Annotated in this window: 89 protein-coding genes, 1 tRNA gene and 12 pseudogenes; 55 read left to right on the forward strand and 47 right to left on the reverse strand. The window is 59.0% G+C overall.

The features are described 5' to 3' along the window. Positions 1 to 128: 128 nt before the first annotated feature. Positions 129 to 431 (reverse strand): annotated as a pseudogene (locus ACZ5MJ_RS36315) (ferredoxin reductase domain-containing protein); the annotation flags it as partial. A 445-nt stretch (positions 432 to 876) separates the two neighbouring features. Here ACZ5MJ_RS36315 and ACZ5MJ_RS36320 point away from each other — a divergent pair. The 4 genes from ACZ5MJ_RS36320 (at position 877) to ACZ5MJ_RS36335 (ending at position 5,903) form a co-directional block, all read left to right on the forward strand. Further along, positions 877 to 2,487, forward strand: a complete 1,611-nt coding sequence (locus tag ACZ5MJ_RS36320; RefSeq protein ID WP_464227180.1) for a transposase — start codon at positions 877 to 879, stop codon at positions 2,485 to 2,487. A 7-nt stretch (positions 2,488 to 2,494) separates the two neighbouring features. Beyond that, positions 2,495 to 3,361 (forward strand): TniB family NTP-binding protein, encoded by an 867-nt coding sequence (locus tag ACZ5MJ_RS36325; RefSeq protein WP_464227181.1) that lies wholly within the window; start codon positions 2,495 to 2,497, stop codon positions 3,359 to 3,361. Next, on the forward strand, positions 3,321 to 3,911 hold the full coding sequence (locus tag ACZ5MJ_RS36330) for a TniQ family protein (protein ID WP_464227182.1): 591 nt from the start codon (positions 3,321 to 3,323) through the stop codon (positions 3,909 to 3,911). Before ACZ5MJ_RS36325 ends, ACZ5MJ_RS36330 begins: the two co-directional genes overlap by 41 nt. A gap of 453 nt (positions 3,912 to 4,364) precedes the next feature. Next, the gene (locus tag ACZ5MJ_RS36335) at positions 4,365 to 5,903 is read left to right on the forward strand and encodes a CYTH and CHAD domain-containing protein (RefSeq protein ID WP_464227183.1); all 1,539 of its coding nucleotides are present in this window, start codon (positions 4,365 to 4,367) and stop codon (positions 5,901 to 5,903) included. A 160-nt stretch (positions 5,904 to 6,063) separates the two neighbouring features. On the opposite strand, the gene ACZ5MJ_RS36340 is transcribed toward ACZ5MJ_RS36335, so the two are convergent. Further along, positions 6,064 to 6,276, reverse strand: coding sequence for a hypothetical protein (locus ACZ5MJ_RS36340; RefSeq protein ID WP_464227185.1), 213 nt, complete (start codon positions 6,274 to 6,276; stop codon positions 6,064 to 6,066). Between the two features lie 208 nt (positions 6,277 to 6,484). Here ACZ5MJ_RS36340 and ACZ5MJ_RS36345 point away from each other — a divergent pair, with 208 nt between their 5' ends. Genes ACZ5MJ_RS36345 through ACZ5MJ_RS36355 form a run of 3 tightly spaced genes read left to right on the forward strand, consistent with a single transcriptional unit; the run spans position 6,485 to position 10,107 of the window. Then, a complete protein-coding gene (locus ACZ5MJ_RS36345) occupies positions 6,485 to 7,132 on the forward strand; it encodes a hypothetical protein (RefSeq protein WP_464227186.1) in 648 nt (215 codons plus the stop codon). Next, the gene (locus tag ACZ5MJ_RS36350) at positions 7,113 to 9,098 is read left to right on the forward strand and encodes a helix-turn-helix domain-containing protein (RefSeq protein ID WP_464227187.1); all 1,986 of its coding nucleotides are present in this window, start codon (positions 7,113 to 7,115) and stop codon (positions 9,096 to 9,098) included. Before ACZ5MJ_RS36345 ends, ACZ5MJ_RS36350 begins: the two co-directional genes overlap by 20 nt. A 25-nt stretch (positions 9,099 to 9,123) precedes the next feature. Further along, a complete protein-coding gene (locus ACZ5MJ_RS36355; protein ID WP_464227188.1) occupies positions 9,124 to 10,107 on the forward strand; it encodes an AAA family ATPase in 984 nt (327 codons plus the stop codon). 1,265 nt (positions 10,108 to 11,372) lie between these two features. Here the strand turns inward: ACZ5MJ_RS36355 and ACZ5MJ_RS36360 are convergent. Continuing rightward, positions 11,373 to 12,284, reverse strand: coding sequence for a LysR family transcriptional regulator (locus ACZ5MJ_RS36360; protein WP_464227189.1), 912 nt, complete (start codon positions 12,282 to 12,284; stop codon positions 11,373 to 11,375). 271 nt (positions 12,285 to 12,555) lie between these two features. Here ACZ5MJ_RS36360 and ACZ5MJ_RS36365 point away from each other — a divergent pair, with 271 nt between their 5' ends. The 4 genes and pseudogenes from ACZ5MJ_RS36365 to ACZ5MJ_RS36380 all read left to right on the forward strand — a co-directional run. Beyond that, positions 12,556 to 13,734 (forward strand): CaiB/BaiF CoA transferase family protein, encoded by a 1,179-nt coding sequence (locus ACZ5MJ_RS36365; RefSeq protein WP_464227191.1) that lies wholly within the window; start codon positions 12,556 to 12,558, stop codon positions 13,732 to 13,734. Between the two features lie 239 nt (positions 13,735 to 13,973). Next, positions 13,974 to 14,777 (forward strand): HpcH/HpaI aldolase/citrate lyase family protein, encoded by an 804-nt coding sequence (locus tag ACZ5MJ_RS36370; protein ID WP_464227192.1) that lies wholly within the window; start codon positions 13,974 to 13,976, stop codon positions 14,775 to 14,777. 168 nt (positions 14,778 to 14,945) lie between these two features. Beyond that, positions 14,946 to 18,392 carry a pyruvate carboxylase gene (locus ACZ5MJ_RS36375; RefSeq protein WP_464227540.1) on the forward strand — a complete coding sequence of 1,149 codons (3,447 nt, stop codon included), beginning with the start codon at positions 14,946 to 14,948 and terminating at the stop codon, positions 18,390 to 18,392. Between the two features lie 251 nt (positions 18,393 to 18,643). Next, positions 18,644 to 18,808 (forward strand): annotated as a pseudogene (locus tag ACZ5MJ_RS36380) (transposase); the annotation flags it as partial. A 297-nt stretch (positions 18,809 to 19,105) separates the two neighbouring features. On the opposite strand, the gene ACZ5MJ_RS36385 reads toward ACZ5MJ_RS36380, so the two are convergent. Further along, positions 19,106 to 20,082 (reverse strand): IS5 family transposase gene (locus ACZ5MJ_RS36385; RefSeq protein WP_464227193.1). Its coding sequence is split into 2 segments (ribosomal slippage): positions 19,106 to 19,393 and positions 19,396 to 20,082, totalling 975 coding nucleotides; the frame shifts between segments, so codons are not numbered across the junction. 195 nt (positions 20,083 to 20,277) lie between these two features. On the opposite strand from ACZ5MJ_RS36385, the pseudogene ACZ5MJ_RS36390 reads away from it, so the two are divergent. Together ACZ5MJ_RS36390 and ACZ5MJ_RS36395 are read left to right on the forward strand one after the other, a co-directional pair. Continuing rightward, positions 20,278 to 20,601, forward strand: a pseudogene (locus ACZ5MJ_RS36390) (helix-turn-helix domain-containing protein); the annotation flags it as partial. After that, a complete protein-coding gene (locus ACZ5MJ_RS36395) occupies positions 20,496 to 21,215 on the forward strand; it encodes an IS630 family transposase (protein ID WP_464227195.1) in 720 nt (239 codons plus the stop codon). The pseudogene ACZ5MJ_RS36390 and the gene ACZ5MJ_RS36395, both read left to right, overlap by 106 nt. 224 nt (positions 21,216 to 21,439) lie before the next feature. Here the strand turns inward: ACZ5MJ_RS36395 and panB are convergent, their stop codons facing one another. Then, positions 21,440 to 22,267, reverse strand: a complete 828-nt coding sequence (gene panB, locus ACZ5MJ_RS36400; protein ID WP_464227196.1) for a 3-methyl-2-oxobutanoate hydroxymethyltransferase — start codon at positions 22,265 to 22,267, stop codon at positions 21,440 to 21,442. A gap of 396 nt (positions 22,268 to 22,663) precedes the next feature. Between panB and ACZ5MJ_RS36405 the strand changes: the two genes are divergently transcribed. Then, the gene (locus ACZ5MJ_RS36405) at positions 22,664 to 23,929 is read left to right on the forward strand and encodes an IS256 family transposase (protein ID WP_464221875.1); all 1,266 of its coding nucleotides are present in this window, start codon (positions 22,664 to 22,666) and stop codon (positions 23,927 to 23,929) included. Between the two features lie 465 nt (positions 23,930 to 24,394). Here the strand turns inward: ACZ5MJ_RS36405 and ACZ5MJ_RS36410 are convergent, their stop codons facing one another. Then, a complete protein-coding gene (locus ACZ5MJ_RS36410) occupies positions 24,395 to 24,658 on the reverse strand; it encodes a hypothetical protein (RefSeq protein ID WP_464227197.1) in 264 nt (87 codons plus the stop codon). Between the two features lie 172 nt (positions 24,659 to 24,830). Between ACZ5MJ_RS36410 and ACZ5MJ_RS36415 the strand changes: the two genes are divergently transcribed. Then, positions 24,831 to 25,811 carry an IS630 family transposase gene (locus ACZ5MJ_RS36415; protein WP_464227198.1) on the forward strand — a complete coding sequence of 327 codons (981 nt, stop codon included), beginning with the start codon at positions 24,831 to 24,833 and terminating at the stop codon, positions 25,809 to 25,811. Positions 25,812 to 26,242: 431 nt separating this feature from the next. Here the strand turns inward: ACZ5MJ_RS36415 and ACZ5MJ_RS36420 are convergent, their stop codons facing one another. The 6 genes from ACZ5MJ_RS36420 to ACZ5MJ_RS36445 all read right to left on the reverse strand — a co-directional run bounded on the left by ACZ5MJ_RS36420 (position 26,243) and on the right by ACZ5MJ_RS36445 (position 32,316). Beyond that, the gene (locus ACZ5MJ_RS36420) at positions 26,243 to 27,151 is read right to left on the reverse strand and encodes an NAD(P)-dependent oxidoreductase (RefSeq protein WP_464227199.1); all 909 of its coding nucleotides are present in this window, start codon (positions 27,149 to 27,151) and stop codon (positions 26,243 to 26,245) included. A 3-nt stretch (positions 27,152 to 27,154) separates the two neighbouring features. Then, a complete protein-coding gene (locus tag ACZ5MJ_RS36425) occupies positions 27,155 to 27,556 on the reverse strand; it encodes a carboxymuconolactone decarboxylase family protein (protein WP_464227541.1) in 402 nt (133 codons plus the stop codon). Positions 27,557 to 27,603: 47 nt separating this feature from the next. Next, positions 27,604 to 28,572 carry a Bug family tripartite tricarboxylate transporter substrate binding protein gene (locus ACZ5MJ_RS36430; protein ID WP_464227200.1) on the reverse strand — a complete coding sequence of 323 codons (969 nt, stop codon included), beginning with the start codon at positions 28,570 to 28,572 and terminating at the stop codon, positions 27,604 to 27,606. A 134-nt stretch (positions 28,573 to 28,706) separates the two neighbouring features. Next, positions 28,707 to 29,606, reverse strand: coding sequence for a LysR family transcriptional regulator (locus tag ACZ5MJ_RS36435; RefSeq protein ID WP_464227202.1), 900 nt, complete (start codon positions 29,604 to 29,606; stop codon positions 28,707 to 28,709). Between the two features lie 101 nt (positions 29,607 to 29,707). Next, positions 29,708 to 30,553, reverse strand: a complete 846-nt coding sequence (locus ACZ5MJ_RS36440) for an inositol monophosphatase family protein (protein ID WP_464227203.1) — start codon at positions 30,551 to 30,553, stop codon at positions 29,708 to 29,710. Between the two features lie 365 nt (positions 30,554 to 30,918). Continuing rightward, entirely contained in the window at positions 30,919 to 32,316 is a 1,398-nt protein-coding gene (locus ACZ5MJ_RS36445; protein WP_464227204.1) for an aminotransferase-like domain-containing protein, read from the reverse strand. Between the two features lie 144 nt (positions 32,317 to 32,460). Here ACZ5MJ_RS36445 and ACZ5MJ_RS36450 point away from each other — a divergent pair, with 144 nt between their 5' ends. The 11 genes from ACZ5MJ_RS36450 (at position 32,461) to ACZ5MJ_RS36500 (ending at position 43,801) form a co-directional block, all read left to right on the forward strand. After that, positions 32,461 to 33,858 (forward strand): amidase, encoded by a 1,398-nt coding sequence (locus tag ACZ5MJ_RS36450; RefSeq protein ID WP_464227205.1) that lies wholly within the window; start codon positions 32,461 to 32,463, stop codon positions 33,856 to 33,858. Between the two features lie 90 nt (positions 33,859 to 33,948). Then, the gene (locus ACZ5MJ_RS36455) at positions 33,949 to 34,374 is read left to right on the forward strand and encodes a carboxymuconolactone decarboxylase family protein (RefSeq protein ID WP_464227206.1); all 426 of its coding nucleotides are present in this window, start codon (positions 33,949 to 33,951) and stop codon (positions 34,372 to 34,374) included. Further along, positions 34,371 to 35,288 carry an NAD(P)-dependent oxidoreductase gene (locus ACZ5MJ_RS36460; RefSeq protein ID WP_464227207.1) on the forward strand — a complete coding sequence of 306 codons (918 nt, stop codon included), beginning with the start codon at positions 34,371 to 34,373 and terminating at the stop codon, positions 35,286 to 35,288. Before ACZ5MJ_RS36455 ends, ACZ5MJ_RS36460 begins: the two co-directional genes overlap by 4 nt. After that, positions 35,285 to 35,614: an EthD family reductase gene (locus ACZ5MJ_RS36465; protein WP_464227209.1), complete on the forward strand. Its 330-nt coding sequence runs from the start codon at positions 35,285 to 35,287 to the stop codon at positions 35,612 to 35,614. Before ACZ5MJ_RS36460 ends, ACZ5MJ_RS36465 begins: the two co-directional genes overlap by 4 nt. 41 nt (positions 35,615 to 35,655) lie before the next feature. Continuing rightward, a complete protein-coding gene (locus tag ACZ5MJ_RS36470) occupies positions 35,656 to 36,801 on the forward strand; it encodes a citrate lyase subunit alpha (RefSeq protein ID WP_464227210.1) in 1,146 nt (381 codons plus the stop codon). Beyond that, positions 36,746 to 37,147 carry a citrate lyase subunit alpha gene (locus ACZ5MJ_RS36475; RefSeq protein WP_464227211.1) on the forward strand — a complete coding sequence of 134 codons (402 nt, stop codon included), beginning with the start codon at positions 36,746 to 36,748 and terminating at the stop codon, positions 37,145 to 37,147. Before ACZ5MJ_RS36470 ends, ACZ5MJ_RS36475 begins: the two co-directional genes overlap by 56 nt. 118 nt (positions 37,148 to 37,265) lie before the next feature. Continuing rightward, positions 37,266 to 38,171, forward strand: coding sequence for an NAD(P)-dependent oxidoreductase (locus ACZ5MJ_RS36480; RefSeq protein WP_464227213.1), 906 nt, complete (start codon positions 37,266 to 37,268; stop codon positions 38,169 to 38,171). Positions 38,172 to 38,276: 105 nt separating this feature from the next. Further along, positions 38,277 to 39,725, forward strand: coding sequence for an aldehyde dehydrogenase family protein (locus ACZ5MJ_RS36485; RefSeq protein WP_464227214.1), 1,449 nt, complete (start codon positions 38,277 to 38,279; stop codon positions 39,723 to 39,725). A 467-nt stretch (positions 39,726 to 40,192) separates the two neighbouring features. Next, positions 40,193 to 41,509 carry an MFS transporter gene (locus ACZ5MJ_RS36490; protein WP_464227215.1) on the forward strand — a complete coding sequence of 439 codons (1,317 nt, stop codon included), beginning with the start codon at positions 40,193 to 40,195 and terminating at the stop codon, positions 41,507 to 41,509. A 259-nt stretch (positions 41,510 to 41,768) separates the two neighbouring features. After that, positions 41,769 to 42,629, forward strand: a complete 861-nt coding sequence (locus ACZ5MJ_RS36495; RefSeq protein ID WP_464227216.1) for a Rossmann-like and DUF2520 domain-containing protein — start codon at positions 41,769 to 41,771, stop codon at positions 42,627 to 42,629. 2 nt (positions 42,630 to 42,631) lie between these two features. Then, the gene (locus tag ACZ5MJ_RS36500) at positions 42,632 to 43,801 is read left to right on the forward strand and encodes an alpha-hydroxy acid oxidase (protein WP_464227217.1); all 1,170 of its coding nucleotides are present in this window, start codon (positions 42,632 to 42,634) and stop codon (positions 43,799 to 43,801) included. 59 nt (positions 43,802 to 43,860) lie between these two features. Here ACZ5MJ_RS36500 and ACZ5MJ_RS36505 read toward each other — a convergent pair. Continuing rightward, positions 43,861 to 44,013 (reverse strand): annotated as a pseudogene (locus ACZ5MJ_RS36505) (IS5/IS1182 family transposase); the annotation flags it as partial. A 163-nt stretch (positions 44,014 to 44,176) separates the two neighbouring features. Here ACZ5MJ_RS36505 and ACZ5MJ_RS36510 point away from each other — a divergent pair. Beyond that, positions 44,177 to 45,229 (forward strand): porin, encoded by a 1,053-nt coding sequence (locus ACZ5MJ_RS36510; protein ID WP_464227218.1) that lies wholly within the window; start codon positions 44,177 to 44,179, stop codon positions 45,227 to 45,229. Positions 45,230 to 45,872: 643 nt separating this feature from the next. Here ACZ5MJ_RS36510 and ACZ5MJ_RS36515 read toward each other — a convergent pair. From ACZ5MJ_RS36515 to ACZ5MJ_RS36540, 6 genes and pseudogenes are all read right to left on the reverse strand, one after another. Further along, positions 45,873 to 46,766 carry an HpcH/HpaI aldolase/citrate lyase family protein gene (locus tag ACZ5MJ_RS36515; RefSeq protein ID WP_464227219.1) on the reverse strand — a complete coding sequence of 298 codons (894 nt, stop codon included), beginning with the start codon at positions 46,764 to 46,766 and terminating at the stop codon, positions 45,873 to 45,875. A gap of 497 nt (positions 46,767 to 47,263) precedes the next feature. Continuing rightward, complete coding sequence (locus ACZ5MJ_RS36520) at positions 47,264 to 48,604, reverse strand: cytochrome P450 (RefSeq protein WP_464227220.1); 1,341 nt, start codon at positions 48,602 to 48,604, stop codon at positions 47,264 to 47,266. Positions 48,605 to 48,689: 85 nt separating this feature from the next. After that, positions 48,690 to 49,913, reverse strand: a complete 1,224-nt coding sequence (gene bioF / locus ACZ5MJ_RS36525; RefSeq protein WP_464227221.1) for an 8-amino-7-oxononanoate synthase — start codon at positions 49,911 to 49,913, stop codon at positions 48,690 to 48,692. Between the two features lie 1,091 nt (positions 49,914 to 51,004). Next, positions 51,005 to 51,899: pseudogene (locus ACZ5MJ_RS36530) on the reverse strand (polysaccharide deacetylase family protein). Next, complete coding sequence (locus tag ACZ5MJ_RS36535) at positions 51,899 to 52,780, reverse strand: GNAT family N-acetyltransferase (protein WP_464227222.1); 882 nt, start codon at positions 52,778 to 52,780, stop codon at positions 51,899 to 51,901. Before ACZ5MJ_RS36535 ends, ACZ5MJ_RS36530 begins: the two are co-directional and overlap by 1 nt. 197 nt (positions 52,781 to 52,977) lie before the next feature. Beyond that, positions 52,978 to 54,438 (reverse strand): nitrate- and nitrite sensing domain-containing protein, encoded by a 1,461-nt coding sequence (locus ACZ5MJ_RS36540; protein ID WP_464227223.1) that lies wholly within the window; start codon positions 54,436 to 54,438, stop codon positions 52,978 to 52,980. A gap of 395 nt (positions 54,439 to 54,833) precedes the next feature. On the opposite strand from ACZ5MJ_RS36540, the gene ACZ5MJ_RS36545 reads away from it, so the two are divergent. The 3 genes from ACZ5MJ_RS36545 to ACZ5MJ_RS36555 are packed head-to-tail and all read left to right on the forward strand — an operon-like array spanning position 54,834 to position 59,298. Further along, entirely contained in the window at positions 54,834 to 56,873 is a 2,040-nt protein-coding gene (locus ACZ5MJ_RS36545) for a hypothetical protein (RefSeq protein WP_464223526.1), read from the forward strand. A gap of 3 nt (positions 56,874 to 56,876) precedes the next feature. Beyond that, positions 56,877 to 57,857, forward strand: a complete 981-nt coding sequence (locus tag ACZ5MJ_RS36550) for an ATP-binding protein (RefSeq protein ID WP_464223525.1) — start codon at positions 56,877 to 56,879, stop codon at positions 57,855 to 57,857. Between the two features lies 1 nt (position 57,858). Continuing rightward, positions 57,859 to 59,298 (forward strand): hypothetical protein, encoded by a 1,440-nt coding sequence (locus tag ACZ5MJ_RS36555; protein ID WP_464223524.1) that lies wholly within the window; start codon positions 57,859 to 57,861, stop codon positions 59,296 to 59,298. A 119-nt stretch (positions 59,299 to 59,417) separates the two neighbouring features. On the opposite strand, the gene ACZ5MJ_RS36560 is transcribed toward ACZ5MJ_RS36555, so the two are convergent. After that, positions 59,418 to 59,582, reverse strand: coding sequence for a hypothetical protein (locus tag ACZ5MJ_RS36560; protein ID WP_161564120.1), 165 nt, complete (start codon positions 59,580 to 59,582; stop codon positions 59,418 to 59,420). Between the two features lie 264 nt (positions 59,583 to 59,846). Between ACZ5MJ_RS36560 and ACZ5MJ_RS36565 the strand changes: the two genes are divergently transcribed. Together ACZ5MJ_RS36565 and ACZ5MJ_RS36570 are read left to right on the forward strand one after the other, a co-directional pair. Beyond that, positions 59,847 to 61,022 carry a DNA-binding protein gene (locus ACZ5MJ_RS36565; protein ID WP_464227224.1) on the forward strand — a complete coding sequence of 392 codons (1,176 nt, stop codon included), beginning with the start codon at positions 59,847 to 59,849 and terminating at the stop codon, positions 61,020 to 61,022. 163 nt (positions 61,023 to 61,185) lie between these two features. Beyond that, positions 61,186 to 62,376: an H-NS histone family protein gene (locus tag ACZ5MJ_RS36570; RefSeq protein WP_464227226.1), complete on the forward strand. Its 1,191-nt coding sequence runs from the start codon at positions 61,186 to 61,188 to the stop codon at positions 62,374 to 62,376. 118 nt (positions 62,377 to 62,494) lie between these two features. Here ACZ5MJ_RS36570 and ACZ5MJ_RS36575 read toward each other — a convergent pair whose 3' ends face one another. From ACZ5MJ_RS36575 to ACZ5MJ_RS36585, 3 genes are read right to left on the reverse strand one after another with little or no spacing between them, the layout of a single operon-like run. Beyond that, positions 62,495 to 64,480 carry a DUF3732 domain-containing protein gene (locus ACZ5MJ_RS36575; protein WP_464227227.1) on the reverse strand — a complete coding sequence of 662 codons (1,986 nt, stop codon included), beginning with the start codon at positions 64,478 to 64,480 and terminating at the stop codon, positions 62,495 to 62,497. Beyond that, entirely contained in the window at positions 64,480 to 65,019 is a 540-nt protein-coding gene (locus tag ACZ5MJ_RS36580) for a three component ABC system middle component (RefSeq protein ID WP_464227228.1), read from the reverse strand. Before ACZ5MJ_RS36580 ends, ACZ5MJ_RS36575 begins: the two co-directional genes overlap by 1 nt. Next, positions 65,016 to 66,161: an ABC-three component system protein gene (locus ACZ5MJ_RS36585; protein ID WP_464227229.1), complete on the reverse strand. Its 1,146-nt coding sequence runs from the start codon at positions 66,159 to 66,161 to the stop codon at positions 65,016 to 65,018. The genes ACZ5MJ_RS36580 and ACZ5MJ_RS36585 overlap by 4 nt, the downstream gene beginning before the upstream one ends. A 305-nt stretch (positions 66,162 to 66,466) precedes the next feature. Between ACZ5MJ_RS36585 and ACZ5MJ_RS36590 the strand changes: the two are divergent. From ACZ5MJ_RS36590 to ACZ5MJ_RS36600, 3 genes and pseudogenes are all read left to right on the forward strand, one after another. Beyond that, positions 66,467 to 66,675 (forward strand): annotated as a pseudogene (locus ACZ5MJ_RS36590) (H-NS family nucleoid-associated regulatory protein). A gap of 277 nt (positions 66,676 to 66,952) precedes the next feature. Then, positions 66,953 to 67,261, forward strand: coding sequence for a type II toxin-antitoxin system RelB/DinJ family antitoxin (locus tag ACZ5MJ_RS36595; RefSeq protein WP_464227230.1), 309 nt, complete (start codon positions 66,953 to 66,955; stop codon positions 67,259 to 67,261). Continuing rightward, a complete protein-coding gene (locus ACZ5MJ_RS36600; protein WP_464227231.1) occupies positions 67,209 to 67,514 on the forward strand; it encodes a type II toxin-antitoxin system YafQ family toxin in 306 nt (101 codons plus the stop codon). The genes ACZ5MJ_RS36595 and ACZ5MJ_RS36600 overlap by 53 nt, the downstream gene beginning before the upstream one ends. A 568-nt stretch (positions 67,515 to 68,082) precedes the next feature. Here the strand turns inward: ACZ5MJ_RS36600 and ACZ5MJ_RS36605 are convergent. The 3 genes from ACZ5MJ_RS36605 to ACZ5MJ_RS36615 all read right to left on the reverse strand — a co-directional run bounded on the left by ACZ5MJ_RS36605 (position 68,083) and on the right by ACZ5MJ_RS36615 (position 70,806). Then, positions 68,083 to 69,261 carry an aminotransferase class V-fold PLP-dependent enzyme gene (locus ACZ5MJ_RS36605; protein WP_464227232.1) on the reverse strand — a complete coding sequence of 393 codons (1,179 nt, stop codon included), beginning with the start codon at positions 69,259 to 69,261 and terminating at the stop codon, positions 68,083 to 68,085. A gap of 112 nt (positions 69,262 to 69,373) precedes the next feature. Beyond that, on the reverse strand, positions 69,374 to 69,979 hold the full coding sequence (locus tag ACZ5MJ_RS36610) for a glutathione S-transferase family protein (RefSeq protein WP_464227233.1): 606 nt from the start codon (positions 69,977 to 69,979) through the stop codon (positions 69,374 to 69,376). A gap of 20 nt (positions 69,980 to 69,999) precedes the next feature. Then, a complete protein-coding gene (locus ACZ5MJ_RS36615) occupies positions 70,000 to 70,806 on the reverse strand; it encodes a hypothetical protein (protein ID WP_464227234.1) in 807 nt (268 codons plus the stop codon). 242 nt (positions 70,807 to 71,048) lie between these two features. Here ACZ5MJ_RS36615 and aspA point away from each other — a divergent pair, with 242 nt between their 5' ends. Both aspA and ACZ5MJ_RS36625 read left to right on the forward strand, forming a co-directional pair. Next, positions 71,049 to 72,467 carry an aspartate ammonia-lyase gene (gene aspA, locus ACZ5MJ_RS36620; RefSeq protein ID WP_464227235.1) on the forward strand — a complete coding sequence of 473 codons (1,419 nt, stop codon included), beginning with the start codon at positions 71,049 to 71,051 and terminating at the stop codon, positions 72,465 to 72,467. A 441-nt stretch (positions 72,468 to 72,908) separates the two neighbouring features. After that, positions 72,909 to 73,487 (forward strand): protein-L-isoaspartate O-methyltransferase family protein, encoded by a 579-nt coding sequence (locus ACZ5MJ_RS36625; protein WP_464227542.1) that lies wholly within the window; start codon positions 72,909 to 72,911, stop codon positions 73,485 to 73,487. Between the two features lie 360 nt (positions 73,488 to 73,847). Here the strand turns inward: ACZ5MJ_RS36625 and ACZ5MJ_RS36630 are convergent, their stop codons facing one another. The 5 genes from ACZ5MJ_RS36630 to ACZ5MJ_RS36650 all read right to left on the reverse strand — a co-directional run bounded on the left by ACZ5MJ_RS36630 (position 73,848) and on the right by ACZ5MJ_RS36650 (position 81,969). Further along, a complete protein-coding gene (locus ACZ5MJ_RS36630) occupies positions 73,848 to 75,911 on the reverse strand; it encodes a TonB-dependent receptor (protein WP_464227236.1) in 2,064 nt (687 codons plus the stop codon). Between the two features lie 217 nt (positions 75,912 to 76,128). Beyond that, positions 76,129 to 77,193: a HoxN/HupN/NixA family nickel/cobalt transporter gene (locus ACZ5MJ_RS36635; RefSeq protein ID WP_464227237.1), complete on the reverse strand. Its 1,065-nt coding sequence runs from the start codon at positions 77,191 to 77,193 to the stop codon at positions 76,129 to 76,131. Positions 77,194 to 77,457: 264 nt separating this feature from the next. Beyond that, complete coding sequence (locus ACZ5MJ_RS36640) at positions 77,458 to 80,085, reverse strand: CehA/McbA family metallohydrolase (RefSeq protein WP_464227238.1); 2,628 nt, start codon at positions 80,083 to 80,085, stop codon at positions 77,458 to 77,460. A gap of 352 nt (positions 80,086 to 80,437) precedes the next feature. After that, positions 80,438 to 81,214, reverse strand: a complete 777-nt coding sequence (locus tag ACZ5MJ_RS36645) for an amino acid ABC transporter ATP-binding protein (RefSeq protein WP_464227239.1) — start codon at positions 81,212 to 81,214, stop codon at positions 80,438 to 80,440. A gap of 29 nt (positions 81,215 to 81,243) precedes the next feature. Continuing rightward, on the reverse strand, positions 81,244 to 81,969 hold the full coding sequence (locus ACZ5MJ_RS36650; RefSeq protein WP_464227240.1) for an amino acid ABC transporter permease: 726 nt from the start codon (positions 81,967 to 81,969) through the stop codon (positions 81,244 to 81,246). A 123-nt stretch (positions 81,970 to 82,092) separates the two neighbouring features. On the opposite strand from ACZ5MJ_RS36650, the gene ACZ5MJ_RS36655 reads away from it, so the two are divergent. Further along, a protein-coding gene (locus ACZ5MJ_RS36655; RefSeq protein WP_464223491.1) for an IS3 family transposase occupies positions 82,093 to 83,663 on the forward strand; the annotation gives its coding sequence in 2 pieces (ribosomal slippage) (positions 82,093 to 82,522 and positions 82,522 to 83,663; 1,572 coding nt in all). Between the two features lie 12 nt (positions 83,664 to 83,675). On the opposite strand, the gene ACZ5MJ_RS36660 is transcribed toward ACZ5MJ_RS36655, so the two are convergent. Then, entirely contained in the window at positions 83,676 to 84,380 is a 705-nt protein-coding gene (locus ACZ5MJ_RS36660; RefSeq protein WP_464227241.1) for an amino acid ABC transporter permease, read from the reverse strand. A 47-nt stretch (positions 84,381 to 84,427) separates the two neighbouring features. Further along, positions 84,428 to 85,321, reverse strand: a complete 894-nt coding sequence (locus tag ACZ5MJ_RS36665) for an amino acid ABC transporter substrate-binding protein (protein ID WP_464227243.1) — start codon at positions 85,319 to 85,321, stop codon at positions 84,428 to 84,430. Positions 85,322 to 85,883: 562 nt separating this feature from the next. Here ACZ5MJ_RS36665 and ACZ5MJ_RS36670 point away from each other — a divergent pair. The 5 genes and pseudogenes from ACZ5MJ_RS36670 to ACZ5MJ_RS36690 form a co-directional block, all read left to right on the forward strand. Next, positions 85,884 to 86,990, forward strand: coding sequence for an S-(hydroxymethyl)glutathione dehydrogenase/class III alcohol dehydrogenase (locus tag ACZ5MJ_RS36670; RefSeq protein ID WP_464227244.1), 1,107 nt, complete (start codon positions 85,884 to 85,886; stop codon positions 86,988 to 86,990). A gap of 8 nt (positions 86,991 to 86,998) precedes the next feature. Then, positions 86,999 to 87,850, forward strand: a complete 852-nt coding sequence (gene fghA / locus ACZ5MJ_RS36675) for an S-formylglutathione hydrolase (protein ID WP_464227245.1) — start codon at positions 86,999 to 87,001, stop codon at positions 87,848 to 87,850. 23 nt (positions 87,851 to 87,873) lie between these two features. Beyond that, positions 87,874 to 87,948, forward strand: a tRNA-Cys gene (locus ACZ5MJ_RS36680). A 142-nt stretch (positions 87,949 to 88,090) separates the two neighbouring features. Next, positions 88,091 to 88,948, forward strand: a complete 858-nt coding sequence (locus tag ACZ5MJ_RS36685; RefSeq protein ID WP_464227247.1) for an IclR family transcriptional regulator — start codon at positions 88,091 to 88,093, stop codon at positions 88,946 to 88,948. A 51-nt stretch (positions 88,949 to 88,999) separates the two neighbouring features. After that, positions 89,000 to 89,251: pseudogene (locus tag ACZ5MJ_RS36690) on the forward strand (dihydrolipoyl dehydrogenase); the annotation flags it as partial. Between the two features lie 436 nt (positions 89,252 to 89,687). Here ACZ5MJ_RS36690 and ACZ5MJ_RS36695 read toward each other — a convergent pair. Then, positions 89,688 to 89,894 (reverse strand): annotated as a pseudogene (locus ACZ5MJ_RS36695) (transposase); the annotation flags it as partial. On the opposite strand from ACZ5MJ_RS36695, the pseudogene ACZ5MJ_RS36700 reads away from it, so the two are divergent. Continuing rightward, a pseudogene (locus ACZ5MJ_RS36700) lies at positions 89,886 to 90,426 on the forward strand (IS5 family transposase); the annotation flags it as partial. The pseudogenes ACZ5MJ_RS36695 and ACZ5MJ_RS36700 overlap by 9 nt on opposite strands. A gap of 362 nt (positions 90,427 to 90,788) precedes the next feature. On the opposite strand, the gene ACZ5MJ_RS36705 reads toward ACZ5MJ_RS36700, so the two are convergent. Beyond that, a complete protein-coding gene (locus ACZ5MJ_RS36705) occupies positions 90,789 to 90,989 on the reverse strand; it encodes a hypothetical protein (RefSeq protein ID WP_464227249.1) in 201 nt (66 codons plus the stop codon). Between the two features lie 46 nt (positions 90,990 to 91,035). Between ACZ5MJ_RS36705 and ACZ5MJ_RS36710 the strand changes: the two are divergent. The 5 genes and pseudogenes from ACZ5MJ_RS36710 to ACZ5MJ_RS36730 all read left to right on the forward strand — a co-directional run. Further along, positions 91,036 to 91,204, forward strand: a pseudogene (locus ACZ5MJ_RS36710) (DNA-binding protein); the annotation flags it as partial. Beyond that, positions 91,196 to 91,342, forward strand: a pseudogene (locus ACZ5MJ_RS36715) (H-NS family nucleoid-associated regulatory protein); the annotation flags it as partial. The pseudogenes ACZ5MJ_RS36710 and ACZ5MJ_RS36715, both read left to right, overlap by 9 nt. Before the next feature lie 91 nt (positions 91,343 to 91,433). Next, positions 91,434 to 92,138, forward strand: coding sequence for a dienelactone hydrolase family protein (locus tag ACZ5MJ_RS36720; protein WP_464227250.1), 705 nt, complete (start codon positions 91,434 to 91,436; stop codon positions 92,136 to 92,138). Positions 92,139 to 92,613: 475 nt separating this feature from the next. Next, positions 92,614 to 92,937, forward strand: a complete 324-nt coding sequence (locus ACZ5MJ_RS36725) for a type II toxin-antitoxin system RelE/ParE family toxin (RefSeq protein WP_464227251.1) — start codon at positions 92,614 to 92,616, stop codon at positions 92,935 to 92,937. After that, positions 92,937 to 93,248, forward strand: coding sequence for a helix-turn-helix domain-containing transcriptional regulator (locus tag ACZ5MJ_RS36730; RefSeq protein ID WP_022540235.1), 312 nt, complete (start codon positions 92,937 to 92,939; stop codon positions 93,246 to 93,248). Before ACZ5MJ_RS36725 ends, ACZ5MJ_RS36730 begins: the two co-directional genes overlap by 1 nt. A gap of 152 nt (positions 93,249 to 93,400) precedes the next feature. Here ACZ5MJ_RS36730 and ACZ5MJ_RS36735 read toward each other — a convergent pair whose 3' ends face one another. Further along, entirely contained in the window at positions 93,401 to 93,643 is a 243-nt protein-coding gene (locus ACZ5MJ_RS36735; RefSeq protein WP_464227252.1) for a hypothetical protein, read from the reverse strand. Positions 93,644 to 94,649: 1,006 nt separating this feature from the next. After that, entirely contained in the window at positions 94,650 to 95,798 is a 1,149-nt protein-coding gene (locus ACZ5MJ_RS36740) for a TIR domain-containing protein (protein WP_464227543.1), read from the reverse strand. A gap of 525 nt (positions 95,799 to 96,323) precedes the next feature. On the opposite strand from ACZ5MJ_RS36740, the gene ACZ5MJ_RS36745 reads away from it, so the two are divergent. Continuing rightward, positions 96,324 to 97,151, forward strand: coding sequence for a hypothetical protein (locus ACZ5MJ_RS36745; RefSeq protein WP_464227253.1), 828 nt, complete (start codon positions 96,324 to 96,326; stop codon positions 97,149 to 97,151). A 181-nt stretch (positions 97,152 to 97,332) separates the two neighbouring features. Here the strand turns inward: ACZ5MJ_RS36745 and ACZ5MJ_RS36750 are convergent. Next, a protein-coding gene (locus ACZ5MJ_RS36750; protein WP_464225665.1) for an IS630 family transposase occupies positions 97,333 to 98,327 on the reverse strand; the annotation gives its coding sequence in 2 pieces (ribosomal slippage) (positions 97,333 to 97,862 and positions 97,862 to 98,327; 996 coding nt in all). A 96-nt stretch (positions 98,328 to 98,423) separates the two neighbouring features. Here ACZ5MJ_RS36750 and ACZ5MJ_RS36755 point away from each other — a divergent pair. Beyond that, positions 98,424 to 98,570 carry a hypothetical protein gene (locus tag ACZ5MJ_RS36755; protein WP_464227254.1) on the forward strand — a complete coding sequence of 49 codons (147 nt, stop codon included), beginning with the start codon at positions 98,424 to 98,426 and terminating at the stop codon, positions 98,568 to 98,570. A 796-nt stretch (positions 98,571 to 99,366) separates the two neighbouring features. On the opposite strand, the gene ACZ5MJ_RS36760 is transcribed toward ACZ5MJ_RS36755, so the two are convergent. Continuing rightward, on the reverse strand, positions 99,367 to 99,993 hold the full coding sequence (locus ACZ5MJ_RS36760) for a tyrosine-type recombinase/integrase (RefSeq protein ID WP_464227255.1): 627 nt from the start codon (positions 99,991 to 99,993) through the stop codon (positions 99,367 to 99,369). A 502-nt stretch (positions 99,994 to 100,495) separates the two neighbouring features. Here ACZ5MJ_RS36760 and ACZ5MJ_RS36765 point away from each other — a divergent pair. Continuing rightward, positions 100,496 to 101,332, forward strand: a complete 837-nt coding sequence (locus ACZ5MJ_RS36765) for an alpha/beta fold hydrolase (protein WP_464227256.1) — start codon at positions 100,496 to 100,498, stop codon at positions 101,330 to 101,332. A 101-nt stretch (positions 101,333 to 101,433) separates the two neighbouring features. Beyond that, entirely contained in the window at positions 101,434 to 102,918 is a 1,485-nt protein-coding gene (locus ACZ5MJ_RS36770; protein WP_464227257.1) for an NAD(P)-binding protein, read from the forward strand. Between the two features lie 279 nt (positions 102,919 to 103,197). Here ACZ5MJ_RS36770 and ACZ5MJ_RS36775 read toward each other — a convergent pair whose 3' ends face one another. From ACZ5MJ_RS36775 to ACZ5MJ_RS36800, 6 genes are all read right to left on the reverse strand, one after another. Further along, entirely contained in the window at positions 103,198 to 104,037 is an 840-nt protein-coding gene (locus ACZ5MJ_RS36775) for a hypothetical protein (protein ID WP_464227258.1), read from the reverse strand. Between the two features lie 113 nt (positions 104,038 to 104,150). Then, positions 104,151 to 106,055, reverse strand: coding sequence for an ORC-CDC6 family AAA ATPase (locus ACZ5MJ_RS36780; RefSeq protein WP_464227259.1), 1,905 nt, complete (start codon positions 106,053 to 106,055; stop codon positions 104,151 to 104,153). Next, a complete protein-coding gene (locus tag ACZ5MJ_RS36785) occupies positions 106,052 to 107,311 on the reverse strand; it encodes a metallophosphoesterase family protein (RefSeq protein WP_464227260.1) in 1,260 nt (419 codons plus the stop codon). Before ACZ5MJ_RS36785 ends, ACZ5MJ_RS36780 begins: the two co-directional genes overlap by 4 nt. 37 nt (positions 107,312 to 107,348) lie before the next feature. Beyond that, a complete protein-coding gene (locus ACZ5MJ_RS36790; protein WP_464227261.1) occupies positions 107,349 to 108,197 on the reverse strand; it encodes a DNA adenine methylase in 849 nt (282 codons plus the stop codon). 187 nt (positions 108,198 to 108,384) lie between these two features. Further along, positions 108,385 to 109,350, reverse strand: a complete 966-nt coding sequence (locus tag ACZ5MJ_RS36795) for an IS5 family transposase (RefSeq protein ID WP_464227262.1) — start codon at positions 109,348 to 109,350, stop codon at positions 108,385 to 108,387. Between the two features lie 368 nt (positions 109,351 to 109,718). After that, positions 109,719 to 110,240 (reverse strand): hypothetical protein, encoded by a 522-nt coding sequence (locus tag ACZ5MJ_RS36800; RefSeq protein ID WP_464227263.1) that lies wholly within the window; start codon positions 110,238 to 110,240, stop codon positions 109,719 to 109,721. A 616-nt stretch (positions 110,241 to 110,856) separates the two neighbouring features. On the opposite strand from ACZ5MJ_RS36800, the gene ACZ5MJ_RS36805 reads away from it, so the two are divergent. Then, positions 110,857 to 111,465, forward strand: coding sequence for a plasmid pRiA4b ORF-3 family protein (locus ACZ5MJ_RS36805; RefSeq protein ID WP_464227264.1), 609 nt, complete (start codon positions 110,857 to 110,859; stop codon positions 111,463 to 111,465). Between the two features lie 38 nt (positions 111,466 to 111,503). Next, positions 111,504 to 111,797: pseudogene (locus ACZ5MJ_RS36810) on the forward strand (ISKra4-like element ISBte1 family transposase); the annotation flags it as partial. A gap of 299 nt (positions 111,798 to 112,096) precedes the next feature. Here the strand turns inward: ACZ5MJ_RS36810 and ACZ5MJ_RS36815 are convergent. Both ACZ5MJ_RS36815 and ACZ5MJ_RS36820 read right to left on the reverse strand, forming a co-directional pair. Further along, the gene (locus ACZ5MJ_RS36815; protein ID WP_464227265.1) at positions 112,097 to 113,086 is read right to left on the reverse strand and encodes an MBL fold metallo-hydrolase; all 990 of its coding nucleotides are present in this window, start codon (positions 113,084 to 113,086) and stop codon (positions 112,097 to 112,099) included. 337 nt (positions 113,087 to 113,423) lie between these two features. Next, the gene (locus tag ACZ5MJ_RS36820) at positions 113,424 to 115,325 is read right to left on the reverse strand and encodes a metallophosphoesterase (RefSeq protein WP_464227266.1); all 1,902 of its coding nucleotides are present in this window, start codon (positions 115,323 to 115,325) and stop codon (positions 113,424 to 113,426) included. Between the last annotated feature and the right edge of the window lie 18 nt (positions 115,326 to 115,343).

Here is a 115,343-nt window from a genome sequence, read left to right on the forward strand (position 1 = left end):
GGCGCTTGTCGCGGAATCGGGCTGGGCGCAACTCGCGGGGGTGTTTCTCACAACCTTCGGGGTCTATTGCTACGTCGCCTGCCAGCCACGGTCTTGCTAACCCGCGCCAAGCTCTCAGCCCACAAAGGCCTTTCGAGCACGAAATGGCCCGGCTCGATCATATTGCCTTCCGTGAAGCCGCGCGCTTCCAGCGTGAGCCGGACTTCCTTCAGCATGTCAGGGCTGCCGCACAGCATGATGCGGTCGTTTTCTGTCGAGAAGGCGGGCACATCCAGCCGCTCGAACAGTTCGCCCGATTCGATCAGCTCGGTAATCCGGCCGCGGTTGTGGAAGTCCTCGCGCGTGACCGTAGGGAAATAGACCAGCTTCTCGCGCACCAGATCGCCCAGGTATTCGTGCTGCGGCAGATGCTCTGAAATCAGCTCGCGGTAGGTCCAGGTTGGCCGGCGAGGGCAACGACACTGACCATGGCGCTGACGGAGTTTTGGAGGTGATTGCGCGGCTCGATCAGTTCCTCTGTCGAGACGGTGTGGCGACCAATGAACGCGTGACGATGATTAGCGACGACGGCGATAAGTTTGCGCCAGGGCAGGCAGGATTCTCGATTGGTTCCGCATCGCCATGAAGTTCAATGCGGTGGATGGCGATAAATGCCATTGTTGAGGTACAAGGTTCATGCGAGCAATGAACAGCTGTGTAAGAGCGATCACATTGCCCAAGCGCTTTGATTTGTAAGCGAAATTCGTCCGCAAGCACGCTTTTCGACAGTTGCCGAAAAGCAACGCCGGAGCCTTGGATGCCCAACATTCTTGAGACTACGTCGAAACGACCAAAAATCGCCTAATGTAAGACGACGAAAAACCACTGGGGCCTTCGATGAAAGAGGAGCCCGGCGAGCGCGAATTGGCAGCGGCGCAAATCTTCCGCCCGCTTGGCCAAGCGCCACTCACCCGCGAGCAGGCAGCGCTTGCAGGACAGCTATTAGGCTTGCACTGTTCTTCCGTTTACCGGTTGCGCCGACGCTTTCTAGAAGACCCGGTGACAGCGTCATTGCTCCCGTCTCCGTCAGGGCCACGGCGCGGGCAATACATGTTGTCGGAACAAGTGGAGGCAATCGTTCAGGATGTCCTATCCGATTGGCTTCCGCGGCAGAAGCATCTCGCGCATCCCCTTGATGCGATTTGCCGAGAGGTTCACATGCGGTGCGCCGCTGCATGCGCCACACCACCTTCACGGCCAACGATATCCCGCCGGTGGGCCGACCACCGTGACAAAGAAAACATGAAGCTTTCCGGCGCAGCGCCGGGCCACTTTGCGGCACGGCATCCTTTGGATATTGTTCAGATCGATCACACACTTGCCGACATCATGCTGGTCGATGAGGTGTTTCGCCACACGATTGGCAGACCGTGGCTAACTTTGGCAATCGACGTCGCCTCACGATCAGTCGTGGCCCTGTATGTCGGCTTCGACCGCCCTAACGCGGCGACTGTCGCTCTACTTCTCACGCGGATGGCCCTGCCGAAGGCGCCCTGGTTGGCGAGCAGAGACGTCGCTGTAGATTGGCCAATGCATGGCGTGCCGAAGGTATTGCATCTCGACAACGCTGCCGAGTTCAAGAGTAGGGCACTGCAAGCGGGCTGCAATCAGTACGGAATCGAACTGATGTATCGCCCGCCTGGCCGACCCTACTTCGGGGGCCATATAGAAAGATTGAACCGGACCATGATGGAGAAAGTACACAGTCTGCCGGGCTCGACCGGATCCTCGACGAAAGGACGAAAGGCTCGCAAGCCAGAAGCGGAGGCCGCATTAACCATCCGAGAGTTTGAGCAATGGTTGATGTATGAAATCGGACAGACCTACCATCACAGTGCCCATCGAGGGTTAAGCGGCGCAACACCATACTCAGCGTGGTCGACGTTGTCTGAAGCATCGAAGCCGCGGCTTCTTCCCGACTCGGCTGCCGAAGAGCTTCGCTTCCTTATTCAGTTCCTGCCAATAGCCCGTCGCACCATCCAGGCTGACGGCTTGATGCTGTTCTATCTGCACTATTGGCATCCGATCTTCGCCGCCTGGCGCGCAGCTAACCGTCGCGTCGTGGTGAGATACCATCCTGAGGACTTATCGAAAGTCTTCGTCAGTGCCGATGGCAAGGAATACGTTGAGGCAAGCTTTGCCGACTTGCGGCGTGACCGAATCTCCCTGTGGGAGCAAAAGGCGGCACTGAAGCATCTCCGATCGCAGGGAAAATCCCATGTCACGGAGTCTGCGATATTCAATGCGATCGCCGCACAACGCAGCCTCATAGAAGGGGCAACAACGAAGCGGCGATCTGCAGACAGACGCGGAAGAGCAGGGGAGACTTCACCTTTCCCGGCGAGCGGGCGGTCCAGTCAACAGACGAAATCCCCCGATGCGTCATCGTCCACGCCGGACGTCGACTACAGCAAGCCGGCTCCAATTTATCACGTCGAGCAACTGTGAACTGGCAATGGGTGCTTCCTTGACACACCTTCTGCCGGATGTCCGTTCTTTAGCAAAGAGCGACGACAATGTTCGCATTCTTGCCTTGGCTCGGGATCGATGGATCGACTATCCCCGCGCAACACAGGCGTTCGAACTCTTGGACCGGTTGGTGAAGATCCCTCCACGGCAGCGTATGCCGTGCCTGCTGCTGTATGGCGACTCAAACATCGGGAAGACCCAGGTCATCGCGAAATTCGAACGGCGCCATCCTCCGGAATACGACGAAATAGCAGGCGTGGAGCACCGGAGGGTTGTGTCTATGCAGATGCCACCGACGCCCGACCAGAGCCGCTTCTACGCATCGCTCCTGTTTGAGCTTGGAGCGCCGTTCAACGCAGCAGCGAAGCTCAGCGTGCTCGAGAATCTGAGTCGCGAGGTGCTACGGCAAGTTTCACCGCGCATGCTGGTTGTCGATGAAGTTCATCACCTCTTGGCGGGGAGTTATCGCGAGCAGCGCGCCTCACTGAACCTGCTCAAATTTCTCGCCAACGATCTCCAGATGACAATTGTCCTTGTGGGAACGCACGATGCCGAGTTTGCACTTCAGACCGATGCGCAAATGAGCAGTCGCTTTGCTCGCTTCGAGATGCCTCGATGGCAGGAGTCGGAAGCCTTCCGAGGCCTCATGGCGGCATTCGAGCGCATTCTTCCTTTGCGGCGGCCGTCAAATCTGTCGAGGCGAGAGGTTGTCTCGGCGGTTCTAGAGGCGAGCGGAGGCTTGACCGGTGAGGTCTCGCGGCTTTTGAATTCTGCCACTGAGCTTGCGATCCGCGATGGACGGGAAATGATTGATGTCTGCCACATTGAACACGCCCGGAGCTGCATGCTCTAACCGGCCGAGGCCGTGGCCCGTTGCACCGCGTCCTTTTGATGGGGAGGCGTTTGGAGGCTGGCTGGGACGACTCGCTGGAAAGTACTCCATGACGGTCGAACAGCTTTGGACGCACGCCGATCTCGGTCCGATGCCGACCCTGACGCAAAGGAAATGGCTACTGTTTCCGCCAGTGCCGATCGAGACCTTGGAACGTCTCTCACAGCTAACCCGCGTGAGCGTGGATCGCTTGAGAGCTATGCAGACCCCAATCGGCTGGATCTACGAAAGACGTCGCTTACCGTATTGCTATCCCTGTTTGATCCTGAATCCTGCCGATGTCGGTTCGCCATTCTGGAGACTCGAGTGGCTGGATCCGGCCTTTTCAATGTGCGTGCAACATCCCGGCAAGCTTGAAACGACCTGGTACTGGAATCTCTATTACCTTGGTAATTTTAATCAACTGCTTCGAAGAGCGCACGCAACGCCCCACCGGGACCTTGTTTCGCATGGGAAAGATACAGTCGCACGAATGCTGAGCGTAAAAATGCTACGCTCGCATGAATGTTGAGCGTGGCTCGCACGAATGACGATCTTCAACACCAGGAAGCCGTTACGCGGAAGCCAAAAATGCAATTAATCGCCAGGTTTCGCCTGCAACCGTTATCGCTGGCGGGCATGGGGCAGCTCCCGTCGTCTAGAAGGGAGCCAATCCCACTTCGGATTATAAGTTCACGATCATGAAATCATTCGGCCCGCCGCGTCCCCGCTGGCTTGTCTTCCTCACGGGACGCGCCTCCATGCCACGGCCACTACCTGATCCGACGCCACCGTCGCGCGCGACGATTCGCAGCGGCCCGGCGAGGGCATGTCTCTTGCAGCTTTCCACGATATTGCACACGCGACGTGCCGCAGCCCCGGCTTTCGCAGCCAGCGGCGCGTAAGTCCGGGGCTCCGATGTAGGAACTGAGCGGCGGCCTTACGGTAAAAGTGCCACCGCGGTCCTCAAAGAGGGAACAACATCATGGAAAGAGAGTTAAAGTTTGAACTGGCGGCACAGCAGGCTGCCGCCATGCGCGAATTGCCGACACTGCTGGATGTGGAATTGGATTCGCCACAGGAACAGGCCCTGGAAAGCGAATACTTCGATACGCCGGACTTTCTGCTGCGCCGCAATGGCGCCGCTTTGCGCGTCCGCAGCAATGGCGACCAATTCGTTCAGACCCTGAAGTCGTCCGGCGACCAGCGCGGCGGGCTGTTCGAGCGGGAAGAGTATGAGTGCGAGCTGCAAGAGGCAAGCCCTGATCTCGACGCCCTGCGCGCGGCCGTGCCAAGGTCTTCGCCACTTTTCCAGCTTCTCAAGAACGGCGTGCTGGCGGATCGACTGGTCCCCGTTTTCCGAACCACGGTCACACGCAAACTGTGGACGCTGAAGCTGGCCAGCGGCGAGGAGATCGAACTCGCACTGGACACAGGAAAAGTCACGGCGGCGGAGCAGGCTCGCTCGTTCTCCGAGCTTGAACTGGAACTCAAACATGGCGATCCCCGCCGCCTTGGCGAAATCGGGCTACGGCTCATCGACAAGGTGCCGTTGAGCCTGAGCATGCAGAGCAAGAGCGACCGCGGCTACGACTTGCTGCTAACCGAGAACCGCTCGGCAGTCAGAGCCCAGCCCATCGCGCTGAGGAAGAAAGACACCGTGGAAGAGGCCCTTTGCAAGATATTGCACAACTGCCTGGCCCAAGTACATGCTAATGCGCCGCTGGTCGCCACCGAACATTCGCCCGAGGGCGTGCATCAGATGCGCGTGGGACTGCGCCGCTTCCGCTCGGCGCTCGATATGTTCGAGGATGTGGTCACAATTCCGACTGCCCTCGAGGAAGAAGTGAAGTGGATTGCCGACCAACTCGGCCAATCCCGTGACTGGTACGTGCTGGCGCATTCCACGCTGTCGCAGGTTGATGCAGGCAACGACAAGCGCGACCCCATGGCGGAAACCAAAGCGGCGGCCGCCGAGATCGCGGAGGCCCGCCACGCCAAGGCAACGGCCGCAGTACAGTCGCCGCGCTATGCCCGCGTCGCGCTCGCGCTCGATCACTGGATCACGACGAATCCATGGCGCGATTCATCTGACGAAACGCGCAAGTTGCTGAAGAAATGTGTCGGTTTGCTTGCCGATCGGGTCCTGCGCAAACGCCATCGTATGCTCGTCCGCCGTGGACGAGGCCTGCACAAACTCGATGCGCATCATCGCCACCGCGCGCGGATCGCGGCAAAGAAACTGCGCTACGCGGCTGAATTCTTCGCCGACCTCTTCAAGCAGAGGAGCCTGAAGCCGTATCGACAGGTACTGGCGAAATTGCAGGATGATTTGGGTTGGGGCAACGACATGGCGGTGGCAGATGGCCTACTAGGTCATCTGCAGCAGCACCATCGCAAGGCCTCCGCTGGTGCCAGCTATGCGCGCGGCTTTCTGGCGGCACGCGTAACGGACGATCGTGATAATCAACGGAAGCTGTGGAAGCAGTTCCGGAGCACATCCCGTCCAGGCTCGCCCAGGTGAACGGGCGGAGTCTCGCCGACTAGCGTTCATACACACTAGTGGTGGCGCGGTCAGCGAGGCCCCGGCCGGGTGTAGCCGCCCGAGGCGGCTTTCAAGCGCGCAAGGCGCGGCCTTTTTGGTGACGATCAAATCGATGATGGTGGCCAAGTTGGCCCGCGCCTCAGGCGCCGTCGGTGAACGGGTCACGCCGGTCGGTCACGTTGGCACCGTCCGTGAACGGGGCGCGGCGGTCAGTCACGTTGGCACCGTACAGAAACGGATCGACCTTGCACGCGTGGGCGCTGATGCCGTGCACAGCGACAACGGAAACAGGTGCGGCTGCGTGGGCGGTGGCCGCCTCAAACAACGTGCCTACACCTGACGACACGCCCATTGCCAAAGCACTCCAGAAGCGTAGAACGAAGCCATTCTGTCACTCCGGAATCTGCCTGGAACCCGCGCCGTATATAGAAGTCCGGCCGATGAGTTGACAATATTGCTTGCACTCTCAGCGAAGCAAAGTCGTCAATTCGCATTAGTCCGGATTAATTTTGTCAATTGGCGTCCTAGACTTCGAATCCCGCTCGTAAGGCATTGATCTTATGGAAGAATCTCTGCGCATAGCGGAGCCGGTTGCGCTCGTCCGCCCGCACGGTGCGCACCGCTTCGAAGCCTTCAGTCCGAAGCTGAAGCGGCGGCTGACTTTCTACCGACGCTGTGCGTTCGACCAATGGGTCATGATCGAATCCGATCCGGCAATTGCCCACTTTTGTGAGCGTCCCGGGTTCATTCAGTTTCGCGAACGCCGGTACCTTGCAGACTTCCTGGTCTCGTACTCCGACCGTCAGGAGTTGGTGCTCCTGCCGGATCCAGTTATCGATGAAGAAGCGAAAAAGGGCGTCGAGTTCAGCGCTGATGTGCTCAATGTCCGGCTGGTCGACGCGGCCGAACAGGCAGCATCACGCATCTGGATCGACAACTGGCACCGCATGCTGCCAAGCATCGTAGCCACGAGCGGTCTCGTGTCAGTGTCACTGCTCGACGCGGTCGAGCGCTTTGTGGCCAGTCCAAAGCCGCTTCTTACCATCGAGCGCGAGTTCTCGAATGGTGACCCCGTGCTTGTGCGCGCCGCCGTCTTCAGTCTACTGCAAACCGGCCGCGTACATGCTGAGGAATTGCGAACCGATCCATTGTCGTGGATGACGAAGTTTGCAGTCGCGGAGGCCGCTCATGATTCGCCGCAAGCCTGAGTTTCAATCAATCGACTTGAGCGCGTGGCCAAGCATTGCGTGGACCGAACTTGACGCCGAAGCGCGCGGTGTCATGAAGCGAAGAATAGAGGCCGTCGAGCGCTACGCGCGCGGCGAACGTGTCAAGGACATTGAGAAGGTAACCGGCCTCAACCGTCGACAGATTTATCGGTGGCTCGAGCGAGGCTTGGCTCCGCATCCTGACGGACGCATCTTTGGATTCCGGGCCTTGTTCGCGCACGTGCGCGTCAATGAGTACGTCCGCGTAAGTCCGATCAATGGCCGGTCCAGTGAAGACGGAAGTGGTAAAGCGGGTGCGTTCTCGCTTTTCTTAGAGCGCTTTCCGACGCTCGCGGGGTGGCTGCTCCTGAAAGTAAAACAGCGCCGCGTCTTGCTCGAACAGGTCCATACCGATGGAAGACTGCAGACACGCGTGGTTGGCCTGAATGCCCTGCACGCGGAGTTTCTGTGGCAATGCCGGTCCCTCGGTCTGACGGCGGCGGACTACCCCTTCAATACGAATGGCCGTGCCATTCGGTCGCTATCCGCGCGGCTCAAAGTCGAGCTGCTGCGCAGCTTCCGCACGGCGGCACGGGCAGCTGGCGCCACGCACCTGAAGGGACTGCCTCACTACGATAGGTCAGAAAGTCGGCCGGCCACGCGTCCCTATCAGGTCGTGGAGTTCGACGGGCACCGACTCGATATTCGGCTGAAGGTGGTAGTACGCGATGCATTGGGCTTTGAACATGAGTTCGAAATCGAACGCGTTTGGTTGCTCGCAATCATCGACGTTTGCACGCGTTCGGTGCTGGGCTATCACTTGGCGCTGGGTCGGGAGTATAGCCGCTACGACGTCATTAAAACCATCGAATCTGCCCTGGAACCGCATCGACCGCGCCACTTCACCATTCCTGGTTTGGTCTACGGCTCGCACGACGGCTTTCCCTCGCAGCGTTTGCCGGAGCTCGCGTACACCACCTGGGAGTGGATAAAGCTTGACAATGCGAAGGCGAACCTCGCCAAGGAGACGCTGAACGCTTTGTGCGAATTCGTTGGCTGTTGCGCCGACGCAGGGCCGAAGTACAGCCCTGATGATCGACCCTACATCGAACGATTCTTCGGCACGATTGCGAGCAGACTGTCTTCCCGATTGCCTGGTTATACGGGCTCCCATCCACGCGATTTGCGGCGTGCGCTGGCCGATCCCAAGGGGAATCTACGCCTGATTGTGTCGTTTGACGAGTTGGAGGAGTTGGTCGAATACGCGATCGCCAGCTACAACGGTACGCCGCATGCCAGCTTGAACAATGTCACGCCACTTGAGGCGATGGAGTATTTCATTCGCGGCAAGGAACAGTTGTTGACATGGCTACCCGAACATCGGCGACGCACGCTGTGCCTGATGCAATCGGCAAGGCGTTGCACAGTGCGCGCATACCTCCACCGGGGTATTCGACCGCACATCAACTTGTATGGCGTGCGCTACACAAGCAGCGTCCTGGCCTGCAGCACGGATTTGATCGGCAAGAGCCTGCTTATCTATCTGAATGCCGATGATCTTCGTTGTGTCCGAGCGTTCCAACCTGACGGTGTTGAGTTAGGGCTCTTGGAGGCGCAAGGGGGGTGGAGCGTGTTGCGGCACAACCTGAAACTACGCCAGCAAATCAATCAAGAGAAGAAAGACAAGAAGCGACCGCGTGGGGAAGTCGAAGCGGATCCGATTGCCGACTACGTCGACGGAAAGATGAAGCAGGCAAAGAAGTCACGGAAGGCTGCATCTGAATTGGCAGAGGCAAAGCGAATTCTGTCCTCCGCGCCGACTGCACGAACTGCGATGGGGCGGCGAGGATCCGCTGCGCAGCCCACAACAAACGCCGAGTTCGCACCGACAGTAGACAAGGCCTCCGCGCCGAAAACACCGACACGTCCGAAGAAGCTGAATATTGGTACCGGTCAGGTCTTTTAACGCTGTTACTCCCGTGGGAGTCATCATGTCGCTTCAAATACCGCGTCCGATCGATCCATCGCAGCACCCCCTGGCCACCGGCAACTATCGCATCGCCACGCCGGCCATCGAAGAACTCTACGAATTGGTCACTCGATGCCTGCGCTACAGGATCATGGGGGCGTTGATCTACGGCCCGTCGCGCATCGGGAAAACACGGGCAATCGAGTACGTGCGATTGCTGCTGGCACGCAATCACCCACGAATGGTCAGCTACCACGCACGATGCGAACACAAGCCGAGGCATGCCGAAGGACCTTTCTTCGCCAACCTGCTTGAAGCGGTTGGCGACCAGGATCCTAACGCTGGCGCCAACCCGGCGAAACGTATGCGCCTCGCACTGAGAATTCGTGAGGCCGCCGCTCGGGCAGGCAGCGGCATGGTTCTGCTCTTCTGTGATGAGGCGCAACGCTACAACGACAATGAGTACGAATGGCTGCGCGATGTTCACGATGCGCTGGACCGACAGCAGATCAAGCTATTCACCTTCCTCGTCGGGCAGCAAGAATTGCTCGCACAGAAGACGGCCATGCAGTTGGCAGGGAAGACTCAGATTGTCGCGCGGCTGATGGTCGAGGAATTGGCCTTCTATGGCATTCGAAATGCGAAGGACGTGGCGACGTGTCTGAGCGGCTATGACGAGACGGCTTATCCTGAGCGTAGCCAGTGGAGCTTTACCCGATTCTATGTTCCGCAAGCCTTTGATGCTGGCTATCGGCTGGTCAACGATGCTGACGCGGTGTGGGAGGCGTTCGAGACGGCGCACCACAAGGCTAGTTTGCCAGGCAACCTTGAGATCCCCATGGAATCGTTTGCTCGAGCCGTCGAGATCCTGCTAAAAGACAGCGAAATCAGGGATTGCCCGGGCTACTGTCCCGAACCAGCCTTGTGGGCTCACGCAGTACGGCAATGCGGCTATGTCCAATCACGCCATGCGACCGGACGTGTGCTCGTCTCCGCCGCCTTGTGAAGCAGGGGCGCCGCGCTTCCCTATCCTCACAATCGATGAGGCAAAGCTCACACCGGCGTTGGGTTACGTGTTCGACAAGAAGTGGATCGAGCCATGGGAATCGCTTGTCTCGATCTTGTGGAAGTTCCAAATGGCGAATGCGTTGTCTGGTACCGCTGTGATGCGGCTGCTGAGCCCGGACCTGAATCCTTACGAGAGCATTCCGCCGCGGCAGGGACTGGTGAATACTGTTCGGTTGAACGAGGCCTTAGGCTTGCCGAAAAAGACGCTCCGCGTGGCACTCATCGAGGAAGCGGAGCAGCGACGCTATTGCGAAGTGCTCCGCTACTGTCGTTTTTGCATGACACGCGGCTACCACTGCCTCTTGCATCAAATGGCGACCGTGACTCGATGCCCCGCTCACCGTTGCCCCATGGAATCCGCGTGTCTTCGGTGTGGTCACGAAACGCCGTTCAGCTTGAACATGCAACTTCTCGAGGCACCTTATCGTTGCGCGCAATGCCGAGCACTCTATGGTCGGCAAGTGTGGCGACCAGGTGGTGTTCGACCCCTGAGGCCGGAGTGCCACAAGGCGTTGATGCGGTCGCACTTTGAGTATGGCTTCGGATGCAAGAGCCTTGGCTAAACGTCCCACAGGCATTGACTTGGTCGCAGTCCGCGATCACAAGAAAGGCGGCGAAAGACGTTGGCCAGCGTTGTCGTTTCCCGGGTTCTAGCCTCCGACCAGATGGAGGGCAGGGCGGACTTTTAGGGCCACTTCGGCGCTTCACACTGCCTGATTGACACGTTAGCGATCTTTCTGCGGTGACAACTTTCCTTCGCTAAAAGTAAGTGTTTGATTTTCCTGAGATCGTCCGAATATGACGCCGTCACCCTGCGGATTGACGACATTACTTCGGAGTCGTTGACGACTTTCCTTCGTTCTACGTCCTCGACATGTTCCCCCACGCCTCGCCGCGATCAATAACCGGTTCGACAAAGCGGGTGATGTCACAACGTCGCTTCGCACCCCACCACGGACCGGACGAAGCGGGCAACCCTCAATTTCGACATGCCTCAGCGCATTCCCGCGGCCAAGGAGAATCTCGTGGACAGCCTTGTCAGCGTATGACCACACCTGGAGCAACGCGGTGGCCGCCGCATGGTATGCGATCCAGGTGTGAGTCGCGGAGAATTCCCGACTCGGGGGGCTGATGGAGGCATGTAGCATTACCTGATCGCTCAACTCCGCAGACACGCCAGCCGGTGGTCGTGAAGAGTGATTACTACACTTCACGGCTGCCGTGAGGCTGGTCTAGTGCGCAGATCTCTGCAATGAGAGCTTTGGCGCAGCGGGGCAGAACATCGATCTGTCGGGCAATTATGCTCCGCTCACGAATTGCCCAGGCGTCAGACAGAGCGATTGTCGCTAAGCGCATCGTCTTGCTGTGCCGGATTGCAGCGGACTGAGGCAACACCCCGATTCCCACGCCTGCCTCGATCATCCGGCACATCGCTTCGAAGCTTCGCATTTGGACGCGAGCGGAGAAGTTCTTGCCGTGTCGATGAAGAATGTCTGAAAGAAAGGCATGTAGGGTACTGCCTTCGTGGAGGGCTACATGTTCCCAACGTAGCGTATCCATGAACGTAACAGTTTCCGCTTCTTCTAGCGGGTGCCTAACTGGTGTGACCAAGACCAGGCGGTCAGTGCTGAAGTGGATAACTTCAAGGTCGTCAGCATCTATCGGTCCGGCAACTATTCCAAAATCAGCCGTCATATCGCGAACGCCTCTCACGATGTCGCGCGTCAGCCTCTCCTGAAGGTCAATGGTGACGCGCGGACGTTCCGCCAGAAACTTCGCAAGCAGTTCCGGCATGAACTCAGTTACCGCAGTAGTGTTCGCGAATATTCTGATATGCCCGGTTCCCTCACTTGCCTGACTGCCGAACTCGCTTTTGACGCGTTCCACTTGCCTGAGGATGACGCGGGCGTGGCTTAGGAGGAGCTCGCCCGAAGGGGTCAGAATAACCCCTTTGGCGTCTCGATAGAAGAGCAGCGTGTCCAATTGCTCCTCCAATTCTCGAATACGATCGCTTGCCGTACCAGCTGACCTGAAGCATTTCTTTGCGCCGCGAGAAAGGCTGCCTTCTTCGGCGACAGCAACGAAGAGCGTCAAATCCCTTAAATCGAAGTGCATTTTAAAATTCTCACGGTTATAGGCTCGGGTGTGAATGCCTAGCCCGTCGCAACAGCGTGATTCTATACTGATACGGTGCCCAACAAGGGCCTAAAACAGCACCTCGGTTCGGTTTTTTCGAACGTGGCATTCGGCAATTTCGGGTTTTCGGAAATGCATCCCTGGTCCAGAATGACATGCATCCTTGGTGTCATGTCTGCTCGTCGAGCCAGGCACCGCATTGTCATTACAGGCGCACGTCCACGCGCCGCACATACCGGAGATCATAAAAATGCGTCCCCTCGATGGAGTTACGGTCCTCTCTTTGGAGCATGCGATCGCGGCCCCCTTCTGCACGCGGCAATTGGCGGACCTGGGGGCACGTGTCATCAAGATTGAACGACCGACCCTCGGCGACTTCGCACGGGCCTACGACGAGCGCGTGCGAGGGATGTCATCTCACTTTGTTTGGACAAATCGGGGCAAGGAGAGCCTTACCCTCGATGTAAAGAACCTCGAGGCAGAGCCCGTGTTGTCGGCCCTGCTCGCAGAAGCAGATGTTCTGGTCCAGAACTTGGCCCCGGGGGCTGCGGAGCGACTGGGCCTGTCGTTTGCGGCATTGCACGAACAGTACCCAAGACTCATTGTCTGCGATATCTCTGGGTACGGAAGCAATGGACCGTATCGCGACAAAAAGGCGTATGACTTGCTCATTCAAAGCGAGTCCGGCTTCCTCTCTGTGACGGGTACTCCGGAGCAGCATGTCAAGGCTGGCTGCTCGATCGCCGACATCTCGGCGGGAATGTACGCATACAGCGGCATTCTCTCTGCGCTGTTGCAGCGAGAGAGGACCGGCAAGGGGAGCCACCTCGATATCTCGATGCTGGAGTGCATGGTCGAGTGGATGGGCTTCCCATTGAATTACGCCTTCGAGGAGGCAGCGCCCCCCGTGCGAGCCGGTGCTGCACATGCCACGATTTTCCCGTATGGGCCGTTCCAGGCGGGCGACCAAAAAACAGTCATTTTTGGAGTCCAGAACGAGCGCGAGTGGGCCTCGTTCTGTCGTGTTGTCCTGGACAATCCGGATTTGGCGACCGACGAGCGCTTCTCTTCCAATACCCGCAGGTCCGCAGCGCGCGCTGAGCTCACCGCAATCATTAATGATGCACTGTCGAAGTTGACCGCGAAGGAAGTGACAGAGCGTCTCGATGCTGCGCAAATCGCGAATGCTTCGGTCAACGACATGCACGCGGTGTGGGCGCACCCCCAGCTAAAGGCGAGGGATCGCTGGCGTGAAGTGTCGTCGCCGGTCGGAAATCTGCCGACTCTGTTGCCGCCCGCCCTACCGAGCGATGTACCGCCGCGCATGGGCGGTGTACCCGCACTGGGTGAGCACACCGACTCGATCCTTCGAAGGCTCGGGCGGAAGCAGGAAGAGATTCAGCACCTTCGCGATATCAAAGCCGTGTAACGCCTTCAACGTTCCGACCCGCCAAAGACTATTCCCCTTTTTGTCTACGGACGACTCCTAAGCGTAAGCCGATAGTGGCGGCTATCGGCAGCACGCCAGCCAAGAGCGCCTACTGCGAAGCGAACCACAAAATGGCCTGTCAGCGCGAGCCCGAAGTTAATCATTTCACGAGAGTGGTTGGATCGGGTGCTCCGTATGGTTTTCACGTCCGCAAGCCGTCCGCCATCGAAAGTCATACCATGAGCACTCCCAACACTTATCTCTTTGTTCCCGCCGATCGACCCGAGCGGTTCCAAAAGGCCCTCAATTCCGGGGCGGATGTCGTAATTTTCGATCTCGAGGATGCAGTCTCCGCGGAGAACAAGGCTGACGCGCGCGCGAATCTAAGGAGCTACTTTGTGCAAGGCGGCACGGGGCACGTACGTATCAATGCTGTGGGTACGCGGGAGTTCGAGGAAGACCTTACTCTCTGCCGCCTCGCCGGCGTCGATGGGATTGTGGTGCCAAAGGCCGAAGACGCGGATTTGCTTCGATATATCACCCGGGCGATCCGCATCGAAAAGGATCTTCTGCCCATTATCGAAAGCGCGCGGGGAATCGCCAATGTTGAAGACATCGCGAGCTGTCCGGGAGTCAGTCGCCTCATTTTCGGGACCGTGGACTTCTGTCTGGACCTGGGCATCGAGGAAGATGGCGACGAGCTCCTGCCTTTCCGGACGCAGATCACCCTTGCGTCGCGTTTGGCCAAAATCTTTCCCCCTGTAGACGGCGTCACCATTGCCGTTCAGGATGCAGATGCCTTGCAGAAGGAAACTGAGCGTGGCCGTCGTCTAGGATTCGGCGCGAAATTGTGCATTCATCCCGCGCAAGTGAAGCATGTTTCTGCCTGCTTCTCGCCAAGCCATGAAGCTGCCGAATGGGCACGCCGCGTCTTAGACCACGCCAAAGAGAACGGGAATGTTGGTGCATTTTCTATCGACGGAAAGATGGTCGATGCCCCCGTTATCGAAGCCGCCAGGCGAATCCTAGAGCGCGTCCGATAAGAGACCACCGTAGTCGACTACCCCGCGCTCGAATGCTTGTCAGGTGCGCTACCGCTGCAGACGTTGGCAGCCTCGTGGAGCACCAACCTTCCTGATTGCGTCAGCCCTCGACGCATAGCGTCCGCCCAACATTGCGGGAATGCAAACACATTGTTAGTTCTAGAAAACATGAGACAAATCCGAACCTTGCTTGTTGCGAACCGTGGTGAGATCGCCATCCGGGTGATGCGGGCGGCGACCGAACTGGGTATCAAAACCGTAGCGATCTACTCCCATCAGGATCGGTTCGCGCAGCACAGGTTCAAAGCCGATGAAAGCTATCTGGTTGGCCGTGGTAAGAAGCCTGTCGACGCCTATCTGGATATTGACGACATCATCCGCATTGCGAAGGAGACGGGAGCCGATGCCGTGCATCCTGGCTATGGCTTCCTGTCCGAAAACCCGGAGTTCGCGGAGAAATGCCTTGAGGAGGGCATGGCTTTTGTCGGGCCGCAGCCCCATGTCATGCGAGAGCTTGGGAACAAGGTCGCGGCCCGAGACGTGGCGGTACGTGTCGGGGTGCCGGTCGTTCCGGCGACTGGCGCTCTGCCGGGTTCCATCGAAGAGATTCGGAAACTGGCCGATGCGATTGGCTATCCGCTGATGCTCAAAGCCAGCTGGGGTGGCGGAGGACGCGGGATGCGCGCCATTCACAGTGCAGACGAACTCGAAGGGTCAGTCACGGCGGCGCGGCGTGAAGCCATGGCAGCCTTCGGAAACGACGAGGTCTATTTGGAGAAGTTCATTCAGCGTGCGAAACACGTTGAAGTCCAGATCCTCGGTGACTATCACGGGAATATTGTGCACCTCTTCGAGCGCGATTGCTCAGTACAGAGGCGAAATCAGAAGGTCGTCGAGCGTGCGCCTGCTCCTTATCTAGATGACGAATCGAGATCCAGAGTGTGCGGCGAGGCCCTCAAGCTGGCGCAGGCCGTAGACTACGTGAATGCCGGTACGGTGGAATTCCTGATGGATGCCGATACCGGAAGCTTCTACTTCATTGAAGTGAATCCTCGGGTGCAGGTTGAACATACCGTAACCGAAGAGGTTACCGGCATCGATATCGTGAAGGCCCAAATCCGTATCGCTGCGGGCGCACGTATTGGCGATGCTGAGTCGGGAGTGCCGGACCGCGATGGCATCGAGCTGCGGGGGCATGCGCTTCAGTGCCGCGTCACGACGGAAGATCCGGAAAACGGCTTCGCGCCCGACCACGGCAAGATTACGACATATCGAAGCGCCACGGGCTTCGGCGTGCGTCTGGATGCCGGCACGGCATACACCGGAGCCGTGGTCACGCCATACTACGATTCGCTGCTGGTCAAAGTCACCTGCAGTGGGAGGTCCGCGCAAGAAGCAAACGAGCGAATGGTCCGTGCGCTATGTGAGTTCCGCGTGCGAGGCGTCGCAACGAACCTGCAATTCCTGGAAAACGTTGTGGCCCATCCTGATTTTGTGTCGGGTGACTGCACGACACGTTTCATCGACAGCACGCCGAACCTATTTGTCTTCCGAGAGCGAAGGGACCGTGCCACGAAGCTTCTGAGCTACATCGCCGACGTAAATGTCAATGGAAGCGTTGACATGAAGGGCCGGGCCGCTCCGCGTAGCATCGCATTTGAGCATCCCTTGCCTGCACGGAGCGTGGACGTTGCTATTCCTCCGGGGTCACGCGACCTGTTGAGGACTCTTGGGCCGAGAGGCTTCGTCGAATGGATGAAGAGTAGCGAGGCGGTGCTGCTGACGGACACCACTATGCGAGACGCTCACCAGTCGCTCTTTGCAACGCGTATGCGTACGAGCGATATGGTGGCAATTGCGCCGCACTATGCTACGGAGCTCGCCGGACTGTTCTCCATGGAATGTTGGGGCGGGGCGACGTTTGACGTGGCACTGCGTTTCTTGAAGGAGGATCCTTGGCAGCGTCTGGAACTGCTAAGGACGGCAGTCCCGAACATCCTCTTTCAGATGCTGCTTCGTGGATCCAACGCCGTTGGCTACACGAACTACGCGGACAATGTCGTCAAGTACTTCGTCCAACGCGCGGCGGCCTCCGGTATCGATCTCTTTCGAGTGTTCGACTCCTTCAACTGGGTCGAGAACATGCGCGTCGCAATGGACGCGGTAATCGAAGCCGGTGCTCTCTGCGAAGGAGCCATCTGCTACACAGGCGACGTTCTGGATGGAAAGCGGAGAAAGTACGGCATTCGCTACTATGTGGAACTCGCGAAATCGCTGGAGCGTGCAGGAGCCCATATTCTCGGGATCAAGGATATGGCTGGCGTGTGCCGTCCTGAAGCGATCACCGCCTTGGTTAAGGCCTTGAAGGGCGAAGTAAGTCTACCCATTCACTTCCATACCCATGATACAAGCGGCGCTTCGGCTGCCACCGTACTTGCTGCTATTGCTGCTGGGGTAGACGCTGTCGACGGCGCGATAGACTCCATGAGCGGGCTGACGTCGCAGCCCAGCTTGGGTGCCATCGCAGCAGCCTTGGAGCATTCCCCACGACGTCCTGCTATCGACCATAAGGAAATCCAGCCGTTCTGCGCGTACTGGGAGTCGGTACGCCGGAACTACGAGCCGTTCGAAGCAGACATGAAGTCTGGCACTTCGGACGTGTATCGCCACGAGATGCCAGGCGGCCAGTACACCAATCTACGTGAGCAGGCCCGCGGGCTCGGACTGGAATCGCGTTGGAGTGAGGTTGCTCAGGCATACGCGGATGCCAACCTTATGTTCGGCGACATCGTGAAGGTGACCCCCTCGTCCAAGGTGGTGGGTGATATGGCCTTGCATCTGGTTGCCAACAACCTGTCGGTGGAGGAGATCCATGACCCGAATAAGGAAACCTCTGTCCCTGACTCCGTCGTTGCCATGCTGCGAGGGGACATGGGATATCCGGCAGACGGCTTCCCAGCGGAACTGCAGAAGAAGCTTCTGCGCGGTGCCGCGCCTATTGAGGGGCGGGCAGCGCAGCATCTGCCACCCGTCGACCTCGAGGCGGCTCGAGAAGTTGCTGCTAGCGAGACGGGGCGAAAGGTTGGCGACAACGATTTGGCGTCGTATCTGTTGTATCCAAAGGTGTTCCGTGATTTCTGCGCCCATCGGGAGGAATTCGATGATGTCTCGATTCTGCCGACGCCAATCTTCTTCTACGGACTCCAGCCTGGCCAGGAGATTGTGGTTGACATTGAGCGCGGAAAGACGTTGTTCGTGTCGTTGGAAGCACAGTCCGAATCTGATGAAAGCGGTTCGGTCAGGTTGTACTTCGATGTAAATGGGCAACCAAGGGCAATTCGGACGACGCGGCGCCAAGCGGGCGCGGCCAAGAGCGATGTTCGTATGACCGATGCAAACAATCCCCGGCATGTCGGCTCCCCGATGCAGGGAAGCGTTATTTCGGTGACCGTGGGTTCGGGGCAGCGTGTGGTGAAAGGGCAGGTGATCGCCGCCGTCGAAGCTATGAAGATGGAAACGAGCATTGTCGCGGAAACAGACGGTATCGTCGCCGCGGTGCTCGCACAGCCAGGGATGCTCGTGAAAGCGGGGCAACTGCTCATCGAGCTTTCATAGCCGTACGGTAAAGAGAATATCGGGATTGCCTTTCAGCAATCCCGATATTTATGAAGCGGTCGGATGGGCCGTTCGCAACAGTTGCGATCAGCGCACGGCCCCGTCAGTTCAGTTTGCTTGTGCGTACAGAAGATCCACTAGCTCCAGGACCGTCGACTGCGGGCCCCCGGATGCGACGCCGAAGTCATGGTTGTGCAGCAACTTCATCCGATGCCCCGCGCCAACTGCCCCAGCATGCGCAATGTTCTCCGCGAAGGAGGGCTGAGCACGTATTTGGTGTTGTGAAGCGGTTGTGGGGCTTCACGAAGGTACGCTATCGCGGCCTGGCGAAGAACGCTAATCGCGCCTTTGTCGCGCTGGCGCTGGCCAATGTGTACCTGTGCCGAACGCGGCTTATGGCACAGGTGCGCCCGTAATGGGCCAAAAGCGGGCAAATCGCCCGCTTTTATGGCCCGCAAGGGCTCGAAAACGCGAATAACAGTCACGGCCACAGCAAAATGCCCGTTGACCGATCCGGTCAAGCGTCAATTCAGAGGCTTGTTCAGCGTCGCCATAAACTAATCTAAGGCTACGCTGAATAAGCTGCTGATTTTTTTTGGAACGGTTCGACGCGGAGCCTATGCGCATTGAAAAATGGCTGTGATGACGAGATTTTGGCTTTGCTGCGCCCCCAACGGGCTGTGTTGGCGAGGCGCTCGCCCCGCACTCGCCCTTTATGGGCGGACTGCTCCCATCAGATGTCCTCGGCTCAGGTAAAGATTGGCCAGCGCCAGGGCCGTGAAGGCCCGGCCGGCATTCTTTTTCAGGCTACGGTAGCGGACTTTGGTGAAGCCCCACAGGCGCTTGACCACGGCAAAGACATGTTCGACCCGGGCACGGATCTTTGATTTGTTTCGGTTCTTCCCGCGTTGCACCTCGTCAATCTGGCCGTTCTTGCGGGTACGCTGATTGGTGAAATCCTTGGCGTGGGGAGCTTTCGATGCGATCAGCTCCTGCTGACTGGCGACCAGGCGCTATCACCATAGACGCGCTGTTCCTGCCCATGCAGTAAGTGCGGCAGCGCATGCTTGTCGTGGACATTGGCCGGCGTTACGACTGCCGAATGGGCCAACCCACTCTGGCTGTCCACGCCAATATGCAATTTCATGCCAAAGTACCACTGCTGTCCTTTCCGCGTCTGGTGCATCTCGGGGTCGCGCGCCTTCTCTTCATTCTTCGTCGAGCTGGGTGCACTGATGATCGTGGCATCCACAATGGTGCCGGTCTTCAGCTTCACGCCACTGGCCTGCAGGACCCAGCCTACCTCAGCAAACAGCCGCTCGGCAAGCTGGTGCTTCTCCAGCAGGCGGCGAAACTTCAGCAGCGTGGTGGCGTCCGGCACCGGCTCACGACCCAGGTCAATGCCTACAAAGCGGCGCAGGCTGGTGCTGTCGTACAGCGCCTCTTCGCAAGCCAGATCCGCCAGGTTGAACCAGTGCTGCACAAAGTGGATACGCAGCATCCGCTCCAGACCAATGGGCGGCCGGCCGTTGCCCGCCTTCGGATAGTACGGCTCGATCACGGCACACAACGCCGCCCACGGCACGATTGCCTCCATCGTCGCCAGAAATCCCTCACGTCGCGTTGGCTTACGGTATTGCTCGAATCCAGCCCCTTGATCTGCACCCGCTGCCAACGTCATCTGCTTCATTGTTCGTCTCTTTCTGCGCTCGTGATTCATCAAATAACGCTTCTCCTCACGAATCGGAGGACTTATTGAGACTTGTATAAATCATGACAGCCGATTCGAGTCTGACGCGTTATCTGATCAAGGCGTTGATCGGGAGTCGATTGCATGGCTGGGAAGATGGACGAAGCGACCAGAAAGCGGGTTCGCGCTGGACGGATGCTGTTAGCGAACAAGCCGGTCGCGGAGGTTGCGGCTGCGGTGGGCGTGGCACGGCAGACGGTGTACACGTGGAAGGCGCGACTGGACGAAGGCGGCATCGATGCGCTGCGCACCATGGCCCGTGGACGGCCGTCGTTGCTCGACGATGCCCAGCGCGAGCAGTTGTGTCGTGCCTTGCTGCAGCGCCCCACCGAGCATGGCTTTGGCACCGAACTGTGGACGCTCAAACGGGTGCGTCTACTCATCGAGCAACGCTTCGGGGTGTCATACAACGAGGCCCATGTCTGGCGCATTCTGGATTCGCTCGGCTTCTCGCCCCAACGCCCAGATCGACGCGCTATCGAGCGCGACGAGGACGCCGTTCTGGCGTGGAAGCGCAAGACTTGGCCCGCGCTCAAAAAAAGTGTACGCGGGAGCAACGGCTGATCGTCTTCATTGACGAGTCTGGGCTCTCGGAGCGCCCCACGCGCGTGCGCACCTGGGCTCCGAAAGGTCAAACGCCAGTCATCCAGTTTCATTTCAACTGGAAGCATGTCTCGGCCATCGCGGGAATGAGTTATCACAACTGCCTGTTCCGCCTTTACGACGGCGCGATCAAGAGCGCACAGATTGTGGAGTTCCTCAAGGCACTGCGCGCGCACCTCAAACGCCGCCTGATGATCATCTGGGACGGCGCCGCGCAGCACAAGAGTCGCATCGTGCGCGACTACCTCGATAGCACTGGTGGTGCAGTGCAGATGGCCTTTGTCCCGCCCTACAGCCCGGACCTGAATGCAGTGGAGTATCTCTGGGCCTGGCTCAAGCGCCATGCCCTGGCCAACTTCTGCCCACACTCGCTCGCCGAACTCAAAACGACCGCCCGCAATCGGCTGCGCAGCGCACAGCAACGCGCCAACATCATTGCCGCGTGCTGGAAGCAGGCCGAGTTGTGGTGATGTCAGCATTTATGCAAGTCTCAATAATCAGCATTGCCCTAGCTCTTTTTTCCTCGTCGATTCCGGATTGTCCTCCTATCGACCTGTCCGAGGAAATTAGACCACTACAAACGCTCAAACCGTTTGGATCGATAGGAAGTAGGACGGTCCAGATGAGGACGCCTATTAGGGCGGGCTCATCTGGCACAGATTGGCCCACCTCCTTTCAGAGGTGGGCCGGCATCTTAGTAGCAATGTTCGGCAGCCGGGAAGCTGAAGTTTTTCACATCGGAGACATAGCGTCGAACCGCTGCTTCAAGACTCTGCTCACCCGTCATGAAGTTGCGAACGAAGCGCGGTGTCTTTCCTGGGAACACGCCGAGCATATCGTGCAGGACGAGAATTTGCCCAGAGCAATGAGGTCCTGCGCCGATGCCGATTGTTGGAATCTGAAGAGCCCCTGTAACGTCTTTGCCGACATCGGCGGGGACGGCTTCCAGCACGCACAAGGATGCTCCGGCCTCTTGCAAGACAAGTGCCTCCGTTTTCAACCTCTCCGCGGCTGACGCAGTCTTCGCTTGCACCTTGAAGCCACCGAAGGTATGCACGGACTGAGGGGTGAGGCCGAGGTGCGCGAATACTGGAATCCCACGCTCGGCCAGGAAGCTAACCGTGTCGGCGAGCCACTCTCCGCCCTCTAGCTTTACGATGTGGGCGCCCGCCTGCATAAGCTTGACGGAGTTGTCGAACGCCGCGTAGGGGGTAGCGTAAGTTCCAAACGGAAGGTCTGCCGCGATCAACACACTTTTGTTGCCCCGTGATACGCATCGAGTGTGATAGGCAACATCGTCGATGGTGACTGGCAAAGGCGTACTCTGGCCTTGCACGACATTCCCCATCGAGTCTCCGACCAAGATGAGTTCAACTCCGCTGCGGTCGAGAAGGGCCGTGAAGCTTGCGTCGTAGCAGGTCAGGGCGGCAATCTTTTCGCCCCTGCGCCGCATTTCATGAAGGGCAGGGATTGTGATGGGATTCCGACCGACGGGGTCGGTTGCTTGGAGGTATTGGGACATATTTGGGAGCGTTCTGTGAGCCAGAGACTTGCGGCGGCTCTGTGGGCTGTCAGGAGATCAAAGATCTCCATCGTACGAACGCCTTGCGATGTATGGCGGACTTCGAAGACGCTGAGACTGAGCTTACCATCATCGTTCAAACGCGGACAATGATTAATTTAGCGTAAGCGCCAAGCGAACACGCCTTGATCAGGGGAATATTGAGGGCGAGGATCGTGTCCATCTAAATTTGGCATGGACACATGTACACGATGGAAGAGGCCGAGGTAGTCCAGACGGAGCTAAAGTCGAAAGTGGTGTACGGCGGGGAATTTGAGGCGCGGAGTCGAGGGCGGTGGAGCTTTTCGCTGAGAATCTGATTGTCGAGATCGGAAACCAGCACAAGAAAAGTCCACCATGAACAAGGATAAAGGTAAAGAAGCAGTCGGTCTATCGGAAATCGGGCTGGGGCTCGAGGAGCTGATCAGGCGCGGGGCCCGGCGGGTCATCCAGGAGGCGATCGAAGTGGAGCTGGCAGAGCTGCTTGAGCAGTTCGGTAACGTCAAGACCTTGAGCGGGCAGCGCGCCGTGGTGCGCAATGGCTATCTCCCTGAGCGCGAGGTGCTGACGGGGGCCGGCCCGATTGAGGTGAAGGTGCCCAAGGTGCGCGACCGGTCCGGGTCTGGCGTGAAGTTCAACTCGGCGATCGTGCCGCCGTATGTGAGGAAATCGCCGCGGGTGAGTGCAGCGCTGCCCTGGCTGTACCTGAAGGGAATCTCGACAGGAGACATGAGTGAGGCGCTGTCGGTACTGCTGGGCGACGATGCCAAAGGACTATCGGCCAACGTGGTGAGCCGGTTGAAGGCACAGTGGGCAGATGAGCATGCGAGCTGGAATCAGCGTGATCTGTCGGCAGCGCGCTATGTGTACTGGTGGGTGGACGGCATCCACACGGGTCTGCGCAGCGAGGGATCGGACGGGCAATGCCTGCTGGTGATCATCGGCGTTAAGCCCGACGGCACGAAGGAGCGCGTGGCGATCGGTGACGGCTATCGGGAATCGAAGGCATCGTGGGCGGAAGTACTGTTGGACCTGAAATCCCGCGGCCTGCAGGCTGGCCCGCTGGCGGCGGTCGGCGATGGCGCCATGGGATTCTGGGCTGCCCTGGAGGAGGTGTTTCCGGCCACGCGTACCCAGCGTTGCTGGTTCCACAAAATGGGCAATGTCCTGAACGCCTTGCCAAAATCCCAGCATGGCCGCGCCAAGGCAGATCTGCAGGCGATTTGGATGGCAGCCACCAAGGCAGATGCCTATGCCGCCTTCGATCGCTTTGTAACGATCTACGGCGCCAAGTACCCCAAGGCCACCGGCGTGCTCACCAAAGATCGAGACAGCCTGCTGACGTTCTACGACTTCCCGGCCGAGCACTGGCAGCACATCCGCACGACGAACGCGATTGAGTCGACCTTCGCGACCGTGCGTCACCGCACGACGCGCACGCGCAATTGTGTGTCACGAGCAACCTTCCTTGGCCTGGCCTTCAAGCTGATCGAGGAAGCCGAGAAAACATGGCGCCGCATCAATGGCGCCGAACACATCGAACTGCTCTTGAAGGGTGTTCCCTTCAAGGACGGAACTCCGGCGCAAGACAATCCGCCGGATCAGCAGAAACTCGCCGCCTGACAACCGGCCACGATCAGCCCTCGTACACCAGATTTGACAATACCTCGTCCAGACGTCGGCGACATAGCAAGGAGTTCAAGGCGCAAGTGGCACGTGCGGCGACGCAGCCGAACGTGTCGATTGCGGCAGTGGCGCTGCATTATCGTCTGAATGCGAACATGGTGCGGAGTTGTGTCGCTACGCAGGAGGAGTTGGATGCGGCAGAGGAAGCCCGGAAGCAGATGGGGGTGCCTCCAGTGGAGTTTGTACCGTTGCAATTGGAGTCGCCAACCGTAGCACCGGGTCCTGCGGAGATCCAGATCGAAGTGCGCCGAGTTGCGGCGACGGTTACCGCGAGCGATTGTGCACTGTTGCTGCAAGGGTGGCTTCGGTGATCCGGATCGACGCAATTTGGCTGGCGACGGAACCACTGGATATGTAACCGTCAGCGGAACCCGTCTGGCGAGCGACGGTAAGCGGTGGGGGCTACAGGTCGACGACCTTGCGCAGTAGCGCGAAGGAGACCCGCCAGTGGCCTTCGTTCGGGGCGCACTCGATGGAGGCGGTCTTCTGGTTGATGCGCACGATGGTGGCGATGCGTCCGCTGAGGTGCTGGTCGGTGAAGGTGACGGTATCGCCGACCCGGAAGTCCGCGCGCTGCGCCCGGGGCGGTGGTGGCGGTGAAGCGTGCGGTGGTTGCTGCGCAGCGGTAGTGGGCTCGGCGAGCACGGCGGCGTAGGGCAGGATCAAGTGGCGGCCGCTGCTGGTGTCCTGGACCACGGCCTGGGTCTGACGCAGCTCGAGGACGCGCCCCTGGCGCAGCGGCTGGTCAGGTCGTCGGCGACGTAGCCCACGGTCATGCCGATATGCAGGTGCCTGCGGACCTCGAGGATACGCTTGGGATCGTTGGCATGAGAGGCGTGTGCAGGTGATTCGACTGCGCGCAGCGGGTTACACGTACGACGAGATCGCGGCACAGACGGGCCTGAGTCGGACTGGCGTGTTTGGCGTCTGCCAGCGCCATGCCGAAGGCGGTTCGACTGCGTTGCAAGATGCAGTCGGCGGGCGTCGGTTTGGCGAGGGACGCTTGTTGAACGCCGAGCAGGAGCGCGAAGTTCGCAAGCTGATTTGCGACCGGACGCCGGATCAACTGAAGATGGCTTACGCACTGTGGACCCGCCGTGCGGTTGCAGAGTTGATCGAGCACCGCTTCGGTATCCGGCTGCCGGTTCGTACCATGAGACTCTACTTGTCGCGCTGGGGTTTCACCCCGCAGAAGCCGATTCGCCGTGCCTACGAGCAGTCGCCGGCCGCGGTCAGGAAGTGGCTGGAAGAGGACTATCCGGCAATTGCCCAGCGCGCCAAGGCTGAAGGCGCCGAGATCCACTGGGGCGATGAGACCGGGCTGCGATCGGACGACGTGCGCGGGCGAAGTTTTGCCCCGGTCGGGCAAACGCCGGTGGTGCGCATCAACAGCAAGCGCGAGGGGCTGTCGATCATCTCTACGGTCACCAATCGCGGCAAGATGCGCTGGAAGATCTTCGAGGGCGCGATCAACGCCGATATCTTGATCGACTTTCTTCGCCGTCTGGTCAAGGACGCGGGCAAGAAGGTGTTCCTGATTCTCGACAACCTGAGGGTGCATCACAGCAAGCCGGTCAAGGCCTGGCTGGCCCAGCACGTCGAGCAATTCGAAGCGTTTTACCTGCCCAGCTACAGTCCCGAACTCAATCCCGACGAAATGGCCAACGCCGATATCAAGCAGGCCGTCACCTCGCGGGCACCGGCTCGCACCAAACTGCAACTCATCAAGGCTGCGTCGAGCCATCTGCGCAGTGTCCAGAAACAGCCCGAACGCATTCGACGTTACTTTCAGCATCATCCGGTCAAGTACGCGGCGTGATTCAAGTTCATGAATGCCGGATCAGTAAAGGCGTCGTATCTCGGGAAGGGTGGGGTCTGCTCGTGCGAGATAAGAGAGATGTCCGGTCTCTTTGGAGCCTTATCCCTCCGGACATCCGAGCAAATGCGCTTTTGCGTGGACAGTATTCGATAAACTCGAATGGTTCTGATTTCGGACAAGCTCTTTAACATGGTTCTGGGCGCCACTCGCCTTTCCGATACGGTTGACTATGTAAGCGGCGTGTCTCGGCTGAGGCAATCTCGCCGTTGTACCGGGCTTGAGTAGGCAGCCAGTCGCCGGTCTTCAGTATCGATTCTGGGGTTGCCAAATCAGGCGACTAGGTTCCGGCTCTTCCTGCGAGCGGCACGTGCCTTTTGCCGGGCACGTGCCGCTCGGATAACTCCATTTGTCCAAGCAGTCCGAGAGTTAATCTACTTCACAGCCGCCTTGCCCCTAACTTCAACGCCGGCCCACTGTTCGATCGTCTGGACGATGGTTGTACTGTTCTTTTCCGCCCCGATTTGGAGGACGGTTTGCATCCACAGTCTGTCGACTGCAGTGCCGACCCACATCGGTACCTGAAGCTGCTCGGCCATTTCCATGCACAGTTTTACGTCCTTGCGCATAAGTGCATTTGCGAACCCGTTGTTGAACGTTCGAGTGAGGACATGGTTCGGGAATCGCTCTTCTGTTGCTGCGTTCCGGGCCGAGCCCGTGTTAAGCACGGCCAGCATGACGTCAGGGTCCAGGCCAGCTTTCACGCCAAGTACCATGGCTTCGGCGGTGATGGCAAGGTGCGTCGCCGACATCAGATTGTTAATCAGCTTGAGGCTCTGACCTTGCCCTGCTTGTTGCCCCACCACGCCAGGCTTTCCGAACTGGCGGAGCACGGGCATGAGTTGTTCGACTTCGTTCTCAGGCCCCGATACCATCAGCGCTAGCGTGCCTGAAATCGCGCCACCGACTCCGCCGCTGACCGGGCAATCCACGGCGACAATCGAGCGCTTCGAAAGCTCCTGAGCGACTTCAATCGCAGCCTTCGGACCCGTCGTCGACAGGTCGACGTACATTTTCACAGCCGACCCTTGAACGATACCGTTGGGGCCCAGCGCGACTTGCTTTACGACTTCAGGGGTGGGAAGGCTTACGAATACGATTTCAGCCTGCGATGCTACGTCCTGCGGCGAGTTCGCGACAACGACGTCCCGCTTGCGAAATGCGTCCACATTGCTTGCTTTTGCGTCGCAGATTACCAACTGTTGACCGGCATCCAACAAGCGGGTGGCAATGGGGGCCCCCATGCTGCCCAGCCCGATAAAGCCAATCTGTGGCGTGCTCATGAATCACTCCTGCGATGCCAGATGGTCGCGGATAACCGGTGTGGCGGTTCGGATGCCCTCGATGCCCGCCGGAACACCGGCATAGACGGCCGCCTGAAGCAGAGCTTCTTGGATCTCCTCGACCGAGCAGCCATTGGTGAGCGCACCTCGGACGTGAGTCTCCAGCTCAGTCGAACGATTCATCGCTGTGAGCATCGCGATGTTGAGCAGACTACGAACCTTGCGCGGCAGGCCTTCGTGGGTCCACGCGGCGCCCCAACAGAACTCAGTCACGAGCTGCTGCATTGGTGCATTGAACGCGTCTGCGTCCCACAGGGCCTTCTTTACTCTATCTCTGCCCAGAACTGCCTCACGCACCGCCAGTCCTGCGCGAAATTTCTCGGTCTGATCGTATTCGTGTTTGATGATCGATGATCGTCATGATGATTCGATGGGATGTGCCGGAAAAGTCGTTACTCAGGCTTGGCGCCAGAAGTCTTGACAGACTCGCCCCATTTCGAAATTTCGCTGGCAAGAAAGGCCTTCGCTTGTTGCGGGGTCTGCGGCAGCGTTTCGCTTGAACGGTCCGTCATGAACTTGCGGAGTTCCGGAGATTTAAGTACGATCTGGCTCTCCCGCGAGAGCAGGTCTACGACGGCGGCGGGGGTCCCTGTAGGTACCAACAGCATGCCCCAGCCAAGCGCTTCGAAGTCCTTGAGGCCCGTGGCTTCTGCGACGGTCGGCACATTGGGCAGTTGGGCTAGTCTCGCCTTTGTGGTAACTGCCAGTGGCACAACTTTGTTCGCTTGAATCATGCTAAGAATCGCGGGCACGGCATCTGCAATGACCGGAATCTGGTTGCCGATTACGTCGGCTTGAGCCGCACTACTGCCGCGATACGGAATGTGCTGCACCTTCAATGACAATCGGTGGTTTAGCATCTCAGAGGCCAGATGCTGGGTGCCACCAACGCCTGCGCTGGCAAAACTGAGCTTGCCAGGGGCGGCCTTCGCCGCCGCGATGTATTGGGGAAGAGTCGTGATGCCGGATTCCCGACTGGCCGCGAAGATAAGCGGGACGGTGTAGACGCCCGTTACTGGCACCAAGTCCTTTTTCAGATCGTACCCAAGCCGCTCCGGCGGATAGAGCGTCTGATTGACCGCTATCGCGCTCCCGGCCATGAGGATCGTGTAGCCGTCTGGAACAGCGCGGGCGACGGTTGCGACACCGATATTGCTGCCAGCCCCGACGCGATTGTCGACGATCACCGGTTGCCCCAGATGCTTGCCCAGGTGCTCAGCAAACGCGCGAGCAAAAATGTCCGCGGACTGCCCGGCGGCGAACGGAACGATCATCCGAATGGGATGGTCGGGATAGACTGCGTGCGCAGTACCAAGAGTCATGGACACCGCAATGGCGCCCATCAAGTGCGTCAGCTTCATGCTGCTGTCTCCTAACATTGTTGGCCTTATGGCCACCTGTTTTGAGGCAGTCTAAGGAGGAGAGCTGAAGCGCGCGAGCGACATTTTGCCAACCGCCCTTCGCAAAAACTGAAGGGTCAGAGTCTAAATAAGAATCATGATGTACTTTTATCGGGGTTCGCTTGCAAGAAAGCGGCGAGAGCCTCGATTGGACGCCCGACTGGGCCTTCGCGAAGGCACAGGACCATTTGGCGGGCTGCCCACTCCTCATCCAAATCAACCGTGCGGATGTTGAGGCTCTGCATGTATGTCCCGACTGCTGCGCTGGACAAAAGGGCGATGCCCATCCCTGCCTCTACTGCCCTGCAGAGCGCTTCGAAGCTTTGGACTTGTACCGGCATTCGGAGCGACCGTCCGGCTCGTTCTGCAGCCTTGCGCATCAGCTCGGTCTGGGTCGCGTTCGTATCGAGCCCGATGAAGTCGAACTCGAGAAGTTCGTCGAAGCGGACCGCATCCGCTGCCAGTGAGTGTTCGGCAGGTACTACAACGCAAAGCCGGTCGGGCAAGTAAGGAATGATTCGTAGCCCTCCCAAGTGCGGTGTCGGCATTGCTATGCCGATGTCCGCCGCTCCGTCCCGGACTGCAGCGATGATATCAGGGCTGCGGATTTCGCGAACTTCCACGCGTATCTCAGGATGCTGTCGCGTAAATCTCGCAATGTCGCTGGGTAGGCCTTGGCCCATAGCCGTGGTATTAACGGCGAGGCGGACGTATCCGCGGATACCTCGCGCATACTCTGTTGCCTCGGACCTTAGGCGATCGACCTCCCGGAGCACGCGGCCACTACTTTCCGCTATCGCAAGCCCCACTGCTGTAGGCACGATGCCGCCCCCTGCGGGACGATCCATAAGTTGAATGCCAAACTGATGTTCGAGTATGGAGATTCGCCGACTCGCAGCTGATAACGTCATGTGCATGTACACGGCGGCCTTTGAAAGGCTGCCGAATTCGACCGCCTTCCTGAATAGAGCGAGTGAGACAAGATCTGGAAGCATGTAGATATGTTACCGCCGGACGCCCTTCGGCCATAGTTGGTTCGGAGGCTGGGAGCTTTACCTGGTCAGTTGCTGCAAGACTTGGAGTAGCACCAGATTGCTCAATCGGCAGGTATGTCGAATAGGGCTTCGCGAGCGGCGAGCCAAGACGTCTTGTCGGGCGCATACAGAAGGCCGCCAGATGCCTGAACGGGGAGATACGGTCTGCCGTCGAAGTGCGCGCTATAACCTCCGGCTTCGTGATGCAATAGCCACCCAGCGGCGTGGTCCCAAGGCATAAGCTTGTTGTACATCAGCAGGTGACAGCCTCCGGCCGCTGCCAGGCGATACTCATGTGCAGCGCACCGTAGCCAAAAATTCATGCCCAGCCGCGATAGATTGTGGGTGACCTTGGTGCGCAGGGGCTCAGGCAAAAAATTAGTGCCAGCCACGGCGTGCATCTGGCTCACCGGAACAGGTTCCGCGACTCTCAGGGAAATGGTTAAAGACGCTCCACGTTGCTCCCACGCGCCTTCTCCTCGGACCGCGAAAGAAGTGCGCCGACATACTGGGTCATGGATGGCCGCAAGCACCACCTCCCCACGAATTGTTCCCGCGACCATCACGCCAAACACTGGAACTCCCGAAGCGAAGTTCTTTGTGCCGTCGATGGGGTCAATGATGAAGGCGAGGTCTGCTGTGGCGATCTGCGAGAGCATCGAAGCATCTCGTCCCGCTGCCTCCTCGCCAACAAGCACCACCTGTCCAAAGTGCTTTCGCAAAGCGGAAGACAGCTGTAGCTCGACGGCTTCATCCGCTTCCGTAACGATGTCGAACGTCGAGGTCTTGATACTCGTTTGGTTCGAGCGCTCACCTGTGAAGCGCGGCATGACTTCCTTCTGTGCAATTTCTGCGAGGATGTCGCCGACGATCTCTGCATCCCTTCTAGTGATTCGCTTGGTCGTCATGAGGAAAGCCTCCAACTGTGAGGAATGCTATTCTAGACGAGGCCCAACCACTCGGCCGGTGAGGCTTTGCGCCTAAACCATGGGAGAACGTCTCCCTGAGGTAATCAACCAATACTCATTCGCCAACGCTGGAAACGCCACCAAAGCCGCCAATGTGCTACAACTCATCGACCCTGATCTGATACCTCGCCGCCAGGCGACCGAGCCAACCGCCAAACGCTTCATCATCGAATGGGCGCGGAGCAACCGGCCAAGGTCTGACGCTCTCAGGAGAGCAGAGTCCGTGCTGCAGTCTCTATGTGACCCAGGCCAATGGCCTCTTGCCCATCGTGTTCTCTGTCTTCCCAAGGGTACAAGCTGCTTCACTAGCTTTTACGACGTCGAGGCGCCTGGTCGCGTAGAAATCGTAGGACTTTATCCTCGTTAGCGAAGCAAACATTCAAGCGGAGCCATGAGGTCGCGCGCATGTCGGGTCGAAAAAGATCACCGGGAGCAAGCATTATTTCTTCAGTGGCTGCGCGTTCGGCCAAGATTCGCGTATCAATGTCGTCCGAGTATCGGACCCAAATGAACGGGCCACCATCTGGCAGAAGGAACGGATGCAGACCGGCGGTACGCAGGCGCTGGCCAAAGGACCGTTGCGCGGCTGCGAGTCTTTCCTTCAGTCGTTTGAGGTGCGTGCGATAGTGCCCTTCTACGATGACAAGATAGACGAGCTTTTCGTTAAGTTCGGAGGTTGTCAGCGTGCTCACCATTTTCTGATACACGACTCGCTCAACCATCTCGTCGCTACAGGCCACAAATCCGGTCCGCAGGCTAGGTGAAAGGGTTTTGGAAAAAGTGCCAACGTGAATGACTCGCCGAAGGCTGTCGAGGCTAGCAAAACTGGGGATCCCTTCGGGCGCGAGATCCCCAAGGGCGTCGTTGTCGATTACGTGAAAGTCTAGATGCTCTGCTAACCGCAGGATTTCGTAGGTCGTAGCCGGAGAGCAATGGCTTCCGGTAGGGTTGTGCAGTCGAGATGTGGTGAAGAACGCCTTTGGCTTGTGCTGCTCGGCCATCGCCTGCAGATGGTGCAAATCCGGTCCCGTCGGCGTACGGTCCACGCCGACCAGGCGAAGTCCCAGGGCGCGTAGCGTAGCGAACAAGTTTGTCGAGTTGGGGTCATCGACAAGTACGACGTCCCCACTCTGCGTAATCGCCCGGGCGACAAGCATCAGTGCATGTGATGCACCGTGTGTGATCACAACCTGTCGTGGCGCCACCTGAATAGACTGCGCCGACAGCAATGATTGGATTTGTTGCCTCAAGGGGAGGTAGCCCTGAGGTGTTCCGTAATCCGCAATGACGGCGGGCCGGCGAGCTAAACGCGACATTGCTTGGCGCAGTTCCTTCTGCATCATCCACTCAGCTGGCATCCATCCGCAACCGGCATTTAGGAGGTGCCCACTTTCCTCATAAGCCCTTTGCAAAAGCCAAAGTGAATCGACGTGAGGCTCCTTGTCTACGGCGTTCCGCGAGGCATCAGCGGTTGGTGAGCTGACGTAGTAGCCACTTGCGCTACGCGCCTCAATACGTCCATCGGAAACAAGGCGCTGGTAGGCGTTGACCACGGTCATGGTGCTGACGTCGTGTTCACGCGCAAACCTTCTGATGGAGGGAAGTTTCGCTCCGGTCGCAAGGACCCCTGATTGGATTTGCTGAACAAGCGTCTCGTGGACTTGGGCCACGAGAGGCTTGGAAGACGACTTGTCGATTCGCATTGTGTGACCGCTACTGGGTACAGAGGAGTGGCACCGGGAAAACCCTACGCACTGTTATATCAACAGTGTGGGCAACTGTATATAGATAATGTGGTGCGGTCAATGGCTTAATGCATCCATTGCTACATTGCATAGAGATGAAACATGACGCAGTTGCACGAGTTGTCCGCTTGGGAACTTGTCGACGGGTTCCGGGAAGGAAGCTTCTCTCCGGTGGAAGTCACGCAAGCCGTAATTGAGCACGTTGAGCGTTGCGATCCAATCGTGAAGGCGACCTACGCCTTTGATCCTGAGGGCGCACTCGCCATGGCCAAGGCGTCGGAGGCTCGGTGGCAGTCGGGCAATCCACTGATGTCTGGCGAAGTTACGCTGGACGGCGTACCGGTGATGATCAAGGAGAACATCGCAACCAAGGGCGTCCCCGTTCCTCTGGGCACTAGCGCGACTGATCTTGTGCCGGCGGCTGCGGACGCACCGCCTGCCGCGCGACTGCGCGAAGCAGGGACAGTATTCGTTGCAAAGACAACGATGCCCGAGTACGGAATGTTGTCGTCTGGGCTTTCAAGTCTCCACCCGCTCACGCGTAATCCGTGGAATCTGGCGATGAACCCTGGGGGCTCCAGCGCAGGAGCCGGAGCCGCAGCCGCGGCTGGCTTCGGCCCACTCCACATCGGGACGGACATTGGCGGCTCCGTCCGACTGCCTGCGGCCTGGTGCGGAATCGTCGGTCTCAAGCCTAGCCTCGGGCGCATTCCAATCGACTCGCCTTACATGGCCCGTGCTGCGGGCCCAATGACAAGAACCGTGCGTGACGCAGCACTCATGATGAGTGTGTTGGCGCAGCCGGACCATCGCGACTACAGCAGCCTCCCCGCTTCTGATATCCCGTGGACTCAACTCGACCGAGACCTTAAAGGCGTTCATATCGGACTCTTGCTCGACGCTGGCTGCGGCATGCCCGTCCACCCTCGAGTGCGCGAGGTCATGGAGGCTGCGGCCGCGCTGTTTGTCGAAGCAGGCGCCGTTGTTGAGGAGATGTCGCCCTGGATGACTCAGGAAATGCTGCGCGGGATCAACACATTCTGGCGCGTGAGGTCCGCGGTGGATATTGGCGCCCTGAGCCACGAAAAGCAGAAAAAAGTACTTCCGCTCGTGCGCAGCTGGGCCGAGACCGGCAAGGGACTTACCGGCGAGGCAATGTACGCCGCGTATCACCAGACGCTGAGAGTGCGGTCGGCGACCGTCGCCGCAACGCAACCGTTCGACTACGTAATTTCCCCCGTGTCGCCAAACGTCAGCTTCCCCGCAGATTGGGGCTGCCCCATTCCGGAGGTTGAAAGCACCCAGGCGCACATCGGCTTCACGGTGCCCTACAGCATGAGCGAGCAACCCGCGGCGTCCGTGTGCTGCGGATACGACGACAACGGTGTGCCGATTGGGCTGCAGATCGCTGGCCACCGATTTGATGATCTTGGCGTCCTTCAGATTGCGCACGCCTGGGAGCAGTTACGTCCGGCGTTGCGGCCCTGGCCAAAACTTTGATTGAACCCTGCGAAGCGCGGCCGAGGGCTGCGATCCAGAGCTGGCTTCTAGAGCTTCCACCTCATTAACAAGCACGGAGCGTGAAAAGATATGACGCATGAAATTGATCCCCGATATGTCCAAACCGACGCCTTCAAGGCTGGCGTCGAAATGCGGAAAAGTGTCCTCGGCGCCGAGGTCGTGGATAGGGCGTTGGCGCAGGCTGACGATTTTAACCAGGCTATGCAGCAACTCACGACCGAGTTTTGCTGGGGAGGAATTTGGGCGCGCAAGGGCCTGCCGAAAAAGACGCGCAGCCTGCTCAATATCGCCATGCTGACGGCGATGAATCGTTCCAAGGAACTGGAGACGCACGTCAAGGGTGCTTTTGTGAACGGTTGCACCGTCGAGGAAGTGCAGGAGGTGATGCTCCAGGCTGCCGTCTACTGCGGCGTTCCTGCCGGCGTGGAAGCGTTTCGCGTCGCAAGCCCGGTCGTCAAAGCTTACTTGGAAGGCCAGAGCGCCTCGAAAGCATGAGTGGAGTACTTGGATTTATCGGTCTTGGCAGCATGGGCGCGCCCATCGTCGAGCGCCTTCTCAGTGCGGGGCACAAGGTGGTTGCGCACGACGCACGTTCTCAGTCGCTGATTCCATTCGAAGGCCGGCTGCGGGTGGCGAAGTCACCTAAGGAGGTGGCGGACCAGGCGCGGATCGTCTTCGTCAGCCTGCCAACGCCAGACGTTGTCAAGCAGGTTGCGTTGGGTACCGACGGCGTTGCCAAAGGGACCGCAGTGAAGGTCTACGTCGATCTGTCGACTACAGGTCCAAAGGCCGCAGAGGAGGTGGGAGCGACGCTGTGTCGCCACGGCATTGCGGCAGTTGACGCACCTGTAAGTGGCGGTGTGGCAGGAGCAGCGGCTGGCACGCTGGCGCTGATGGTGTCAGGCGCCGATGAGGCTGTGCGGGAAGCGATGCCGTTTCTGCAAGCTTTCGGCCAGCCCAAGATCGTTGGCGAAAGCGTCGGGATGGGGCAAAGCCTCAAGCTAATCAACAACATGATGGCGGGTGCTCACTTGGCGCTCACAGCAGAAGCCATGGTGCTTGGTGTGAAGGCCGGACTCGAGCCCGAAATCATGCTGGAAGTGCTGAACATGGGGTCCGGACGGAACTCGGCCACTGAAGATCGCTTTCCTAAGCATGTCCTACCCCGGACCTTCAACAATGGCTTTGCGAACGTCCTGATGCGCAAGGACATTCGGCTATGCATGGACATGGCCGAATCCCTGCAGGTCCCGTTGTGGCTCGGTACTGCAGTGGATCGACTGTGGATGCAGACCGTGCTCCAGGTCGGCCCTGACAAGAACACGACCTCCATTGTCCAGACCATTGAGCAGTGGGCGGGCGTAGAGGTAAGAGGCAAGGCAGTCAACAACCCAAAGGAGAAATCATGAGCGTAGGGCAGCATTTCGTAAAACGTATCGGACTCGTGCGTCGCCGCAAAGACCTGTCGAAAGAGGCGTTCGAAAAGCACTGGCTTGAGGTACATGCGGAACTTTGCAAGAAGTTGCCAAGCATGCGCAAGTATGCCGTAAACCTGATTCGCAAAGAGAGTTCGGTGGACATCGGGTACGACGGTTTCAGCGAACTCTGGTTCGACTCTGAGGAAGCGCTAATGAGCGCGCTGCGCAGCCCGGAGGGCGTCACCTTGCTCGCAGATCTGCCGAACTTCACGGAAGCCACGGATCCACTCGTGGTCGTGGAACACCGGATGCTCTGATAGCTCAGAGAGCAGCTTGAACTGAACGAAGGCGACGATCTATGCGCGAGATTCCAAAGCACATCGAGGGTTACGGTGAGATCCAGCTGTTTGTGGACGATTCGCTTCGGGGTCGGCGCAACAAGGTTCTAAAAAGTCTTCATGAAGCGTTCGATGCCTGTGAAGTGCGAGATGGGGCAACCCTTTCGTTCCACCACCATCTGCGAAACGGTGACGGCGTTCTCAATGCAGTACTGGCGGTAGCCGCAAGCCGCGGACTTCGCGATTTGCGCGTTGCCGCCAGCTCACTGTTTCCGGTGCACGAGCCATTGGTCGAATACATTCGTCGGGGCACCGTCACGCGCATCGTTGCTTCGTACGTGTCAGCACCGGTGGCACACGCAATCTCGAACGGTCTTCTGGAGAAGCCGCTCGTCCTTCAGACACATGGAGGACGCGCACGGGCCATTGAGGATGGGAATCTGGCAATCGACGTGGCCTTCATCGCGGCGCCGGTGGCGGACCGATGCGGAAATCTTAGCGGAGCGGAAGGCCGCGCCGCGTGTGGGCCTCTTGGATACCCCATGGTGGACGCCTTGCATGCGAGGCATGTTGTTGGGATAACCGACGACCTGCGTGAGCGTGTCACTTGGCAGGTAGACATCCCGCAGCACCAGGTCGACTTCGTCGTTGCAGTGGATTCCATTGGCGACCCGAACAACATAGTGTCAGGGAGCACGAAACCAGTCTCGGACCCCATCGCATTGGAGATTGCCTCAAACGCCGTAAAGGCAGCTGACGCCTCCGGCCTGGTTCGAGATGGATTGTCGCTTCAGACCGGGGCCGGTGGAGCATCCATTGCAGCGGCGCTCAAGATACAGGCCCTGATGAGAGAGCGCAACATTCGGGGAAGTTTTGCGTCAGGAGGTATCACTGGAACCATCGTTGACATGCTGGAGGAAGGCCTTCTTGGTGCCGTTTTCGATGTCCAATGCTTCGACCTCAGGGCCGTCGACTCCTACCGCCGAGAGCGCCGCCATCTGGCGATGTCCGCCTCTCAGTACGCAAAGCCTGGCCGCCGCGGCTCGGTGGTTGACCAGTTGGATGTCGTCTTTCTCGGAGCATGCGAGGTGGATCGTTCGTTCAACGTCAATGTCGCGACGTCCCAGCGACGGCGTGATTCTGGGAGGATCAGGTGGCCATGCTGACACAGCAGCGGGCGCGAAGCTGTCAATTGTGACGACGCGTCTTCGGAGTTTCGCAGGACCAAAGATTGTTGAGCAGGTCGCGTGCGTCACGACGCCTGGCAGCACGGTTGACCTTATCGTCACTGAGGTTGGCGTAGCCGTCAATCCTAGGCGGGATGAGCTGCGAGGCCAGCTCGCGGATGCTGGCGTGTCTGTACTAGATATGGACGAATTGTGCGAGCGCGCACGCACTTGCGCCAATCCAACTCGGCCAGGCAGAACTCGCACCGACCGAGTCGTCGGGGTCGTGGAGTACAGGGACGGCACTGTGATCGACACGTTGTACGAAGTCGCGGGGCTTGTCTGAAAGGAAATTGCGGATCGAAAAAAGAGCTTCTGGCTCGAGACGCATCGCCACACAGCTATTGCGATGTGGCTGTAACTGAAATGACCGCGCCCAAGGGCGCGAGCACGTGAGGTATTCGATGAAATTGAACGTTGGACTAATCGGCGTTGGCTTCATGGGCCACGGAATCGCAACCAGCATCGTCAGAAACGGGCACGCGCTTGTGGTGCTTGAGCACGCTGGCAATCAGCCTTTGGACACGCTTAAGGCAGCAGGGGTCAGCAGCTGCTCGAGCGCCAAAGAATTGGCCGCGCGTTCTGACGTAGTGATTCTCTGTGTCACTGGTTCTGAGCAGGTAGAGGCGGTTGTGTTGGGCAGCGGGGGTGTGCTGGAGGGATTGAAGCCAGGCGGGATCATTCTCGATTGCTCGACGGCCGTTCCAGAATCGACGCGCAAGATTGCCGACCGGGTGCAGAAAGAGGGTGGCCGGTTCCTTGATACCCCTATGACGCGTGGTCCTAAGGAAGCTGCCGAGGGGCGACTCAACCTGCTAGTTGGAGGCGACGCAGAACTGTTCGAAACGTGCAAACCGTTGCTTGCATGTTTCTCGGAACGAGCCACTCACGTCGGACCGACCGGCGCTGGCCATGCTGCAAAGCTATTGCACAACTATGTATCTCTGGGAGGCATTGCGCTCTTGTCGGAGGCGTTTGCTTGCGGCCGGAGTCTGGGTGTGCCATTCGACCGTCTGTTGGAGGTCTTTGCCAACGGTGGCGGAGGTGGCGTCGCCCTGGAACGACTACGGCCGTATCTATCTGGGCGGGACTCGGGTGTTCTCCAGTTCGCGATGTCCAACGCGTGCAAGGACCTCGACTACTACACCGACATGGCCGATAGGGCGAAGGCGTACGGCGCGATCGCTGAGGCGGTGTTCAAGACGTATGAGGCTGCGACGGAAGCTGGAGGCGCCGGCGCGATTGTTCCAGATCTTGTCGACCTCCTCGGCACAGAAGTTATGAGGCCGGCTAGGGAGGAACGCCCCTGACCACAACATCGCGCACGACCCCGCAGCAACGAATTCGTAGAAGCATTTAGTACCGATATTTTACGCGTCTACCACTTTAACGTTAAACGATACGAGTCTCAAGTCATGAAAGTCCGATCTGCCTACCTCAATGTTATCGATGGCGAACGTCAACCCGCACAGGACGGGGCGACTCTCGATGTAATCAATCCCTCTAATGGGGAAGTGTTTTCGACGATCCCGCGCAGCAATGCAGGCGATGTCGGTAAAGCAGTGTCTGCAGCCAAGCGGGCGTTTCACGGGCCTTGGGGGCGTATGACAGCCACTGAGCGGGGACGACTGCTAATGAAGCTGTCTGCTCTCATCACCGAGAACACCGAGGAACTGGCGAGCCTGGAGTGCCTGGACGTAGGCAAACCTTTTGGCCAAGCTCGTTCGGATATCGCTGCGTGCGCCCGCTACTTCGAGTACTACGGCGGTGCGGCCGACAAGCTTCACGGCGAGACCATCCCCTACGCGGAGGGAACCACGGTGATGGCTGTGCGAGTGCCGCACGGTGTCACGGGACACATCATTCCCTGGAACTATCCGGCGCAAACATTTGGGCGGACTGTCGCTGCTGCGCTGGCAGCCGGCAATGCATGTGTGATCAAGCCTGCAGAGGATGCATGTCTCACCCCAATCCGATTCGTTGAACTGGCGCTTGAGGCTGGCCTGCCTCCTGGAACGCTTAACATTGTGTGCGGTCTTGGTGCTGAGGCAGGCGCAGCGCTGTCGGCTCATCCCGACGTCGCTCACATCTCGTTTACTGGATCACCCGAAACAGGAACGTTAGTCGCGGAAGCAGCAGCGCGCCGACACATTCCCGTGACGCTCGAACTGGGTGGTAAGGGACCACAGATTGTCTTTGCCGATGCCGATCTCGAGGCTGCGGTACCGGTCCTGTTGAATGCAATTGTGCAAGGTGCTGGTCAGACATGTACCGCAGGTAGTCGCGTTCTGATCGAGCGTGGAATTTACGACCAGGTCGTCGAGAGTCTTGGTGAGCGTTTCAACGCGCTGGTCATTGGTCCGGGCTCGGAGAACCTCGACTGCGGCCCACTGATTAGTCGCAAGCAGCAGCTCAAGGTGCAAGGCATGATCGACGAGGCCGAGGCCGAGGGCATCAAGGTCGGTGGTCGCGCAACGCTGGCCAGCAATGCGCCGAAAACGGGTAGCTACGTGTTGCCGACATTCTTTGTTGATGTGCCTCCTGCCAGCACTATCGCCATGAAGGAGGTCTTCGGCCCCGTCCTGGTTGCAACGGTTTTCGACACTGAAGACGAGGCAATCGCCTTGGCTAATGGAACCGAGTACGGCTTGACGGCGGGCGTATGGACTCGCGACGGGAGTCGGGCGCTTCGCGTCGGCCATGCAATGGAGGCAGGCCAGGTCTTCATTAATAACTATGGCGCCGGCGGCGGAATTGAGCTGCCTTTCGGCGGGATGAAGCACTCGGGATATGGGCGCGAAAAAGCGTTCGAAGGCATGCGTGGCTTCACTACGATCAAAACAATCGTAGTCAAGCACGGATAAGCTCCCGGCCGCTCATTTTCCACAAGAATACAAGAGAAAGCGCTGACTCCTGACCGGCCACGCCGATTTGCCGTGGCTTGGTGGGGCTGTTCAGGCACATACGCCAAAATCCATCCTCTATTGGGCGCCGCCCTACTTGCGCTAAACAACCAGCGAAAGCAGGGGCGGCGGCCGCTCGAACCTCGTCACATGTCAAGCGTTCGCGGGAAAAATTTCGATTTTTATTGGCGGCTTAACTTGGGTGGGTTGCCTCGGCACCACGGTCAGCCGCGACCGAAGTCGCGGGGTGTGGATTACGCGACGCGGCTCATCACTACTCGGCCTGCGCGTACCGCTGTCAACGCTTCGCATTCACCCTCACAGGTGACGACGCATGACTCGGGGCCGCTATCGTTGGATAAAACCGCCAACGTATGACTCTTTCATTCACAACACACTGCCGGCTTTGACCGGCGCACGGAGACAACATGAAATCATTACGACTTGAGACAAAAATTGGAGAGGTCGATTCATCGATCGACGATGACACCCTATTCCGCAGTTTGACTTGGCGAATCATGCCAGTCCTGATGTTTGCCTACATCACGGCTTACATCGATCGCATCAACGTCGGCTTTGCAAAGCTGCACATGGCGAGCGACCTCGGATTCAGCAACGCTGTCTTTGGGTTTGGTGCCGGGATCTTCTTCCTCGGCTATGTGCTGTTTGAAGTTCCTAGCAACATGGCACTGACCAGATTCGGCGCTCGACTCTGGTTTGTTCGCATTATGCTGAGCTGGAGTCTGATTTCTGGACTCACGTTCATGGTCACGACCCCCATGCAGTTCTACGTGATGCGCTTCCTGCTGGGTGTAGCCGAAGCCGGGTTCATTCCTGGGCTAATTTATTACATCGGGCAATTCTTCCCGGCAGACCGTCGCGGACGCGTGATGAGCTTTTTTTACACGGGGCTTGCCATGGCGGGTCTCATTGGCGGACCACTCTCTGGTTTCATCTTGCACTCCATGAACGGTGTTCACGGATTGGCTGGATGGAAGTGGATGTTCATCATTGAAGCCCTTCCCGCAGGCCTGGCCGCGTACCTTGTTTGGAAGGTGATGCCCACCAACCCTACCGAGGCAAAGTTCCTTACGGTCAGCCAACGTGCTCGTCTCAAGAACCTCCTGCATCAGGACAAGGGTGAGACGCAGCAAATGTCGTCTAGTGAAGTCTGGACTAATCCTTACATTTGGCTGATGTCTGCGATCTACTTCGCCAACATCTTGGCGATCTACGGCATCGGCTTCTGGACTCCCACGCTGTTGAAGAACATGGGCGCTCAGAATGACCTGACCATCGGGTTGCTTTCCGCCATCCCGAACGCCTGTGCGGTCCTCACTATGGTGTACTTCGGGCGCAGCGCCGACAAGCACCGCGAGCGGAGGTGGCATCTCGTGTTGCTCCTGGCGTTCAGCATGACTGGGCTGGCGATGTCCATCCAGTTCCAGAACCAACTGCTGATGGGGACAATCGCGCTCTGCATCGCTACCATCGGCTTGCTTTCATTCCCTCCGCTGTTCTGGAGCCTGCCCACCGCCATCCTTGGCGCCGGCCAGGCGGCTGCAGTTGGTATCGCGTTGGTTAGTTCTGTCGGCAACGTTGCGGGCTTCGCCGGGCCCTACTTGCTTGGATACGTGAAAGACGCGACAGGCAGCACTGACATGGCTGTTTATTTGCTGATCGGCACCCTTCTTTTGGGAGCCATCATGACCCTCGCCATCCCTAAGCGCATGGTGAATCGATAGGCTGCACGTGCCCTGTGGCGCTCCAGACAAGTCCGAAGCATGCTAAGAGCTTAGTTGTTCCTGAAACGAGGAACGCACAGTGGCCTTGGTCGCCTGCATTGAATACGACCTATGGCAACGAACCGCCGACGCTTTTAATCGAGTAGCCATGCACGCACACCAGAAATCGCCGGAAATTTCCCGGCCACGATGAACAGCAAGCGCTGAGGGGCGCCTTCTTCTTACGCCTTGCGCGGAAGCCAATCAAACCTATCGACCTATGCAAAGCACTATACAAACATTGAACGTTGTTGGATGCGGAAAGGTGGGGCAAACCCTGTCGCGTCTCTTCCATCAAAGCGGCGCGTGCAAGATTCAAGACTTGTCGGGAGAGCACCTGAGTCAAGTTGAGAACGCCGCCAAATTCATCGGAGCGGGCCGCCCAACCGCGAGTCTTCGCGATATGCGGTCGGCTGACCTATGGCTGCTTGCCGTTCCAGATACTGCGGTGGCAAAAGTAGCAGCCGAGTTAGCAGAAGCACTGCAGGGACAAGCGCAGCCGGCTTCCACGGCCTTTCACTGCAGCGGATTTTTGCCTGCGTCGGCGCTTACGCCATTGCGTGGCCTAGGGTTCCGCCTTGCAAGCATCCATCCCGTTCTGACCTTCGCGGACCCGGCTGCCGCCGTGGACCAGTTCCCGGGCACGCCCTGCGGAATTGAAGGCGACCAGGACGCGCTGACGCTGTTGAGTTCGCTGTTCAAGGCTATCAAGGCGCAGTGCTTTCCTGTGCAGCCGGAACGCAAGGCTCTTTACCACGCTGCTGCCGTCTTCGCAAACAACTTCACCGTAGTCCTGCAGTCAATCGCGCGCGAGGCCTGGAAGGAAGCAGGTGTGCCGGACGGCCTGATCGGCCAGATCCAGTCGTCCCTTCTGCTCACCACGGCAGAGAACGTCGGAACTCTGGGTCCCCGCGCTATTACTGGTCCAGCAGCTCGCGGAGACTTCGACGTTGTGCGCCTGCAGGGCGCAGAAGTGTTTCGCTGGCACCCTGAGGCGGGCGTGATCTATCAAGAACTCAGCCGCTTGGCCAACCGCCTCGCGGTTCACCAATCCACCCAAAGCCCCTTTGAAAATCAATAGCAATGACAGCCGACACACTAGCGCGATGCCTTTCGATCGCGGACCTGCGCAAGGCCGCTCAGCGATGCCTTCCACAATCCGTCTTTGAGTTCGTCGATGGTGGCGCCGAGGACGAACTTACGCTGCGGGACAACCGCGCTGGCTTCGAGCGATTTCGGATAGTTCCGCGCGTTCTAACGGATGTCAGCAACCCGCAAATTGCCTGCAATCTACTTGGGACCGCATCGTCGGCACCGATCGTCATCTCGCCGATGGGATCGTGCATGCTTGTCTGGCCGGACGCGGACATTGCCATCGCGCGAGCCGCGTCCGCTCACGGCATTCCGTACACCCTGTCGACGATGTCCACCACTAGCATCAAACGCATGGCAGAGGCCATCACGGGCCCGCTTTGGTTCCAGCTGTACGTGCTGAAGGACCATGACTTCAACTTCCAGCTGATCGAACAGGCTCGTGCGCACGGCATCACCACGCTCGTGGTTACCGTCGACCTGCAGGCCGGTGGCAAGCGAGAGCGAGACTTCCGAAACGGCATCTCGATTCCGCTGCGCTTCTCGAGGAAGCTGGCGCTTGACGGGATGAAGCATCCACGATGGGCACTGAAGATGCTCCGGGGGGGCTTGCCAGAGTTCGAGAACGTTCGCGGCTACCTCGGCGACGGTCGCGCGGGCTTGACGATCGCCACCCGCGTCGCGGAAGGTCTAGACGACTCGATAAGTTGGGACTACTTCAGTCGGCTAAGAGAGCGATGGCAGGGGAAGTTGCTCGTGAAGGGCGTACTCCATCCTGAAGATGCTGCGCATCTCGTGAAGCTGGGGGCCGATGGGTTGTGGGTCTCAAATCATGGCGGGAGGCAGCTCGATGGTGCGATCTCTAGCATTGACGCGCTATCAGACGTGGCGCGGGCTACGCAGGGCCGCGTACCCTTGATCATCGATTCCGGGGTTCGGCGCGGAGCCGACATCCTCAAAGCGCGAGCGAGGGGAGCCAGCGCCGCAGCGATCGGTCGTGCGGCGGTGTACGGCGCAGCTGTAGCGGGAGAACGTGGTGTGCGCCACGTTTTGGAGATTCTTACAGATGAACTCAAGCGGACCATGAAGCTCTCTGGAAAAGCGTGCTTTAGCACGACCGATTGCGACCTATTGGCTGCGCAACCTGCGACACCTTTGTAAGTGTGGATTGTCTGGAGCGGTACGGACGGAAGTCGAGGGGCGGTGTTGTTCAAGCCCCTGATGCCGAGCCCACTACCGTGAGGCGAGCCGATCTTGGCAAGCACGGCCGTGATGCCGCGCTTGCGCAAGCGCTTTCGGTGTGGCTCGGAACTGTAGCCCCGGTCGCCTTGGACGATTTTCGGCTTGCGCAGATGGCGCCCGTGCTTTTCTCTTGTTTTGCGTTGGTATTTGTCGCCATCAGTAATGATCGGTGGGCGCTGGAGACCGACGCCTATATCCCGCGTAAAGCCAGAATTTGCTTTGATGAGTCATGATGGATATGGCGTCTAAAAAACCGCTTTTGTAACGATAAAAATTTAAACATGGAGGAGAAAAATGTATAAGTTGATGGCATTGGCGGTGGCCTGCGTTGCCACCGTACCAAGCGTGGCGACGGCTGCGGACGTCCAGCTATATGGTCTGGTTGATACCACCATCAGATTCAGTACCAATGAAAATGCTGCTGGCGACAACAAGTTCCAAATGACTGACGGTGCTCTGACAGGGAGTCGCTGGGGCTTGCGCGGTACTGAGGATCTCGGAGGCAATCTCAAGGCCTGGTTCATTCTCGAATCGGGTTTCGCGCCCGACGCAGGGACTAGCCTACAAGGTGGACGACTATTCGGTCGCACATCAGTGGTTGGCTTGGACGGCAATTTCGGAAAGCTGGCACTCGGTCGACAGTTCACGCTCGCCCACGAAATGATCGCGTCATATGACGCAATGGGCATCCCAAACAACGGCATCGTTGGATATCAGACCGCATACACCGGTGTTCGCTATGACAACACCGTCAAGTACATCAAGTCCTTTGGCGGCCTCCAATTGGCTGCTGCCTACACGTTTGGAGAAGTACCAGGAAGCCCTTCGACCAACAACGCCGCGGCGGGTAGTGTTGCCTATAGCTCTGGCCCCCTTGAGGTAGGTGCTGTCTACCAGGTCTCTCATAACGTCTCCTCGGCTTACTTTGGCTTGCCGACGAGCCAGGCAAGCAAACAGACGGTATGGGCCGCAGGCGGCAAGTATATGTTCGGGCGCGCTCAGTACTTCGTCGGATATACAAATAACCGTCTTGATGTCGCGGATTACAGGAATGATGCCGCCTATATTGGGGCAAAATATGATTTCAACCGGGCGCTTTCATTTATCGGACAATTTTACTATGACTGGCTCGAGCACCAAGGTACGGGCGGCAAGCGCCTGACTACGGCAGCTATGTTGGACTATAACTTCAGCAAAAGAACCGACGCGTATATCGAGGTCGATTATACCAACTTGAAAGGCAGCTGGATTGCATTGAATGGCATGCCTACATTCGCAAATAGCGGAAATACATTCGGTAATAACAGCCGCTTGGGTGTAATGCTTGGCTTGCGCCACAAGTTTTAATCGAGGTCGTGACATTGGCGTGTGCTTTCCCTGTCGAGATAAGCACTGGTGCGTCGGAGGGCTCCCGACCTCACGTTTATGTGGAAGTGACCGATTGATCGGAGCGGCTCTTGACATAGACCAAGAGTGAAGGGTCGCGGTAGGGACGATGGTTACCCATCGCCCCCCGCACAGATCCGTACGTGCAGAATTACGGCACCGTATGTTGTTGAACACATACTATGCCCGAATTGGGCTCGTACGGATCTGTGCGGGGGGGCTCAGTAATGGGCATTCCTACCGCGATAACGAAGGGGCCGGGCAGCGGCTTGGCTGGGACCCCATCTGTGCCAGGAACTGCTTCATGTCGGGCGACTGGAGGGTCAGCCGAGGCTACCGAATGATCGAGACCGGTGTTGGCATTGGCATTCTTCTGCTGTCAGCCGCACTACTCACCGCCACACCATGAAGTTCGCCATCCTCGAACTCAGTGATCCGTGGGCAATATGGGAGTGCGCCGTGATCGCACGAGAGCTTGAAGGTCTCCTGGGTTATGACCGCGCCCTGATCGACGAACTGATCCATGTTGCAGAAGCCGCACGAGGATGCCCGGAAGATAGCCGTGTCCTCGACGCCCTTAACCCTGGTATCTGCATAATCCCGATCAGTCCTCGCCATCCACCTGACAAAGGATCCGATGAGCCAGTCGCAGGTGGGGGCGGTCAATCATCGTGTTGCCAAGTCTCACCACGCCCGAGGCACCTACCTTGGAGAATGCCTCGACCACCTCTCTTGCCCAGCGAATCTCTTCAACCTGGGGCATGAAAGCGTGATTGATCGCTTCAATATGGGACGGATGGGCGGCAGCCTTGGCCGTAAAGCCGTCCCGCTTTGCCTGCGCGGCCTCATGGCCAATCTCGACGTCATCGGACAGATTTGTACTGACCGCGTCAATGGCATCGATGCCGGCTTGCGCTGCCGCCATCAGACACATCGTACGTGCAACAGAAAAAGGCGCGGTGAGTTCCCTTCCCTGGTGCGACGAGCGAGCTCCAAGGTCAGCCGCAAGATCGTCGACGCCCCACATCAAGGCGCGCAGGCGCATTGGGGCATTCCGATATGAAGACAGCCCGAACACACCTTCCGACGACTCGGTAGCCATGGCAACGATGCCCGTCTCCCACGCGCTATCGAGCAACACGCACTCGAGCGCCGCCAGGAAATCGCACAGGCGATGGACATCCTCGACACCCCTGCACTTCGGAAGCACGATGGCATCGGGCCGGTGAGGTACGACAGCGGCCAGATCCTGAAGGATATGCCCAGACGCCAGGCCGTTGACTCGCACCAGCACGGCCGACTCCATGGACCGCCGATTCTCTCCGAGAAACGTCGCCAGCTTTCTGCGAGCTTCTTCCTTGCCATGCTCGGGAACAGCGTCTTCGAGATCAAACACCAGGCCATCAGCACCTGCCTTGCGTGACGCCGCGAGCTTCCTGTCACTGTCGGCAGGTACGAACAGCAAAGAACGTAGGCGCTGCGGAAGATTGGCGTGCATGGTCGCTGCTCCTTGAGTTTTTCTCTCGGCACCGCTTTGCCGAAGTGTTAATGGCATTCTGTTATGTCCAACAATGCCAGCAAATCTCGGGAGGAACAAACCGCCGTTTCCGAAAGGAGTATTCGTCAACGGCGAACGGTATAGGGGAGTGTTAAGAACTTGGGGTGTCGGAGGCCGGGTGTCTAGCATTGAGCCATTTACCGGCTGCCGAGGTGCAAGATGAAAGTCATCCTTCGCGTGGAGACTATTACCGATTGAGCGACTCTAGCACCCAGGAGCTCTGTCAGTTCGAGCGGCCAATCGGCGATTTGACGCCGGAGACAGTTGGATTGTCACTGGCAGACGGGAAAGAGGCCCTGCATAAGCTGCAACAAACCGTGATCGCCGCCTTGTGGTTGGAATGCCGAGCCAGTGTTGCTCGACGGCCAGAAGAGGCACATGTCAACGTCCTGGTGGCTGCCGACGTACGCGGAGCGCCTAGATGACACACGGGGGCGTCAGCGGTGGCGAGCCACCTTAAGCTTGGCTAATCCCCGATAGACCGGGTTGCCGTTCCAGTGCGGTTCGGCGTCTATGAGCGAAAGCTCGGGCCAATGGTGCAGAATCGCCCGGAATACGATCTCCGCCTCCATCAGTGTCAGCGCGGCGCCGATGCAGACATGCGGGCCATGCCCGAACGAAAGGTGGGAGCCTTCGCGTCGCGTGATGTCCAGCTCGTCCGGGTTGCGGAAGCGCGCCGGGTCGCGATTGGCGGCGCCGATCAGCGCAACGACCAGATCGCCGCGCCGCAACTGCCGCCCGTGCAGCATCATGTCTGTGGCAACCCGACGTCCCGTGTACTGGACCGGGCTCTCGTAGCGCAGCAACTCGCGCAGGGCATTGGGCAGCAGTGCCGGGGTTTGCTGCAGGCGCTGCCATTGCTCGGGATGGCTCAGCAGGGCGTGCAGTCCATTGCCAAGCAGATTGCGCGTCGTTTCATGACCGGCAAACAGCAGCATCGCGCATTGCGCCAATAGTTCAGCGCCGGCCTCGATTTTGCCGTCGGCCTCGGCGTACAGCAGATGCCCGATCAGGTCCCGCTGTTGCGGCGGCGAGAGATCCGAGTCCTGTGCCTTGCGCCGTGCCAGCATCGCTTCAAAGGCGGCCGCCATGTTGAGCAGGCTGACCTGGGCGCGTCGTTTCAGCGTGGCGTCGGGATCCGGTGCGCCGATGAAGGCGGCCAGGTCTTCGGACCAGGCGAGGAAGTCCGGCTGGTTCTCGGCGTCCATGCCGAGCAGCCTCGCGATGACCATCGCCGGCAGCGGCCTGGCGATCGATTCCATGAAATCGAACGCCTCCACGCCTGCCAGCCGCTCTACCAGCCCGGCGGTCATTTGCTCGATGGTGCCGGCGAAAGTGCATAGGGCAGCCGGACGGAAGCCGACATTGAGCACCTGTCGCAGCCTCGTATGATCGGGCGCGTCCAGGAACAGCATGGCCCGGCTGAACAAGCGCTGGAAGGGGCAAAGCTCCTGGCGCTCGCCTTCGCTGCCACGCATCACCCAGCCTCCGGTGCGCCGCGCCGAATACCGGGGGTCGCGCAGCACGGCTTCCACATCTTCATGTCGGGTCAGTAGCCAGGCACCGCCGAAAAACTCCTCACTCCAATGGATGGGCCCCAGCGCGCGCAGCGCGTGGTAGGCAGGGTAGGGGTCACGCAGGAAGGCGCCGTCGATCAGGCGGTCGCCGTTGATCAACGCGCCAGCTAATGATGCCTGGCTGTGGGGCCGGTGTGGAGACCTGGAATTGAGAGAGGTGGTCTGCTTGGTAGCAGTCGTGCTGTCGGCCATGCTGGTCATTCTGGAATCTTGTTTTGGTAGCCAGCGACTGTCGAGTTTCGGTCTGGCACGGTTCGGAAGCTTCGGCAATGCGGCGAGAGATTTTTCATGCTTCTCCGCGCCGAGCCATGATGGCGGACAGGCTGTCCAGCAAGCGTGTCACGTCGGCTGCGGTATGCGACGCCGACAGTGTGATGCGCAGGCGCGACGTCCCGCTGGGCACGGTGGGCGGGCGGATCGCGGTAACGAGGATGCCGTCGTTCTCCAGCGCTTGGGACAGCGACAACGCGGTCTCGTTGTCGCCGACGATCAGGGGCTGGATGGGGGTACTGCTGTCGACGAGCTGCCAGCCGGCATGCGGATGCCGGACCTGTAGGGTTTGCAGGCCATTGCGCAACTGCTCGATCAATTGCATCAGGTGGTCGCGGCGCTCGCGTCCTTCAGGGCCTGCGATCAGCGCCAGGCTGCTCAGGAGCGCATGGACGATCGCCGGCGGCGCAGCCGCGCTGTGGAGGTAAGGACGGGCCTCGTTGGCCAGATGCTCCACAATCGACCGGTGCGCAGCGACAAACGCTCCCGCCACGCCCGCTGCCTTGCCCAGTGTGCCGACATAGATCAGGCGCTCCGAGGTCAGCCCCAGGTGCTCCAGTGCACCGCGGCCTTGCTCCCCCAGCACGCCAAAGCCGTGGGCATCGTCCACCACGATCCAGGCGTCATGGTGCTCGGCCAGGGCGAGCATTTCGGCGAGCGGTGCCATGTCGCCATCCATGCTGAACACGCTGTCGGTCACGATCAGCTTGAGCGGGCTGTTGCAGGCAGCCAGCTGCCTGGCAAGCGCGGTGACGTCGCAGTGTGGATACCTTTTCATCGGGGCGCGGGCGAGCAGCGCGCCATCGATCAAGGAGGCATGGATGAGCTTGTCGCAAAACAGGGTGGCGTCGGCCGTGCCCAGCGCGCTCAGCACCGCCAGGTTGGCCATGTATCCGGTGCAGAAGTAGAGCGCCTGCACGTTGGGAATGTTCGGCGCGAACCACCGCGCCAACTCGCTTTCCAGTTGGCGGTGGGCGCGCGAAGGTCCATTGACGCGGGGGAAAGCGCCGCTACCCGCGCCGTAGCGCAGGGCCCCTTCCGCGAAAGCCGCGATCACCGCCGGGTGACTTGCCAGCCCGAGGTAGTCGTTGCTGCAAAAGCTCAGCAGAGGACGTGCTTGACCGTCCTTGACGCTGACCGTCTGGTGAGGTGCGCAACCGGTGTGCGCGGTGCGGCGGCTGCGCGTCAAGGCACCTGCGGCGCGCTCGGCCGCAGCCTGGTTCAGTTGGTCAATTAGCAATGGCCGGACTCCAACGCTACGGGCAGCTCCGCGGGTAGCACAGCCAGCGCAGCGCGGCAGGCCAGCATGCTGGCACTCAGGCCGCAAGTGGATACATTTCCCACGTCACCTCCTGTCTCGGTCATCCTCGGCGCGGTCGTCTCACGGGATGACCGGGCACTGGTATGAAAAGGAGAGTCGATGTTAGTCGGGGCTCCTCATGTCCCGCAAATTGGTGCGCGCAGGCGAGTTGGCAGTGGGATGCTGGCAAAAGCCCGACAAAGCGGGAAAATTATTGATCAATGCGGTAACTGGGCTCCACGCAGCACGTAGGATTTTTTGGGCCAGGGCTCCGGAGTTTCAAATTGACGTGGTAGTTGCCAACCGCTTGACCACGGGCGGTGCGTCCAGGGACCTCAACATCAAATTGCAATTAATCGCCAGCCCCACAAACACACACCCTTCTGGAGCTCGCAAAAGGGAGGGCCAGCCAGCCCACGCTGCAGGATAGTTTCACAAACATGAAAGTAAATGGTGGGCGCCCGCAAAGCCGGAATTTTCCGCCATCCCCCGTGCCGCGACCCTCCAGAATTCGACGCCTCCGTCGCGTGCGACGATCCGCACCATTCACGGGCGTGTGCCGGGATAAAGCCGGAAATGACACATAAGCGAAAAAGTAGTAAAGAACGCAGCTTTTATGCGAGCGGATGCCGCGCCGCCGCGCCTGCAGAGCGGTCAGCACCAGCACGAATACCAAAGGGTCTCTGGAAGTGATCGGATGCCGGAAGGGGTGACTATCCTTTGGATGCAGGGCGCGCCTAGCGGTCACTCCAATTGTCCAGAAGCCGGGACAGTCAGGCTAGCTGCGCCAAGCGCGCGTTCGCGCAGCCGACGTTGCGTGTACAAAAATCTCGTTCTTTATTACTTCTAGGGATATGTGTCGACTCCGTCTTTATCCCGGCACGCACCCGGGAAGGCCCCCGCGGTGAAGAAGCAGGCATCAGGTGGCAATGCGCAACTTGGCCTAACCAGCGCGAACCGCGGGAGCCGAGGGGCCGTGCACAATGCGCGGATTTTTGGTGAGTGAACGATACAACCGACGCAAGAGGCAGCTACGCCGGATGCTCGGTCAGCCAATGCCTGGCGATGTCCTCCCGGCGGCAGATCCACACGGCGTCATGGCAGCGTACGTCGTCAAGGAACCGTGCCAGGGCCATGGCGCGCGCCGGATGGCCGCTGAGGCGGGGATGCAGTCCGACTGCTCATCATCTTCGGCGCGCGCGCACCCTCGTGCCACAACTGGTCAAATGCGTCCCGCAGCGTGCGGTAGAAATCTTCCCCCGAGGCAAAGCCGTCAGGCATTAGATAGCGTGCGTCGTTGTTGATCAGCGTATACGGGATTGCCAGCAGCGGCGGGAAGCTGCAGAGCCAGTACGGCAGGTCATCGTTGTAGGCATCCGAGCTGTAAAGGAACCCACCTTCCTCATGGACCAGGCGCCGGGTGTTGGCGCTGACCCGCCCGGTGTACCAGCCTACCGGCCGCCTGCCGCAGATGCGTTCGATTGCCGCGATTGTCAGGCGGATATGGCGCCGCTCCTCATCTTCCGGGACGTCCCGATAATCGATCCAGCGATAGCCATGCCCCGCAACCTCGTGTCCTGCGGCACTCAGTGCCTGTCCGATCCGCGGATTGAGCTCCAGCGCGCGACCGGCCGCGAACGCGGTCAGCGGCAGGCCGCGCTCGGCGAATAGATCCAGCAACCGCCAGACGCCGGTACGCGCTCCATACTCGTACATGCTTTCGACGCTCCAGTCGCGCTCGGCCTCACGCGGCGGCCGTCCGGGCAGTTCGTGCAGGTACGCTTCGGAGCGCACATCGCCGTTGAGGATGCACGATTCCGCGCCTTCCTCGATATTCAGCACAAACTGCACCGCCACGCGTGCGCCGCCGGGCCAGCGTGGATCGGGCGGGGAGCTGCCGTAGCCGGCGAGGTCGCGCGCCTGCATCATCCCAGCTCGAAGGTCGTAATACCGAAGATGCGCTTGTGCACCAGGCCTGGCACAGGCCCGAGATACATGCGCGCGCAGCCGAAGACTTCCGCCATGCCGTGCCGATGCGCCAGCGCCATGGCCGCGGGGTGGTTTTCCGGGACATCGAGGAACAACGGGCCACCCGACGCAAAGGCGGCCAGGCGTGCGTAGAGCGCTTCGGCCGCGTCGACGTCGTCGGCAAACAGCGGCCCGATCTTGCAGCCTTCCCCGCACCGGCGCACCACGCCGAATCCGCTCAGCTGGCCCTGCCGCAGACACCCCAGCGCAAGCCCATCCTCCTGCCGGATCCATCCGCGCAGGAAGGCCTCGCGCGCGGCGGGAAAGCACGTGCGGTCGTATGCCAGCACGTCGTCGAAGGGCACCTCATCCAGCGGGACGATCGCGTCATCCGAGCGCGACGGCTCCGGCGAGTGGGGCGGGCTATCCGGTACCTCGGCACGAAAGCGCAGATTGCGATGGGAGAAAACGAAGCCACCCCTGGCGTAGTAATCCTGCATCGCGAAAACGCCATCCAGCCCAATGGTTGCTCCGGGCCGCAGCCGGGCAATCAGCCGGTCCCGACGCGCATGCCACAGCGCGTTGCCCAGTCCCCGGCCGCGAAACGCCGGACGGACGATAAAGAAACCCATAAAGCCGAACGCTCCGCCGTAGGACGTGATCGCGCCAGCGCCGATCAACTCCCCGTCCAGCTCGGCTGCGATGAAAGCATCCGGGTCCGTCGCCCAGAACAGCGCCGCGTCGTGAAGGCCGGGGTTCCACCCCTCGGTTGCCGCCCAGCCGATTAGGCGATCCAGCTCGGCGCGTGTCATGTTACGAATCACCAGGTTGCCTGACATCGCAATCTGCTCCTTTGGCCGAGTCGCGGACTTCCCTTGCCGCGGCAGTCGCACCTCATCACTTCAGGTCTATGTGTCTGGATAATTAGACGCGTTCTCCGCTTTGGGATCAACGGGTGGCAGTCCCTCGATCCGATGGGCTCTCGGATGGCGTGGTGGAGTCCAAGATGAGAGGCGTGACAGTCTCGCCAGTTGCGTCAGAGAGGGTCCTGGGCCGGCAGGGCGAGGTCGGTCAGCGAAAGCGTGGCTTCGGCAATGTCGGCTAGGCGGCGATGGTTGTCCATCGAGGCCTTCTGCAAGGCGCGGAATGCCTCGTCCTCGCTGAGCCCCATGCGGGCCATGAGCGCACGCTTGGCGCGCTCGATCAGCTTGCGCTCTTGCAGGGCGCGCCGTGCCGCATCTAGCTCGATCTCAGTCTGGGCCAGGCGTGTCGACTGTTTCTCCAGCAGGCTTTTGAGCGATGCCACGGTAGCCGCGTCCACGCTGGCCGGGGACCGCGAGGCATCGGGCATTCCCGGCAGTACCGGTGCACTCTCCGAAGACGCCGCCCGCGCATCGAAGAAGCGTTCGACGGCATGTGTGTGCGGGGGCGGATTGTCGAGCAGCCGGCGCAACAGTCCAGCAGAATCCTGCAGGTCGGCCTGCGACGAACGGATCTGCGCCTCGCACGCGGCCCGCAGGCCGTGCACCGCCTGCACCTCGAGCGTCCACATGCCGGCAATCCCCCCGCTGCAGACTTCGAACCACTTCTCACAGGCATCGCGGTCAAGCGGTGCGCCGGGCGGTGTGGTCAAGAGCGTACCGCGCATCCGTTCCAGGCCAGCGATCGACGGACTGGTCTGCTGGCGCCGCCACGCGGCCAGCAACGCAGGATCGGCGAACTTCTCCAGCACCTGGAAGCTGCGCTGCTGTGCCGCGATCAGATGCAGCACGCGCTGTTGCTGGATCTCGGTGCAGGTGCCCGATGCAAACATCTGCGCCCCCACCGCGCGCTCCTGGCCAGCAGACTCCTTGCCTTGCACCAGGTACACAAAGGCCACCAGCGGCCGGGAGATTCCCGGATACATGGCCACGTCGGCCAGATGGAAGATGAGTTCGAGCAGTGCCGCGACCAACCGGCTGAATGCCGCCACGGCGTCAAGAGCCGTCACCTGGCATTGATCGATGCTCACGCGTAGCGCGGGAAGCGTTGCCAGGTCGAGTTGCACCCATGCCATCAACGACACCATCGGGGCACTTGCCATGTGCCCCGATCCGAGCTGGCTGGCAAAGCGCTCGCCAAGCTGGGCTTCCAGGCAAATGGCTTCTCCCTTGGCGGCCTCGCGCTCCGCAGCCAGGCGCTGTCCGCCGGAGGCCAGAAAGATGCTGCTCGCGCCCCGTTCACGTTGTAGCGCATGGATCAGCTGGCCAATCAGGTCCGCCAGCTCCACACGGCTCGCCATCAGCTGAACGGCCTCGATCTCAAGCTGCTTCGCCTGAAGGACAAGTTGTGAGGCGGTTAGTGGCATTGGCAAAGAGAGGAAACGGGGAAAGGTGTCAAAAAAGCAAGGAGTATGCCATCGCATCGCCTGTTTGCCGGTAGGTTGGCGGGGTCGCCGTGCTGCCAGCATGACGCGCCAGCCAGGAGGCGGTGACGGCCAGCCCAGATCGTCGGTCACGGCGATGCGGGTGACCTCTGGCGGGGCGCAGGATTGCTGCCGTCGCGACCGGCCTGGAAGGGGGGTCAATGATGGCGCGCGAGTGGCACCGGCAGTCCGGGCCGCCGGGGCCGGGGGATTCCGGGGTGTGCGGGGCGAGGCCAACGGCTCAGGCGTCAGTGAAACTAATTTTGTTCCCGTCATGGACACGGAAAATAAGGGCAACCAGAGGGTCGCGTAACAAAATTAGTTTAAAAAGTTGAAAGACAAATTGTTCCTTCGGCCGACAGTTAAACTAATATTGTATCCTTGCCCACGTTCCGGCACATCCTTGCCTTGCAGGCTCCCGCGATAGCGCCCTATGGTTCATAGCGATTGGGCCATAGGCGATGGTGGCCATTTGTGCTGGAACCTCCATGGAAGTCCGCGACGCTGACGACAGCTGTCATTGCTCCCGCCGCACAATCGGCAGGAGAGCCATCGACACCTCGCTCTGGGCAAGCCCGGATGAAGGGGCGCTCGAAGGAGAACGGCGCGCGTTGTATTTTGCGAGAAAGCAGGCGGTCTCGCTGTACCTTTCCGGCGCGACGGCCGACACCATCAAGCGTCTCACCTCACTTGGCGCAAAGCAGGCTTATCGACTGATCCGCGAACGTTGCCTCGAAACGCATCCGGACGGGCGACCCTACGGCTGGCGCGGGCTGGTTCCGTGGACCCGGATCAAGCACTACCGGCGCCATCGGAAGATCCATGTCAGTCAGTTCGGTGGCGGCGCCGTTGGTGCCCTGCAGGCGCTCCTTGATGCGCAGCCGGAGCTTCGCCAGGCATTCGAAGCGCGTATTCTCGCGAGCGCGTCCGGCAAGCGGCTGGTCGAAACCCGGCAGTCGAAAAGACGTCACTGCGGGTGGCTTCTCGACCAGCTCCGCGAACTTGGATGTGAACAGCGAAACGAGTGGCCGTTCAACACGGCGACCCTGGGGTACGTCTCGATTGGCCGGTATATCGACAGGGTGTTGTCGGCCAACCCACGAGCGCTGGCGGCGGCGAGCGGCGGTCCAGAGCTGGTGTCAAAGTTGAAGACAGGGGACGGAACCGGACGGCCAGTTCAGAAGTTCATGCAGCGCGTCGAGATGGATGCGCACAAACTGGACGGACGTTTCTGCGTGTCGCTTCCCCTGATGGGAGGCGGTTTTCGGGAGAAGATCGTTCATCGTCTCTGGGTTATCGTGATTCTTGAAGTGATGTCGCGCGCGGTGCTCGGCTACTACTTCAGTATGAGACGAGAAGTCTCGAAGGATGATGTCCTGCGCGCGCTGAAGCGGGCATTGGGAAAATGGTGTGCGCGCCCGGTAAGCTTTAGCGACAAGGCGTATCTGCCCGATGCCGGGCTTCTGTCGGTGCTGGGTGACAATTTCGTTGGACTGTGCTGGGATGAGACCAGCGTAGACGGTGCCCTTGCCGAGACCTGTCAGCACGTGCGCGACGCGTTGCGCGATACGGTTCGCGCGACGCTGCTTGAGCCGAAAACCTCGTTCTCGAAACGTCGAAGCAAGGACGACCGGCCCTTCATCGAGGCGTTTTTCCGCAATCTGGCGGGGAAGGGCTTTCAGCGTCTTTCCAACACCACCGGCGCCAAGCCTCAGGACCGTAAGGGCCGGAAGCCGGAAGACGTTGCGCTGGCAAGCCGATTCCAGTACGAATATGCGGAAGAGCTGCTGGACGTGCTCATCGCCAATTACAACGCAACACCGCACAGCGGGATTGGCAACCGCACGCCGCTCGCATACGCGAACTTCCTGTACCACCACGCCCAGCAGAGCTTGCGCCGAGTCGATCCCGCCGTTGTGGAAGCGCTATTCAGCATCCGCAAGCGCTGCATCGTGCGCGGCGGAGCAGCGAGTGGGCGCGCCCCGTATGTGGAGTTCTATTACGGCCGCTACACCAACGAGGTGCTGCACAACCGGCACGACCTGGCAGGATCCGAGATCTGGGTGGTCTGTCACAAGGAGGATGATTGCCGGGTAGCGCTCGCCTCCACGCTTGACGGCATCCCACTCGGTGTACTGCGGGCAGCGCCGCCCTGGAACATTTCACCACATAGTCTTGCCGTTCGCGCAGCAATCTCTCAGGCCTGCTCGCACGGACAACTGACTATCCCAGCGGGCGCAGACGCCATTGAAATCTTCATGCGCTTTGTAGAGAGTCAGGCACACAAACGCTTACCCGTCCATCCGGCCTACCTCGAAGCGCGACGCATTCTGGTTGCTGCAGCGGATCCGTCGATCGGCGCTGCCATGCTGGACGCTGCGATGGATCGTGCCAAACAGAAGGACAGCACAGGTTCGCGCAACGGTGGCACCAGCAACAAGCCAGCGCGACCAAACGTGGCGATCAAAACTGAGCCCGCGACTCCGGGCTCCATGCTCCCGCCACGTCGAATGGCGCAATCGGGGTAGGTCATGCGATTCCCTCTGCCCGAGCGCATCGATCCGCGACACTGCATCGTGACGAAGCAGTACGCAGTATATACGCCGCCCATGCACGAGATGATTGAACAGCTCGGCGAATGGATCGACCAGCAGCGCCCCGGCGGCTATATCTATGGTGCATCACGGCTGGGCAAGTCTCGCTGCGTGCAATGGTACGTCGCTCAGGTGCTGCAGGAACGCCTTAACGCCGTGGTACCGCTGGTGGTGTGGAATCGCCGTCCGGACAGCCAGACAAGCGAAGCAGGATTCTGGCATCAGCTGTTACTCGCCTCGAACTTCGAATTCGCCAACCCGGCGAAACCACCGAAAAGAGCGGAAGGGATCCACCTGTGCAGGCAACGCTTCATCGCCATTGCGAACAACGCGCAGCGTAATTATGTCGTACTGGCCATCGACGAAGCGCAGGATCTGACGCTCCGGGAGTGGAAGTGGTTGCTCGGTCTTCAGAATGACCTTGATTACGAGGGCTACCTGCTGAGCGTGTTTTCCGTCGGCTCGCACCAGCTGAACTATCGTCACGAGTATATGGCGATCACCGGCAACGCTCACCTGGCAGCACGTTTTATGGCCGCGCATGCGCGATTTCATGGGCTGCGTTCGCCGGAAGAAATCGCATACGTGCTCAACGGCTACGATATTGACTCGGAATGGCCACCGGGCAGCGGCGTTTCATACCTGAAGTATTTCGCGCCGGTTCAATTCGCGGCCGGGCACCGCCTTGCAGACTGTGCCGCGCTGGTGTGGAAAGCGCTGGTGGAACTCTCGCCCGAATCTGCGCGCCGGCATCTCGAGTTCCCGATGCAGCACATCGCCAGGGCAACCGAGGCGATGCTTTTCCAGCTGGCGCATGGCGGAGACTGGGTTGACGTGACGTCTTACGAGAACTGGTTGCAGGAATTCGCTAAAGCGAACTTGTCGGACCACATGAGGATCATCTCGACGGGTAGTTGACATGGCGGCCTACCCATCGGTGAACTGGTGGCCGGGAAACCTCCGTCCGTACGAGTCGAGGCTGTCGTTCGTCGCCCGCTTCTGCGCACTGAATGGCATCAACGTCGGAAAATGCGCGAAGTTTTTGCGTGTGGCGCTCGATAGCAACACGCCGCTTCCGATCGACGAAATCAGGCGCCTGGCGTCCGTGCTCGGTGAGACCGCGCCGCTTCTCGAAGACGTTTTCTCGCCTTCCATACGGTTCATCGATGTCGGTCGTTATGGCCCACCTCCCGATAGTCGCGAGCGACGTGCCATCCGCTATTGCGAAACCTGTGTGCAGCACGGCTACCACAGCTACCTGCATCAGCTTGGGTGGCTTTCGCGGTGCCCATTTCACCTGAGCGCGCTAAAAACGACCTGGGCGCAGGAGCACGCCGCCCGCCTCGTGTCGCAGCGCGTGGGCGCGTTGGAGTTCGTGATGCGGCAACGCTGCAGGACGTGGCCGCACGGCATTGATGCCGGCTTTCCCGCCCGAGAGCAGGGGCGTGTTGCGTCGCTCGCCGGCTGGGTCGCACGGGCGAGCGTCGCGGCCGCGCGCATGTCGCTCGGCGAGATCTGGTCGTCGGGCAACGATGGCATGCCGGGGGCGGTCTCCCTCGACCAAGCGTTCGGTCAGCTGCGCACGCTTGAGCCCCCGCCCGAGGACATCGAGCCGCTCCTGACCGAAGCGGGTGATCGGTGGAGTCTGGAAAGCCACGCGTTTGCGCGGCAAGCGAGAATCCAACTCGGCCACCTCAGGTTATGCCACCTCAGCTTTGCCGACGTTCTTCACTTCTATATACGCATCAACGCCGCTTCGGCGAATCCGTCTTCGTTTGTCACGCGCCTGAATGCCATCCAGGACCGGCAGGCTCGCCATGGCACGTGTCGCTGTCGGTGGAGGCTGACCAAGGAGGGACGGCTCTCGCGCTGGGTCAGGGTGCACCCAGAGGAGGGGCCCCGCTGGGGCCTGATCTGCCCATACGATGTCGCGCTCAACGAACTTCAACTCGGCTGGGGCCGTGCGGACCTGGCGCTCTCCAATCGGCAGGCGGAGCAGGAACGGCAGCGCTTCTGCAGCGTTTCTCGCGCGATGCGCGACTTGGGCCTCATCCGCTATACACGGGATGCAGCAGTAGCGCCGGCCGGTTACCTATATGCAGATCAGGACGTCTGGACCTGCTGCGAGTGGGTCCGGGAGTCGACGCTAACTGCAGTGCTCGATATGGCGGTCACGTGGGAAGTCGATCTGACGTTCGATGCGTTGACCGCTTGGCTAGACGACATCGATCGGGGTGTCGATCCGCTTGAGCGCGACGATTCCAAATCTTGCGTCCGCCTGTGCGAAACCGACGACGGGCTGTTGCTGATTAGATGGACGCAGGCAGAAGGGTCCGCGTCGCAGACGACTCCGTTCTGAGCGCGACGTTGGGCACGAGCTCCGGCACGGAGCGGGCCGCCATGGGTAATCGGGCGCCGCACGAAAGGGGCGCCAAGGTAAGTCAAGACGATGGTAGCCCCGTGGATCCCCGCGCTCAGCTAGATCGCCGCGAGGTTTTGCGCTGACCGAAAGCCCGCCGCCTCGTCCTCGCGCAGGCTGGCAATGAGCGTCGATTTGGGGTTCCAGCGCTCCCGCGTGAGTGGCAGGCGCCGCTCAAGCAGGTTTTGATCGAGCGCACTGGTTGCCAGCGGCGGTAGCGCCACCTTGCCAGGCTTGCTGCGAACAGCAGGAGGGCGGTGCACCTCTGGGGCGCGGCAGCCCGGCGATTTTGCTCCAGGGGGCACGGAACAAAATTAGTTTAACCATGGATACAAATTTAGTTTAACCAACGGCGGGAGCCAAAAAATGACATGTGTGGTCGATATTATAGACATAAGCACAGTTATGTCTAAAGTATGATAGTAAACGTTAGCTATTAAACGTAATACGTAGTAATATATACGGTCACATCACTCACCTTTTTCCCGATGCCGGTGGCCGACCTGGATCTGACCGACGCCGCGCTGCAGGCTGATTTGGCCGAGCTGCGCGGGCGCTTTCCCGAAACCCGCGCGCTCTATCGCGAGGTCTGCGGCCTGCTGTTCTTCCGCTACGGCGTCACGCCCACCGCCAACAAGCTCTACAGCCTGGTGCGCAAGGGCAGCATGGGCACGCCCGCCGAGGTGCTGCAGGCGTTCTGGCAGGAGCTGCGCGGCCGTACGCGCGTGACCATCGACCATCCGGACCTGCCGGATGCCCTCAAGCAGATCGCCGCCGAGGCGGTCCAGACCATCTGGCAGTCGGCCAACGAGGCCGCGACTGCCGAGCTGGCCACGCTGCGCGCCGAGGCGCGTCACGCCGCGAGCGAAGCGGAAGCGCAGCGCGATGCGGCGCGCGCGGAGACGGCCACCGCGCGCGAGGATGCGGCGGCGATCGCGGCCCAGCTAGTGGAGGCCCGGCAGGCGCACGACACCGTGCAGGCGGACCTGGCCGCCGAGCGGCAGGCGCACGCCGCGACGCAGGCCCGGCTCGAGGCAGGCCGGACGGAACTGGAGGCGGGCCGGCGCCAGCTGGAAGCGTTGCGAACCCAATTCTCGACGGAGCTGGAACGGGCGCGCGAGGCGGTGACGCTCGCGCAGGAACGCGCCGAAGCCAGCGAGCGGCGCAGCTTGCGCGAACTGGACCACGAGCGCACCGCGCGTCAGAAGAGCGAGCGCACGGCCGAAGAGTTGCGTACGGAACTGGCGGCGGCACGCAGCGAGGCGCGCGATGCCGCGGTGGCGCAGGCGGAGGGTCGCGCGAAGCTGGAAGCGCAGGCCGCGGCCCTGGCTGATCGGCTCGCGGCCACCGAGCAGGGGCAGCGCAAGGCGGCGAGCGACCTAGAGGCCGTCCAGGCGGAACTCGCGGCGGCACAGCGTCGGGCCGAGCGGGGCGAAGCGGAAGCGGCGCTCGCGCGCCAGCTGCTGGCCACCTTGCGCGTTGCGCCGCCCGAACGCGACGGCGGTGGCAGTGGTGGAAGGCGGCGCAAGGCCGGCAGTCCGCCGGCGACCGCGCTGGAAGACCACGGGAAAGAGCCGGGCAACGAGCAGGGGGCGGCGGCGCTGCCTGACAATCAGGACGATGGCAACGCCAGCCGTGACGGCAGCGATGACAGCCAAGACTGAGCGGGCGGACGCGATCCGCCGGATCCAGGCGCAGATGGACGACTACGGGCAATCCCCCAACCTTGCCTCCCATCAACGCCGATGGGTCAGTGCGAACGACACGCAAGAGACAAGGTCTCACCGTCCATGGGATTAGGAAGCGTCTGCACGTGCAGTGACTTCAATGAAGGAGAACGAATTGGCCCCAGAGGAAGTGGTTGAACCCGTTGTCGCCAGCCATGCGACAGACGGACTTGGTCAGATGGAGCTTCCCATCGCTGAGGCGATGCGCGACGCGGATCCCGTCATGGGTGAAGCCAGTGATGCATGCGTCGGTCGTGGCAGCGTTGACACTCAGACCCGACGCTTGGACTTCTGGTCCACAAGCCGGGATAGCGGCCCGACGGCGACCGTGTCATATCGGCGCCGGCGGCCTTACACAGCCCCGGACACTTCAACGGAAGACGTGGCACCGGAAAAATCGATGGAAGCCACCGCCTCGGAAGCGTTGAGGGAATCTGACGCGCCGGAAGCGCCCATTGAAGCCATGCCCTCGGCAGCGACCACTGAAGCCGTGGCCGAAGCTCCGGTTGAAGTCCTGGCCACGGACGAACCGACGGAAGCTGCCGCCCAGGACGAACTGACCGAAACGGCCGCCCCGGTAGCACCGCTTTACGCCCCAGCTCCGGAAGCTGCGCCTGAAGAGATGCAGGCCCCGAAGCGCGGTCGGAAGCCGAAAGCGCTCACCGAAACTGCCGCTGCGGAAGCTGCGCCGGAAGAGACGCGGGCCCCGAAGCGCGGTCGGAAGCCGAAAGCGCTCACCGAAACCGCCGCTCCGGAAGCTGCGCCGGAAGAGAGGCGGACCCCGAAGCGCGGTCGGAAGCCGAAAATCCTGGCTGAAGTTGCCGCTCCGGAAGTCACGACCCAAGAGACCCCAACCCGGAAGCGCGGGCCGAAGCAGATAGCACTGCCTGGAGTGGAGGCTGCCCCGGAAGCGCCGACTCAGAAGACGCAAACCCGGAAGCCGCGACAGGAGCAAAAAGCGCCTACCGCAACCCAAAGCCCGTCCCAATCCTCACTGCTCGCTCAATTGGCATCTGTCAATGCGCAACTTGAGCAGTTGCGAGCCACGGAAGTGCCAAAGGTCGTGGAGGAGATTCGGCAGTGGATGCAGGAGTACGACCTCAGCATTGAGGACATTGCGGGCAAGCCCAGTGTTGAGCCCGCTGCCCGCGCTGTTCCGACCAAGACGAAGGCCGCGCCGCCTCCGAGGTACCGCAACCCCAAGACGGGCCAGACCTGGTCGGGGCGCGGTCGGGCACCCGCGTGGATTGGCAAGAAGCCCGAGCGTTTCCTAATCGATCTCTTGTACTGAACGACAGGTTGGCGGCGTGGCTTGCCGGGGGCGTGGCAGATAGGCCCTCCAGCAGCTTGCCGATGTCCGCCAACCGTTCTTCGGCCGAGCGGCGGGTATTGGGAACGCAGCAAGACAATTACTCGTACCAGTGCGTTGGAATAAGCTTCTCTCCATCTCGCCACACATCGACTTCGTAGACTTCCTTGATGCCGCTGTAAATTTCATCACGGGCATGGTCTAACACGATGCATTGCCACTTTCCGTGCTGCGCTCGCACGGAATCGGCCAGCGTTTGGAAGATGCCGACAACCGCCTTCACATCCTCGTCGTCGTATTGCGACTTGTCTTCGGGCTGCGCCCCTCGCGCGGTCTTCGGGAAGTAGACTTGGCTGGGCTGATCGAAGACGGCGAAGCTGGGTACACAAGACTCCGGCAACTCATTGAAGTATTCATGAAGCGCGCAGACGAAGGCGATGTGAAAGGACAACCAATTGGATGCGCTCCCGACTTCGGCAAGGAAGTGCCAGTGTCCGTCGTTGCTCAGGACCTTCAAGCTCAGATCCTTGACTGAGAATGCGGGCGGCGTTCGCTTGTATTTGTCCTCGGCATCCAGGGTGTCAAGCCTGATAAGTGCTTTTTGTGCCACAACCCTCAGAGCGACCTCAAGCCGTCGTTGAACACCCTGAGGATCTACCTGCTCCAGAAGGGTGCGCTCTTCCTTTTCGAGGTCGGTTAGTGCCTGGGCGATATCACCCCCCGTGGTAAGGCTCTCAAACGTATCAACGGAGGCCCTGAGGTGCCCGAGGAAGAAGAACATGTTTTGGCGTCTGTCGAACTGTTCTTTGGCAGTCCGGCTGAGCGAGAGCGTTTTGTCGATTCTGTTACTGAGTGCCTTTCGACGTTCCAGAGCCTTTTCAAGATCCGATTTGAGAGCGGCCTCCTCCCTTGCGAACGAAGATGGTACTTCCTTTGTTCGGCTCGCTTCGGCTTCGACTACTTGAAAAGCCGCGGAGATTTTCCGGATTTCGGCTCGGCTTCTGTCGTGCTTGGCTTCTCCGCACAGTGGGCAGTCTTGCGCTTTGTCGGCAATGTCTTCTAACCATTGAGAGATCTGCAGGCGGTCCGCTCGACGTCGGGCGCTGCCGCCATAGCCCGTCAGGCCCGCCTTAAGCCTCACAATGTCATCCAGGCGTTTCCGTGCGAGGCTGATCTCATCGCTAAGCTTGTCCTCCGCTGTTTCCAGGTCCAGCATTTCTTGCGCGGCCTTGTCAATCTGCTCGGCTGTCGCGGAGGGCCGCTCGGGCGTCGCTGCAAGAATTTCTCGAGCCGTGCGGATGAGGTCTTCAGGCAGTGGCTCCTTGGGGAGTTCGTATGTCTCGTCAAGAAGACCGTATCGCTTGGCGACCTGCAAATGCCCGGCCATGTTCTCAAGCCAGGCGCTGGAGACGCTCTTCGCCTTTTGATACTCTCGGCGAAGCTGAGCGAGCTTTGTTTGCACAATGCTCAGGCGTTGTCGTGCCAACAGAATTTCCGGCGTCTCCGCGCCGAGAATGTAGGGAAGCCAGTTTTTCAGCCGCTCGCGATGCTCGTGTGCGTGGGTTTTGTAGAACAGGATGTTCTGGTTCGCCACGACTTCTTGACTCTGAAACACCAATGCCATCAGATCCCGAAAGCCAAGCCGTTCCTGGTAGGGACGAGGATCGTCAGCACCACTCAAGCGAACATAGGGCGTGCCGGCCAGGGAGTTCAGTATGTGTTTGACACCATCTGTCTTCTCATTCGACAACGCGATAGCAGGCGGGATACTCACGGCCTCGCCACGCATCAAATAGAAGTTGTCGGAAGGCTCTCGTCCATCCGGACCTTTTCGCGCCAGTAGCAGTTGCTCAGTTTCCGTCTCCAGGAGCAACCCATACCAGGCGGAATTGTCGCGGATAGTGTCGATAGGAATCTGGCATTCGCTGGAGGCGAGGCAATAGTCGATGATAGGGATGATCGCGGATTTTCCGGTACGGGAGCCGCCGGTAATGACGTTGACCCGTCCCTTCTCGAACTTAATGACACGTGGGCCGAGGGACGCTGTCTTAGGCCAGATGATGAGGTTGATAAGTTGAAGCTGCATTACAACACCACCTTGAGATAAGCCGCGATTGTTGGGAGGTCGTGAGCAGCAAACCACGTGCCCAATATCTTTGCTTTTTCGCCTTCCCTTTTGAGTCCGAGTCGAAGGTTGCGGCCGCGCCGCGCCTTAGGGGCCTTGCGAGGATACAGCTTGCCGCTCTCCGGGTCCCAAACCAATAGACCTGCGCAAATGGCCGCATCAATTGCAGCTAGAGTTTGGGGGCGTCGTCGCCGTATCCGTTCCTGCAGACCCAAGAGCAGGTCCACCTGTTTTTTGTCCTCGAATCCGAGCGCATACGACTGCAAGCCCTTGCGCCGCATGCTGACTGTCTCACTAAGCTGGGGGCTTGCGAGAATCGGTCCTGCAATGAAGTGCAGGAGGCCGAGTGGAGCATCTCCATCGGTTCGAGCCTCGCAGTAGCCCAACGTGAAGTTCCACAGCTGGTAGGCGGCGACTAGCGGCGTATTCCAGGTTCGTACTTCTTCCACCAGAAGCGAGGTATCGGCTTCTTCTGGCCGATCCACAAATGGCTCGCTCATTTCTTGAATTTCGCTTCCCAATCCTCATGCCAACCAAGACTCGGCCTGTCCGCTAGGGCGTGATAGGTGCCGGCGATAGTCGAGGGAGGCGGGTTGACGTTGCGGATGGTCTCCTTGTGCGTCTGGCACTGGGAAAGCAGCAACATGCCACGGTCTTCCTTCGTCAGCTCTTTGTTGGCTAAGTTCACCTCTTTTCTCTTGTTTCTCCAGAACCTACGAAGGTTTGATTCGAACTCACCGGCCAGGTCTTCGTCGATGAGCTCGTCTTCGATCCATTTGTCTCGATTAGTCTTGGCCTTGAGGAAGTCGGTAACAGCCTCTATGAGATCGTCATCATCGGCCCTGACGAATTCGACTTGCCGGAGGTACGTAGGCCGGCTCCTGATCTGGTTCTGGATTTCCTCGTCGGATACTGGTGCGTGGGTTGTGAAATCCAGTAGTTCCAAGCAACGGGCACGCGAGAACAGCACCATAAACTCACGTTCGAACTCTTCGAACGTCAAGATGGCAGGCAGATGCTGGCTAATGAGGGTCGTTGCAGATTTGACGACCCAACCGTTCAAGTAGGTAGCAACCGTGGGAATCTGGCTCGACGGCACATACTTCATGCGAAGTTCTAGCTCAACGTCGTCGTATCCAGCGCCATTCCCTGTTTCGAGTTGGAACCGCGTGATGACGCCAGCTAGCGTGTTGGGGTGGTCGAGTACGACGTTCTTGTAATAAGGCCAGATCGCATGGGAGTCGTCAACATCGGCGAACTTTGATTCCATGTTCAGCAGTACCTGGTCTACTTGCTCCTTTGTCGTGCACGCATGAAAGGCTTCAGCGAGGCCCGGTCTTCCAGACCGGTTGCGGTACAAGACAAATGTCGTTGTGCTGACGTCAAATTCTCCTTCGCGTACACCATTTACCCAATTCGAGAAAGTCTTCCACAGATCAGTGGACTTGTCCGTGACTGGATTGCTTTGAACTGAGGATTTGGCCTCTTCGGCGGCGATGTGGCCCGACGGAGAAATAGTTGCCACATCTCCGTGGACTTCAATGCAGACCTTGCATCCAGGAGAGGCTTTGAGTAAATGACAAAGCGCTCTAGGAAACTGCAAGGCATAGCCCAACAATTGGCCTGATGCGTTCTCGCTCACTTCTTCTTGTCTCTGTGTAGTTCTCGGCCGGATGCGCTATGGCGACATGCTTGCCATCAAAACGGATGTGTGGGGCAGTGCATCAATTATCACAATATGAGCCCCTTCTCGCTATCCCTCGCTTGGGGGTTAACTTCCCCAAGCGCTCTGTGGAAAAGTACCTGACGGACTGTATAAATATACAGTTTGGTGGCGAGGGCTGGGGGCTTGGAAGTGCCGCCCCGGCAGATGCTGTTGATGAACCTGAGCCAGGCCGCATCGCGGCTCTCGAGTGTGCGGCGGCGATCCGCTGGATCCAGGCGGAGATGGCCGACTACGGGCTGACCATGGAGGAGCTGGCAGCGGCGGGGTGCTTCGATCCGCCGCCCCCCCCACCGCCACCCGCCCCGGCGCCAGCGCCCGTCCTACCGCAACGCCGCGGGGCAGAGTTGGGACGGGCAGGGCGAGATGCCCGACTGGCTGCGGTGGGCGGTCAAATGCGGGGCAGAGCGTGGAGTTTTTCCGGGTAGGATAAGAGCCTTCAAAAACGAGGATGGGTACTGACGTGCTGAAGAGATTCTCGCCAAACCGGAGGCTTGCCCTTGGCTCCGGACGCCTCCTGCAGCCTTTTTGGTCGTACGTGTGTTGTGATCCTAAAGGCACCATAAGTTGAAGCCAACTTGCAATGGCAGCGCTCTGTAGCTACAATGTTCCTACAGCGCCGGATGTAAGTTCTTCGTATCTTAAAAGTCACATCCAAGTCATCTTTCAATTATCTTTCTCGTTTGTCTCGGCGCTGGTTGGAGGTTCCTATGTTTGCCACTGAAGTCAAAACTACCGACGTGCGCGCTCGTATTGAACCCGATCTGAAGGAAAGCGCCCAACGCGTACTTGCCGCCAACGGCTTGACGATCTCCGACGCTGTTCGTCTTTTCCTTCGTCAGGTTGTGCTGTCGCAAGGGATTCCGTTTGAAGTCAGGATTCCGAACGCTGCTACGTTGAGCGCACTGAGGGAATCGGAAGAATTGGCCGCTAAGGCACGCTTCCGCTCTGCTCAGGAAATGTTTGATGAACTTGAAAACGAAGAAGGCAGCGCTGCCTCGTCTGTACGACACGACTAAGGAATTCAAGAAAGACTGGCAACGGCTTAGCCATTCGGGCCGGTACAATATGGGTGAGTTGAAGCGGACGATGCTTCTGCTCATCGCAAATGACGGCCCGCTGCCCGAGGAATACTTGGACCATCCGCTCAAAGGCGATTGGGCCAACCACAGGGAATGCCACGTCGGCGGTGATTTTCTACTGATCTACCGTCTCGACGATGAGAGCCTTATCTTTGTTCGGGCCGGAACGCACGCAGAACTCTTTGAATAATCACTCTGTCCACGACAAGGACCGCTCGGCGGTCTTTTTTGGGTTATAGGGGTTATATTTTCCATGCAAAACGGCGGTAGCAGACCGCAGAGCCGCCCGCAGCAAGGTTTCTCGTGCAATGAATCACGCGCCGACGGAGAATTCGTATGTGCTTGATAGCGAAAAGCTTTCCGGGGCGTACCGCCAGAAAATGCACGGAAAGTACGATGACCCCACACCCGCACCAGCGCCCGTGGTCTGCTACCGCGATGCCGAGGGGCTGGCGAGGCGTTACCGACTGCGGGCTTGAGTGAGGCAACGACGGCTTGCTTTGAGTTTGCCCTGGAAATCTTCGACGCGTTACTGCTGGCGAGCAGCACTATGTCGTGATTCAGCGTGGCGCTGATGCCGCCTTCCACTGTGGAAAGCACGGTGAAGCAGACTACGGAGAGCGAAACCGCAAGAACGGCCAGGCGGGTCGCTCACTCGGGCACGGAGCAAGATGAGCATTATTTAGGCTCGAACCGCATTATTCGGCATGCGTTCACGCCGGGTTTAGCCGATGCTTTCGAGGCACCGGCTACATAACTCAATCCACACTCGCGACGGCTTGCTGTGTCGATTTAGTCAGCCCCACGCGAATGATCTCGATAAGACGATCAACGTCTTCAGTCGTGTTGAACATCGCAAAAGACACGCGAATACCGCCGCGCTCCGGGGACACGCGCACCTGATTGCGCGCAAAGTACTCCGTCCATTCCGCCACAGGCAGTTGAAGCACGTAGATGTGCGCCCGTCCTGTCGCCGATCGCGGGCCGATCACGCGCACGCCCAGCTCGTCGAGGCCCTCAAGCAGCTTGTCGCCCAGCTTTGTGACATGGCTGCGGACGACCGGTACACCAACGGATTCAATCAGGTCGATAGCTGCAGACAGTGCGTGGAGGTCAGGCAGGTTGATGTTGCCGAACTCAAAGCGGCTCGCATCGTGACGCGTTTCCATGTCGTCTGGGCGAGCGATGAAGTCAGCAGGTGGGCGTGCCATGCTGGAGGCGGCGAGGTAAGCCGGCTGCAACTCATTCAGACCATCTTGCACGTACAGAATGCCCAAGCCTTGCGGTACCAGCAGCCCTTTGTGGGTGCCGGCGGCGAGCACGGAAATGCCAAGCGCCTTGACGTCGATGTCAAGCACTCCGACAGACTGCATGGCGTCGACCACCAAGTAGATGCCGCGTTCCTTGCAGAGCTTGCCGACGCTCGCGACGTCATGGATCTGCCCGGCATGGAAGGTGACATGGGACAGGGAGATGACTTTCGTGCGATCGTCAATCAACGGAGCGAACGTGTCAGCATTGGCGATCGCCGCATCGCTGTCGAGCTTCGCGAAGCGTACTTCTACACCCTTGCGGCGCAGGTTCAACCATGCATAGGCGTTGTTCGGATGGTCACCTTCGATCAGGATCACATTGTCGCCGGCTTGCAGGGGCACTGCATTTGCAGCGATATTGAGGCCTTCGGAAGTATTCTTGGTGAAGGCGATCTCGTTCGGTGCGGCCTTCAGGAACTGGGCGACCTGTGCGCGCGTTTCTTCCGCGCGACGTAGCCAAACGGGCTTCGGCCCCCCCAACTCATAGCCTTCGGAAAGGAACTCTTCGATTGCAGCACGAACAGAACGGGCCAGCGGCGTCTGATGAGCGGAATCCAGATAAAGCATCCGCTTGGTAACTGGGAACTCACTCCGCACGTTTGAAAGGGTGATCTGGTTGGTCATGGTCAACTCTATAGGTGTGTAGTCGCTAGCGATCACTGCGCAAGGGGGCGGAGCGGTCCAGCTTTTAGATTCGTTCAAAACCCCCTCACCGGCAGATGAGGGGGCACCGGAATTAGGCGGCAGCCGGGATGCCGGGCATCGGAATGAAGCCCGGAATCTTCTTCACGCGCTCAATCCATTTCAGGATGTTCGGGTATGGGGTCAGGTCGATGCCACCTTCGCCAGCCATAGCCGTGTACGGGAAGCAGGCGATGTCGGCGATCGTCGGGTGGCCGAGTTCCAGAAACTCCCGGGTTGCCAGATGGGCATCCAGAATCTTGAAGACGCGTGTGGCACCGGCGTGTAGCTTCTCCAAGTCCAGCGGGTAATTCAGGATCTTTACCAGGCGTGCGCCGGCGGAGTTCATGATCTCGCCGCCGCCTGTCGACAACCATTGCTGAATGCGGCCCTTCGATTCGGCGTCGTTCGGATACCAGTAATTTTCCTTGTCGTACTTGGAAGCCAAGTACACCAGGATGGCCTGTGCATCGCGCAGCCGCAGATCGCCGTCTTCGAAGATGGGGATCTCGCCAAACGGGTTGAGGGCGGTGTACTTGTCGGCCTTGTGTTCTTTGTTTAAGAAGTCTACGGTGACCGCTTCGCATTTCTGGCCAAGGATGTTCAGCAGCAGGCGGATCTTGTAGCAACTACCGGACAGTTCGAAATCGTACAGCTTCATTCTCAGGTCTCCTAAGTGACTCAATGAAAGAGTGGGTGGTTTGAAACAGGTTGGTAAGACAGGTAGGGAGGCGTTCCTGCTCTTCCGTTACTAAGCAACTGACCGTGAAATGCGATATGCGTGGCGATTGCACGCTGAATCAATTGGCTAGTACTAACACGGGGGTGTTCGCGCATAGCGACAGGCTGAGCCGCTTGTTGACAGGCCACACCGAAGGCGGCGCGATACGTGGCTTCCCTTTTTGAAGTGGTCTCGATTAGGTCGATGAGAAGGCCACCCGGGTATGGGCAGTACGCGTCTCTCAGATGCTGAAAAGCCGGGGCATTGCCAAACAAGTTTTGGACTCTGGACCTAGTGCGCTCGACTGGCCTGCCGATCAGCGTCGAACCAATGACCGACGCGGAATCAAACGCCGGACAATGGTTAAGGGCAACGGTCAAGGCAGCGTCTGTGGCATCGCCTAAGCCAACGATACCTATCCCCGCGGCGCATCGGCCTAAAGCTTCCAGCGCCAGCAGTGGCAATTCGCCAGAAACGAAGGCTAGGCGCCGATCCGTCGCGGTCGCTTCGCCTATCGCGTGCTGGTCCATCGAGAAGCAGAGCAGCACGACGCCTGCTTGTGCGGCGGCGCTCTGGGCCGTTTCTAACCGTAGGACGGCCTGACCGTGACTTCCTGGATCGAGCAGCAGCAATCGCGGAGCCAGGCAGGCATTCGCGCCTGCAGGCACGAATGCCGCGAAACGGGCGATTGCATTCAGAACCGTCGAGCGATGCTCGAAGGCCCGAATAACGCCATACCGGCTCACCGTTTTCGCTACTTCCCCCATTTGAACGACTCCGTCAGCCTTGTTCGGACCAAATCCGCCACAAAAGTTGAGTAGATATTAGCACAAGTACCATAAAATGAAAGTACAAGGTTCCATTGAATGGCACTTAGTAGTACATTTGGGCAAAGTGAGTGTTAGAGCCGGGACTGTGGTCAACCGGGGAGGCGCTTAGCGCCCGAGGTGGGTACAGGAAAGCACTCAGTCACCCCGCTGGGGATTCCCCAGCATTCCAGGAAGTCGGTATGTCTAAGGAGACAGCAGTGACGAATCGCCGAGAAAAAGACTTAATTGGACCGCTTAATGTGCCTGATGAGGCTTATTATGGTGTCCACACGTTGCGAGCGGTGCAGAACTTCCCAATTTCTGGGATTTCTGTTGGCCAATACCCTGAGCTTGTGAGAGCTCTCGCGGCAATCAAGATCGCTGCGGCCAAGGCCAACCAGGATCTCGAACTGCTGGATGCTCGCCGCGCGGACGCCATCGTCAAAGCAGGTGAGGAACTGCTGAAGGACAATTTCCATGAGCAGTTTGTCGTGGATGTCATCCAGGGTGGTGCAGGTACCAGCACGAACATGAACGCCAACGAGGTGATTGCCAATCGAGCAATCGAGTTGCTTGGCGGGAAGCGTGGCGAGTACGAAATCGTTCATCCGAACGAACACGTCAACATGAGTCAGAGCACCAACGACGTCTATCCGTCCGCAATCAAGCTTGCGCTGCTGTGGCAGATCGATGCCTTGCACGCAGCCATGGATGATCTCCGGGGCGCGTTCGAGGCCAAGGCAACGGAGTTTCGCGATATCCTCAAGATGGGCCGCACACAGTTGCAGGAAGCCGTTCCCATGACACTGGGTCAAGAGTTCCTGACCTATGCGGTGATGCTTTCCGAAGACCAAGCGCGCTTGAAGGAGGCAGGACAACTTCTGCTGGAAATCAACATGGGCGCCACGGCCATCGGAACCGGCATCAATACCCATGCCGACTATGCTGAAGGCATCCGGAGTCATCTTGCTAAAGCCACAGGCTTCGCCTTCATCACCGCTTCCAACTTGGTGGAAGCAACGCAAGATGCCGGCGCATTTGTTCAGCTCTCTGGTGTACTTAAACGTGTTGCCGTGAAGCTATCGAAGACGTGCAACGATTTGCGGCTTTTGTCGTCGGGCCCGCGGGCCGGCTTGGCCGAAATCAACCTGCCGCCGATGCAGGCGGGCTCGAGCATCATGCCGGGCAAGGTCAATCCCGTTATCCCTGAGGTTGTCAACCAGATCGCCTTCGAAGTGATTGGCAACGACATCACGGTGACATTCGCTGCCGAGGGTGGCCAATTGCAGCTCAATGCATTCGAACCAATCATTGCGCATAGCTTGTTCAAGAGCCTCCGACACCTAGCGGCTGGTTGCCGGACTCTGCAGACGCGCTGCGTAGACGGCATTACCGCGAACCGTGACCGGATGCGTCAGACCGTCGACCAGTCGATTGGTATCGCCACGGCGCTGAACCCGTACATCGGGTATGCCAATGCAACGGAGATTGCGAAGGCTGCGCTCGCTACCGGACGAGGGGTGGCCGAGATTGCCCTGGAGCGCAAGCTGCTTTCGGCTGAGCAGCTCGACGAAATCCTGAGACCGGAAGTTCTCACGCAACCGTCGGCGCGTCACTGATTCGAAGCGTGCGGCCCTGCGCCGCAGATTCTCGTGCCGTCGACGCTTCGCGTCGCTTCATGTGCCAATGATCCTTGGCAAGTGTTCGCAAGCTGCGGCTTGCCAAGGATCCTATGCTGGTATGACAAAAGGGCAGAGCGGAGCTGTAATCCCGGAGGGAAGGAGGCGGATGTTGAGTGTCTATCGGAATCAACGATAAAGCGAAAGCGTCGCACACCAAGTTATCGCGCGGAGCGCGCTTACCAGCGCCAGTTCGTTCAGCTTTAAAATTTCGTTTGCCAGGATCGAATGAAAAAAGGATGAAGGCTCCCATGACTAATCACGCTCGCGCCACCTTGGATGAGTTACGAACCTTCCAGGCGAAGATGATGGCCGCGGCCATATCAGAACGTTGTCGTCGCCCTTGATGCGGCAAAGGGCGTCAACAATGGCGAGCCGGTTCTGCACGCAGCATGGATTGGTGCAGCCGCTCCAAAGGCGGGCGATACAATTTGCCATATCGGTGCGGGAACAGGTTATTACACGGCGCTGCTGTCGAAGCTCGCATTGCCGCACGGAAGCGTACATGCGTTCGAGCTCGACGAGAACCTTGTCCGTCGTGCACCGAGAAACCTAGAGCCTTTTGAGGGCGTTTCGGTCATGCATGGCGATGCGACAGCATCTGTTCTTCCTGCTGCAGACGTAATCTACGTCAATGCTGGGGTCGTCGAGCCGCCGGTACAGTGGCTCGAAGCGCTCAATCCTGGTGGCCGCCTGATCTTCCCTTGGCAACCAGTAGAAGGTATCGGATTCGCCATGCTTGTTACCCGAGCAAGCACCGGCCTGAAGGTGCGGCCGTTGATGCCCGTGCGGTTCATTCCTTGCATCGGCGCTTCGGACACCGGTCTTTGCTTGCGAGCGCCTAACGTACTCGAAGCGCAAGCGATTAGGTCGCTCAGGGTGTCTGCAGATCAAACACCTGACGAAACTGCAGTAGCGGTCTTCCAGGAGTATGGTTTTCGACAGCCCCCATTTAGCTGAGGTAGTGATTGTCTGCCAAACGACGGTCGCCTAGAGCCATGGGCGAAAGGCAAAGTGGCGGTCGTGCCTCAGATGGCCCGCCGTTGCACCGCCGCCTTGTTCATGTTTGGCTGAACTTGTCCTCGGCGCACGCTGGCCGATCGCATTTTTTCCCGCCCACATACGAGGCAAAGAGATGCGCCTCTGTAGAAATCTGGGACGAATCGGCTCATGGAGCCATCGATGCACAACCGCGCCCGACGATTTATAGCTACCGTTGACACGGCAATAGGCAATACAGATTGGCCGTCAAAATAAATAGGTAGTCCCCGGTAGTCAAGTTTGGGCTACGTTACTAATTGAGGGAGCGGGTTTATTGCATCAAAAGTTCCAAAGAACCCCAAACCGGAATGTCCGTGGCTCTGCCGGATGGATGTGATGGTCGCTGATCCCAGCGGCAACACCGTTGGCATCTACTGGCGACGCCTCACCCTTTCGCAACGACGCGTAGTAGTAGTCGATATCGTTGACGCGCTTATAGAACACATTGAGTACTTCAGCAAAAACGCGCACGTCTTTCATCAGCCGATAGCCCACTTTCAGGTTGACCAGGAACGACGACGCGGAGCGTACGCTGTTGTCCTCGATCAGCGGGCGCGGACCGAAGTAGCGCGCCCGCGCGCCCACCGACCAGCGACCACGGCTCATCGAGACGCCGGCCGACGCAGTGGTTTGAATCGCTTCGGGAATGTAGTTGCCCGCATCTTCATGGTCTCGATAACGGGCGCGGGAGAATCCGGCGTCGGCGTCGAGGATGAGTCCGGCAAGCGGCCCTGCCGGCGGAGCGTAGTAGGCGGCGAGTTCGATGCCGGTGCGACGGCTCGGACGGCTGGGCTCGGTGGTGCCGCTGTCGCCGGAGAACACCAGTTCCGAACCGAGGTCAAGCCGCCAGAGCGAGGCTGACAATTGGAGCCCGGGTACGAACCTTGCCGTCCGCACGCCGATTTCGTAGCCGGTGGCCGGCACCAGCACGCTGACCTTCTGAGTTGGTGCTCCTGACGAGGGGTCGACGGTAGTCGTCGCGCCGCGCACGTCGTTGCTGTGATATCCGCGCCCCCAGTTCAGAAACGCTTCGGTGTGGTCCGCCGGCAACATCACGATGCTCAGCTTCGGGCTGACGATACGATCGTTGCCGTTGCCCGAGTTAGTGGGGTTGTTGGTGGACACGCCGTACCAGAAGCGGTCGGCGCGCAACCCCACGACCGTGCGCAGCCAAGGCGACCACGCCGTGGCATTGCGCAGGTATAGTGCGGCGCTGGTTTCGTTGACCGAATCTGTGCGTACGGTCTGGTAGATCTGCCTCGCTTGGGAGTTCGCCAACGTGACGGGATCGATCCGGTCGACGCGTACCTGCGTGCCGATCTCAGTTTCGGAGTCGAGCCCGGCCAGCTTGTTAAACCAGGTGCGCGACGCACTTGCGCCGGTCGTCACGCGACTCTCAAATTGCTCGAACTGGTCGCCCCGCTCGGGGTTGTTCAGTGCATAGGTGAAGTTCGAGAACAGTTGCAGCCGGCTTTTAATGACGTAAGCGTTGGCCTGGAACAAGCCTTCTGCCACCGGACGCAACCAGTCGGCCGACAGGCTGTAGCGCGAAGCATAGCCGCCGTCGGACGGATCGATATAGCCGAAACGCGAAATCTGCCCTTGGCTGATGGCTCGAAGCGGCACCTGATCGGTCGAGTTCCAATCGTTCCGATAGGCCATCGCCGTGACACCCAAGCGCTCACCGCCACCGAGCGGTAGAGTGTAGCGTACGACCCCATTGAGCTTAAGCACGCCCTCTGGAAGAACCCAGGGGCCGTTCTCGCCGAGCCACTCGAACCCATACAACAACGTGCCTGTGCCGACTTGGTCCGAGTTGGCGAATATTGCGCGCCGGTAGTCATGCTGGCCAAGCTCCAGTTGCGCGATGCCGGCAGGGAGGCTCGCAACGTAATCCATCCGCACCGCGCCGGCCGGCGAAAAGTCCCCTTCCTCCGCAAAGTAGATGCCCTTTTTGTACGAGATGCCGCTCACCAGTTCCGGGATGACGAAATTGAGGTCGGTATAACCCTGCCCGTGAGCGTGCGTGCGCATATTGACGGGCATGCCGGCCACGTTCGTCGACAAGTCAGTCCCATGGTCGAGGTTGAAGCCTCGAAGGAAATACTGGTTGGCCTTACCGTCGCCGCTGTGCTGCGTGACGATCAGGCCCGGCACGGTCTCTAGCAACTCGCCCGGTCGCAGCAGCGGACGGTTCTCAAGTTGTTCGCGCGAGACGTAGCCCTGGTTGGCCGCAGTGACAGGGATCGCCTGACGGGTTTCCTCTATTGTTGCCCGCACGGTGACAGTGGGCAGAGCGCTTTCAGCCTGCTGCAGGCCGCCCGCCTGAACACCGCCGTGCATTGCAAGAGCGCATACCGCAGAAATGAGAGTTCGGAAGCCACGCGAGGTCGTGTTTGCGATACGGAAAGGACAGGAGACGGACTGGCTCATACTTTGACAAACAGGCGTTGCGGAACGCGCTACACCGCAAGATTCCAGGTGCCCGGGACCGCCAGGCATGCCGGTGCTGCGCGGAGCGTGTCGCTATGCCCGCCAGTGGCGGGAAACGCGCAGCTCATTACGCCGGGCCGGACGTGGCTTCCAGTTCGTCGTAGCCCTTCACTCGATAGATCATTACCGCCAAGAGCCAGCTACCGATGAAGAGGGCGATCACGGAATAGCCGATCAGTCCGAAGTTTTCGTTAAGCTCACCGATCCAATCCCAGAGACTGCCCTCGATATGCAGCTTGTCCGCAAGCAGACCTAGCCCCTCGATACTGCCCACAACGAGTGCGATGACCGCCGAGATGAACGTGATCGTCATGTTGTAGTAAAGCTTGCGGACGGGTTTCACGAACGCCCAGCTGTAGGCGCCGAGCATCAAGATGCCGTCGATGGTATCGATCAGCGTCATGCCAGCAGTGAAAAGTACTGGAAAGACAAGGATGGACCAGATAGGCAAGTCATGTGAGGCGCTAGCTGCCGAGATGCCCAGCAGCGCTACCTCTGTGGCAGTGTCGAAGCCAAGCCCGAAGAGAAAACCTAGCGGGTACATGTGCCAGCTCTTCGAGACAAGCCGAAACATTGGGCGGAAAATCCGCGCCAGCAGCCCCTGATTCGCTAACAGCAGGTCGAGACATTCATTCGTGTATGGCTCGCCACGTCGAACACGGCGAAACGCGGTCACAACCGAGCGCAATATGACAAAGTTGAGAAGTGCGATAGCCAGCAGGAAAAAAGTTGATACCAGCGTGCCGATCAGCCCCGCCAGCTCCTTGAAGCCCTCGAATGTCGTTTGCATCGCCAGCGCGGTGCCAGCAACGCCGACCGATGCGAGAACTACGATGGTCGAATGTCCAAGGGAAAAAAATAGTCCGATCGTAATCGGACGTTGCCCAGCTTGTATTAGCTTGCGCGTAACGTTGTCGATCGCCGCGATATGGTCAGCGTCGACCGCATGCCTCAGTCCTAATGAGTAGGCCAGTAGGCTTGTGCCCATGAGCAGCGGATAGTCGTGGAACGCGATGAAAGCCCAAGCCCAAGCAACGATATTGAACGCGCCGAGCAGAGCATACAGACCAACTACCTTACGTCGAAAATCGCTTTGATGAGCCCCGAAAAGAGCCTTGAACAACAGTACCATCAGTTTTCCTCAGTCGACTCGTAGCGTGGCGGGATCACCCGGCCACGCCCTCGATGCTGGTCGTAGCGAAATCGCACATGCAACTTCTCAGCAGAATCGTGATCATTTCGAATGACAACAGAAAATGGCCGGAGTCGCGATCGGACGCCGGCCCTTCCCGTGAAGTACCTGACCTAGGCCATGGGAGGCCGCAGGTCGGTTGAAAATGGTTCGCCTGCGGCTGTTGCAAACTCTTCCTTAGATTGAATCCGAGCGCGCGTCTTATCAGTGATCGCGTTCAATGTGTACCGAATGCACAGGCGCATGTGCGTGGGTCGCACCGAGCTCGTGAAGCCTGTGGTGCAGACGATGATGGGCAAGCTCAAGTGAGGCCCTAACGCGTGCGTGGCGGGCTTCATCCGATCTGGGAGCGATCGTGTCCAAGTATGCTATCGAGCCTTCGATTTGTTGAAGGATGGTCACTGCGTCAGCGGTAGCAAAAATGGGATGGTCGCCGACCTGTACATAGACTGCGCTGGTGTGTGCGGCGATGTCAGCATCGCGTCCAACGACACTCCCCCGGACGCGGACCGCTAGCCAACATGACTCCGCGATGCGGATCGTGAGATGGCCTTCAGACGTCAACGCCTCACAGCGCACCTCATCGATGATCGCACCATTTTTAATGACCTCGATGCGGGAAGGCGGCACACTGACCGAATCGATTCGCCAATTAATGGTTACAGTCCCTCCGCTTCCTGGCAATTGCATCCTGCTTCCGGGACGCCGTCCCTCTACCGTCATATCGACGAGAGGGCCGACCGTCACAAAGGTGTCCCCGCCTCGCACAGCGTCCATCCAATCTCGATAAGTGAACTCGCGCTGCCCTAAAAGGGCGTAGGTACGAATGCCGCCAAGCAGGTTCGCCGCGCTCATCTTGTCGGAGCCTCCGACCAGCGGTAGGTGATGGCCGATGTTGAGATAGCGATACCAATCTGCTAGGCCAAAGGCGCTTATCTGTGAGTGCCGTGGGTTGGCGGTCATCATCTCGACCGCATCGATCACACCAAGAACAATATCTGCTGCGCGCTCCGCTTGTCGATCAGGCCCATGTGGCAAGACGACCAGCCCTCCCTGCTGACGGCATTGCTCCGCCCAGCCGGTCATTGTCATCTCGAGTGGATCACCAATTGCCGACTCGCTTGGCCCCCCGACACATAGCGGGTTGATCATGTCGCCCTCGTACCCAAGCAGGGATATGTGTCCTAGCACGTCCATGCGGTTCTCGGTGCCGACGCGAACCACAAACTCACCACTACCACCGAAGTCCTTCGCTCCAAAGGTTGTCAAACCATCGAAGTCACCAACATTGGTGAACATTTCTCCCCACTGTGCGGCGAGCAGATTCACAACGTTGACCCCCTCTGCTTGGCCTTCTAGCAAGGCGGTTTGCGGGCTTAGAAAGTGGACGTGTGTATCAGAACTCACCCAGCCTTGCTCTCGCCAGTGAAGCACCTTTTCAAGCTCCAGAGTAATTGTTTCGGTATCGGCACCGACCTCAACAATTTTCCGTAACGGACGAACCTCGAAGCCACGTGTCACTTCAACGAAGATCCGTCCGATCGGAACATCGATGGTGCAATGGCCATCGATATACGCATACTGATTTAGACCGTTTGCAAATTCAGCTGCGTAGTCTTCGAACCATCCAGTGTTCACCTTCCGGTGGTGTCCTTTCGGGGGAAGGTACTCCCCGTCGGCACCGTGGACATGCAACCGTGCGGCGACGCGCGACCCGGTACTCTTCTCAACGATCCGCAGCTTGATGGGACGGGTGGCAGGCTGAATGGTGATTGCGACGGAATGCTCGTCTTGAGAACGATTATCTCCGCAGTCACTTAGGTCGTAGGAAATCAGAGAGCCGTCATCGCGCCGGAGATAGAGCCTGGCATCGGGATGAGCCGAGTATTCGACAATTACCTCTCGATCAGATCTTCTTGGCTGTACCTCATGTAGATCGCTCAGCCAATCACGTTCGGAGTATTCGAGTATGGCACGAACTGAGATAACTGTACCCAGGTCGATCCCGACGCAATCACCGCGGTCGTCTGTGTCAAGTTCGCCCAGCGCATTGAGAGCGACCCCATCAGGCAATTCCATTCGCAGCTTGCGCCGAGCTTGACCGCGCAATGGGTGGTCGATAAGCCTTGTTGTGCTTACTGCGTACACGAGCGAGGCCTCGGTTTCCGGACGTAGCCGGATGGCTACGACTTCCTTCCCAGGGTGTGGATTGGAGAGCGCGTATACCCACAGATTCTCCCCGCCCCTCACCAGGCCTGTCGCGGCACGGGATTCGGCAAGGAAGTAGTCTGAATCTGGCGCGCGCCCGAGAGCTAGGTCTTCTGCATGCGTCGCAATCACTCTCGGCTTGTGTGCAGGCACCGAGCGATAGGGACTGCAACGCCAAGACGTATGACTTTGTTGAATGTCGAGACGCCGTGACACGGACGTCTCGGCCTCGGAGCCATCTGCATAACAAAGCGTGTATGCCGAAACGAGATCTCCCAGTTCAATTCCTTCGACGGGGCGTGCGGTCGTCGGATCAATGGGGCCAAAGCTGTCGGGAATAATTGGCGGGCGATCGGCGACTGCATGGACGAAGACCACATAGTTCGCGATCGTCGGCTCGAGCGCGATGGTAACTGCCGGCTCTCCTGGGCGCAGAGCGAGCACGTTTGGACTAGCTTCTGCCCCGAACGCAAACGGTATGCCACGGAGTGTATGAAGTCCGAAGAATACAGGGCTTCCGGTACTCCTCTTCCGTCCCTGCGCCGCGTCGAAGAGTTGCCGATCGACGTTGAAGTAACTACTAAGATCGATGGGAGTAAAGTGGGGTGAGGGCGGCGTTTTCATTCTAACGGACTCCAACTCTTGACGCGGTCAATTCAATGGTGGGTTATTAACCTTACCGGTTGCTACATTGCGTGGGGCCAATCTCTTGACCCGCGTGGTATGCGCCTGGGCATGAAGCCCTTTCGCATATCTATGTATTCTGCACAGTGGTTGGGGCAGTAATTGCTTGTAGCCCGCTGCGGATTAGGTCGATTAGGCGTTCAATATCTTCGACAGTATTGAACATCGCTAGACAGAGAGTGTTTTAATAGGAATCATTGCTAACTATCAGATGGTGTTGGCCGGGATGCGCAAAGAGATGACCGCGAGGCGCTCAGCCACGCCGCCCGGCAAACATATTTTCATGTGTAGTTCACGCCGCAATCCTTTCCGCGTTGCCGTGAACTTGGCTTAGGAATGCACGCACCCGTTCATGTTTTGGCGTGTGGAAGAACTCGGATGGCGGCGCCTCCTCAACGATGCTACCTCCATCGATGAAGATGACGCGATCGGCGACCTTCTGTGCAAAGCCCATTTCGTGGGTCACACATAGCATGGTCATGCCGTCTTTCGCCAGCGCGACCATTGTCTCCAGGACCTCCTGTACAACTTCCGGATCTAGGGCCGAAGTCGGCTCATCGAAGAGCATGACAGACGGCGTCATGCACAACGCTCGCGCGATGGCCACACGCTGTTGCTGACCTCCGGAGAGCTGTCCGGGATACTTGTTTGCCTGCTCGGCGATGCGGACCTTCTGCAAGAAATGCATCGCACGGTCCCTTGCCGCGCTCTTCTGCTCGTTGCGGACCTTGATCTGCGCGAGCATGCAGTTTTGCAGCACGGTCATGTGCGGGAAAAGGTTGAAGCTCTGGAAAACCATGCCAACTTCGCGCCGTATGTCGGCAAGCTTTGTGAGTTGCTCGCCCGATTTGAAGTCATGGACAGCGATGGTTCCCTCTTCGAACGCTTCCAGGCCGTTGATGCAACGAATGAGCGTCGACTTCCCTGAGCCAGATGGGCCGCAGATGACGATGCGCTCTCCGCGTTTGACTTTAAGGTTGATACCGTTCAGGACGCAGTGGTTGCCATAGCTTTTCCGCAGGTTCGATACCGTGACGATAGTGTTATTGGGCGTGGATTCAGCAAGCATTGAGGACCTCTATATAGCAACGTGTCGGTCTATGGCCGGGGAAGACCTAGGAGTCGGAACGACTTGGTGCGCTTTGCCGCGTTTGGCTCTTTTCGGCGCAGGCGCTCGGCAAGTTCGGAGCCTGCGGAGCACAGGACCAGATAGACGACAGCAACGAACGAATAGAATTCGACGAGTTTCGAGTCACGTTGTGCGATCTGGGCGGCAACGTGGAGAAAATCACTGAGTGACAAGACATAGACCAATGAAGTGTCCTGGAACAGGATGATGGTCTGGGTAACAATAATTGGAGCGGTAGCCTTGAGAACCTGTGGAATGATCACCGACGTGTAGGTCGTCCATGTCGAAAGGCCCAGTGCACGAGCTCCCTCGTATTGCCCTTTGTGAACGGCCTTGAAACCGGAGCGGACGATTTCTGCGTAGTACGCTGCCTCGAACATCGTAAAGGTGACGAAGGCGGTCGTCCTTGGTCCTAACGGAACTGGCCGTCCAGCTGCAGAGAGGTAGCCCAGAACCAGCGGAACAAGAAAGAAGAACCAGAACAGCACCAGAATAAGGGGAATGCAGCGCATCAGCGTGACGTAGGCACTGATGACGCTGGATATCACGGGGATCTTGAGTTGGCGGACGACCGCCATGCAAGTTCCCAGTACCAGGCCACCAATACTGGCGACGACCGCGAGCTCGACCGTGAACGCAAGCCCGTCCATCAAATAGGGCAATGCGTTATAAATGGCGAGAAAGTCGAAATGCATGTCCAGCTCCGATCAATTGCGCGATGCCGCAGTGTGAGTACCAGGAATGTCCACCCCCCCCCGCGGCAGAATAGATGTCGCCCCGATAGAATTTGAACCCTGGGGGCGATGAGAGAGAGAGAAGTGGCTCGTTACGGGAAGGATTTCAAGGACCGGGCGGTAGCGCGGTTGTTACCGCCGGAGAGTGCGGCGGTGGAAGTGGTTGCAAGGGAATTGGGTGTGGCAGTGGCCACGCTGGAGCGCTGGCGTGCGGACGCTATGTCCATGCCTGCTCGCGAGCGGGCATGGACAGCGGCGGCCAGGTTTGAGGCGGTGCTGGCGACGGCTGCGATGGAAGAGGCCAGCAAGAACGCCTGGTGCCGTGAGAACGGTGTGTATCCGCAGGAGTTGGAGCAGTGGCGTGCTGCCGCCACGCAGGCGCTGGCGGAGCCCGAGGATGCGCGCGCCACCCCTCGCGAGACGAAGGCCGATCGGCGCCGCATCAAGGAACTCGAACGCGAGCTGCGCCGCAAGGAGAAGGCGCTGGCTGAAGCCGCCGCCCTGCTGATACTCTCAAAAAAGCTAGAGGGCATCTTCCCGAAGGACAAGGACGAGGACGCATGATCGGCCTGGAAGATCGCCACACGATGGTCCGCCATATCGAAACCGCGCATGCAGGCGGCGCTCGCCTGCGCCTGGCGTGCGAGGTGGCTGGCATAACCGTGCGCACTCTGCAACGCTGGAAGGCCCACGATGGCTTGGTGGTCGGCGACCGCCGCCTCGGGGCCGAACGGCCCACGCCCGCGCATGCGCTGAGCATCGAGGAGCGCGAACGCATTCTGGCCGTCGCCAATGAGCCGCGCTTCGCCGACATGCCGCCGGCGCGCATCGTGCCCATGCTGGCCGATGAGGGTGTCTACTTGGCCAGCGAATCGAGCTTTGGTCGGGTGCTGCGGGCCCATGGGCAGACCCGGCATCGAGGACGCGCCAAGGCGCCGCGCCAGAGCCGTCCGCCCACCACGCACGTGGCCACGGGGCCGCGCCAACTGTGGTGTTGGGACATGACCTACCTACCGGCCGAGGTCGCCGGGCGCTGGTTTTATCTGTACCTCATCCTGGACGTGTACAGCCGCAAGATCGTGGGCTTCGAGGTCCACGATCGCGACGACGCCGATCACGCGGCGCATCTGGTCAAGCGCACGGCGCTGGCCGAGGGCATTCATGCCATGGCGGCCAAGCCGGTGTTGCACGGAGACAATGGTGCCACGCTCAAGGCCACCACGGTGCTGGCGATGTTGCACTGGCTGGGCGTCAAGCCTTCGTACTCGCGTCCGCGGGTGAGCGACGATAATGCCTTCGTGGAAAGCCTCTTCCGCACGGCCAAGTACCGGCCGGAGTTCCCGTCCAAGGGCTTTGCCGATCTGACTGCGGCGCGTACTTGGGCGGCGCACTTCGTCCACTGGTACAACCACGAGCATCGACACAGCGGCATCCGCTATGTGAGTCCGGCACAGCGCCACGCCGGACAAGATGAAAAGATTCTCGCCGCGCGCCATGAGCTGTACGCCAAGGCCCGAGAGAGCAACCCGCGTCGCTGGTCACGCCACACGCGAGATTGGTCGCCAATCGGGACGGTCACGCTCAACCCCGAGCGCGAGATTGCCGTGCCCACCCGTATCAAGCCAGGCGCGGAAAACCAGCGTTTGGCTGCATGAATGAGGCGACATCTACCTTGACGCGCGCCGCACCCATCGTTCGATGAGCGCGGCGACCTGATAGATGACAAGCGCCGTCAGCAAATAGAACAGCGTTGCGCTTCCGAAGGCACCGAACGTGTTGAATGTATACTCGTTGATATGCTGTGCTTGCGCTGTGAGCTCGAGCAAGCCGATGGTCAAGGCCACGGACGTGTTTTTGAACAGGCCAAGCGCTTCGCTTGTCAGTGTTGGGATAGTAATCCGAAACGCCTGAGGCAGCAGAATCAACCGATAGGCCTGGAACGTGCCCATGCCTAAGGCGTGCGCCGCTTTGATCTGTCCGTCTGGGATCGCATTGATTCCCGCACGGATCTGCTCGGCGACACGCGATCCTGTATACAGGCTCAGTGCAATGACGGCAGGGATGAAGCTCGCCCACGGCGGTGACACCGCCTTGATGGCGGTGCCAAGCACCGTGGGTATGACCTCCGGGAAGACGAAGTACCAAAGGAACGCTTGTACTATGAGCGGGATGTTGCGGAAGATCTGGACGTATATTCGACCGATCACCCGCAACGCTACCGGTGGCGCCGTACGGAATGAGCCGATGACGACGCCGATAACAAACGCCGCGGCTCCTGCGCAAAGCCAGAGCGAGAAGGTGCAAAGAAGCCCGGACAGCAGCCAGTCAATGTAACGGCTGCCGTCACCGGTCTGTTCAAAGAGGAATTGCATCTGTGGTTGTCCTTAATCCCGCGAGCATGATGGATACAATTGAGTCCTCATGTCGGAAGCTTGTCGCTCGGGTGTGCAACGCGCTCCTTCAATTCGGGCGAGATCGGGAAGCTAAGGTTCTTGCCATTCGGAGGAATCGGGCTCTCGAACCACTTTTTATACATCTCGACGAATTGACCCGACGCCATCAATTGGACTAGCGATTTGTCCACGATGGCCTTGAGTTCCGGATCGTCCTTCGGGACCATCAGACCGTACACAACCGTGTTGTACTTATCGGGGAGAAATTGGTACTTCGCCGGATTCGGCGCTTCGGCCTTCTTGGCGGCAAGCAAAATGTCGCCTTCCAGGAAGGCAGCAGCGCGACCCGACTCCAGTATGAGCATCGATTCAGCCTGATCGTGCCCATAAACGATGTTTAGTCCGAGCCCCTCCTTCTCGCTAATCTGGCGCACCAGTTGGACCGAGTCCGATCCTTGGGTCACGACGATATTTTTGCCCTTGAGATCCTTTGCGCTTTTGATTCCGCTGTCGGCTTTGGTAAGCCACATGGAGTTCGCAACGAACGTTGCTACCGAAAAGCTTACCTGCTTCAGGCGGTCAGGGTTGCTCGCTGTGCCGCCACATTCTATGGCAATCGTGCCGTTCTTAATCAACGGAATTCGGTTTGCGCCAGTCACCGGCAGGTATTTAACAGTGAGCTGTGACAATGCGAGCTGCTGCTTAATCTGATTGACGACTGCCGCACAGAGGTCCATCGAAAAGCCCACTGGCTTGTTGGCGGCATCAAGGTAGGAAAACGGTACAGACGATTCGCGGTAACCCAGCGTGATCTGCTTGCTCTCCTTGATGTTGTCCAACGTTGGCGATGCCGCCCACGTCGCCGCACTGCAGAGCAGTGCGCCGGATGCGATGAGGGTCGAAATGTGTTGGCGATGCATGACCTTCTCCTAGTTATGGTTGCGCACCGGGTGCGCCGTCTGGACTGGAAGCCCCGACGTTGGTGTTGCCTCCTTCCGCAATTCTTGGGATATCGGCGTACAAAGTCAATAAAACTCCGTTGATCGGAACTTTGTAGTTCCATAAAACGGACCTTTAGCCTGTCACAGGCATTTTATATGCCAGGCCATTGGATCGACGTACCCAAAAAGCCGGAGATCCATGGCTGGCGCGGCTTCCAGGGGATCAACGTGGAAACGAGGGAACGGCAACTCATGATTGGATCCTCTCGTAAACCACTAAGGGAAAGTCCTAGCGGGCCTCAGACCGGTGCGGCATGCCGCTACACCCCCTGCATCGGTGGCAGATGGCTCTTGATGCGCATTCGCTGTACACGTTTAGAAACCACAGAACCCCATTTTTTTTATATTGACGTCGTGATACGATATATATGCCGAAAAATGGAACTTGAAAAACCAAAAAATGGGATGTATCCTTCGTGAAGGGAAATTTATTTCAGCCCGCCATGGACGGCGAGTTGAAGCAAAAAGCTAGGAGAGAGATGTGAAGACGAAAGCTGCAATCGCATGGGAAGCCGGCACGCCACTAACGATCGAAGAGGTGACCCTTCAGGGACCTAAGGCTGGGGAAGTCCTTGTGGAACTTAAGGCCACCGGCATCTGCCATACGGACTACTACACGCTGTCCGGCGCAGACCCCGAAGGCATCTTCCCAGCAATCCTGGGTCACGAGGGCGCGGGTATCGTGACCGATGTCGGCGCAGGCGTGACGACGCTCAAGCCGGGCGATCATGTGATTCCGCTTTACACACCGGAATGTCGTCAGTGCAAGTTCTGCCTTTCGCAGAAGACCAACCTGTGCCAGGCCATTCGGTCCACGCAAGGTCGCGGCCTGATGCCGGATGCCACGTCGCGATTCTCCATCGGTGGCAAGCCGATCTTTCACTATATGGGTACGTCCACGTTCGCGAACCACATCGTGGTGCCGGAAATCGCGCTGGCCAAGATCCGTCCCGATGCACCGTTCGACAAGGTTTGCTACATCGGCTGTGGCGTGACTACCGGCGTAGGCGCAGTGCTCTTCACGGCCAAGGTGGAAGCGGGTGCAAATGTTGTGGTCTTCGGCCTGGGCGGTATCGGTCTGAATGTCATCCAGGCTGCCAAGATGGTGGGCGCCAACAAGATCATCGGCGTTGACCTGAACCCGGCGCGGGAGGAAATGGCTCGCAAGTTCGGCTTGACCCATTTTGTCAACCCGAAGGACGTCGACAACGTCGTCGACCATATCATCCAATTAACGGACGGCGGTGCTGACTATTCGTTCGAGTGCATCGGCAACACCAAGGTCATGCGCCAGGCGTTGGAGTGCTGCCACAAGGGCTGGGGTAAGTCGATCATCATCGGCGTGGCCGAGGCCGGCGCTGAGATATCGACGCGTCCTTTCCAGTTGGTCACCGGCCGTGAATGGAAGGGTTCGGCGTTCGGTGGCGCCCGCGGCCGCACCGATGTGCCCAAGATCGTTGACTGGTACATGGAAGGCAAGCTCAACATCGACGACCTGATTACGCATACGCTGCCGCTGGAGCGCATCAACGAAGGCTTCGACCTGATGAAGCGCGGCGAATCGATTCGTTCGGTCGTTTTGTACTGAGTCGCGCAATGCTAGAACTCGTCAACAAGCACGCATGCTTTAAGGGCGAGCAGCGCTTTTACGTGCACCACTCCGAGACCATTGGCTTGCCAATGAAGTTTTCGGTGTTTGTGCCCGAAGCTGCGCTGCTTGGCGAGAAGGTGCCGACGCTCTTCTACCTGGCCGGTTTAACTTGTACGGAAGAGACGTTTCCGACTAAGGCCGGCGCACAGCGAGTTGCTTCGGAGTTGGGACTCATGCTGATCTCGCCGGACACCAGTCCGCGGGGGGCGGGGGTAGAAGGCGAAACTGCAAGCTGGGACTTCGGTGTTGGTGCAGGGTTCTACGTCAATGCCACGGAAGGCGCATGGGCCCAGCACTACCGCATGGACAGTTACGTCACGGAAGAGCTCTACCGCATCGCGATTGAAGAGCTTTGCGCCGACCCCGAGAGCATTGGAATCTTCGGACACTCCATGGGCGGCCATGGCGCCTTGGTGCTGGCATACCGTAACGCGGAGAAGTACAAGTCCGTGTCGGCTTTCGCGCCGATCAGTGCGCCGATGGTTGGCCCGTGGGGTATCAAAGCCTTTAGTGGCTATCTCGGGGCTGACCAGGAGAAGTGGCTTGCGTATGACGCGGCACAGCTGATCAAGAGGCATGGCCAGCTTTTCCCGCAGGGCATTCTCGTCGACCAGGGCCTGGAGGACAAATTTCTGGCTGAGCAGCTGTATCCAAGCGAACTCGAGCGGGCCTGCGCTGAGGTGGGCCAGCCCCTTACCATGAGGTACCACGAGGGCTTCGACCACGGGTACTACTTTATTTCGACCTGGATGGAAGACCATCTCCACTTCCATGTAAGTCGACTGAGTAACCGCTAGCGAGGGGCGCGGCGGTGCTCAACGGCGGGGTGGCAGAGTGGTCATGCACCGGCTTGCAAAGCCGGCCACGGCGGTTCGATTCCGCATCCCCGCCTCCACTGTGGGCGTTCCCCGCGCCTGCATGCTTCAAGGGTGTTCACCGGTAGGGGTGGCACCCTTTTTTTGTTGAATGTCCTCAGGTATTCGCGACCTGTTCCGCGTATCGGTTCCGAGTGTCCTAGATTTTGGGAGTATCCTGCTATGATTTCTCCAAGATCGAACAAGCTTATTGCTGCCAGCAAGGGCAGCATAGACATCATGGCCCAACAGAAAAGCAAGCCGGCGGACGTGCCGGTCGATATCTCTCCAACCGAACGCGCATTCAGCGTGCTTGAGATGCTGGGTCGAAGCGGAAGCGTAGGTGTGAGCGATATCGTGACTGCACTTGGCATTCCCAAGACTACGGCACACCGCATGATTGGTAATTTGGAGGAATACGGCTACATTCAGCGCGCCTTCGGCCGCGGTCGCTACGTGGTGGCACCAAGATTACTCGAGCTGGCTTCCTCGATCATGCAATCGGCAACGATGCAAGCGCCGATTCACGCCGTCCTGATGGACTTGACCCGCCGTACGGGTGAGACGACCAGCTTGGGCCTGATGCGTGGAACGGATCTGATCTATGTCGATAGCGCCACGGCTGACTCACCGCTGACGCTTCTCTTCCAGAGTGGCCAGCGAGCGCCGCTATATTGCACGTCGAGCGGGCGCGTCGTGCTGGCGCATATGGATAAACGACAGTTCGATAGCTACTTGTTGAGTGGCCCCTGGGAACGTCTGACGCCCTTCACTATTAGCGATCCCACTGAACTTCAAAAGGAAGTCGAGCGCGTGCGAACACAGGGGTTCGCATCCAGTGAATCTGAGTTCGTTGTCGGTGTTGTAGGTGCTGCAGTGCCTGTCTATGGTCCCGGGGGAAAACTGGTTGCATGTTTGAGCATATCCGCACCGAGCGCCCGTAAGTCACTCGATGACCTGGTAGAAGTGGTCCCGCTAATGAAGAGTGCAGCTACCCGGATTTCGAAGATTGTCGAATCGATTGGGGCACAGGACGAATAGAATAGGCACTGAAGTTGGAACCCTTCATGCCGGCATTTGCCCTTCGCGTTCAACGGCCGCCACGAGGGCTTTACTAAGCCGATCTTCGACGAGGAAACCCATCGCGTGATTGGCGGTGGCATCGTCGGCACACACAGCGGCGACCTCATCAGCGAAGTCTGCCTGGCCATCGACATGGGCGCGGATGCAGCGGATCTCGGCAAGACTATCCACCCGCACCCGACGCTGGGCGGATCGATCGGCATGGCGGCGGAGATCTACGAAGGCACGTGTACCGACGTGCTGCCGCCCCGTAAGCGCTAATTGGTCTGTTGGAGAAGGGTCAATTTTGGCGTCATCCCTATGACGTTGGTGGTTCTGATGCTTCCCTCAGGGCCCCGCCGTAGACCCGCAACTCGATGTAGGGGCTACCGCCAGCGTGATGTGAAACCTTAGAGGGGAATCCTGTGTTTGAAAGCGGACTTGAGCGACTCATTCTTGGAGCAGCAACTATCTTGTGGCTTGCCCACAGTTGGTATCTCAATCGGCAGCTCATCGAAGCTCGCCGAAATCTGGAGCGGCTGCTTGAGGAGTTCCCTGGTATTCGAGAATCGCTTTCTGGGACTGAACCACGGTTGACGCGAGAGCCCTGGCGACGGAGTGGCCAACCGGAATCTCAAGAGACGAAGGGCTCCCCAAGAAGGGGCCATATAGGATGAGCATGGGAATGTCGCTGAGGGCCTTGGTCGAGGGCTGGCTGGTCGCCGAAGACCTTCAGGCCCGTGCTGTCGACGACCAGACGCAGCGCCTGACCGGCGCGCTGCTCCGGCAGCACCACGTTCAGATCCTGCGCGCGCCGACTCAGCGTCGTGTAGTTCGGCACTGGCAAGTCGGCGAAGGCGAGCTTGCGAAGGCTGCAGGCAAATCCCTGCATGGCGCGCAACGGTAGACGAAACACGACTGGAAGGTGCGCAAGCACGGCTATTCGAAGCGGCGCACCTGGCGCAAGGTGCATCTGGCGATGGACGCGGAGACCGGTCAGATATGCGCGGCTCTGATGACGCATCAGGATGTGGCTGATGCCGACGGTTGCGCGAACTGCTCGTACAGATCCCGAGCGACACGCCGATCGACACCATTGGCGGCGACGGCGCGTACGACACCAGGCAATGCCACGCGGCAATTGCCACGCGCGATGCACAACCGTCGATTCCGCTGCGTGAGGGAGCGATGCCATGGCCCGAGAGCACGCCCGGCGCAACATGGCGCAACGAAGCCATTGACGCCATTGGCCGAAGTTGCCGGCGCGAATGGAAAAAGTCCAGCGGCTATCACCGACGGTCTCTCGTCGAGAACTTGATGTAAGGCTCAAGACGCTCACAGGCAATCGCTTGTGGGCACGTGAGGTCGGGCCCCAGGCGACTGAGGTGGCGATCCGCGTAGGCGTGCTGAACCGCATGGCGGCGCTCGCTCGCCCTCAGTGCGTCCGCATCGCATGAGTTCAAGACCACCAGAGCCCCTTTATCTTCAAACTCGATTTGCGCAACAACGCCGCGGATTTAGTGAAATTGCCGGCATGCGGCTTCATTTTTAGAAACAGTGCCAATTGGCTCTTTTTCATAACTAGTTGTACATCCGTTGCGGTATCTGAAGTCTCCAGGCCGTCCCACATGCAACACTTCAGAACACCAACAGTTGACATAGCCCCGCTTATGTCAATTTCCGATAGCGTTGCAACGATACGTAAGAAAAAGGAAGGGACCAAGCGGCGCATTGTCGCGCACAGCCATTGGCCAAGGGCGAACGCAGCGCCTGATACAGCGTTAGGCTCGTCTGATGAATGCCCTTGACGCGGTGTCGCTCAGATCTTGCGTACGGGCTTTGCGGAAGGGACACCTTCAACGATGACAGTCGTCGTAGGAGCAGCGCTCGGCTTTATGTTCGGATCGCCTGCCGGAGTCAAACCTGACGCACGCGTCACGGCCACGGCTTGCTGGATACCGCGTCCGACAACGTTTTGAAAGCGTTGACTCATGATGTAGTGGATCAGTTTTGAAGCCATTTCGCCTTCCCTCGGTGGTTCGTGATTTCATCATAGCGGACCACGCAGCCTGGCGCGCAAGGGCAGCGTGGGCATGCCCGCCGAGGTGTTGCAGGCGTTCTGGCAGGAACTGCGCGGGCGCACGCGCGTCACCATCGACCATCCCGACTTGGCGGATGCGTTGAAGAATATCGCCACCGGGGCGGTCCAGACCATCTGGCAGGCGGCCAACGCCGACGGCCCCAGCGTCACCGCCAGTGGTCTGCTACCGCAACGCCGAGGGGCAGAGTCGGGTGGGGCAGGGCGACATGCCCGGCTCGCTGCGGCGGGCGGTCACTGTGGGGCAGTCAGTGGAGTTTTTCCGGGTCGCATAGTCGCCGTGTTCGCCGTTTGCCGCTGCCGACACCTCCCTTGCGCTATCATCCGGCCCATCTGGTCCACAGCGAACGACAGGAGCAGCCAATCATGCGACACATCGGTCAGACCGTCTCGTTCATCCGTCCCGACGGCCAGTCGGTCAACGGCTACCTTGCGAAGCCGGATCGCACCGAGGGCGCCCCGGCCATCATCGTTGTCCAGGAGTGGTGGGGCCTGAACAACCAGATTCGCGGCGTGGCCGACCGCCTTGGGCGTGCCGGCTACTACGCGCTGGTGCCGGACCTCTACCGCGGCGCCAGCACGGTCGAGCAGGAAGAGGCCCACCACCTGATGTCCAAGCTGAACTTCGGCGACGCCGTGGCGCAGGACATCCGCGGCGCCGTGCAGTACCTCGGCACCCTGAGCAGCCGCATCGGTATCACCGGCTTCTGCATGGGTGGCGCGCTGACGCTGCTGTCGCTGAACGCCATCCCCGAGCTGAAGGCAGGTGTGCCGTTCTACGGCATGCCGCCGCTGGATGCCATCGACCCTGCCAATATCAAGGTGCCGGTGCTCGTTCACTCGGCCACGCAGGACGCGTTCTTTGCGGCCGAGGACTTCGACAAGCTCGAGGAGAAGCTGCGCGCCGGCGGCGTCGACGCGACGTTCCACCGTTACCTTGCGCACCATGCCTTTGCCAACGAGGAAGCCATCGGCGATGGCCGCATTGCCGGTACCCAGTACGACGCCGCTTGGGCGCAGGTCGCCTGGGACCGCACGCTGACGTTCTTCGCGCGCCACCTCTGGCGCTGATGATCGCCAGCCGGGAAGCATCCCGTCTGCGGCCAGGCCGTCCTGAACGCGGCGATAAGGCGCGACGGGGCCTTATCAAGCGGCGATGCGCCGCCTCCAGGAAGGGGAATTTTGGGTGAGGCCGGCTGGCAGTTAGTGGCACAGAGTACCCAATTCTTGACGGAACGGGGCCGCCTTCAGGAGTGCGCCGAGCCAGCCTGCGGCCGGCGTTTCCGACTGGGCGAGGTCGGCGGTGCAGCCGCACCATACTGCCGGAGTTGCTGTAAGCCCACGGCGCTGTGGCGAGCGGCGGGTATCCAGTGCTCCGGTTCGAGGTCTGCCACAGCAAAGAGGCAGTCAGTGGTCACACATTGTGAAGTAAAAGCACCATGGCACGGGCGTATCCTTCTTGGAGCGGTATCGACCGCTTGACGCCGATAGTGGCGGAGGCGAGGAGCGGCCTTGACCTATTTTCGTTTATAGACGAAAATAGGTCATGTATGAGATTCGACACTACCTGACTCCGGATCAGCGGGACATCTTCGACGAATGGTTACGTGTCTTGAAAGACAGCACCGCCAAGGTCTCCGTCGTTCGCCGCTTGAACCGAGCCGAGCAGGGCAACTTTGGCGATCACAAGTTTTGTAGGGATGGCGTTTGGGAGTTGCGTGTCGACGTGGGTGCCGGCTATCGCGTGTACTACGGCATCGCAAAAGGGCAGATCATTCTGCTGTTGTGCGGTGGTGATAAGCGCACGCAGAGCGCTGACATTGACCGTGCTTGCGCGTATTGGCAAGACTGGCAACGGAGGGCCAACTAATGAAAGACCGACACCACGATGACGCGATGGCCGAAATGTTCCGCGAGGATCCGGCCTTCGCCCTAGAGACACTCAACGCCATTCTCGAGGATGGTGATCAAGCCGAGCTGATGATTACGCTTCGCCAGCTGACCAAGGCGTTCGGCGGTGTCCAGGCTGTAGCTCAGCAAGCTCACTTGAATCCGACCCAACTCTATCGCACGCTGTCCCCGACCGGGAATCCTGTACTGAGCAATCTCTCGGCGATCCTCAAAGCGATGGGAATGCGCTTGGCAGTCCGTCCAGCGCATGGCGAGCCGGCTCATTCATAAAGTTCAGTTGCGCTTGGCAGATGGCCTCAACTGAGGGCCGGCCAAGAGAGGCGGTTATTTGAACATAACGCCCGTACTGAGAAATTTGCAGTGTTGCTGGGAGGTTATGTTGAATGGGGGAGGGCGGAACGTCTGTCGGCGCCGCCGGAACCTCAGTCGGCCATCGGCGGACAGGCGCTCGAAACGCCAGCAAAGTCGAAATGCGCTGCGGCATAGATGGCATTGCACGCCCAGACTTCTGCTCCGTTCTTATAGAAGGACACCCACTTGCCGTCGCTGACGCAGTGGGCGCCAGGGGAGACTTCGTCATGGCCGTTCGGACCGTCCAGCGGAAAGGGGGCGTGGGGTGTGGCCCAGTATTGGCCGCGCGGTAAGGGCGTGATCGTCTTTGGCATGTTCATCCGGCCCAGTGCGGTGTTACTCAAGGCCCCGGCCTCGCTACGGCGAAGCAGAGGCGGTGTCAATCGTGCAATGGCGTAGCCCAGACTCGTGGCAGCTTCGTGTAGTCTCGCTACTATCACCCCTGCTATCCCGTAGGATTTCCATGGCACGACACCGTCCGATTTTGGCCCGGGCCTTCGGCGTCGGCGCCTTCATCGTGATCGCCGCCATCGTCTCCCGGCAAGTATATCTGCGCACCGCCGCGGAGGCTGCCGACGCCAGCGCAGACGAGGAGCCCGCGACAATGATGTTGATACGCTGCGAGACGATGCATGAAGGTCTGCAGAATAGGGACAGGTCGACCGCGGAGGCTGACGGGCGGCCACGCGCTCGATGTAGAGAGTCCTGACTTTCCGAGAACGGCAGAGCCCTTCACAGTGACCTCTAAATCTAGGCTGTAGGCCTGGCCGGCGACAGTTCGAAGCAGTGTCCAATCAATGATTTCATGATCATGAAATTATTGGGCTGTGACGAGGGACCCCGCGGTCGGTCATGCTCGTCGTCTCTAGCCGACCCTGGGCCGCCATTTGGATCGGCGGGAGACTGATGACCGCTTAAATGCAACTTCGGACATCCGTTTTATACGGGCTGCTGCTGCACTTTTGCCGACACGGTCATACGGGCAACGTTCAATGAATGGCCGAAACTAGGTGCGAAGGTTCATCGCAGAACGTTTGGATCTGGGCCACGGCGACCGGCGTAGTCGTCCGCCGATCCCCTGTGCCCAACAAGCCCAGTATCGCTATCCGGGAGGAGCGATGGCGGGATCAATCTTGCCGAATCGGATTTCGACCCAATCGTCGTTATCCTCCTCGTCTGTTTTGATTACCTCAATCGATTCTGGCAGGCGCCCTGCCATAAGGTTGTGCAAGGCAACGGCCTGTAAGTCATGCTGTTGCACGAAGAGCCTTCGCAGGCCCGCATATGACGGAGCCTAGCGCACCGGCAGTCTTAATAAGGTCAGTACACCAGAGGCGATTTTTCCCCTTTTGCTAAGACATCCTTCAGATCGTAGAGGGAAACATCCACTATGAACGATCCGAAGGCGTACGCTGCCACGACATAAGGTGCGAAGTAGAATGTGAGCTTCCCGTCTGCTACCGTGAAGAGTTGGAAGTTTGATAGATTTGGAGCAGTCGCATTAAGGAAGGCTTCCCTCCAATACTCGTCGGACGAAATTTCGTGTCCGCTTCTAGTCCAATACTCGCGCGCTAACGCCCTTCTACACTCCTGACTGATGATTTCAGCAGCCTTGTCCCCGTTCAAAAAGATCTCTTCCAGCTTGAACGGGTAAGGCTGGTCATCGACCACGGCGAAGTTGAAGGTTTCGTGGAACTCGTTGGAGTGAGCGGCGCCTGCGCCGTACCAACTGCAGTTGTAGTACACGCTGACATTATGTTCGGTAGCCGAGACTACACTGAAATTCTCCCATCGCCCGTTGGCATGGAAGAGATTGAACTCGCCTTCCGGCTCAGGGGGATAGTCGGTGTTCGTGTCCCAAGGCTTCGTCCGGCTGTCGATCAGTACTTGAGCGGACCTGCCAGAGAAAAATCTACTCAGAGTTCCAGCCACTTCAGGGAAGCGCGCCGACACGAATTCGGGGTAGTCAAGGGAGATTTGGTGCCCTGGCCGCCCAGCCTTCGTTTCATCAACTGAACGCGAGAATACTTGATAGGGGCCGTGTTCGACGCCGTTCAGTATGGCAATATCTTGCTGTTCCGCTGCGCGCATGATTGAGGCGACAATCTTGTTTTTCGCCCCCGGCTCGGCAATTTCAACGTATTGAGCTCGCTGGGATATTTCTTCCGGCACCTCACACGGCTCAAGCAGAACCGGAATGATGTAGATGTCGTCCGCTTTCTTGTACCGCAGGTTCTGTACCGCTGCGTTGGCCTCGCGCGTTACGAAGGAGCGTTTCTTAACGGTGCGGGGGCTCAGGAACAGAATGACAACGTTTGCTTCGTTCAAAGCCCGGTCGATCTCGCGCTCCCACGCCTGGCCCGGCAGAAGCCTTTCACTGTCCATCCAGGGATCGAGTCCCATCGCCTTGAAGTGGTCGTGGAATTCTTTGACAATCGCGCTGTCTTCCTTGGCATAACTCAGAAACACTTTCAAGGTCGCCCCCTCCAATCATTGGCTTGGTCTTATGCCCTGCTAACGAGTTGCCCATGCAACTTTGCTCGGTATGATGGTAGCAGAGTAAAACGCTCGTACGATTTGCATGCTGCTCATCGCCGCTGGCTGGCGCTGCCGCTCGCAAGATCAAGGAGCCACGTTGAAAATTCCACTTCTTGTCCCACGTGTATGCGTGAGAATCCGTCGGGGCGAAACAGGTTCATGATTGGTGAGTACATCGACGGCAAACGGATCACTGCCGGCGAGCTGTTTTCCATCGGTCGGCTTGCCCCGTTTCCCTATTCGGCTCGTAAACGCCGTTGCGGGTAAGCAACTGCTTGAAAGTGCAGGGCACCCGAACGGAATGCTGTGCGGTCCTGGAGGGGTTCGCGGCGGGCTCCCGTAACTAAGGGTTTCCTTCCCTTACGCTCTCCCGGCTGCGCGGCAGGTAGAGGAACGCGAGAGGGACGGGCATCTCCGGCTAGAATGTGAGCGGCCAGCACAACTCGCGAAAAGAAGATGCCGCTCATCATCAACGATCAGATCAGCATTCATCGAGGTCCGCTCTTCAAGTACAAGTCGCTGGACGGACAGTACTTCGACCACACGCTGGAAATCCTTCGCGACAGCCGCATCTTCTGCCCAAAGCCGCGTCAGCTAAACGATCCGGAGGAGTGCAGGCCCAGTCTCGTTATCGGGGACTTGAATGATCCGGCGTACAAGACGAAGGTCGAAGCGTGGGCGCGGCGTTGCATCGCCCATCGCGACATCCCTCCCACCGAGGCAGAGATTCAGCAAGAACTAGCGCTGCTCACTCCCGAGAAGCTAAGCGAGTTTGCCGGGGCCACGCGCGGCCCATATCACGATGCGGTCAACCTTCAGTACCGCATCCTCAGTATGGCGCTGTCGCCGGGGAACGGGCATCTCTGGAGCGCCTATGCGGCGGACTACACCGGTGTTTGCATCCACTTCGATATTCCGCCGCTGCTTGGGACGGCCTATCTCGTGAAGTACTGCGACGAGCTTCCGCTGCTTGATCTAGTTGACGATGATGGCTACTCGGCGCTGGATATGACCGGGCTGCGGAAGCGCAAGAAGTGGGAGCTGGAAGGCGAAGCGCGGTTCATCTTCAAGGAGCCGCCAATGCCTGGTGATCACCCGCTCGTCGGCCAGAAGCTGTTCTTCGGGCCAGGGTCGATAAAAGAGGTGATCTTTGGCTACCGGATCGAAGCGGACAAGAGGCGGCGCCTGCTCGAAGCGATTCGAGGGCGCGGCGTGCCGTTGTCCGTTGCGAGGGGTGGCCCGCCATTTCGGAACATTCGCCTGCAGCGCATTGGTCGCTCCTAGAGCCTCTGCGCGTTGCAGCGCAGGCGATTACCACCGGATGTCAGGCGGGCGAAAGACTAGAATGTTGAACCGGTGGCAATCGCCCCAACTCACGAGAGGAGCAAATATGGCAGAACGTCTTATCCGTCGCTACGACAACATCGACACGACCCATCTATTGATCTTTCCGTAAATCATGACATCACCACAACGTTGCCTGAACCCAGCACGCGGCGATGATCGAAGGCCGGTGTTGAGCGCTTTTGAGCTTGTTGCGGGCGACGGTATGCAACTCGTTGAGGTTGTCGGGGCAGAAGTTCGCAATCGCGTGACGCTTGAGCCATGCCCACAGGTACTCAACTGGGTTGAGCTCAGGGCAGTACGGTGGCAGGAAGGTCATATGAATATGTCCCTCGAGAGAATCCAGATATTCGCGGACCATTGCGGCGCGATGGGGCCTGGCCCCATCCCAGATGATCAGCAACGGCTGCTTCAGATGCGCTTTGAGCGCCTTAAGAAACTCGACCACCTGTTCTTTCTTGACGCTGCCTTCGTACAGCCGAAACAGGTAGTTGGTGCGACTCAGGCCGGCGATCGCCGACACATGGTTCCAGTTGAAATGAAACTGGATGATGGGTGTTTGCCCCTTCGGCGCCCAGGTGCGCACACGCGTGGGCCGCTCGCTGATGCCAGTCTCGTCGATAAAGACAATCAATCGGCCTTCGCGCTGGGCTTTTTTTTAAGCGCAGGCCAAGTGTGGCGCTTCCAGTGGCGCACCGCGTCTTCGTCTCGCTCGATCGCGCGACGATCTGGCTTTTGCGCGCTGAAACCCAACGCCCCAAGAATGCGCCAGATCTGCGTTTGGCTGAACTCGACGCCATACGTCCGCTTGATGAGCGAGCCGACGCGCTTGAGTGTCCATAGCTCGGTCCCAAAGCCATGCGCAGTCGGGCTTTGCAGCAACGCCCCGCGCAATTCGGCCAATTGCTCCGGCTCGAGCTTGGCTGGGCGGCCTCGACCTGGCACAGCCCGTAGCGCATCAATTCCGCCTTCATCGAGCAGAGCTTTCCACGTGTACACCGTTTGTCGGGCTACCCCCACGGCCAATGCCACCTCGGCTGGTCGCTTGCCAGCCAACAGCATCCGACCAGCTCGCAAGCGCTTCTTCGTTGCATCGTCTAACGGCTTCTTCGACACGGCGCGTATCTCCAATCAACCCGTTAGAGATGAAACGCGCCAGCCCTGAATCCGTTGTCATGTTTTTTGTAAATCTCAATAGTTGACGTTATGCGAATGTATGCGGCCGCAGTTGAAGATTCACTGTTACAAGCCGGAGCGGAGAGCGGCAAGGACTACACCATACTGGATTGCTTCAAACTCGCGCAGCCCTACGTTCTCGAAATTGCGAAGGCACGCAAGCTCGAAGTGGACATTGTCTGAGGCCCAACCGAGACCGCAGGCAACAAAAAATGGCGCAGCCCCTTTCGAGAACCGCGCCCAATTCCATATGCTCGGGGATCAGTCTATCCCAACTTCGCCGCGATGCTCTCCACTGTTGGCCGCGCATAGACCTGTAACATCTAGAGGAGACCGAGGCCGCTCACTTCCGAGACTTCGACCAAGTTCAGTCCCTTCTCCAGCATCCGGCTTAGTTCCTCCCGCCGTAGGTCGTGGAAACGCAGACCCTCAATTCCGCACCGCTCCCCGGCACTTCACCCGAGCCCCTTTGAGCGAACGGCTGTCCATTCCGCTCAAGACGCGATCACCATCCCGAGGCATCGCCCGCAGGAGGATCGCAGACTTGAGATGCTTGTTCCGCGAACGCTCTTTGCTCACCAGTGGCGTTTCCAACTCTCCGGGCAACGATGGTCGTGTCCGGGCTGAGCGAAGCCGCGCGGCGGGAGAGGAGGGCGGTCCAACCATTTGCCTTTCGCGTCCCTCTCGCTGTCCCGCAAGGCGCGGGGTGCGATGCGGTCTGACGAGAACTCTAGGCCGGTCAACTATTTAGAGCACAGCCGAGAGGTCGAAGGCACTCCCTGCTAAGACGGTTCCCGTCCGAACACCCGCATTAATCCTTCTTCTGCTATATGACCCTGTCGGCCGATGACGCGACCCTGTCTCGCGGCTATCGAACGACCGCTTGCTGACTGAAACTGACATGTGAATGTCTTGACGACGCATCGGACGAGAGTCCGATCATGGCCGGCTAGCGACCGCCCGCCGGCCTGCTTTGGCTTCATACCTCGGTTTGCTCTGCCATCTCTAGGGCATCATCTACTTCGATGCCGAGGTAACGAACGGTACTCTCGAGTTTGGAATGGCCGAGAAGTAACTGCACAGCGCGAAGGTTCTTGGTGCGCCGGTAAATCAACGATGCCTTCGTGCGACGCATGGTGTGCGTGCCGTACGCCGTATCGTCCAGTCCGATAGAGGCGATCCATCGGTGAACCAGCCGTGCACACTGTCGCGTCGAAATATGCGGCGATGCATGCCGTCGACTCGGAAACAGATAGTCGCTTGGCGTCAGTCTGCGGGCCTTTACCCAAGTCTCGATGCTCTGACGAGTTCGCTCCGTGATCTCGAACTGAACCGGTCGTTGGGTCTTCCGCTGCATGACAATTGCTCGCGATCCGACGTGGCTGCCTTGGCAGACATCCTGGACGAGCAACCGAGTTAGGTCGCAAGCCCGAAGCTTGCTATCAATCGCAAGATTGAACAAAGCCCGTTCGCGGATGTTCGCAGACATCTGCAACCTGGTTCGAATCGCCCAGATCTCCGGAAGCTTCAACGGAGACTTTTGTCCGGTTAGCTTGCCCTTGTTCCACGGCTCGCGGGAGCCAGCGGGGTCATTGTGCGTTGCCATGACGATCTCCTTCCAGTTTGGAAGGAGATTCAGTGTGCGCCTATGCCAGCGGTCGCTGACGCACCCACATCCGCCGTTCGATCCTCCGCAGCCCGCGCGGCTGCTCTCAAGGTATAACGGCCGTCTGCCCGGAAAATCCGATCTGATGAGGCAAGCCGCCTTTGCTCCCCCGGCGTGGCCCGGTATTCAGAAGCAGTCAGAAACCGACGATCAAGGGTCCGCCATGGCTTGCGAGCGCTCGGCCTCGCATAAGCGGATCTGCGCCGCATGAGGAGGTCCGTGTTATTCGCTAAGCGATGCTAATCTCGGGAATCTGGGTGGTTGATGCCACAAGCGCTGCCTATACTGAGTCAAACTCAATTCCTTTGCCGGCATGAGGTCAATGTGAACAACAGCGTGATCCGCGACGGCGAGGCAGATCTGCGATGGCCCTCAGCACGCTCTGTGTGCAACCCGGCGCCCCCGTCAGAGCGGCAGGTCTGCATTTGTCCCCCGGAGAGTCATGATGGAGAAATCGGTCCACGTCGACGGAATCCGCTCGCCGCTGTTGGAGGAAGGTCCACCCGAAGCCGTCCAGGCTGTCGTTTTCGTGCATGGGAATCCGGGGTCGACTGCTGACTGGACGCGACTGGTGGCCAGTGTCGGCAAGTTCGGCCGCGCCATTGCCATGGATATGCCCGGTTTCGGTGCTGCTGACAAGCCTGAACAGTTCGACTACAGCGTGCCTGGCTACGCTCGCCACCTTGGTATGCTGCTGGCCGAGTGCAATGTCCGTCGCGCTCACCTCGTGATGCACGACTTCGGCGGCCCGTGGGGCCTCGCGTGGGCCGCCGCAAATCCCGACGCCGTTGCGAGCGTTACATTGATCGACACAGGCATCCTGCTTAACTACCGTTGGCATTATCTCGCACGCATCTGGCAGACGCCGTGGCTAGGCGAACTTTTCATGGCCACAACAACGCGTACCGGGGTGCAGCTCCTGCTCAGGCACGGCAACCCGCGCGGCTTGCCAGTGGAATACGTCAACCAGATATACAAACATCTCGACTCGCGCACCCGACGCGCCGTGTTGCGTCTCTACCGCAACACCCGCGAAACGAACGACGCCATGCAGAGCATCGCCAACGCACTACGCCCGCTCGATCTGCCGGCACAGATAGTGTGGGGCGCCCACGACCCCTATATTTCCGTGGATTACGCCGAACGACAGCGCGAGGTCTTTCCCAGTGCAGAGGTGTTGATCCTGCGGGACAGTGGACACTGGCCTTTCATCGACAATCCGGAAGCCGTTGCCCTCGCTATCGTGCCATTCTTGCGCAGGCAGTTGGCTCTGGGCTAAAAACGTTCATACTCGACCGTTATTGCATCGGGCAGGGGCTGAGGTGAAGAGAACGAATCGCGGCTATCCCCGACGCGGCGAGCCGACTGGAGGCTGGGTCCATGAGCTTCGATGAATTGAGCGACGGCCACAGGAACGTCGTCGCATGCGATCTTTGCATCGTGGGCGCCGGTGTCGCGGGGTTGAACGCACTCTTTGCAGCAAGCCGACACTTGGCGCCACGCGACAAGGTTGTTCTTATCGACCGCAGCCCGGGTGTCGGCGGTATGTGGACGCGTACCTACGACTATGTCCGCTTGCACCAGCCGCACCAAATGTTCACTGCGGGCAATATCGCCTGGACTTTCGGGAAGGAGCGCAGCTATCTTGCCACACGCCCCGAGGTGGTCGCGCATCTTGCGCACTGTCTGGAAACGCTGAAGAAACGGGTCACAGTCGAAGAGTACTTTGGCTACGAGTATCTTGGCCATGAAGAGTCTTCAGACCTCGTCCACATCCATTTCGCGCCGGCTGCACGGAATGCGCAGCCGCTAGTCATTCACGCCAAGAAGTGCGTGAAGGCATTCGGCAACAACGTCCAGCAGAATCAACCGTTACCCATATCGAGCACGTTTGTCCGTTCCGTCTCACCGGATCTGCACGATCTGACCGGACACGACATGCGCTGCAGCGACGCCCCCGTGTACATCATCGGCGGCGGCAAGACCGGCATGGACACTGCCCACACGCTGCTGACCCACTTCCCTGGGAAGCGAATCCATCTGGTGGTGGGAGTCGGAACCATGTTTGCGGACCGAGGCAAGATTTTTCCAGTAGGAGCCCGGCGCTGGTGGGCTGCGAGCACGTCCCTCGATGCTTTCCTGGACTGCGCGGCGCGCTTCGACGGCACGAATGAGCGTGATTTCGCCGATCACTTCCGAACGAACTACGGCATATCGCTGAATGATCGCTGCCAACGATTCATGTTCGGCCTGCTGTCCGCTGCAGAAAACGCAGCAATCAAGAACGGCACCGCGGAGGTGATCATGGACTACCTGTCGGACGTCGTGGATCGCGATGGCGAGCCGACGATGCTGTTCAGAAGCGGCGCCCATCGAAGGATCGAGCCTGGCAGTGTTGTCGTGAACGCCAGCGGCTACCTCTTCAAGGAGGGCCAGGAATACGAGCCTTACGTTTCAGAGAACGGCAATGTCGTGTCGATTCAGACGACCTCAGCCGTGAACTACTTGAGCACGGTCGCCGCGTACTTTCTCGTACACCTTCTTTATCTGGACAAGCTCAAAAGCGTTCCACTCTACGAGCTTGATATTCCAGACCTGAATCGTAAGGCGAAAGAGGCGCTGGCTCCCACGATGGCGACGCACACGCTCCACAATGCTGTGCTGCTGATTGGCGCGGTTCCGAAGACTGTCACCGACGAATTTGGCATCGATATTGACCGTTGGCACCCTTCGTATCGTCGCCTCATGTCACTTCTCAAGCTGGCGCTGTTCCTTCGGCGACGACCGAACCACTTCCAGCGTAGCCTCGACAGGGTGCGAGAGCGTTTCGACGTGCGTTGCGGCACGCTGCCTCATGTGGCTTGAAGACCCATTCCGGCCGTTGGTCACCGACAGTTCGTGGCCGACTTCAGGCGTCCGAGGGGAGGCGCCGGTCGGCGCAATCCGACCCAAAGCAGAAGTTCGGATGTGCGCTCACCAATGACTGCTACGCAGCGAATCTCGGTCGGTCGGTGCCCCTCATCGCTTACTGCGATAGACTCACTGCGGTCATTGTGGCGCGAACCAGAATGCAGTTTCATGACCAGTCTGTGAGCGTAGGCCGCCGGCGCACCGGCGGCTAGGTCGAAGTGTCGACCGCGACGGCTACGCGTCGGCGGCAGATTCCGAGAGGGGCTCGATGCGGCAGCCCATGATCACCGCATGAAGCGATGGCTGGCTCATATCAGATCTGCTGGTGTTCTCGCCATCGACGAACCAGACTGCGGCCTCGTCTATGACCATCGCAACCAAGAGTGATAGTCCAAAGAAGATCTTCGGGCCGAATGGCAACAAGATCGGGCGTGCCACGTTGCGCATGCCACGCACCAACGACAGCAGCGTGTGATAGGCATCGACGGGTGACAGTACTTCGTATTCCAACTGCTTGGTCTTACGTTCAAGCAGTAGCTCCTTGTTTTGGGCCTGGACCTCGCGGAGGTATTTCTCTTCCGGAGAAGTTGGCACGAAGAGCCATGTGCCGCCCGGCTCCAGATACTCCGCCGCACCGATGGCTTTGCCTTTCTCATAGCCGAGGGCGATGACCAACTCGATCGGATTGTCCGGCGCGGCCGTCCAGCCGGCGAACTCGCTGTTCACCGGAGCGATGCGCCGAATGGCCGTCGACCAGTTCACCGGCGGCTTCACGAACCGCGCGAGGCTGTAGGTGATCTGCAGTTCGACGGGACCCTCTTTGGCCAGATCCTTAACCGCAGCAAAGAGCGCGCCGATGTGCTGCCGCGCCAGGCATGACAGGTCGATAAGGATTGATGCGACTCCGTTCGCATCACGCGCCAGAGTGCGGACCATGTCACACGCTGCCGAGCAACTCAGCTGCTCGACCTGTTGACGGCGCAGCGACTTGGGGACCGTGGCTGCAGGAGTATCGCAGACCGCGACGACTCGCGAGCCGCCAACGTCGATTTCGTCCTGCAGTAGATTGAGCATGTGGCCCCGGCGCGAACCAGAGTCCGCGGCAATGACCACTAGGGAAGGTGCCTCGCTCAGGCTAGCTGTAGGCTCTTTGCCCTCGATTCTCTTTTGGCTCAGGTTGCGGACGGCTAGTTCGCCCATAGGTCTCCCTGGATCAATTGCCCGGCTGGATTGGCGGTCGGATTGTCTTGGCTGATCGGTGTTTCCGGCTTGGCCTCCAAGATGGTCGAGAGCGATACCGACTTCGATTTCCGCATTGGCAGTTTGAAAACCGGGGCGAGCAGATAGGTCAGGCGAAACCGCAATCCACGCAGGGTGCGGAACCCTCCGACGTCGGCAGCGATTTGGTAACAGACGATTGCACCATGGTTCACGGCGATTCTTAAAGCGTGTTCCACGTCGTCGCCGACGTGCTCATCAACGACGAACGACATGGGCGGGTCTTCGACGAAGGTCGCCCTGACGAGCCGGTTGTGAAAGTATTCACCAATCTTGGACAGCACGTCGTAGATTGGCGTGGATGTTTTGATAGAGCCAAATTGCTCGTTGGCGACTGACTGCAACATTTCAGCGTAGCGCTGGCAGTTCCATTGCACCCCTGCAGTCTGCTGCGGCGTTGGCACCGGGAATTGGACTTGATCATTGTTTGACATGATCCGCGTGATGAGACCGATCAGCCAGCGCGGATTACCCTCGCTGATCGCCGCGATGGATTCCCAGCCGGAGTAGGCCGTGTTGAATGGCTTTACGCCCCGCTTCTTCCCAACACTCTTGCCCTTGTAGGCATTGCGAAACGCCACCAGTGGCGCGATCTTTCGCAGGGTATTGCCGTGGAGATCGCTGGGCTGCATTCCCAACTCGCGCGACACGTCGATCTGCTTTCGGCGCAGGAACTCCCGAAAGGTCGAATCTTTCTCGGCCAGCGATTGGAACTGCTCAGTCACCTGTTTCTTATTGCGGCCTGATAGGGTAAACAGATCGTTCTGCGCGGCGTCTTCGCTATCGTCGACCACTGCATAGGCCGAAGTGCCGAATATATCGCTTGGCATTTTGCCGGCGAGCACAGGGTAGATGTTGCTGCGCGACAGAAACACCTGCTGGCAGAACTCGATGGCCTCGGTCTTGTCCGCATACCAGAGCTGGACTTGTTGCACGTCATTGTTCTGGCTGGGTGGGGCACTGCCTTGTTGGTCGTAGAGTAGGTCTGGGCCACAAGGAGCTAGTGCCACCTTCAAGAGGAGCTTCTGCGCGCCACTCGCGCGCATCGCGGCCAGCACGGTCTTCTGCAGGTGCATAGGCGCCACCTCGAATTCGTCGAGCAGTAGACACCAGCGGTGATCCGGCCTGCGATAGGTCGCATCAAAGGCCTGCAGCGCCTGCGAGGCGGACTCCAGCATATCAATGCCCAGGTATTCCTGAGTTGGGGTACCGGTGAGCTTAAGCTTGGCCCGTAGCCGGGTGTCGCGTTTGATATCGAGCAGCCGTTCCCTAAGGGCATCGACAAGGCTGGCCGGGGATAGCGATACCGGCTGGACTTTCCAAAGCCTCGCAATCGTCGCTATGACCCGTTCCAGGTCAGCCTGTGTCGGCTTGTCCGTTGCAGTTTCGGCGCCCGGTTCAAGGCGAAGCACGGGGTTAAGTGCCACATGCCGGTCTATGCCGATCGCCACGGAGAGCAGCACGTGTGTGACAAAAGCAGCCTCAGAGAACAAGATGCCGACGGTCTCGTCTTGGCCAGCCTCGATCAGCGATTCGAGCATCGTGCCCCAGGCGATATCCGAGGGAACGTAGACTCCGGTGTAGCCAACCGTCTGTTTGTATTGCTCGGCGGCGGAGCCGGTCCACGCTTCCTGGCCCTCCACGCTGAGCATCTTGAACAGCGTCGTCTTACCGCCACCTCGCGGGCCTACCAGCACCGAATTCCAAGCGCCGGCCAACTGAGTGAACTTCGTGGATGGCACAAACGTCCTTGCCACCTCGGCGTAGGACATCGCCTTGGCGTTGAACGGTTCGAGGAAGGTTTGGCGACTCATGACGCTGCCTTTTCAAGCCTCGTCCACTGGCCGCCCTTGCTGTCGACGTGGATATGCAAGCTGTGCCTCGCGCGCAGGCGCTGACGGACTTGGTTGCGGGCCTCAGGAGGCAGTAGATCGGCGTCAGGTACCCTGCGAATTACTTCGCTCCAATCCATGGGCAGTGGCGACAGCGCCGCGATGTCAGTGATTACGCGACCTGCATCTCGTGCGCCGAAGGTCGCGCCGTCGTAAATGCCGTCGCCGTCCGGTCTGGCAGGCTCCCACCCACGCCCGGTGAACCAGTCCCAAGTTTGGAACCGGCCCGTCAATCCCCGAGACTCCAAGCGGACTTTCAGCAGATAGAACTGGTTCCTCACGGTGCCCTTGACTTCTTCAATGTGGATGGCCAAGCTGGCGGCGCCGAAAACGACGGGCTGAAGGCCGCTGCCCGACGCTTGCCCCAGTCGAGCCTCATGCTTGTGACCATGCACGACCAGCCAGTCGCCCTGGTCGGCCAACAGCTTCAGCAGTTCTTGTCCATTGTCGATGAAATCGTGGGCGCCGGCGCCATCCTGGGTATGCGACTCCGGGGGGTGATGCATGATGGCCACGCTGATCCTCTTGGGATCGCACTGCGTCAACGCGACCTTGAGTTCGTCGACGGCCGAGGGCGGGAAGGTGCCCCGCTCATGCTCGAATTCGTCGTGACCGTGCTCGCTGCAACTGTTCACGATCAGTATCTGGTACCTGGCTGCCGTCACTAGCAACAGGCTGGCGCCAAAATAGCGGACGCGGTGATCCCGCCCCCGCTGGTGATCTGTGTCGCCGCGGGTCACCGATGGATAGGGCGGGTGCAGGCACTTGAGCAGTTCGAACGGGCCGTTGCCAGCTTTGAGGTTGCGGATCACCGCCCTCTTAAACGTCTCGGCTTGGCTACGAGACGTCACGTCGTGGTTGCCTGTGGCACTGACAACATGCTCGCACTTCATGAGCTCGCCCAAGTCGACCAGATGCTTCCATCCGGCAGACAGCGTGTTGGCGCTGTTCTGGAAGGCGATGTCGCCCGGGCACAGGATCGCGTCGGCTTCCAGTCCTTGTGCAGCGACCAATTGCTTGAGCCCCGCCCAAGGGTTGGTGGTTGGAAGCTCGCTGGCCAGCTCACCGCTCTTCTTGATCTTGAGATGAGATCCGTGCTCTTCGGTGAAGTGCGGATCACCCAGGATCGCGAAGACGGCCTCAACTGTGCCTATCTCTTGCTCGGTAAAGTTCTCCACGACGACGCGCTCCCTTGAATATTGGTTTGTCGGGATGCTAACCGCGCGGCCAGTCGTAGTTCGACAGCAGAACCTCGGCGGCCGATCTCCGGGCCGACGTGAAGCCTGCGACATTGCGCGCAACAGTGAGATCATGGCGTCGCCACTTCTTGAGACCTTGCAGCACGGTCGTGGCCGGGGAATAGGACAGCAGGATCTTGGCACCACGGCGATCAGCAGACCGCAGTGCGGCAATCAGGCGACGCTCGTCCTTTTCGCGGAAGGCATCGCAGCCGTACTCGCCGCGGTCCCGTTTATCACCCAGGGCATAGGGTGGGTCAAGGTAGACAAAGTCGCCGCTTCCAGCCTCGGACAGAATCTCTTCGAAGTCACTGCAGCGCAACTCAGCCGCCTTCAGTCGCCCAGCGAACGCCTTGAACGCATCAAGGTCGGGCATGAAAAGGTGACCTTTGCCACGCGCCACGTTGAACTGGCCTGCGCGGTTGGTCCGATACACCCCGTTGAAGCAGTAGCGGTTGAGGTAGACGAACTGTGCTGCGCGCTCGAAGGCGTTCAGGCGCGCGCGCGGGATCGCGCGGATCGCATAGTAGTCGTCCGGGGTGTTGCCCAACATGGAGGCTCGTTCCCACACAGCGCGCGGGTAGCGCTGTACGATGCGATAAGTCTCGATCAGCGACTCGTTGAGGTCGCCAAGGATCGCGTTGCCCGCGCCCAGGCGCAAGAACAGCACGGCCGAACCCGCGAAAGGCTCGATGTAGCGCTCAGCGCCGTCGGGTGCAGCCGCGAGCAACACCGGGAGCAGCTTCTTCTTGCTGCCAGCCCAGCGAAGCAGTGGCTCGACCGCACCTTCGGCGCCAGAATTCACCGCAGTGGAATTGACTTGCATAACTTGAGATTATGTGCGCGCAATCTTAGGGATGATGTTCAAAACGACGTCCGCAGCGCAGAGTTGACCGTGTGAGCGTGGCCAAGTGAATTCGATGAGCAATTCCCTCCGAATTCGACGCGAGATTCGGTGCGAGCAAGGGCGTTATCGCCCGCGTTTCGGGTCGTGGGCCAGAATCCCGGCGCATTCACCGCTTGGCACCTGGCTGAAGTCGATGGCGCATCATCCACAGATTGCTCAAGGCAAACAGCGTATGCAGTTGCTGCGTGTTCTTCATCAAGCCCCGGTAGCGCACCTTGAGATAGCCGAACTGGCGCTTGATGACGCGAAACGGGTGCTCCACCTTGGCGCGGATGCGAGCTTTGACCCGTTCGAGTTCATCCTGCAGCTTGCCCACTGGCGCCTCCTTGTCCAACGCGCGGCGCTTGCCCGGGCGCATCGCAACATGCCAGTTGACCGCGATGTCTTGCGCTTCACCGCGCCTTTCAACGCCTTGGTATCCGGCATCACTGAACACGTCGCTTTCCTCGCCATGCAGCAGCGCATGAGCTTGCGTGACATCGTTGACGTTGGCGGCCGTGCCCACGACGGTGTGTACCAGTCCCGATTCGGCGTCCGCGCCAATGTGTGCCTTCATGCCGAAATGCCATTGGTTGCCCTTCTTTGCCTGGTGCATTTCAGGGTCACGCTCGCCATCCTTGTTCTTGGTCGAACTCGGCGCGGCAATCAGAGTGGCATCGACCACTGTGCCTTCCTTGAGGAGGAAGCCGCGGGCCTTGAGTTGCTCGTTGACCGTCTTGAGAAACTGCTCGGCAAGCTGGTGTCGCTCAAGCAGATGCCGAAAGCGCAGAACGCTGACGCGGTCAGGCAGGCGGCTCATGCCACCCAAGCCAGCGAATTCGCGGTACAGCGGCGTGTCATACAAGGCTTCTTCCATCGCCACGTCGCTCAGTCCAAACCATTGCTGCATCAGATGGATTCGCAGCATCGCCGCGAGAGGGAACGGCCGGCGGCCCGTTGCCTTGGTCGGGGCGTGCGGAGCAATCAATGCCAGAAACGCTTCCCACGGCACCGCGCGTTCCATCTCGTCCAGAAACACGCGCTTGCGCGTGCGGCGATTGCTCAGGTCCAGGCCAAGGTCGGTTTGTTTCATGCGCCTATTGTCGCTGGAAACATTGTTCATGCGCACCAGCATACGCATGAGTTTTGAACACCATCCTTAGGTTATGCAAGCGTCATTTGCCGTTTCCTGCGCCCACGCCGCGGAAGTATGGACGCGCTGGTACCGGTCTCGAGCGTGGAGCAGCTTGACCAATAGACGATTGTTGAATGATTGCTGGTCGTCGTTGCTGCCGTTCGGGCTGCGGCTGCGAGTGACTCATGGCAGTCTGAAGCGGGCATTGATAGCTGAGCCTCCAGCGAGCCCGACAACACCCCGGCACGACCACGCGTTCGGACAGCCAATCTTTTGCTTCGATTCGGCCGGGAGCGACGTACTGAGCGAACAGTGGCGTCGGAACCCTAGTTGGTGGCCGACATATCGAAGTCGTAGAAATGAGCGAACAGGCGTTGCCACAGCGACACCTTCTTCACGTGGCTCTCGTGCCCTTGAGCATACGCCATTTCGTTTTGGCATATGCGGACTAGCGCGCCCAGGGCGCGAGGCTCGCCGATCTCGGTCTTGACCAGTTCGGCCTGAAAAGCGTTGGCTTGAGCGTCATCGAACACGCCCTTTGCCACGATTCGCGCTTCCAGGTCTGCGAATGCTTTCGAGAGATCCGCGTGTGTCCGAGCCTTCTTTGAATAACCGAAGACTAGGCTCGCCGTCGACGTTACCGTGATTGCAGCGGCGACGATCATCAATTGTTCTGGCGTTATGAGACGCGTGATCGCTACAGTGCCGCCGAGAATGGACACGGCCTTGGTGAGGGAGTCGCACATGTCAAAAAACCGCTCGCGCTTCTGATGATAGATGCGCGAAATCCAGCACCGACAAAGGAACTCGTGACGACGCGCCCAAACGCCTTCGTCCCACTCTTCCATTTTTACCCCTTCTTCCGAGGGATAGGCGGCGGCGGGGTAAGTTGGTCTCGTGGCATCACGCGCGCACGCTCCTCTTTGATGGGCTGGCGCCTGGGTGCTTGATCTTGTGAAAAGCCATCCCGCGACGGAATGCGTGTCTGGCCAGGCTGTGGCGTAGGTACCCTCTTCTTATCCGTCATAACTCCTCCTTTTGACGCGAGAGTATGCCACGTGTAAGACACGCCAGAACGACGCCGGCATTTCCTCGGCATTTTCGATGTTTTTTTGCCAAGAAATGGCACTGTGGGATGGGTTCGAACATGTACCCATCGCGACCAACGCCGAGCGCGCCGGGGCATCCATGCGCAACCAGTCCCTGACGCTTGCCGGCAAGCGGCATCATGAATCAGCGGCGCGTTTTTGTCCGGTGACCGAAGCTGGCATAGAGGCTGTCATCCGATGGCTTTAATTCAAGGGCTGCTCTTGGCCGGGAAGGGACCTCCGCTCCAAGCTAGGCGCTCGTCTCTTCCCGACCATTTACAGGTAGATGGCATTGAGCGTAGTGGAGACCGCGCCAAAACGGGGGCAAACGACCTTGCCGTTTTTGAGAGGACAATGAGCCACCTAGAATGGGCCAATGGCATCCGATCCTCGGCCGGCTATCGCCGTCCTTCAACTTCGAATTGCTCTGCGCGGCTTGAGCCCGCCGGTCTGGCGGCGTTTGCTCATTCCTGAGCACGTCACGCTGGCTCGGCTGCATGAGGTCATCCAGGCGGCCATGGGCTGGACAGACGATCACCTGCACCAGTTCATCATTCGTGGCCGGCGATATGGCGAAAGCCGCGAAGGCGCTCTGCAATTTTCCACGGCGGCAACCGCGCTAACGCTGAGCGCATTTGCCCTGCGCGAGCACGAGGCCTTCTTCTACGTGTACGACTTCAATGCATGGTGGCGGCACGATATCCGCGTCGAGCGGCGCGTGCTGAGGCAGGAAAGCGTGCTCTTGCCACGTTGCGTGGCAGGATGCGGGGCTTGTCCGCCGGAGGATATCGGCGGGGTGGAAAGATACCTGGAGGTTAGAGAAAGTTGGGGCGAATGGGAGTTCATGGAGTGGATCGAATCCTTACGCGAGCGTTCGATCGAGCTGGACGAGCTACGTGATGAGGTCGACCAGTGGCTGACTTGGTTGGACCGCCGTTTCGACCGCCAAATTGTCAATGATCGGCTGCGACAGCTGCAGGCGTAGACTGGTCGCCGCAAGATGTTCACGGGAGGAGAGCGGCCATGCGGATCACTTTGCAAGTCGTTTTGCAGGACGAAGGGGAGACGTCCGCCACCGTCACTGAGATCGCCAAGATCGAGCGAACAACCTTTGATGCCGGATCACTGGGCTTGCATCTGGCGGAAGCGAAAGCGCTGCTGAGCAGGCTGCAGCGCACGATGGTTGCGGCACAGGTTGCCGAGGCGGTTGCACGGACCAGCGTTTGTCCCACGTGCGGTACACCGTTGGCCTGCAAGGGGCACCATCGGCTGGTTTTCCGTTCGCCGCTTGGACGACTGTCGATTGATAGTCCCAGGGGCTCAATGACCAGTTCCGATCGCACGTTGAGCGATGGTATCCCTCCGTCGGCGGAGGAGAACGCCACCGCCTTGCCGCTTAGTCAGCCCCCGGTTTGGCGCGGTCTCCGTCAAAGACGGCACACCGCAGCCGATCTTTCCGAGGGGGGCGCTCCCTCGCGCCTTATGTCACGGTCCCCTTGTCGTCCCACGTCAGCGTGGACTATGAAAGTCGCCGAGCATAAAGGGACGGCTGTTGATGCGTTCGCGAAATGAATCCGAAAAGATTGTGTCTGGGATCCGCAGTTGTCGCAGTTTGTTCAGCTTTCTCCGGATGCGCCGGAAAACAGTCCCGCCTCTAGACAATCTATGCTGGCAGGCACGCTGGGGTGCGGGGCCGATGTCGAATCGAACAGCCTGACCGTTTGCTGCCCCAGCACAATCCTTAATGAGATTGCATCTTTCGCCAGCCTTTCCCGCAGGTACCTAAGGGCGCTATTAGTGCCAGGCAAAGTTGGAAGGGATTCCGAAAGCGGTGCAAACAAGCTGTCCCAATGGACAGGAATAACCAGCCTTGGCCGAATGCAGAGAACAGTGTTTGCATAGTATTTTTCGTGAAAATCCACGCTGCGCAGACCCACGCCGCCGATGGGTAGAAACAGGACATCGGCTCGAATTCCTCGTAATGCACCTCTCTTGTAGTTGGGAGATCCCTTTACCAGGACCGCCTGGTCGCCATGTCTTATGAGCAGATCAAACGATCCGCCTTCGCTAAAAGTCCTGAAACGCGCCGGCTGCCTAAGCGGTTCATCGATGGTCTTACCAAGGTCATCATTCAGGAAGGGTATTGGTGGGGAGTGTGTTGATGGTATGGCGCGGACATGAAACTGCCCAATCTGCTCTCCTATAACCAGATCATATTCAGCTAGCTGTTTCTCAGGCACTTCGCCGCCACGCCCAATGTTCAGGGTGCTTTTCGAGCCAAAAAGGATTGCGCCTTTGCTACGGGCAATGTATGCCACGTCTAGTGCATGGTCGTAGTGGGAATGCGTGACCAGGACCGCGGCGATCCTATGCGCTTCGATACTCGCTAGAATTCTGTCCACGAGTCCAGTGTCTGTATGAATTCGTCCACCAATTACTTGATGTAACGGCGGGCGGCTTAGGAATCCATCGACTAGGATTTTCGTGTGACCGTCGTCGAACAGGAGCGTCGTTGTGCCCAGAAAAGTGACATTTACTGCACCGGCCTCTGGTTTTCTATCAGCAGCTTGCAGAAATTCGTTTGGGTACGCAGCAGTGGGGTACACGCGTGCTGGCAGGAGAGCGCACAGAAAATCGTCAGGATTCGCAGTAGTGTTTTCATTGGGGCGCGCGCTGCCGAGTTCGCGGATATGCCGACCGTCTCAGGTGCTATGGCAGATAGAGTTGGGGGCGCGGTCGCAACAGGAGGGGGAATTCCTCTGTTGAACCAACCGGGTAAGGGGCATGCACAATGGTTGTGGAAGGCAGAGTTGAGGTTTCATGACCGTGAAACGACCCGGTGCGCTCAGCGATGCAGCCCCTAGATCAAGTAGCCATTTGCTTTTTGACCGCGTCCAGGCTGATGGTTTCAACCCAGAGCAGTCACCGGAATGACTTCGGCTTTCAGCGGGTGGCGTCCATCTGCGTGTAGTAGTAGGTATCGGAGACCTTGCCCTCCAGATTCAGGAGCCGCTTGCCGAACGCGATCAGGCCAGAATTGTTCTCGTCGTAGTCAGACTTTGCGCCCGCGGCAAATACACAACTGAAATACTGCCGGGACAATTTGTCGGTTGTGTTGGAGATTACCTCCTGGGTCTGCTGGATGAGTTGCGAAAAAACTTTCTCGCTCTGCTGTGGCCCGTGTGCCTCATCGAAGATGAAGGATTTCTGGATACATTGCCTTAGGCTCGGAGCGTCGGCAAAGGCTCCACATTTGGCTTTAATGAGAGGCACGTCATTGCGTAGGCGCTCCCCAAAATTTGGGGATTCCTCGGCCGACAAGGCGATAACGTCGCGGGCCTTCTCCATCGCATTGCGTTTGTCTGAGTAAAGGAGCCAATCAAAGGCAATGGTGTCGGCGTTGTTGGCCTTGCAAGTTGGAGTGCCATACGTGCAAGGGAGCGTTGGATTAAGTTGCTTGAGATCATTCATGGTCGCGAATTGTAGAGGAGTCATCCCATCGTTATTGAACGCTTTTACAATGTCGGAATGATTTTTTGCAATCGAATCATATTTGGGAAACCACCGTGTGCATGCCTTATGCCACGAGTCCCAAAAGTTATCGAAATTTTTAATGCCATCGTCTTGCGCGGTGACGTTTAGGCCGGCTGAAACGCGGATTACCGTCCGGTCGTCTGAAATGGCGAGGTTGACAGTTCTGAATGCTATGGGCCAATCAGCAAGAGAGTTGATGTTCAACTCCAGTAACTCCCGATCACCGATGGAGTGACGAGCCCAAGAGCCGGTGTGTGTGTGCGCGGAGATATAAATCAATGGCTGATTCAAACGTGAGAGCGCCGCCGAAACCTCTTTCCTCGCTTCGGGGAGGAGCTTGGCGAAGGGGTGATGGCCTGCGAGGATGAAGATGTCATCTTTTCCACCCTTTAGCAACTCGTTCAATGCCGAAATCTGTTCGTCAAGCAAATTGCCGTTGTTTCCCGGATTCGGGCTCAGAAGTAGCCGCCGAGCTGCCTGAAGTGTCCCTGGACGAAAGTTCATATCCTCCGGTGCTTCAAAGGTAGAGTCGGCTCCCCACTGCGTCGTGTCCAAAAGAATTAGGTACGTAGTTAGCTTCGTGTCTGGTGCTGAGGGGAGGCGAATCTTCTGAATGAGAAACGACTCGGAAAAATCCCCGCATCTCGGCTTGCAATTGGCATCGCGTTTTGTGATCCTGCCTCGCGCGGCAACAAGAAATGCATCTTGCTTATCGTTAGTGTAATTAATAATACCTATGTCTTTCTTTTTTATTTTAAGATCTAAATATCCGATCAAAAATTCATCGCTTGACATTAGATGGCTGAAATCATTAATCGCAGAGCGATCTTCTGTTTCTGAGAATTCTCGGCACCCATAATCCCAAGCGCTCGCGCCGTAAAGGCCTCTCTGCTCGTTATCTCTTATGTTGAATATACCGTTCAGAATCCCATCGTGGTTTCCGGGGGCCAGGGCCCAAGGTTGGTTCAAGGATTTGAGAATCGCGTTGTATCTCTTCCATTCGCTGTGGCAACTAATGTCCAATACGTCGCCGAGATGGATAAGGGGACGAGGGGCGGTCTCCTCTGCCAGTAATGCGAAGTATTGACGCCCAAATAGGGCTTGCTGTGGGGGTCTGAAAGTGACGGGATTGAGCTTATCGACAACCCCATTTGCGGCGCGAGCAGGCAGCCCGCCAATCTCATGCTCTTGGCTGTCGCCAACAAAGGTCACCTGTGTGGTCAGGTCATGAAGCGGCTTGTCGGTGCGCAGGCGATCAATCGTTGTGCACCCGCTAAGCGCAAGGACGACGGACAAAAGGATTGTTCTCATTTTTGCTCTCCCTTATGA

The sequence above is a fragment of the Cupriavidus sp. LA-1 genome (assembly GCF_055385985.1).

Excerpts from the sequence above, each read along its gene's own strand:
- ACZ5MJ_RS36320 (WP_464227180.1), top strand. The coding sequence starts at position 877 with ATGAAAGAGGAGCCCGGCGAGCGCGAATTGGCAGCGGCGCAAATCTTC.
- ACZ5MJ_RS36325 (WP_464227181.1), top strand. The coding sequence starts at position 2,495 with ATGGGTGCTTCCTTGACACACCTTCTGCCGGATGTCCGTTCTTTAGCA.
- ACZ5MJ_RS36330 (WP_464227182.1), top strand. The coding sequence starts at position 3,321 with ATGTCTGCCACATTGAACACGCCCGGAGCTGCATGCTCTAACCGGCCG.
- ACZ5MJ_RS36335 (WP_464227183.1), top strand. The coding sequence starts at position 4,365 with ATGGAAAGAGAGTTAAAGTTTGAACTGGCGGCACAGCAGGCTGCCGCC.
- ACZ5MJ_RS36340 (WP_464227185.1), bottom strand. The coding sequence starts at position 6,276 with ATGGGCGTGTCGTCAGGTGTAGGCACGTTGTTTGAGGCGGCCACCGCC.
- ACZ5MJ_RS36345 (WP_464227186.1), top strand. The coding sequence starts at position 6,485 with ATGGAAGAATCTCTGCGCATAGCGGAGCCGGTTGCGCTCGTCCGCCCG.
- ACZ5MJ_RS36350 (WP_464227187.1), top strand. The coding sequence starts at position 7,113 with ATGATTCGCCGCAAGCCTGAGTTTCAATCAATCGACTTGAGCGCGTGG.
- ACZ5MJ_RS36355 (WP_464227188.1), top strand. The coding sequence starts at position 9,124 with ATGTCGCTTCAAATACCGCGTCCGATCGATCCATCGCAGCACCCCCTG.
- ACZ5MJ_RS36360 (WP_464227189.1), bottom strand. The coding sequence starts at position 12,284 with ATGCACTTCGATTTAAGGGATTTGACGCTCTTCGTTGCTGTCGCCGAA.
- ACZ5MJ_RS36365 (WP_464227191.1), top strand. The coding sequence starts at position 12,556 with ATGCGTCCCCTCGATGGAGTTACGGTCCTCTCTTTGGAGCATGCGATC.
- ACZ5MJ_RS36370 (WP_464227192.1), top strand. The coding sequence starts at position 13,974 with ATGAGCACTCCCAACACTTATCTCTTTGTTCCCGCCGATCGACCCGAG.
- ACZ5MJ_RS36375 (WP_464227540.1), top strand. The coding sequence starts at position 14,946 with ATGAGACAAATCCGAACCTTGCTTGTTGCGAACCGTGGTGAGATCGCC.
- panB (WP_464227196.1), bottom strand. The coding sequence starts at position 22,267 with ATGTCCCAATACCTCCAAGCAACCGACCCCGTCGGTCGGAATCCCATC.
- ACZ5MJ_RS36405 (WP_464221875.1), top strand. The coding sequence starts at position 22,664 with ATGAACAAGGATAAAGGTAAAGAAGCAGTCGGTCTATCGGAAATCGGG.
- ACZ5MJ_RS36420 (WP_464227199.1), bottom strand. The coding sequence starts at position 27,151 with ATGAGCACGCCACAGATTGGCTTTATCGGGCTGGGCAGCATGGGGGCC.
- ACZ5MJ_RS36430 (WP_464227200.1), bottom strand. The coding sequence starts at position 28,572 with ATGAAGCTGACGCACTTGATGGGCGCCATTGCGGTGTCCATGACTCTT.
- ACZ5MJ_RS36435 (WP_464227202.1), bottom strand. The coding sequence starts at position 29,606 with ATGCTTCCAGATCTTGTCTCACTCGCTCTATTCAGGAAGGCGGTCGAA.
- ACZ5MJ_RS36440 (WP_464227203.1), bottom strand. The coding sequence starts at position 30,553 with ATGACGACCAAGCGAATCACTAGAAGGGATGCAGAGATCGTCGGCGAC.
- ACZ5MJ_RS36445 (WP_464227204.1), bottom strand. The coding sequence starts at position 32,316 with ATGCGAATCGACAAGTCGTCTTCCAAGCCTCTCGTGGCCCAAGTCCAC.
- ACZ5MJ_RS36450 (WP_464227205.1), top strand. The coding sequence starts at position 32,461 with ATGACGCAGTTGCACGAGTTGTCCGCTTGGGAACTTGTCGACGGGTTC.
- ACZ5MJ_RS36455 (WP_464227206.1), top strand. The coding sequence starts at position 33,949 with ATGACGCATGAAATTGATCCCCGATATGTCCAAACCGACGCCTTCAAG.
- ACZ5MJ_RS36460 (WP_464227207.1), top strand. The coding sequence starts at position 34,371 with ATGAGTGGAGTACTTGGATTTATCGGTCTTGGCAGCATGGGCGCGCCC.
- ACZ5MJ_RS36465 (WP_464227209.1), top strand. The coding sequence starts at position 35,285 with ATGAGCGTAGGGCAGCATTTCGTAAAACGTATCGGACTCGTGCGTCGC.
- ACZ5MJ_RS36470 (WP_464227210.1), top strand. The coding sequence starts at position 35,656 with ATGCGCGAGATTCCAAAGCACATCGAGGGTTACGGTGAGATCCAGCTG.
- ACZ5MJ_RS36475 (WP_464227211.1), top strand. The coding sequence starts at position 36,746 with ATGTCGCGACGTCCCAGCGACGGCGTGATTCTGGGAGGATCAGGTGGC.
- ACZ5MJ_RS36480 (WP_464227213.1), top strand. The coding sequence starts at position 37,266 with ATGAAATTGAACGTTGGACTAATCGGCGTTGGCTTCATGGGCCACGGA.
- ACZ5MJ_RS36485 (WP_464227214.1), top strand. The coding sequence starts at position 38,277 with ATGAAAGTCCGATCTGCCTACCTCAATGTTATCGATGGCGAACGTCAA.
- ACZ5MJ_RS36490 (WP_464227215.1), top strand. The coding sequence starts at position 40,193 with ATGAAATCATTACGACTTGAGACAAAAATTGGAGAGGTCGATTCATCG.
- ACZ5MJ_RS36495 (WP_464227216.1), top strand. The coding sequence starts at position 41,769 with ATGCAAAGCACTATACAAACATTGAACGTTGTTGGATGCGGAAAGGTG.
- ACZ5MJ_RS36500 (WP_464227217.1), top strand. The coding sequence starts at position 42,632 with ATGACAGCCGACACACTAGCGCGATGCCTTTCGATCGCGGACCTGCGC.
- ACZ5MJ_RS36510 (WP_464227218.1), top strand. The coding sequence starts at position 44,177 with ATGTATAAGTTGATGGCATTGGCGGTGGCCTGCGTTGCCACCGTACCA.
- ACZ5MJ_RS36515 (WP_464227219.1), bottom strand. The coding sequence starts at position 46,766 with ATGCACGCCAATCTTCCGCAGCGCCTACGTTCTTTGCTGTTCGTACCT.
- ACZ5MJ_RS36520 (WP_464227220.1), bottom strand. The coding sequence starts at position 48,604 with ATGACCAGCATGGCCGACAGCACGACTGCTACCAAGCAGACCACCTCT.
- ACZ5MJ_RS36535 (WP_464227222.1), bottom strand. The coding sequence starts at position 52,780 with ATGTCAGGCAACCTGGTGATTCGTAACATGACACGCGCCGAGCTGGAT.
- ACZ5MJ_RS36545 (WP_464223526.1), top strand. The coding sequence starts at position 54,834 with ATGGAAGTCCGCGACGCTGACGACAGCTGTCATTGCTCCCGCCGCACA.
- ACZ5MJ_RS36550 (WP_464223525.1), top strand. The coding sequence starts at position 56,877 with ATGCGATTCCCTCTGCCCGAGCGCATCGATCCGCGACACTGCATCGTG.
- ACZ5MJ_RS36555 (WP_464223524.1), top strand. The coding sequence starts at position 57,859 with ATGGCGGCCTACCCATCGGTGAACTGGTGGCCGGGAAACCTCCGTCCG.
- ACZ5MJ_RS36565 (WP_464227224.1), top strand. The coding sequence starts at position 59,847 with ATGCCGGTGGCCGACCTGGATCTGACCGACGCCGCGCTGCAGGCTGAT.
- ACZ5MJ_RS36570 (WP_464227226.1), top strand. The coding sequence starts at position 61,186 with ATGAAGGAGAACGAATTGGCCCCAGAGGAAGTGGTTGAACCCGTTGTC.
- ACZ5MJ_RS36575 (WP_464227227.1), bottom strand. The coding sequence starts at position 64,480 with ATGCAGCTTCAACTTATCAACCTCATCATCTGGCCTAAGACAGCGTCC.
- ACZ5MJ_RS36580 (WP_464227228.1), bottom strand. The coding sequence starts at position 65,019 with ATGAGCGAGCCATTTGTGGATCGGCCAGAAGAAGCCGATACCTCGCTT.
- ACZ5MJ_RS36595 (WP_464227230.1), top strand. The coding sequence starts at position 66,953 with ATGTTTGCCACTGAAGTCAAAACTACCGACGTGCGCGCTCGTATTGAA.
- ACZ5MJ_RS36600 (WP_464227231.1), top strand. The coding sequence starts at position 67,209 with ATGAACTTGAAAACGAAGAAGGCAGCGCTGCCTCGTCTGTACGACACG.
- ACZ5MJ_RS36605 (WP_464227232.1), bottom strand. The coding sequence starts at position 69,261 with ATGACCAACCAGATCACCCTTTCAAACGTGCGGAGTGAGTTCCCAGTT.
- ACZ5MJ_RS36610 (WP_464227233.1), bottom strand. The coding sequence starts at position 69,979 with ATGAAGCTGTACGATTTCGAACTGTCCGGTAGTTGCTACAAGATCCGC.
- ACZ5MJ_RS36615 (WP_464227234.1), bottom strand. The coding sequence starts at position 70,806 with ATGGGGGAAGTAGCGAAAACGGTGAGCCGGTATGGCGTTATTCGGGCC.
- aspA (WP_464227235.1), top strand. The coding sequence starts at position 71,049 with ATGTCTAAGGAGACAGCAGTGACGAATCGCCGAGAAAAAGACTTAATT.
- ACZ5MJ_RS36630 (WP_464227236.1), bottom strand. The coding sequence starts at position 75,911 with ATGCACGGCGGTGTTCAGGCGGGCGGCCTGCAGCAGGCTGAAAGCGCT.
- ACZ5MJ_RS36635 (WP_464227237.1), bottom strand. The coding sequence starts at position 77,193 with ATGGTACTGTTGTTCAAGGCTCTTTTCGGGGCTCATCAAAGCGATTTT.
- ACZ5MJ_RS36640 (WP_464227238.1), bottom strand. The coding sequence starts at position 80,085 with ATGAAAACGCCGCCCTCACCCCACTTTACTCCCATCGATCTTAGTAGT.
- ACZ5MJ_RS36645 (WP_464227239.1), bottom strand. The coding sequence starts at position 81,214 with ATGCTTGCTGAATCCACGCCCAATAACACTATCGTCACGGTATCGAAC.
- ACZ5MJ_RS36650 (WP_464227240.1), bottom strand. The coding sequence starts at position 81,969 with ATGCATTTCGACTTTCTCGCCATTTATAACGCATTGCCCTATTTGATG.
- ACZ5MJ_RS36660 (WP_464227241.1), bottom strand. The coding sequence starts at position 84,380 with ATGCAATTCCTCTTTGAACAGACCGGTGACGGCAGCCGTTACATTGAC.
- ACZ5MJ_RS36665 (WP_464227243.1), bottom strand. The coding sequence starts at position 85,321 with ATGCATCGCCAACACATTTCGACCCTCATCGCATCCGGCGCACTGCTC.
- fghA (WP_464227245.1), top strand. The coding sequence starts at position 86,999 with ATGCTAGAACTCGTCAACAAGCACGCATGCTTTAAGGGCGAGCAGCGC.
- ACZ5MJ_RS36685 (WP_464227247.1), top strand. The coding sequence starts at position 88,091 with ATGATTTCTCCAAGATCGAACAAGCTTATTGCTGCCAGCAAGGGCAGC.
- ACZ5MJ_RS36705 (WP_464227249.1), bottom strand. The coding sequence starts at position 90,989 with ATGGCTTCAAAACTGATCCACTACATCATGAGTCAACGCTTTCAAAAC.
- ACZ5MJ_RS36720 (WP_464227250.1), top strand. The coding sequence starts at position 91,434 with ATGCGACACATCGGTCAGACCGTCTCGTTCATCCGTCCCGACGGCCAG.
- ACZ5MJ_RS36725 (WP_464227251.1), top strand. The coding sequence starts at position 92,614 with ATGTATGAGATTCGACACTACCTGACTCCGGATCAGCGGGACATCTTC.
- ACZ5MJ_RS36730 (WP_022540235.1), top strand. The coding sequence starts at position 92,937 with ATGAAAGACCGACACCACGATGACGCGATGGCCGAAATGTTCCGCGAG.
- ACZ5MJ_RS36735 (WP_464227252.1), bottom strand. The coding sequence starts at position 93,643 with ATGCCAAAGACGATCACGCCCTTACCGCGCGGCCAATACTGGGCCACA.
- ACZ5MJ_RS36745 (WP_464227253.1), top strand. The coding sequence starts at position 96,324 with ATGCCGCTCATCATCAACGATCAGATCAGCATTCATCGAGGTCCGCTC.
- ACZ5MJ_RS36755 (WP_464227254.1), top strand. The coding sequence starts at position 98,424 with ATGTATGCGGCCGCAGTTGAAGATTCACTGTTACAAGCCGGAGCGGAG.
- ACZ5MJ_RS36760 (WP_464227255.1), bottom strand. The coding sequence starts at position 99,993 with ATGGCAACGCACAATGACCCCGCTGGCTCCCGCGAGCCGTGGAACAAG.
- ACZ5MJ_RS36765 (WP_464227256.1), top strand. The coding sequence starts at position 100,496 with ATGATGGAGAAATCGGTCCACGTCGACGGAATCCGCTCGCCGCTGTTG.
- ACZ5MJ_RS36770 (WP_464227257.1), top strand. The coding sequence starts at position 101,434 with ATGAGCTTCGATGAATTGAGCGACGGCCACAGGAACGTCGTCGCATGC.
- ACZ5MJ_RS36775 (WP_464227258.1), bottom strand. The coding sequence starts at position 104,037 with ATGCTCAATCTACTGCAGGACGAAATCGACGTTGGCGGCTCGCGAGTC.
- ACZ5MJ_RS36780 (WP_464227259.1), bottom strand. The coding sequence starts at position 106,055 with ATGAGTCGCCAAACCTTCCTCGAACCGTTCAACGCCAAGGCGATGTCC.
- ACZ5MJ_RS36790 (WP_464227261.1), bottom strand. The coding sequence starts at position 108,197 with ATGCAAGTCAATTCCACTGCGGTGAATTCTGGCGCCGAAGGTGCGGTC.
- ACZ5MJ_RS36795 (WP_464227262.1), bottom strand. The coding sequence starts at position 109,350 with ATGAAACAAACCGACCTTGGCCTGGACCTGAGCAATCGCCGCACGCGC.
- ACZ5MJ_RS36800 (WP_464227263.1), bottom strand. The coding sequence starts at position 110,240 with ATGGAAGAGTGGGACGAAGGCGTTTGGGCGCGTCGTCACGAGTTCCTT.
- ACZ5MJ_RS36805 (WP_464227264.1), top strand. The coding sequence starts at position 110,857 with ATGGCATCCGATCCTCGGCCGGCTATCGCCGTCCTTCAACTTCGAATT.
- ACZ5MJ_RS36820 (WP_464227266.1), bottom strand. The coding sequence starts at position 115,325 with ATGAGAACAATCCTTTTGTCCGTCGTCCTTGCGCTTAGCGGGTGCACA.